The organism is Nonomuraea sp. KM90, from assembly GCF_052246675.1.
Lineage (GTDB): Bacteria > Actinomycetota > Actinomycetes > Streptosporangiales > Streptosporangiaceae > Nonomuraea.
In genome coordinates this window covers 1-88,183 of sequence record NZ_JBQQCB010000037.1, presented here as the reverse complement: position 1 = coordinate 88,183, position 88,183 = coordinate 1, and the positions used below count along the sequence as shown (strand labels likewise).

General features: G+C 73.6%; 89 protein-coding genes. 46 read left to right on the top strand and 43 right to left on the bottom strand.

The window, feature by feature from the left end; genetic code table 11:
- Positions 1–762: sensor histidine kinase (locus ACTWPW_RS30785; protein ID WP_443170677.1), on the top strand; the 762-nt coding region annotated here is incomplete at its 5' end.
- A gap of 27 nt (positions 763–789) precedes the next feature.
- Here the strand turns inward: ACTWPW_RS30785 and ACTWPW_RS30780 are convergent.
- The 8 genes from ACTWPW_RS30780 to ACTWPW_RS30745 form a co-directional block, all read right to left on the bottom strand.
- Positions 790–2,172, bottom strand: coding sequence for a nucleotide pyrophosphatase/phosphodiesterase family protein (locus tag ACTWPW_RS30780; protein ID WP_375108373.1), 1,383 nt, complete (start codon positions 2,170–2,172; stop codon positions 790–792).
- Positions 2,169–3,296 (bottom strand): metabolite traffic protein EboE, encoded by a 1,128-nt coding sequence (gene eboE / locus ACTWPW_RS30775; protein WP_375108374.1) that lies wholly within the window; start codon positions 3,294–3,296, stop codon positions 2,169–2,171. The genes ACTWPW_RS30780 and eboE overlap by 4 nt, the downstream gene beginning before the upstream one ends.
- Positions 3,296–4,174, bottom strand: coding sequence for a TatD family hydrolase (locus ACTWPW_RS30770; protein WP_443170676.1), 879 nt, complete (start codon positions 4,172–4,174; stop codon positions 3,296–3,298). The genes eboE and ACTWPW_RS30770 overlap by 1 nt, the downstream gene beginning before the upstream one ends.
- A complete protein-coding gene (locus ACTWPW_RS30765) occupies positions 4,174–4,776 on the bottom strand; it encodes an EboA domain-containing protein (RefSeq protein WP_443170679.1) in 603 nt (200 codons plus the stop codon). Before ACTWPW_RS30765 ends, ACTWPW_RS30770 begins: the two co-directional genes overlap by 1 nt.
- The gene (locus ACTWPW_RS30760; RefSeq protein WP_443170675.1) at positions 4,776–5,783 is read right to left on the bottom strand and encodes a sugar phosphate isomerase/epimerase family protein; all 1,008 of its coding nucleotides are present in this window, start codon (positions 5,781–5,783) and stop codon (positions 4,776–4,778) included. Before ACTWPW_RS30760 ends, ACTWPW_RS30765 begins: the two co-directional genes overlap by 1 nt.
- Positions 5,780–6,838: an SCO3242 family prenyltransferase gene (locus tag ACTWPW_RS30755; protein WP_443170674.1), complete on the bottom strand. Its 1,059-nt coding sequence runs from the start codon at positions 6,836–6,838 to the stop codon at positions 5,780–5,782. Before ACTWPW_RS30755 ends, ACTWPW_RS30760 begins: the two co-directional genes overlap by 4 nt.
- A gap of 318 nt (positions 6,839–7,156) precedes the next feature.
- The gene (locus ACTWPW_RS30750) at positions 7,157–8,305 is read right to left on the bottom strand and encodes an inositol-3-phosphate synthase (RefSeq protein ID WP_443170673.1); all 1,149 of its coding nucleotides are present in this window, start codon (positions 8,303–8,305) and stop codon (positions 7,157–7,159) included.
- A 304-nt stretch (positions 8,306–8,609) separates the two neighbouring features.
- Positions 8,610–9,467: a carbohydrate ABC transporter permease gene (locus ACTWPW_RS30745; protein ID WP_443170672.1), complete on the bottom strand. Its 858-nt coding sequence runs from the start codon at positions 9,465–9,467 to the stop codon at positions 8,610–8,612.
- A 34-nt stretch (positions 9,468–9,501) separates the two neighbouring features.
- On the opposite strand from ACTWPW_RS30745, the gene ACTWPW_RS30740 reads away from it, so the two are divergent.
- A complete protein-coding gene (locus ACTWPW_RS30740; protein ID WP_443170671.1) occupies positions 9,502–9,693 on the top strand; it encodes a hypothetical protein in 192 nt (63 codons plus the stop codon).
- On the opposite strand, the gene ACTWPW_RS30735 is transcribed toward ACTWPW_RS30740, so the two are convergent.
- From ACTWPW_RS30735 to ACTWPW_RS30720, 4 genes are all read right to left on the bottom strand, one after another.
- Positions 9,694–11,715: a SpoIIE family protein phosphatase gene (locus ACTWPW_RS30735; RefSeq protein WP_443170670.1), complete on the bottom strand. Its 2,022-nt coding sequence runs from the start codon at positions 11,713–11,715 to the stop codon at positions 9,694–9,696.
- Positions 11,716–11,983: 268 nt separating this feature from the next.
- A complete protein-coding gene (locus tag ACTWPW_RS30730) occupies positions 11,984–13,174 on the bottom strand; it encodes an FAD-dependent oxidoreductase (protein WP_443170669.1) in 1,191 nt (396 codons plus the stop codon).
- A 1-nt stretch (position 13,175) separates the two neighbouring features.
- A complete protein-coding gene (locus tag ACTWPW_RS30725) occupies positions 13,176–13,730 on the bottom strand; it encodes a TetR/AcrR family transcriptional regulator (protein WP_364132841.1) in 555 nt (184 codons plus the stop codon).
- Positions 13,731–13,809: 79 nt separating this feature from the next.
- Positions 13,810–15,618, bottom strand: coding sequence for a glycoside hydrolase family 15 protein (locus ACTWPW_RS30720; protein ID WP_375108381.1), 1,809 nt, complete (start codon positions 15,616–15,618; stop codon positions 13,810–13,812).
- A gap of 162 nt (positions 15,619–15,780) precedes the next feature.
- Between ACTWPW_RS30720 and ACTWPW_RS30715 the strand changes: the two genes are divergently transcribed.
- From ACTWPW_RS30715 to ACTWPW_RS30700, 4 genes are read left to right on the top strand one after another with little or no spacing between them, the layout of a single operon-like run.
- Positions 15,781–15,969 (top strand): twin-arginine translocation signal domain-containing protein, encoded by a 189-nt coding sequence (locus ACTWPW_RS30715; protein WP_443170668.1) that lies wholly within the window; start codon positions 15,781–15,783, stop codon positions 15,967–15,969.
- Positions 15,970–16,003: 34 nt separating this feature from the next.
- Positions 16,004–17,119: a glycosyltransferase gene (locus ACTWPW_RS30710; protein ID WP_443170667.1), complete on the top strand. Its 1,116-nt coding sequence runs from the start codon at positions 16,004–16,006 to the stop codon at positions 17,117–17,119.
- Positions 17,116–17,844 (top strand): GDSL-type esterase/lipase family protein, encoded by a 729-nt coding sequence (locus tag ACTWPW_RS30705; RefSeq protein ID WP_443170666.1) that lies wholly within the window; start codon positions 17,116–17,118, stop codon positions 17,842–17,844. The genes ACTWPW_RS30710 and ACTWPW_RS30705 overlap by 4 nt, the downstream gene beginning before the upstream one ends.
- A complete protein-coding gene (locus tag ACTWPW_RS30700) occupies positions 17,768–18,946 on the top strand; it encodes a glycosyltransferase family 4 protein (RefSeq protein ID WP_443170665.1) in 1,179 nt (392 codons plus the stop codon). The genes ACTWPW_RS30705 and ACTWPW_RS30700 overlap by 77 nt, the downstream gene beginning before the upstream one ends.
- Here the strand turns inward: ACTWPW_RS30700 and ACTWPW_RS30695 are convergent.
- Entirely contained in the window at positions 18,894–20,555 is a 1,662-nt protein-coding gene (locus ACTWPW_RS30695; RefSeq protein ID WP_375108386.1) for a PstS family phosphate ABC transporter substrate-binding protein, read from the bottom strand. The genes ACTWPW_RS30700 and ACTWPW_RS30695 overlap by 53 nt on opposite strands.
- Before the next feature lie 242 nt (positions 20,556–20,797).
- On the opposite strand from ACTWPW_RS30695, the gene ACTWPW_RS30690 reads away from it, so the two are divergent.
- Both ACTWPW_RS30690 and ACTWPW_RS30685 read left to right on the top strand, forming a co-directional pair.
- Positions 20,798–21,295, top strand: a complete 498-nt coding sequence (locus tag ACTWPW_RS30690; RefSeq protein WP_443170664.1) for an ATP-binding protein — start codon at positions 20,798–20,800, stop codon at positions 21,293–21,295.
- Between the two features lie 61 nt (positions 21,296–21,356).
- The gene (locus tag ACTWPW_RS30685) at positions 21,357–22,034 is read left to right on the top strand and encodes a class I SAM-dependent methyltransferase (RefSeq protein WP_375108388.1); all 678 of its coding nucleotides are present in this window, start codon (positions 21,357–21,359) and stop codon (positions 22,032–22,034) included.
- A 7-nt stretch (positions 22,035–22,041) separates the two neighbouring features.
- Here ACTWPW_RS30685 and ACTWPW_RS30680 read toward each other — a convergent pair whose 3' ends face one another.
- Together ACTWPW_RS30680 and ACTWPW_RS30675 are read right to left on the bottom strand one after the other, a co-directional pair.
- Positions 22,042–22,767 (bottom strand): VOC family protein, encoded by a 726-nt coding sequence (locus ACTWPW_RS30680; protein WP_443170663.1) that lies wholly within the window; start codon positions 22,765–22,767, stop codon positions 22,042–22,044.
- The gene (locus tag ACTWPW_RS30675) at positions 22,757–23,359 is read right to left on the bottom strand and encodes a PadR family transcriptional regulator (protein ID WP_443170662.1); all 603 of its coding nucleotides are present in this window, start codon (positions 23,357–23,359) and stop codon (positions 22,757–22,759) included. The genes ACTWPW_RS30680 and ACTWPW_RS30675 overlap by 11 nt, the downstream gene beginning before the upstream one ends.
- A gap of 171 nt (positions 23,360–23,530) precedes the next feature.
- Here ACTWPW_RS30675 and ACTWPW_RS30670 point away from each other — a divergent pair, with 171 nt between their 5' ends.
- From ACTWPW_RS30670 to ACTWPW_RS30655, 4 genes are all read left to right on the top strand, one after another.
- Complete coding sequence (locus tag ACTWPW_RS30670) at positions 23,531–24,325, top strand: hypothetical protein (protein ID WP_443170661.1); 795 nt, start codon at positions 23,531–23,533, stop codon at positions 24,323–24,325.
- On the top strand, positions 24,322–25,452 hold the full coding sequence (locus ACTWPW_RS30665) for a hypothetical protein (RefSeq protein ID WP_375108392.1): 1,131 nt from the start codon (positions 24,322–24,324) through the stop codon (positions 25,450–25,452). Before ACTWPW_RS30670 ends, ACTWPW_RS30665 begins: the two co-directional genes overlap by 4 nt.
- Before the next feature lie 64 nt (positions 25,453–25,516).
- Entirely contained in the window at positions 25,517–26,956 is a 1,440-nt protein-coding gene (locus tag ACTWPW_RS30660) for a hypothetical protein (protein ID WP_443170660.1), read from the top strand.
- Positions 26,953–28,230 (top strand): AAA family ATPase, encoded by a 1,278-nt coding sequence (locus tag ACTWPW_RS30655; RefSeq protein ID WP_364132870.1) that lies wholly within the window; start codon positions 26,953–26,955, stop codon positions 28,228–28,230. Before ACTWPW_RS30660 ends, ACTWPW_RS30655 begins: the two co-directional genes overlap by 4 nt.
- A 6-nt stretch (positions 28,231–28,236) precedes the next feature.
- Here the strand turns inward: ACTWPW_RS30655 and ACTWPW_RS30650 are convergent, their stop codons facing one another.
- On the bottom strand, positions 28,237–29,166 hold the full coding sequence (locus ACTWPW_RS30650; protein ID WP_443170659.1) for a GNAT family N-acetyltransferase: 930 nt from the start codon (positions 29,164–29,166) through the stop codon (positions 28,237–28,239).
- 157 nt (positions 29,167–29,323) lie between these two features.
- Between ACTWPW_RS30650 and ACTWPW_RS30645 the strand changes: the two genes are divergently transcribed.
- The gene (locus tag ACTWPW_RS30645) at positions 29,324–29,869 is read left to right on the top strand and encodes a TetR/AcrR family transcriptional regulator (RefSeq protein WP_375108395.1); all 546 of its coding nucleotides are present in this window, start codon (positions 29,324–29,326) and stop codon (positions 29,867–29,869) included.
- Between the two features lie 89 nt (positions 29,870–29,958).
- Positions 29,959–30,390, top strand: a complete 432-nt coding sequence (locus ACTWPW_RS30640; protein WP_364132878.1) for an ATP-binding protein — start codon at positions 29,959–29,961, stop codon at positions 30,388–30,390.
- 9 nt (positions 30,391–30,399) lie between these two features.
- Here the strand turns inward: ACTWPW_RS30640 and ACTWPW_RS30635 are convergent, their stop codons facing one another.
- Genes ACTWPW_RS30635 through ACTWPW_RS30625 form a run of 3 tightly spaced genes read right to left on the bottom strand, consistent with a single transcriptional unit; the run spans position 30,400 to position 33,013 of the window.
- Entirely contained in the window at positions 30,400–30,762 is a 363-nt protein-coding gene (locus ACTWPW_RS30635; protein WP_443170658.1) for a hypothetical protein, read from the bottom strand.
- A gap of 58 nt (positions 30,763–30,820) precedes the next feature.
- A complete protein-coding gene (locus tag ACTWPW_RS30630) occupies positions 30,821–31,780 on the bottom strand; it encodes a Ppx/GppA phosphatase family protein (RefSeq protein WP_375108397.1) in 960 nt (319 codons plus the stop codon).
- 9 nt (positions 31,781–31,789) lie between these two features.
- Complete coding sequence (locus ACTWPW_RS30625; RefSeq protein ID WP_443170657.1) at positions 31,790–33,013, bottom strand: cytochrome P450; 1,224 nt, start codon at positions 33,011–33,013, stop codon at positions 31,790–31,792.
- 138 nt (positions 33,014–33,151) lie between these two features.
- On the opposite strand from ACTWPW_RS30625, the gene ACTWPW_RS30620 reads away from it, so the two are divergent.
- Both ACTWPW_RS30620 and ACTWPW_RS30615 read left to right on the top strand, forming a co-directional pair.
- The gene (locus tag ACTWPW_RS30620) at positions 33,152–33,967 is read left to right on the top strand and encodes a formylglycine-generating enzyme family protein (RefSeq protein WP_443170678.1); all 816 of its coding nucleotides are present in this window, start codon (positions 33,152–33,154) and stop codon (positions 33,965–33,967) included.
- 4 nt (positions 33,968–33,971) lie between these two features.
- Complete coding sequence (locus ACTWPW_RS30615; RefSeq protein ID WP_375108399.1) at positions 33,972–35,174, top strand: glycosyltransferase; 1,203 nt, start codon at positions 33,972–33,974, stop codon at positions 35,172–35,174.
- Here the strand turns inward: ACTWPW_RS30615 and ACTWPW_RS30610 are convergent.
- The 7 genes from ACTWPW_RS30610 to ACTWPW_RS30580 form a co-directional block, all read right to left on the bottom strand.
- A complete protein-coding gene (locus tag ACTWPW_RS30610) occupies positions 35,159–36,043 on the bottom strand; it encodes a hypothetical protein (RefSeq protein WP_375108400.1) in 885 nt (294 codons plus the stop codon). The genes ACTWPW_RS30615 and ACTWPW_RS30610 overlap by 16 nt on opposite strands.
- 21 nt (positions 36,044–36,064) lie before the next feature.
- On the bottom strand, positions 36,065–36,973 hold the full coding sequence (locus ACTWPW_RS30605) for a hypothetical protein (protein ID WP_375108401.1): 909 nt from the start codon (positions 36,971–36,973) through the stop codon (positions 36,065–36,067).
- Between the two features lie 33 nt (positions 36,974–37,006).
- Positions 37,007–37,309: a hypothetical protein gene (locus tag ACTWPW_RS30600; protein WP_443170656.1), complete on the bottom strand. Its 303-nt coding sequence runs from the start codon at positions 37,307–37,309 to the stop codon at positions 37,007–37,009.
- Between the two features lie 45 nt (positions 37,310–37,354).
- A complete protein-coding gene (locus ACTWPW_RS30595; protein WP_443170655.1) occupies positions 37,355–37,894 on the bottom strand; it encodes a hypothetical protein in 540 nt (179 codons plus the stop codon).
- A gap of 48 nt (positions 37,895–37,942) precedes the next feature.
- Positions 37,943–40,129, bottom strand: coding sequence for an MMPL family transporter (locus tag ACTWPW_RS30590; protein WP_443170654.1), 2,187 nt, complete (start codon positions 40,127–40,129; stop codon positions 37,943–37,945).
- A gap of 103 nt (positions 40,130–40,232) precedes the next feature.
- Positions 40,233–40,883 (bottom strand): response regulator transcription factor, encoded by a 651-nt coding sequence (locus tag ACTWPW_RS30585; protein ID WP_443170653.1) that lies wholly within the window; start codon positions 40,881–40,883, stop codon positions 40,233–40,235.
- Positions 40,880–41,974: a sensor histidine kinase gene (locus tag ACTWPW_RS30580; RefSeq protein ID WP_375108404.1), complete on the bottom strand. Its 1,095-nt coding sequence runs from the start codon at positions 41,972–41,974 to the stop codon at positions 40,880–40,882. The genes ACTWPW_RS30585 and ACTWPW_RS30580 overlap by 4 nt, the downstream gene beginning before the upstream one ends.
- 153 nt (positions 41,975–42,127) lie before the next feature.
- On the opposite strand from ACTWPW_RS30580, the gene ACTWPW_RS30575 reads away from it, so the two are divergent.
- The 6 genes from ACTWPW_RS30575 to ACTWPW_RS30550 all read left to right on the top strand — a co-directional run bounded on the left by ACTWPW_RS30575 (position 42,128) and on the right by ACTWPW_RS30550 (position 47,408).
- A complete protein-coding gene (locus ACTWPW_RS30575; RefSeq protein ID WP_443170652.1) occupies positions 42,128–43,018 on the top strand; it encodes an ABC transporter ATP-binding protein in 891 nt (296 codons plus the stop codon).
- Complete coding sequence (locus ACTWPW_RS30570; RefSeq protein ID WP_443170651.1) at positions 43,018–43,740, top strand: ABC transporter permease; 723 nt, start codon at positions 43,018–43,020, stop codon at positions 43,738–43,740. Before ACTWPW_RS30575 ends, ACTWPW_RS30570 begins: the two co-directional genes overlap by 1 nt.
- Positions 43,741–43,751: 11 nt before the next feature.
- Positions 43,752–44,912, top strand: coding sequence for a sensor histidine kinase (locus tag ACTWPW_RS30565; RefSeq protein ID WP_443170650.1), 1,161 nt, complete (start codon positions 43,752–43,754; stop codon positions 44,910–44,912).
- Positions 44,909–45,502: a response regulator gene (locus ACTWPW_RS30560; protein WP_443170649.1), complete on the top strand. Its 594-nt coding sequence runs from the start codon at positions 44,909–44,911 to the stop codon at positions 45,500–45,502. The genes ACTWPW_RS30565 and ACTWPW_RS30560 overlap by 4 nt, the downstream gene beginning before the upstream one ends.
- 95 nt (positions 45,503–45,597) lie before the next feature.
- Entirely contained in the window at positions 45,598–46,254 is a 657-nt protein-coding gene (locus tag ACTWPW_RS30555) for a response regulator transcription factor (RefSeq protein WP_443170648.1), read from the top strand.
- Positions 46,251–47,408, top strand: a complete 1,158-nt coding sequence (locus tag ACTWPW_RS30550) for a sensor histidine kinase (RefSeq protein WP_443170647.1) — start codon at positions 46,251–46,253, stop codon at positions 47,406–47,408. The genes ACTWPW_RS30555 and ACTWPW_RS30550 overlap by 4 nt, the downstream gene beginning before the upstream one ends.
- Positions 47,409–47,448: 40 nt before the next feature.
- On the opposite strand, the gene ACTWPW_RS30545 is transcribed toward ACTWPW_RS30550, so the two are convergent.
- From ACTWPW_RS30545 to ACTWPW_RS30535, 3 genes are all read right to left on the bottom strand, one after another.
- Positions 47,449–49,233: an NACHT domain-containing protein gene (locus tag ACTWPW_RS30545; protein WP_443170646.1), complete on the bottom strand. Its 1,785-nt coding sequence runs from the start codon at positions 49,231–49,233 to the stop codon at positions 47,449–47,451.
- Positions 49,234–50,292 (bottom strand): NACHT N-terminal helical domain 7-containing protein, encoded by a 1,059-nt coding sequence (locus ACTWPW_RS30540; RefSeq protein ID WP_443170645.1) that lies wholly within the window; start codon positions 50,290–50,292, stop codon positions 49,234–49,236. It abuts the gene before it with no gap.
- Between the two features lie 95 nt (positions 50,293–50,387).
- Positions 50,388–52,253 carry a propionyl-CoA synthetase gene (locus ACTWPW_RS30535; protein ID WP_443170644.1) on the bottom strand — a complete coding sequence of 622 codons (1,866 nt, stop codon included), beginning with the start codon at positions 52,251–52,253 and terminating at the stop codon, positions 50,388–50,390.
- 46 nt (positions 52,254–52,299) lie between these two features.
- On the opposite strand from ACTWPW_RS30535, the gene ACTWPW_RS30530 reads away from it, so the two are divergent.
- On the top strand, positions 52,300–52,995 hold the full coding sequence (locus tag ACTWPW_RS30530) for a nucleotidyltransferase domain-containing protein (protein WP_443170643.1): 696 nt from the start codon (positions 52,300–52,302) through the stop codon (positions 52,993–52,995).
- 36 nt (positions 52,996–53,031) lie between these two features.
- A complete protein-coding gene (locus ACTWPW_RS30525; protein WP_443170642.1) occupies positions 53,032–56,229 on the top strand; it encodes a helix-turn-helix transcriptional regulator in 3,198 nt (1,065 codons plus the stop codon).
- Positions 56,230–56,256: 27 nt separating this feature from the next.
- Here ACTWPW_RS30525 and ACTWPW_RS30520 read toward each other — a convergent pair whose 3' ends face one another.
- Both ACTWPW_RS30520 and ACTWPW_RS30515 read right to left on the bottom strand, forming a co-directional pair.
- Positions 56,257–57,018, bottom strand: a complete 762-nt coding sequence (locus tag ACTWPW_RS30520; protein WP_443170641.1) for an arylamine N-acetyltransferase family protein — start codon at positions 57,016–57,018, stop codon at positions 56,257–56,259.
- Between the two features lie 36 nt (positions 57,019–57,054).
- The gene (locus ACTWPW_RS30515; RefSeq protein ID WP_443170640.1) at positions 57,055–57,999 is read right to left on the bottom strand and encodes a GNAT family N-acetyltransferase; all 945 of its coding nucleotides are present in this window, start codon (positions 57,997–57,999) and stop codon (positions 57,055–57,057) included.
- Between the two features lie 130 nt (positions 58,000–58,129).
- On the opposite strand from ACTWPW_RS30515, the gene ACTWPW_RS30510 reads away from it, so the two are divergent.
- A complete protein-coding gene (locus ACTWPW_RS30510) occupies positions 58,130–59,056 on the top strand; it encodes a hypothetical protein (RefSeq protein ID WP_375108416.1) in 927 nt (308 codons plus the stop codon).
- 370 nt (positions 59,057–59,426) lie between these two features.
- Positions 59,427–59,942 (top strand): hypothetical protein, encoded by a 516-nt coding sequence (locus tag ACTWPW_RS30505; RefSeq protein ID WP_443170639.1) that lies wholly within the window; start codon positions 59,427–59,429, stop codon positions 59,940–59,942.
- 46 nt (positions 59,943–59,988) lie between these two features.
- Here the strand turns inward: ACTWPW_RS30505 and ACTWPW_RS30500 are convergent, their stop codons facing one another.
- Complete coding sequence (locus tag ACTWPW_RS30500) at positions 59,989–60,141, bottom strand: hypothetical protein (protein ID WP_364135807.1); 153 nt, start codon at positions 60,139–60,141, stop codon at positions 59,989–59,991.
- Between the two features lie 107 nt (positions 60,142–60,248).
- The gene (locus tag ACTWPW_RS30495; RefSeq protein WP_375108418.1) at positions 60,249–61,052 is read right to left on the bottom strand and encodes a class I SAM-dependent methyltransferase; all 804 of its coding nucleotides are present in this window, start codon (positions 61,050–61,052) and stop codon (positions 60,249–60,251) included.
- A gap of 152 nt (positions 61,053–61,204) precedes the next feature.
- On the opposite strand from ACTWPW_RS30495, the gene def reads away from it, so the two are divergent.
- The 5 genes from def to ACTWPW_RS30470 all read left to right on the top strand — a co-directional run bounded on the left by def (position 61,205) and on the right by ACTWPW_RS30470 (position 64,747).
- A complete protein-coding gene (def, locus tag ACTWPW_RS30490) occupies positions 61,205–61,738 on the top strand; it encodes a peptide deformylase (RefSeq protein WP_375108419.1) in 534 nt (177 codons plus the stop codon).
- 7 nt (positions 61,739–61,745) lie between these two features.
- On the top strand, positions 61,746–62,378 hold the full coding sequence (locus ACTWPW_RS30485; protein ID WP_443170638.1) for a helix-turn-helix domain-containing protein: 633 nt from the start codon (positions 61,746–61,748) through the stop codon (positions 62,376–62,378).
- Positions 62,371–63,774 carry a pyridoxal phosphate-dependent decarboxylase family protein gene (locus ACTWPW_RS30480; protein ID WP_375108421.1) on the top strand — a complete coding sequence of 468 codons (1,404 nt, stop codon included), beginning with the start codon at positions 62,371–62,373 and terminating at the stop codon, positions 63,772–63,774. Before ACTWPW_RS30485 ends, ACTWPW_RS30480 begins: the two co-directional genes overlap by 8 nt.
- A gap of 187 nt (positions 63,775–63,961) precedes the next feature.
- Positions 63,962–64,378, top strand: a complete 417-nt coding sequence (locus tag ACTWPW_RS30475; protein ID WP_364135795.1) for a CBS domain-containing protein — start codon at positions 63,962–63,964, stop codon at positions 64,376–64,378.
- 9 nt (positions 64,379–64,387) lie between these two features.
- Complete coding sequence (locus ACTWPW_RS30470; protein WP_364135793.1) at positions 64,388–64,747, top strand: MmcQ/YjbR family DNA-binding protein; 360 nt, start codon at positions 64,388–64,390, stop codon at positions 64,745–64,747.
- Positions 64,748–64,818: 71 nt separating this feature from the next.
- Here ACTWPW_RS30470 and ACTWPW_RS30465 read toward each other — a convergent pair whose 3' ends face one another.
- On the bottom strand, positions 64,819–65,685 hold the full coding sequence (locus ACTWPW_RS30465; protein WP_443170637.1) for a hypothetical protein: 867 nt from the start codon (positions 65,683–65,685) through the stop codon (positions 64,819–64,821).
- 21 nt (positions 65,686–65,706) lie between these two features.
- Here ACTWPW_RS30465 and ACTWPW_RS30460 point away from each other — a divergent pair, with 21 nt between their 5' ends.
- On the top strand, positions 65,707–66,315 hold the full coding sequence (locus ACTWPW_RS30460; protein WP_443170636.1) for an SAM-dependent methyltransferase: 609 nt from the start codon (positions 65,707–65,709) through the stop codon (positions 66,313–66,315).
- A 3-nt stretch (positions 66,316–66,318) separates the two neighbouring features.
- Here ACTWPW_RS30460 and ACTWPW_RS30455 read toward each other — a convergent pair whose 3' ends face one another.
- Entirely contained in the window at positions 66,319–67,203 is an 885-nt protein-coding gene (locus tag ACTWPW_RS30455) for a hypothetical protein (protein WP_443170635.1), read from the bottom strand.
- Between the two features lie 102 nt (positions 67,204–67,305).
- On the opposite strand from ACTWPW_RS30455, the gene ACTWPW_RS30450 reads away from it, so the two are divergent.
- The 8 genes from ACTWPW_RS30450 to ptsP are packed head-to-tail and all read left to right on the top strand — an operon-like array spanning position 67,306 to position 73,805.
- Positions 67,306–68,067, top strand: a complete 762-nt coding sequence (locus tag ACTWPW_RS30450) for a DeoR/GlpR family DNA-binding transcription regulator (RefSeq protein ID WP_364135784.1) — start codon at positions 67,306–67,308, stop codon at positions 68,065–68,067.
- On the top strand, positions 68,064–69,026 hold the full coding sequence (pfkB, locus tag ACTWPW_RS30445) for a 1-phosphofructokinase (RefSeq protein WP_375108425.1): 963 nt from the start codon (positions 68,064–68,066) through the stop codon (positions 69,024–69,026). The genes ACTWPW_RS30450 and pfkB overlap by 4 nt, the downstream gene beginning before the upstream one ends.
- A gap of 32 nt (positions 69,027–69,058) precedes the next feature.
- Positions 69,059–70,174, top strand: coding sequence for a mannitol-specific PTS transporter subunit IIC (gene mtlA / locus ACTWPW_RS30440; RefSeq protein ID WP_375108426.1), 1,116 nt, complete (start codon positions 69,059–69,061; stop codon positions 70,172–70,174).
- 3 nt (positions 70,175–70,177) lie between these two features.
- Complete coding sequence (locus ACTWPW_RS30435) at positions 70,178–70,486, top strand: PTS lactose transporter subunit IIB (RefSeq protein WP_364135776.1); 309 nt, start codon at positions 70,178–70,180, stop codon at positions 70,484–70,486.
- The gene (locus ACTWPW_RS30430) at positions 70,479–70,904 is read left to right on the top strand and encodes a PTS sugar transporter subunit IIA (protein WP_375108427.1); all 426 of its coding nucleotides are present in this window, start codon (positions 70,479–70,481) and stop codon (positions 70,902–70,904) included. The genes ACTWPW_RS30435 and ACTWPW_RS30430 overlap by 8 nt, the downstream gene beginning before the upstream one ends.
- Entirely contained in the window at positions 70,901–71,905 is a 1,005-nt protein-coding gene (locus ACTWPW_RS30425) for a zinc-dependent dehydrogenase (protein ID WP_443170634.1), read from the top strand. Before ACTWPW_RS30430 ends, ACTWPW_RS30425 begins: the two co-directional genes overlap by 4 nt.
- A gap of 9 nt (positions 71,906–71,914) precedes the next feature.
- Positions 71,915–72,196: an HPr family phosphocarrier protein gene (locus tag ACTWPW_RS30420; RefSeq protein ID WP_364135770.1), complete on the top strand. Its 282-nt coding sequence runs from the start codon at positions 71,915–71,917 to the stop codon at positions 72,194–72,196.
- Entirely contained in the window at positions 72,189–73,805 is a 1,617-nt protein-coding gene (gene ptsP, locus ACTWPW_RS30415; RefSeq protein WP_375108429.1) for a phosphoenolpyruvate--protein phosphotransferase, read from the top strand. The genes ACTWPW_RS30420 and ptsP overlap by 8 nt, the downstream gene beginning before the upstream one ends.
- Before the next feature lie 3 nt (positions 73,806–73,808).
- On the opposite strand, the gene ACTWPW_RS30410 is transcribed toward ptsP, so the two are convergent.
- From ACTWPW_RS30410 to ACTWPW_RS30400, 3 genes are all read right to left on the bottom strand, one after another.
- Positions 73,809–76,310 (bottom strand): ATP-dependent Clp protease ATP-binding subunit, encoded by a 2,502-nt coding sequence (locus ACTWPW_RS30410; protein WP_443170633.1) that lies wholly within the window; start codon positions 76,308–76,310, stop codon positions 73,809–73,811.
- Between the two features lie 104 nt (positions 76,311–76,414).
- Complete coding sequence (locus tag ACTWPW_RS30405) at positions 76,415–77,449, bottom strand: aldo/keto reductase (protein WP_443170632.1); 1,035 nt, start codon at positions 77,447–77,449, stop codon at positions 76,415–76,417.
- Positions 77,450–77,454: 5 nt separating this feature from the next.
- Complete coding sequence (locus ACTWPW_RS30400; protein ID WP_375108432.1) at positions 77,455–78,096, bottom strand: SDR family oxidoreductase; 642 nt, start codon at positions 78,094–78,096, stop codon at positions 77,455–77,457.
- A gap of 22 nt (positions 78,097–78,118) precedes the next feature.
- Between ACTWPW_RS30400 and ACTWPW_RS30395 the strand changes: the two genes are divergently transcribed.
- Entirely contained in the window at positions 78,119–78,811 is a 693-nt protein-coding gene (locus tag ACTWPW_RS30395; protein ID WP_375108433.1) for an HAD family hydrolase, read from the top strand.
- 74 nt (positions 78,812–78,885) lie between these two features.
- Positions 78,886–80,310, top strand: a complete 1,425-nt coding sequence (gene gndA, locus ACTWPW_RS30390; RefSeq protein ID WP_375108434.1) for an NADP-dependent phosphogluconate dehydrogenase — start codon at positions 78,886–78,888, stop codon at positions 80,308–80,310.
- A 59-nt stretch (positions 80,311–80,369) separates the two neighbouring features.
- On the opposite strand, the gene ACTWPW_RS30385 is transcribed toward gndA, so the two are convergent.
- Together ACTWPW_RS30385 and ACTWPW_RS30380 are read right to left on the bottom strand one after the other, a co-directional pair.
- Positions 80,370–81,176: a thioesterase family protein gene (locus tag ACTWPW_RS30385; RefSeq protein ID WP_375108435.1), complete on the bottom strand. Its 807-nt coding sequence runs from the start codon at positions 81,174–81,176 to the stop codon at positions 80,370–80,372.
- A 4-nt stretch (positions 81,177–81,180) separates the two neighbouring features.
- Complete coding sequence (locus ACTWPW_RS30380) at positions 81,181–82,125, bottom strand: helix-turn-helix transcriptional regulator (RefSeq protein ID WP_443170631.1); 945 nt, start codon at positions 82,123–82,125, stop codon at positions 81,181–81,183.
- Positions 82,126–82,176: 51 nt separating this feature from the next.
- Here ACTWPW_RS30380 and ACTWPW_RS30375 point away from each other — a divergent pair, with 51 nt between their 5' ends.
- Genes ACTWPW_RS30375 through ACTWPW_RS30365 form a run of 3 tightly spaced genes read left to right on the top strand, consistent with a single transcriptional unit; the run spans position 82,177 to position 84,137 of the window.
- A complete protein-coding gene (locus ACTWPW_RS30375) occupies positions 82,177–83,253 on the top strand; it encodes an epoxide hydrolase family protein (protein WP_375108437.1) in 1,077 nt (358 codons plus the stop codon).
- Positions 83,254–83,262: 9 nt separating this feature from the next.
- A complete protein-coding gene (locus ACTWPW_RS30370; protein WP_443170630.1) occupies positions 83,263–83,721 on the top strand; it encodes a helix-turn-helix domain-containing protein in 459 nt (152 codons plus the stop codon).
- Positions 83,709–84,137, top strand: a complete 429-nt coding sequence (locus ACTWPW_RS30365; RefSeq protein ID WP_364135741.1) for a type II toxin-antitoxin system PemK/MazF family toxin — start codon at positions 83,709–83,711, stop codon at positions 84,135–84,137. The genes ACTWPW_RS30370 and ACTWPW_RS30365 overlap by 13 nt, the downstream gene beginning before the upstream one ends.
- Before the next feature lie 170 nt (positions 84,138–84,307).
- Here the strand turns inward: ACTWPW_RS30365 and ACTWPW_RS30360 are convergent, their stop codons facing one another.
- Positions 84,308–85,303, bottom strand: a complete 996-nt coding sequence (locus ACTWPW_RS30360) for a hypothetical protein (RefSeq protein WP_443170629.1) — start codon at positions 85,301–85,303, stop codon at positions 84,308–84,310.
- 71 nt (positions 85,304–85,374) lie between these two features.
- Here ACTWPW_RS30360 and ACTWPW_RS30355 point away from each other — a divergent pair, with 71 nt between their 5' ends.
- Positions 85,375–85,869 carry a MarR family winged helix-turn-helix transcriptional regulator gene (locus ACTWPW_RS30355; protein ID WP_443170628.1) on the top strand — a complete coding sequence of 165 codons (495 nt, stop codon included), beginning with the start codon at positions 85,375–85,377 and terminating at the stop codon, positions 85,867–85,869.
- Positions 85,870–85,930: 61 nt separating this feature from the next.
- Here the strand turns inward: ACTWPW_RS30355 and ACTWPW_RS30350 are convergent, their stop codons facing one another.
- Both ACTWPW_RS30350 and ACTWPW_RS30345 read right to left on the bottom strand, forming a co-directional pair.
- On the bottom strand, positions 85,931–87,271 hold the full coding sequence (locus tag ACTWPW_RS30350) for a 6-phospho-beta-glucosidase (RefSeq protein WP_443170627.1): 1,341 nt from the start codon (positions 87,269–87,271) through the stop codon (positions 85,931–85,933).
- Between the two features lie 10 nt (positions 87,272–87,281).
- Positions 87,282–88,052 carry a DeoR/GlpR family DNA-binding transcription regulator gene (locus tag ACTWPW_RS30345; RefSeq protein WP_375108443.1) on the bottom strand — a complete coding sequence of 257 codons (771 nt, stop codon included), beginning with the start codon at positions 88,050–88,052 and terminating at the stop codon, positions 87,282–87,284.
- Between the last annotated feature and the right edge of the window lie 131 nt (positions 88,053–88,183).

The window sequence follows — 88,183 nt, the reverse complement described above, 5'->3', positions numbered from 1 at the left end:
CTGCAGGAGGAGGCCGAGCAGGCCAGGCCGCTGGCCGAGGCCGACCGGATGCGCACCGCGCTGCTGACCGCCGTCAGCCACGACCTGCGTACGCCGCTGTCGGCCGCCAAGGCCGCCGTGGAGAGCCTGCGCAGCCACGACGTCGCCTGGTCGGCGCGCGACCAGGAGGAGCTGCTGGCCACCGCCGACGAGTCGCTCGTCCGGCTGGACCGGCTGGTGGAGAACCTGCTGGACATGAGCCGCTTGCAGGCCGGGGTGCTGGGCCTGTCGCTCCAGCCGGTCGCCCTGGAGGACGTCGTGCCCCGCGCGATCGACGACCTCGGCTCGCTGCGCGAGCGCGTCGAGGGCGACGTCGACATCGAGCTGCCCGACGTCGTCGCCGACCCGGCGCTGCTGGAGCGGGTGCTGGTCAACCTGATGAGCAACGCCGTGCGGCACAGCCCGCCCGGCCGGAACGTGCTCGTCACCGCGAGCACGCACGGCGACGACGTGGAGATCCGCGTCGTCGACCGCGGGCCCGGCATCCCGCGCGAGGCCCGCGACCGGGTCTTCCTGCCGTTCCAGCGGCTCGGCGACCGCGACAACGGCACCGGCGTGGGCCTGGGGCTGGCGCTGTCACGCGGGCTGACCGAGGCCATGGGCGGCACCCTCGAACCCGAGGAGACACCGGGCGGAGGTCTCACCATGATCGTCAAGCTGCCGGTCTCGTCCCGGGCGGCTCCTCCGCGCCGTGCCGGGCCGCCGAACGGCATCCCGGCCTGATCAGCGAGCCCGGCACGGGCTACCGATTCACCCCCTGACCGGCGTTCGGGCGAGGCTCAGGAGCAGGTCCTTGACCTCCACGGCCGCGTACCGTTCCCTGGCCGCGGACGCGTCGGAGCAGAGCAGGACGGGCGCGTCGGCGGGGTCGGCGGGCAGCAGCCCGTGGGAGCCGCGGACCGCCCGCGCCCCGGGGTCGAGGCCGACGACGTTCATGAGGTAGCGCAGGCCGAGCTTCTTGCGCAGCAGCGCCAGCCCGGCCCGGCGCTTGGCGGCGGCGGGGCCGGCCGGGTCGAAGAACAGCTCGGCCGGGTCGTAGCCCGGTTTGCGGTGGATCTCGACCAGGCGGGCGAAGTCGGGGGCCCGCGCCTCGTCGAGCCAGTAGTAGTAGGTGAACCACGCGTCGGGGTCGGCCAGCAGGACCAGCTCGCCGGAGCGGGGATGGTCCAGCCCGTGCGCCGCCTGCCCCTCCTGATCGAGCACCGTGGCCACGCCGGGCACCGACGCGCACAGCTTGGCCACGGCGGGCACGTCGGCGGGGTCGCGGACGTAGACGTGCGCCACCTGGTGGTCGGCGACGGCGAACGCCCGGGAGGTCCACGGGTCCAGGTACTCCATGCCGTCCTGCGTGTGCACCCGCAGCAGGTCCTCCGCGCGCAGGGCCCGGTTGACGTCCACGGGGCGGGAGACGTCGGTGATGCCGTACTCGGACAGGACCACCACGGTCCGGTCCCCCGCCGCGTCCAGCAGGGGCGCCAGGACGGCGTCGAGTTCGGCGGCGGCCGCGGCGGCCCGGGGGTCGGAGGGGCCGTAGCGCTGCAGGTCGTAGTCGAGGTGCGGGAGGTAGGCCAGGGTGAGGTCGGGATCGCGGGTGGCCATGACGTGCTCGGTGGCCCGGGCGATCCAGGCCGACGAGGCGATCCCGGCCCCCGGCCCCCAGTAGCTGAACAGGGGGAACGTGCCCAGCTTCGCGGTCAGCTCGTCGTGCAGCTCGGGCGGGTCGGTGTAGCAGTCGGGCTCCTTGCGGCCGTCGGCGCGGTAGATCGGGCGGGGCGTGACGGTCCAGTCGACGTCGGCGCCCATGGCGTACCACCAGCACACGTTGGCCACGGTGAAGCCGGGCCGCTCGCGGCGGGCGGCGTGCCACAGCTTCTCGCCGCCGACCAGCGCGTTGTGCTGGCGCCACAGCAGGACCTCGCCGAGGTCGCGGAAGTACCAGCCGTTGCCGACGACGCCGTGGCCGGACGGCGGCAGGCCGGTGAGGAACGTGGACTGCGCCGAGCAGGTGACGGCGGGCAGGACGGTGCCCAGCTCGGCCTGGAAACCGCTCCCGGCGACGGCGCGCAGGCGCGGCATGTGGGCCAGCAGCCGCGGGGTCAGTCCGACCACGTCCAGGACCAACAGCGAGGTCATGCCTTCACTCCCAGGTCGCACAGCTCGGTACGGGCGAAGTCCAGCTCACCGGCGATGCCGGCGGCCAGTTCGGCGGAGGTCGTGGGCCGCAGCGCCGGCGGCAGCACGCCCCAGGTGTAGGTCTCCACGTCGTAGTGGTCGCACAGCGGATCAGGCCCGCCGGCCAGCTCCGCGAGCGCCTCGCGCAGCACCGGGACGGTGGTGGCCAGGGGCGGGGCCGGGTCGGCGTGCAGCGGCACGTGGTAGTGGACCCGCCACGGGCCGGGCAGCCGGCGGTCGAGCGCCTCGTCGAGGTCGTCGGCCCGGTGCCCGGCGGGGGTGCGGGTCTGGTGCAGGAAGCGCGGCTCCACGTACTCGGCCAGCGCGGGCGGATGGGTGGTCTCCAGGGCGGCCGAGAGCTGGACCTTCACGACGGGCAGACCGGCCGCGCGCAGCGCGCCCAGCGCGTCGGCCGGGCGCTCCCACGCGCAGGCCAGGTGCGCCAGGTCCAGGCAGATGCCGAGCCGGTCGGTGTCGGCGCCGGCCAGGTGGGCGACGGCCTGTTCGGTGCTCTCCACGACGCAGCCGGGTTCGGGCTCGAACGCCACCCGTACGACCCGGCCGGTGGCGGACTCGACGGCGGCCAGGCCCGTGGCGAGCTCGTCCAGGCGGCGGGCGGCCAGGTCCGCCATCGCGGCGTCCCACGGCTCGCGCCAGCCGAGCGGCAGGGTGGAGACCGAGCCGCGGGCCGCGTCGTCCGGCAGCAGGCCGGCCAGGACGCGGGCCAGGTCGAGCGTGTACGCCAGCCGGGCCGGCGTGGTCCAGTCGGGGTGGTAGACGGCCCGCTTGACCACCGGGTCGTGGAAGGCGCGGTACGGGAAGCCGTTGAGCGTGACGACCTCCAGGCCCCGCGCGGCCAGCTCGCGGCCGAGCCGGCCGGTCGCGGCGGGGTCGGCGGCCAGCTCGGCGGCGACGGGCGCGGCCAGCCAGAGCCCCAGCCCCAGGACGTCGGTGCCGAGCAGGGCGCGGACCGGGACCGCGTACGTGTCGAACTGGGCGACGATGCCGTCGAGGTCCTCGGCCGGGTGCACGTTGGTGCAGTAGCTCAGGTGCAGTGGTGTCCCCGACGGGTGCCGCAGCCGCATCACTCGCCGCCGCGCCGGATCGAGCTGCCGGCGAACGTCGGCTCGGCGAACGCGGGCTCGGTGTCGCGGGCGCCCGGGCCGGCGGCGGTCAGGTCGAGGCGGCCGGACTGGCCGTAGAACTCCATAGGGTTGCGCCACAGCACCCGGTCCACGTCGTCCTCGCCGAACCCGGCCGCCAGCATCGCCCTGGCGGTCTCCTGGGTGAGGAGCGGGTCGGAGACGCCCCAGTCGGCGGCGGAGTTGATCAGCACGCGTTCCGGGCCGTGCGCGCGCAGGATCTCCACCATGCGCGGCGGCGACATCTTGGTCTCGGGGTAGATGGAGAACCCCATCCAGCAGCCGGAGTCCTTCACGAGCCCGACGGTCACCTCGTTGAGGTGGTCGACGGCGACCCGTTCCGGCGCGATGCCGGAGGCGGCCACGACGTCGAGCGTGCGCCGGGTGCCGCGGGCCTTGTCGCGGTGGGGCGTGTGCACGAGCGCCGGCAGCTCGTGCTCGACGGCCAGGGCGAGCTGCCGCTCGAAGGCGTCGTCCTCCTCCGGCGTCATCGAGTCGTAGCCGATCTCGCCGACCGCGACGACGCGGTCCTTGTCCAGGTATCGCGGCAGCAGGTCCAGGACGGGGCGGCAGCGGGGGTCGTTGGCCTCCTTGGGGTTGAGCGCGATCGTGGCGTGGTGGACGACGCCGAACTGCGCGGCGCGGTACGGCTCCCAGCCGATGAGCGAGTCGAAGTAGTCCGTGAACGAGCCCGGGTTCGTCCGCGGCTGCCCCAGCCAGAAGGCCGGCTCCACCACGGCCAGGACCCCGGCGGCGGCCATGCGGGCGTAGTCGTCGGTGGTGCGTGAGGTCATGTGGATGTGCGGGTCGAAGATGCGCATCAGGTCTCCTCGCGGGTGAGACGGCGGAGCAGGTCGGCGGCGTCGCCGGGCATGGGGCGCCCGGCCGCGGCGAGCTCGGCGGCGAAGTCGGCCAGCATGCCGGCCAGCTCCGGGTCGGCCCGCTCGTCCAGCCGGTCGACGGCGTCCAGCGGCACGCCCATGAACACGCACTTGAGCACCGCCTGCCGCCAGGCGGCCTGGTCGAGGTGGCGGGCGTACGGGCCGAGGGCGGCGGCCACCAGGCGGACGTCGTTGGTCCGGATGGCGTCGTGCAGGAGGGGGACGGCCTGCGTACCGACCGGCAGCATGGGCAGGGCCTTGAGCACGGCCCGCTTCTCGTCGGCGTCGCCGTGCTGGTAGAGGTCGCCGGCCTCGGCGGCGGCCCGATCGGGCGGGAGCGCGGCCAGCAGCAGCGTCCGCGCCGCCTCGTCGGCCGTCCAGCCGGGCGCGGCGGGCAGCGGCGCCCGTCCGGTACGCCGTCCGGCGGCGGCGAACGCCCGGCCGACCGTCCCGGGCCGCTCGGCGGCGGCCACGAGCGCGCCGTCCAGCCACGCCCAGTGCGCCGTGTCCCGGAGCGCGGCCCGCAGCCCTTCGGTCGACATCACGCACCTCCACCTTCGACAGCACCCCGCTCGGACCGCTCACCCTCACGGGTGGAAACAGGCACCCCGGCCTGGCGCACGGACGCCCGCTCACCCTGACGGGCGGAAGCAGGCACCTCGGGCGGGCGCTGTGACGCCCGCTCGTCCCCACCGGCGGAGGCGGGTGCCTCGGCCGGGTGGAGGGACGCCCGCTCGGCGTGGCGGAGGAAGGCCAGCGAGCGGGCGGCCACGTCGGGGGCGGCGTGCGAGTGGCGCGGCAGCTCGACGGCGACCAGGCCCCGGTAGCCGGCGGCGGCCAGCGCCCGCAGCACGGGCGGGAAGTCGATCTCCCCTTCCCCGAACTCGAGGTGCTCGTGCGTCCCCCGGCGCATGTCGTCGATCTGCACGTTGACCAGGTGCTCGGCGACGGCCGTGACGCAGTCGGGCACCGGCTCGGGCTCGTTGCACCGGCAATGGCCGATGTCCAGCGTGAGGCCGAACCCGTCCGGCGCGCCGAGTGCCCGGCGCAGCGCGTGCCAGCCGGCGATCGTGTCGACGAGCATCCCTGGCTCGGGCTCGAACCCGAGCGGCAGGCCGCGCGCCCCCTCCAGGACCCGCGCGCACCCCTCCACCAGCCGGTCCCAGGCCAGTTCGGGACGCACGTGGGCGGGACGTACCCCCGACCAGAACGACACCGCCTCGGCCCCCAGGTCGGCACCGATGGCGGCGGCCCGGAGCAGGAAGTCGATCCGCTTGTCGCGGTCGTCGTCGAGCAGGGTGGGGGCGTGCTTGCGGCGCGGGTCGAGCAGGTAGCGGGCGCCGGTCTCGACCACCACGGCCAGGCCGAGCGTGCGCAGGCGGTCGGCCACCTTGGCCACCCGCTGCCCTAGCCCGTCGGCGTAGGGGTCGAGGTGGTGGTGGTCGAGCGTGAGGGCCACTCCGGTGTAGCCGAGATCGGAGATGACGTCGAGGGCGTCGGGGAGGCGGTGGTTGGCGAAGCCGTTGGTGCCGTAGCCGAATCGGATCATGTCGGGGACAGCTTTCTGGCCAGGCGGCGGGCCAGCGGGACCACCGCGGCGAGGGCGAGACCGATGCGGGGCGCGCCGGCGCGTGCGGCCAGGGCGCCCTGGAGTGCGGGCAGGCTGACGATCCCGGCCGTGACGGCGGCGCGCACCCGGGCCGCCGAGGGATCGGCGACGGCACGGGCTTGCGGGGACCCGAACTGCGCGGCGTACCAGCCGGCGAGCCCGGCCTGCGCGACAGCGCCGGCCACGGGCCGCCTGGTGACGGGGAGGTGGCTCGGGCCGGACGGGTGACGGGCTTCGGGGCGTAGTCCCGGGCCGGATGAGCGGCGGGAACCTCGGAGGAGGCTGGGGGCGACTTGGCTGAGGGCTCGGAAGAGGGGCGCTCCGGTGGGGGCGGGGAGCGGGGTCGGGGCGGGTGAGTGGCGGGTGGCCGGGAGGGGGCCAGGGGTGAGGGGGCGGGGAGCGGCGGTGGTGGCCACGGCGAGCGTGGCGGCCAGGGTGGCGGCCGGGCGGAGGCGGCTGGTGCCGGACGTCTCGCCACGGGACAGGTCGGTCAGGAGGTAGGTGTGGGCGGAGACGGTGAGGGCCGAGGGCAGCGCGGCGGCGAGGTGACGGCCGGGGGTGGCGCCCAGCAGCACGTCGAGGCCCCGGCAGGCGGCCATCGCGAGGGGTCCGGCGGAGGTGTTCTTCGCGACCAGGTCGTACGTCCACACGGCCGCCGCCAGCGGTACGGCGACCGCCAGGGCGCGACGCCCCCCGGTGAGCCCCGCCATGGCGACGCCCGCGACGGTGAGCCCGGCGGCCAGGGTCAGGGCGGTGCCCGGCGGCACCCGGCCCGACGGGATGGGACGCTCGGGCCGCTCGACGGCGTCCAGGTGCCGGTCGGCCCAGTCGTTGGCGGCCATCCCCGCCCAGTACAGGCAGACCGAGGAGCAGGCCAGGCCGAGCGTGCGCCCGCCGAGCGCCCGCCCGGCCGCGGCCCCCGCCACCACGTCGCCCGGTACCGACAGCGCGGCCGGCGCCCGGACGAGCTCCAGCAGGTCCCGCAGGGCCGTCATCGGCACTTTCCTCTCACCAGGACCTCCCACGCCGACCCGCTCGGGCACCACGACCAGCACAGCACCGACCGGGACCGTGCCGGCCCGCACCGTGCCGGCCCGCACCGTGCCGGCCCGCACCGTGCCGGCCCGACGCCACGCCGTCCCTCGCCACCGGCCCCGGCGCACGGGTCCTGCAGTGCCGGGCCGCTGCCGCGTCTTTCCACTTCCCCGCGAGACGTTCTGCCACGCTCGGGCCGCTGCCCGCGGCGCGGCGGGAACCGGGGTAACGGCGGAGCGGTGTCACGGCGGAGGGCGGCGTCGCGGCGGACCGCCGGGTCATGACGTGGCCTCGGGGCTGAGGGTGGCGATGAGGTCGTGCAGGGCCCGCCACTGCTCGGCCAGCCCGTGCGGTACCTCTCCGAGGGGGTCCTTGAAGAAGAAGGCCAGCTCCGTCAGCGGGCCGGCCCGTCCGGCGCGGTGGGCGGCGGCGGTGAGCCGGGCCAGGTCGAGGATCAGCGGCGCGGCCAGCGCCGAGTCGCACCCGTGCCAGGTGAACTCCATCCGCATGCCGGTCCCGAGGAAGCCCTCGAACGTGACGAGGTCCCAGGCGGTCTTGAAGTCGCCGAGGTCCTCCAGGTAGTCGATGCGCGTCTCCCCCTGCGGCGTGTAGCCGAGCGTCTCGGCCAGCACGCGCTGCTTGCTGGCCGCCTTGGCCGCGTTCGCGCCCGGCTGGGCGAGGTTGGCACCGTCGCCGCCGCCCAGCAGGTTGACGCCGGACCAGGTGCGGACCTTCAGGTGGCGCTGGGCGAACATCGGGGCGAGCACCGACTTGACGAGGGTCTCGCCGGTCTTGCCGTCGCGGCCGGCGTACGGCAGGCCGCGCTCGCGGGCGAGCGCGTCGAGCGCGGGCAGGCGGGCGCCCGTCGAGGGGGTGAAGTCGACGTACGGGCAGCCGGCGAGCAGGGCGGCGTACGCGGCCAGCGCGCTGGGCGGCAGGATGGCCTCCGGGCCGGCCAGCGCGGCGCGCAGGGCGTCGAGGTCGTCGTGGGCGGGGTGCGGCGGCGGGACGGGTTCGGTGGTCGAGACGTTGATGACGACGACGCGGTCCAGGTCGTGCACGCGGCGGAACCGGTCGAGGTCGGCGCCGATGGCCTTGGCGGCCTCGGCCTGCGTCGGCGCGGTGGGCACCGGCCGTACGCGCTGGTCGACGGCGAGGAGCTCCCTCTGCACGGCCAGGACGAGGGAGGACGGCACGACTCCCGCCTCGGCCAGCTCGGCGGCCTTCTTGTCCAGCGGGACGGAGGTGATGTCGTGGCCGCCGAAGACCAGGTCCCCGATGCCGGGCCGGATCCGGTCGCGCAGACCGGGCGACTCCAGGACGCATCCGGTGGGCGCGGCCAGGCCCGCCCGGATGGCGAGCGCTCCGACCATGCTGGTGACGGCGACCGAGCCGCGTGCCCCGATCAGCCATGCTCCGGTTCTCATGGGGTCTCCTCCGCGCGCTGGCCGGCGCACCGGCCGGTGAATCGCCTGATCGGCCTCGTCACACATCCTCCACAGAGGTCAGGCGGCTCCCGCGAACCGCGCGCTCGTTCCCGACCGCGGTCCGGCACGCGCCGCACCCGCGAGCCGTCGCCGGAGAGGCGGCTCGGGTGCCGGTGCCGGTGGCGATCGCTTCCAGGAAGCCTTCCCCTCGCGGGCGAAGGTCTGCTCGTGGCCGAGGCGGTGCCCCGGCAGCCACCGGACGTCGAGGTGAACATGAGACGTAAGACGTTTGTGATGATCGGGCTCAGAGACCAGGATCCGCTGGAAACCGCCGCCGTTCAAGAAGGAGCCGAATCTTGTTCACGTTCTGCGGGCGGGTTTTGTGCGGAGGCCAGCCCTTCAGGCCGCCGCTGAGCAGGTCGAGCCGCCAGAACCGCTGCAGGAACAGCAGCAGCGCGATGAGCGGGATCACCGACACGGCGGTGCCGACGATGGCGATGCCGTACAGGGCGGGCTCCGAGGAGCCCTTGGACAGCAGGGTGTACAGGCCCACGCTGATCGGGAACGTGGACTCGTCCGACAACATGATGTACGGCAGCAGGAAGTTGTTCCACGTGCCCACGAACTGCAGCACGAAGATCGTCACCATGCCGGGGAGCATCATGCGCAGCCCGATGGCGCCCAGGATGCGATATTCGCTCGCGCCGTCGATCCTGGCCGCCTCCAGCGTGGCGTCGGGCACGGAGGCGGTGGCGTACACGCGGGCCAGGTAGATGCCGAACGGCGAGATGAGACCCGGCAGCAGGACCGACCAGTAGCCGCCGACCAGGCCTGTCTCCGACATGATCAGATACTGCGGGATCGCCAGCGTCATGCCGGGCAGGAGCACGCCGGCCAGGATCGCGTAGAACAGCACGGTCCGGCCGCGGAAGTCGTACTTGGCCATGGCGTACCCGGCCAGCGTCGAGATCAGGGTCGAGGCCGCGGAGCCGGCGACCGCGTACAGGGCGCTGTTGGCGGCCCAGAGCAGGAACCGGCCGTCGCCGTAGGCGAACAGGTCGCGCAGGTTGTCCAGCAGGCCCGTCCCGGGGGCGAACGTGAACGTGGAGAACAGCTCCGCGCTCGACTTGGTCGCGGCCACGACCACCCAGGCGACCGGCACCAGGCAGTAGAAGGCCCCGGCGAGCAGGACGAGGGTGGGCAGGATCCTGGCCCACGACCGAGGCGGCCGAGGTCAGCGGCCGGTCGTCGCGGAGGAAGGCGTCGCGGTAGATCTGCATGAGCGGCACGAAGCCGGCCAGGTACGGCGCCCGCGACCCGCGGCGGGCGCCGGGTGCCCGGCCCTGCCGGTCAGCCGCCTGGAGGACGGGACGATGTTCAACTGGTGATCAGCCGGTGGCCCGGGTGCGGGCCAGGAGGAGGGCGATGTCGTCCTCGGCCGGCGTGTCACCCAAGATGGCGCTGATCACGGAGGAGCACAGGCTCTCCAGCGGGAGCGCGCCCTGCGCCAGCGCGGCGGCGAGGCGCTCCATGCCCGCGTCCAGGTCCGCCTCGCGGGTCTCGATCAGGCCGTCGGTGTAGAGGGCGATCACGGTCCCGGGATCGAGCTCGAGGTCGATGGACTTGAAGGAGCTCAGGCCCAGGCCGATCGGGGTGCCGCTGGGCAGGCACGGGTAGGTCACGCTTCCGCCGGGGCGCAGGAGCGCCGGTGGCGGGTGCCCGGCCGTGGCCATGGTGCACCTGCGGGTGGCCGGGTCGTAGACCGCGTACAGGCAGGTGGCGCCGGTGGCGCCGAGCGGGAGGCCGTCGGCGCCGGCGTCCTCCTCCGCCAGGCGCACGACCAGGTCGTCGAGGTTGGCGAGCAGCTCGTCGGGCGGCAGGCCCAGGTACGCCAGGGTGCGTACGGCGGTGCGCAGGCGTCCCATCGTCGCGGCGGCGTTGATGCCGTGCCCGGTCACGTCGCCGACGACCAGGGCGACCCCGGCGCCCGGCAGCGGGATCACGTCGAACCAGTCGCCGCCGACGCCGACGCCCACGCCGGAGGGCAGGTAGCGGGAGGCCACCTCCACCGCGTCGCCACCGCGCAGGTTGCGCGGCAGCAGGTCACGTTGCAGCGCCAGCGCGGCGGTGCGCTCGCGGGTGTACCGGCGGGCGTTGTCCAGGCTCAGCGCGGCTCGGGCGGCCAGCTCTTCGGCCAGGATCAGGTCGTCGCGCATGAACCGCGCCGCGTTGTGGTGGCGGACGAACACGGCGACGCCCAGGATGTCGCCCCGTGCCTGCAGCGGGACGATGATCAGGCTGTGCATCCCGGTGCCGTGGATGACCCTCGCCCGATCCGGGTCCTGGTCGAGCCAGGTGCCGGGCGAGGTGTCGAGGACGGGCTCGAAATGGGACCGGCCGGAGACCAGGACCCTGGTGAAGGGCGACGACGGCGGGACGAAGACCGCCTGCCCGAGCGGCCACAGGGATTCGGGGGTCCCGCCGTAGACCGAGGCCACCCCCGCCCGCCGGAACACGGGGATGCTCTCCTCCGTGGACGCCAGCCGCTGCAGGGGCTCACCGCCGGGGACGACCGACTCGGCGAGATCGACGGTGACGTAGTCGGCGAGCACCGGCACGGCCAGATCCGCCAGCTCCTGCGCGGTCTTCTCGACGTCGAGCGTGGTGCCGATCCGGATGCTCGCCTCGCGGAGCAGCGCCAGGCGGTCGCGGGCGCGGCTGTGGCTGATGTCCAGCGCCAGCGAGCACACGCCCAGCGGCCGGTCGTCCGTGCCTTCCAGGCGGAAGAGCGAGGTCGACAGCGTACGTTCCTCGCGGCCGTCCGCCGAGGTCCAGCGCGCCTCACGGTCGATCATGGGTTCGCCGTCGGAGAGCACCCTCCGCATCGCCTCCTTGGCGGACCGGGTGTCCACCCCCGGGATGAGCTCGTTCAGCGATCGGCCGAGCCGGTAGTGGGGGAAGACGTCGCTGAGGCGCTCAGCCTCCGCGTTCAGCCAGACGCAGCGCAGGTCGAGATCCCAGATGGCCACGGCCACGGGAAAGCGGCTGATGAGCGACTCCAGCAGCGTGCCCGTCCCGCCCGACAGGTCCACGACCGCCGGCGTCGCCGACACGAGCCAGGCGTCCCTCCCCGGCGCGGTGGCGAGCCGGGCCCCCTCCACGCGCACGACGACCCTGTGGCCGTCGCGGTGGCGGATCTCGGCCACCCCGGACCAGTGCTCCCGGGCGGCCAGCCGCCGGACCGCGTCCTCCCGATCGGCCTGCGGGAGCAGGGTCGCGGCGGGGCGGTCGAGGATGTCCTGGGCGCGGTACCCGGAGAGCTCTTCGGCGGCCCACGTCCAGCCGATCACGGTGCCCTCGGCGTCGATCAGGACGACTGCCGGTGTCGTCTCTTCCGCGGGTGTGGCCATGTCACCTTCCAACCGCGTCTCGACAAGAGTGCCCTACGTCAGGCCAGAATAATGCGGTTGACCTGGGTTTATCCTCGCTTGACCAAGCCTTGTCACGACATATGCCCGCAACTTCCCCACCCCGCTTCGACCGCACCCCCGCCCACCATGCGCCGACAGACAGCGCCGACAGACAGCGCCGACAGACAGGGCCGACAGACAGGGCCGACAGACAGGGCCGACAGACAGGGCCGACAGACAGGGCCGACAGACAGGGCCGGCTTCGGCGCTACGCGGCGATGTGCTCCGGGCGGGCGCCCATGCCGATGAAGCGGCCCATGAGGTGCCGCAGCGGCGGCAGCGTCCGGAACGCGGTGAAGATCGGCGGCACGTGCTGTGTCGTGTCGTCGCCCAGGTCCTTGGGGTAGAGGCCGCGCAGGATCCTGAGCTGGAACGCCTGCGTCACCCTCGCGGCGCGTTCCCGGCGCGACTGCACCCGGGCCAGCTCGGCCTCCCCGGGGACGCCGCCCCCGGCGAGTAAGGGGCCCAGGAGGTTGGCGGTGGCCACCGCGTCCTGCACCGCCAGGTTGATGCCCACGCCGCCCGCGGGTGACATGGCGTGGGCGGCGTCACCGATGCACAGCAGCCCTGGCCGATGCCACCGGGACAGCCGGTCCACCCGGACGGTCAGGTGGTGCACCGCCTCCCAGTCGAGCTGGTGGACGCGGTCGCGCAGGGCGGGCGCCAGGCCCGCCACCCGTTCCCGGAACGCCTCCAGCCCGGCGGTCTTGAGCTCGCCGAAGGCGGCCGCCGGGATCGCGTAGGCGATCTGCCAGTAGTCGCCGCGGTCGATGGAGATCAAGGCCCCCTTGCCGCCCTGGAAGAAGGGCACCCGATCAGGTGCCCGGCGGGGCAGGTGGAACCACAGCACGTCCATGGGCGGCGAGTCGCTCACGGGAGTCAGGTCCGCCCGCGCCCGTACGGTGGAGTGGCGGCCGTCCGCCCCGATCACCAGATCCGCCCGCACCTCCACGGGGCCGTCCTCGGTGTCGGCCAGGACGCCGGTCACCCGCCCGCGCTCGGTGCGCAGCTCCGTCACCCGGGCGCGGCGCAGGAGGCGGAAGGAGGGGAAGGCCGCGGCCTTGCCGGCCAGGAAGTCCAGCACGTCCCACTGCGGCATGAAGGCGATGTAGGGGCAGCGCACCCTCAACCGGCTGAAGTCGGCGAAGGTGACGTCCTTGCCTCCCATGTTCACCGAGACCTCGGGCATCCTGGTGTGCGGGAGGCCGAGGAACTCCTCGATCCACCCCAGCTCGGCGATCACCTCCAGCGTGGAGGGATGGACGGTGTCGCCGCGGAAGTCCCTGAGGAAGTCCGCGTGCTTCTCCAGCACGATCACCTCCACGCCCTGGCGGGCCAGCAGCAGCCCGGCCATCATCCCCGCCGGCCCTCCGCCCACGACACAGCACTGTGCGCGCATCTCATCCCTCTTCCGGAAACAGCAGCCCGACCAGGGCGGCGACGTCGATGGGGGTGCCCAGCCGCCGGTTGACGGCCACGGTGGCGAACAGGGTCCTGGCCGCCGTGGCGGTGTCATGTGCGCGCAGCTCGCCGGCGGCGACCCGCTCGGCCAGGAAGTCGCCGATCAGCCGCTGGCCCTCGCTCACCAGCGTCGCCAGCGGCGCGCGGGCCTGGGCGGCGCTGAAGAACACCGCCATCAGGTCGGCGTGGCCGGCCAGCAGCCGATCGAACGCCTCCAGCAGCTCGGTCAGCACGACGGTGGCCGGGCGGCTGTCGAGGGCGTCGGCCCGCAGCTCCCGCAGCCGGGGCAGGAAGCCCCGCTCCGACAGCAGCGTCGCCACCATCGCCTCCTTGCTGTCGAAGTAGCGATACAGCAGGCCGGGGGTCACGCCGGCCGCCTGCGCCACGTCCTTCACCGTGGCGCCGTCCACGCCCTTGGCGGCGAACACCTTCAACGCCGCGTCCAGCAGTTGCTCCCGGCGCCACACCGCCTGCTCGTTTCGTGTCCTGGCCATCGCCCCACCTACATTGAATAAACGTTTATTCAACATAGCACGCCCGGGCCTTCCCGTCCCGCGGTCGGGTGGCGCCGGGTCAGCCGAGGGCGTGGTCGAGGTTGAAGGCGGCGCTGATGAGCGCCAGGTGGGTGATGGCCTGCGGGAAGTTGCCGAGCTGCTCCCCCGTGTGCCCGATCTCCTCCGCGTACAGCCCGAGGTGGTTGGCGTAGGTCAGCATCTTCTCGAACGCCAGGCGGGCCTCGTCGACGCGGCCGGCGCGGGCCAGCGCCTCGACGTACCAGAACGAGCAGATCGAGAACGTGCCTTCGGGACCCTCCAGGCCGTCGGGGCTGACCTCCGGGTCGTAGCGGTACACCAGCGAGTCCGAGACCAGCCCGAGGCCGAGCGCGTCGAGGGTGGACAGCCACTTGGGATCGGTGGGCGAGACGAACTTGGCCAGCGGCATCATCAGGATGGACGCGTCCAGCACGTCCTCGTCGAAGTGCTGCACGAACGCCCGCGCCCGCTCCGACCACCCCTGCCGCATGATGTCGCGGTAGATCGTGTCCCGGTTGGCGCGCCAGCGGGGGATGTCGGCGGGCAGGCCGCGCTGGGCGGCCATGCGCATGGCGCGCTCGATGGCGACCCAGCACATCAGCCGCGAGTAGACGAAGTTCTTGCGCCCGCCGCGCGTCTCCCAGATGCCCTCGTCGGGCTGGTCCCAGTTGTCGCAGACCCAGTTGACCAGCGTGCACACCTGGTCCCAGCGGTCGCTGGAGATGGGGTCGCCCCACTTGTTGTAGAGGTAGACGGAGTCGATGAGGGCGCCGTAGATGTCGAGCTGGAGCTGGCCGGCGGCGGCGTTCCCGATGCGTACGGGGGCGGAGGCCCGGTAGCCCTCCAGGTGGTTCAGCTCGTGCTCGGGCAGGTCGCTGCGGCCGTCGATGCCGTACATGATCTGCAGCGGCCCGTTGGGGCCGTCGCCGCTGAGCGGGACGTGCCTGGACAGGAAGCCCATGAACGCGTCGGCCTCCTCGGTGAAGCCGAGCCTGAGCAGGGCGTAGACGCAGAACGCGGCGTCGCGTATCCACACGTACCGGTAGTCCCAGTTGCGCCCGCCGGCGATCCGCTCGGGCAGGCTCGTCGTGGGGGCGGCGACGATGCCGCCGGTCGGGGCGTACGTGAGCAGCTTCAGCGTCAGTGCCGAGCGGTGGACGACCTCCCGCCAGCGGCCCCGGTAGCGGGAGGCGGACAGCCACCGGCGCCAGTACCGCACGGTGGCGACGAACTCCCGCTCCGCCTCCTCCATCGGGCAGCCGCGCGGCGTGATCCCCAAGCCGACCCGGTCGAGGGCGAACACCGCGTGATCGCCCTCGTTGAGCTCGAACGCGCTCCAGACGTCCCGCCCGTCGGTCTCGACCGGCACACTGGCCGACAGGGCCAGCGCCAGGGACGGCGACTGGAAGGTCGTCCGGAACCCGTCCTGGTGGACGGTGTGCTCCTGCCTGGCGTAGTCGAAGCGGGGCGCCACCCGGACGCGGAACGGGAGCGTGCCGCGAACGCAGGAGACGCGCCGGATCAGCCGGTGCCGGTCGGCCTCGCGCGAGTCGTCCGCGATCGGCATGAAGTCCTGGATCTCGCCCACCCCGTCGTCGGCGAAGAAGCGGGTGATCAGGACGTTGGTGTCGGGGAAGTAGAACTGCTTGGTCGTCGCCGGGGTGTCGGCGGCCAGCTCGAAGGACCCGCCCCGGTCGGCGTCCAGGATCGAGGCGAACACGCTGGGGGCGTCGAAGGACGGGCAGCAGTACCAGTCGATGGTGCCGTTGGTGCCCACGAGCGCGACGGTGCGCAGGTCGCCGATGAGCCCGTGTTCCCCGATCGGCAGGTAACGGGTGTCTGCCTGCATGTCCCCAACGTATGCAGGCGGGCGGCACGATGGGCTCCGCCGTTCGTCAAGGGATTCCCATTCCTTGACGTTTCACCCTTCATGGGCGCCCTGGTGAGTGCCCGGAAGCCTCAGTCGCAACAGAGCATGCTCAGACTCCGCCCAACAAGATCATGGAGGTGGGTGTCGGGGTACAGCAGACGCGACTTCCTGTCCGCCGTCGGCGTGTCCGGCGGGGCAGGGGCGCTCTTCGCGGCCATGGGCGCGCCCGGGCTCGCACCGTCGGCCGAGGCGGCCGCGAAGGGCGCCTTCGACCCGCCGGGCACGTGTTATTCGCCGGCGACCGTTAGTGGCCGCTTCATCCCTCATTAGCGGGGGAGGTCGCCCGCGCGGCAACCATCCGGTCATGCGCATCGTACGGCTGGCGAACTTCGTCACCCCTTCCTCGGGCGGCCTCCGGGTCGCCCTCGACGAGCTCGGCGCCGGGTACGCGGCGTCGGGCCACGAACCCGTACTGGTCGTTCCCGGTGAGCGGGCCCGGGAGGCGGAGACGGCGGGCGGGCGGGTCATCACCCTGCCCGGCCCGCTCGTCCCCGGGCTCGGCGGTTACCGGGTCATCGCCGCCCGCCGCCCGCTGCGGCGGCTGCTGGAGGAGCTCCGGCCCGACCGCCTGGAGGTCTCGGACCGCACCACCCTGCGCTGGACCGGCGCCTGGGCGCGGGCCCGGGGGATCCCGTCGGTCATGGTCTCCCACGAGAGCCTGTCGGCGCTGTTCCGCCTGTACGGCCCGCCCGCGCGGCTCGCCGACGCGCTCAACCGCGCCACGGCCGCCCGCTACGACACCGTCATCTGCACGACCGCGTGGGCCGAGGCCGAGTTCAGGCGTCTGGGCGCGGCGAACGTGACCCGCGTGCCGCTCGGGGTGGACCTCACCACGTTCGCCCCCGGCCGGTACGACGCCCAGCTCCGCTCCCGGCTGGCCCCCGGGGGCGAGGCGCTGCTGGTGCACTGCGGCCGGCTGTACCCGGAGAAGCGGCCGGACCGCTCCGTCCTGGCCCTGGCCGAGCTGCGGCGCGCGGGCGTACCCGCCGTGCTGGCGGTGGCCGGTGACGGGCCGTTGCGGCGCCCGCTCGAAAGGCGCGCGGCGGGGCTGCCGGTGGTCTTCCTCGGCCACGTCACGGAGCGCGCCCGGCTGGCGGCGCTGCTGGCGACCGCCGACGTGGTCCTCGCGCCCGGTCCGCTGGAGACGTTCGGGCTGGCCGCGCTGGAGGCGCTGGCCAGCGGCACCCCGGTCGTGGCGAGCCGTGACAGCGCCCTGCCGGAGGTCCTCGGAGCGGCGGGGGTCGCGGTCGAGGACGATCCCGCCGCGTACGCGCGGGCCGTGGAGCTGCTCCTGTCGCCGTCGGACCCGCCGCGCGCGGTGATCGCGCGCGCCCAGGCCGAGCGGTACGGCTGGCCGGCCGCGGTCCGGGGCTTCCTGCGCGCCCACGGCCTGGCCGGCACCCCGGTGAGGCCCGGATGAGCGGCCATCGGCACGCCCCCGCGCCCGGGACGGGCGGCGGGCCGGGGCGCCCCGGGATCCGGCTGGCGGCGCTGGGCGACTCGGTCACCGTGGGGCTCGGCAACTACGCGGTCTGCGGCGCGCGCGTGGCCGACGTGCTGCGCGACCAGCTCCCCCGCGCCCTGGAGCTGCGGCCGTCGCTGGCCACCGTGCTCGTCGGCGTGAACGACACCCTGCGCGGGGACTTCGACCCGGCCGTCTTCGCGGCCGACTACGAGCAGCTGGTGGCGCGGCTGAGCGAGACGGGCGCCACGGTGCTCACCAGCACGCTGCCCGACCCGCGCATGTGGGGCCTGGACCGGCTGCACCCGAGCGAGCGCGGCCACCGGCAGCTCGCCCGGCTCTTCGCCGCCCGGCTGGGGACCCGGGGCCTGGCGGTCCGCCTGCCGGACCCCGAGCCGGCCGCTCCCGAGCCCACGGCGTGGGCCGGCGCGTTCTGGCTGGCCACGGCGGGCACGGCCTGGCTGGCCAGGCGCTGCTGGGACTTCCTGCCGGCCTTCGCCCGGCTCGTCGCCGAGGAGCGGCGGCAGACCCGCGTTGCCGTGGAATTCGCCTGCCGGGCGCCTGCTGGTGAGCCGCGAGTCGACCGCGACAGGGATGTACCGGAGCATGAGGGTCGCCATCGTGGCCGAGTCGTTCCTGCCGCAGGTGAACGGGGTCGTCAACTCGGTCTGCCACATCCTTGACCATCTGGCCGCGACCGGGCACGAGGCGATCGTGCTCGCGCCCGCCCCCGCGCCGCCCGCCTACGCCGGTTTCCCCGTCCATCCGATCCCCGGCCTCGCCCTGCCGTTCTACCGTTCCGTCTCGGTGGGGCTGCCCGGCAGGCGCGTCACGCGCACGCTGAGCGGGTTCAAGCCCGACCTCGTCCACCTGGCCTCCCCCGCCGTGCTCGGCGCCTCGGGCGCGGCGGCCGCGCGCCGGCTCGGCGTCCCCGCCGTCGCGGTGTTCCAGACCGATCTGGCGGGGTTCGCCCGCCAGTACGGCCTGGGCGCGGCCGGCGGCGCCATCTGGTCCTGGCTGCGCCGCGTCCACCGGGGCGCGGCCAGGACCCTCGCCCCCTCCAGGGCGACGCTGCGGGAGCTGTCCGCCCGAGGCATCCCCCGCCTGGCTCTGTGGGGTCGCGGCGTCGACCTGGAGCTGTTCCACCCGCGCCGCAGCTGCGCGGCCCTGCGCCGCCGGCTCGCCCCCGGCGGGGAGGTCGTGGTGGGGTACGCGGGCCGCCTGGCCGCCGAGAAGCAGGTGCACCGGCTCGCCGCGGTCGCGGACCTGCCCGGGGTGCGGCTGGCCGTCGTCGGGGCGGGGCCCTCGGAGAGGAGCCTGCGGCGGCGGCTGCCGGAGGCGGAGTTCCTCGGCCTGCGTACCGGGCCCGACCTGGCGCGGGCGGTGGCGTCGTTCGACGTGTTCGTGCACACCGGCAGCAACGAGACGTTCTGCCAGGCCGTGCAGGAGGCGCTGGCCTGCGGCGTGCCGGTGGTCGCGCCGGCCGCCGGGGGACCGCTCGACCTCGTCCGGCCCGAGGTCAACGGCCTGCTCCACCCGCCGGACGACCTGCCCGGGCTACGGGCGGCCGTGGCCCGGCTCGTGGCGGACGCCTCACTGCGGGCGCGCCTGGCGGGGCAGGCCCGGGCGTCGGTCGCCGGGCGCGCCTGGCCGGCGTTGTGCGAGGAGCTGCTCGCCCACTACCGCGACGTGCTGGAGGTGCCGATGCCCGTGGCCGGATCGCCGGGGACGCTCAGCGTAGATGGCACAGCTCCACGGGACCCTCCGCCCCCGTGCACGGCCTGAACCCCGCCTCCGTCAGCCGCACCCGCGCCAGGCTGTGGCCGCGGACGAACTGCAGGAAGTTCGCGGCCGCCGAGCCCGGCCGCGGCCGGGCCCTCAGGTAGAGGTACTCCACCGTCCAGAACGGGTAGCCGGACTCCACGGCGGTGGCGGCGTCGAACGCCTTGCCGTCGAGGGTCAGCGCCGTGATGCTGCCCGCCCGGCGGGCCTCGGCCACCGACGCGGCGTCGGCGTACCCGATCGCGCCCGGGGTCGTGCTGATCTTCTCCAGGACCTCCGCGTTGTCGTCGCGCTCGCAGCGGATCACGGGCGCGTCCGGGTTGCGGTCCTTCTCCAGGCACTCCTCGGAGGAGAGCACGTTCTCGCCGGTGCCGAGCACCCTCTCCTCGAACAGCTGCCGGGTGCCGGAGTCCTGGCCGCGGCCGACGATCCTGATGGGCAGCGACGGGCCCTCGCCGCGGACCTGCCTCCAGTCGGTCCAGACGCCGCTGTTGATCTTCTGGAGGTCCTCGACGCCCAGCGTGGTCAGCCCGACCCCGCTGTTGACCACCACGAAGTAGACGACGATCGCCAGCCGTTCCCCGTACAGCCGGTCGTGATAGCGGCTCTTGCCGTCCGACAGCGCGATGCGCCCGTCCGCCCGGGCCGCGTCGGCGTTCAGCAGGCCGCGCACGCCGCTCAGCGAGCCGGTCTCCCGGGTGGCGATCTCGGTGTCGTCCCCGCACACCCGGGTGTACTCGGCGGCGACCGCCCGCATGGTCTCCATCAGCACGCTCGACCCCTCCACGCTCAGCTCCCCGGACGCGCACGCGACCGAACTGTCGACCGGGCGGGCGAGCTGGCTGAGCACCAGGACCAGGGTGAGCAGCACGACGAGCGTGGCGCTGACGCGCGGCAGGGTGACGCGGCGGGCCTTGCTCTCGTCCTTGATCAGGCCGGCGTCCTTGAGCTTGCCGGCGTGCTCGACGACCTTGGTGATGTCGTCCACCCCGCCGGGGCCGGCCTCGCGCAGGACGACGACGAGCTTGGCCTTCTGCCCGCGTTTGAGGGTGAGCCGGTCAAGCCGGACGCCGTGCCAGTTCGGCTCGGCGACCTCCTGGTTCTGGGCGCCGCCGACCCAGCGCGCCATGCGGTCGGACAGGCGCCGGCGTACGGTGAGCAGGTTGTCGCGGGCGGGCTTGTCCTCGTCGGGGAAGAACCGCAGCGAGTCCCGTAACCGCTGGCGCAGCTCGGGAGTGCTGGCGTCGGAGACCCGGGCGTTCCACACGACGCGCCCGCCGAACGTGAACGACAGCGCCTTGTCGAAGTCGTCGGGGTCGATGTCGTAGCTGCCGCTGTTGCGGATGCGGATCACCACGATGCTCATCCGGTCGAGCAGCCGGACGACCCGGCTCAGCTGCGGCGGCCCCGCCTCGGCCGGATCCGCCCCGTCGAGCCGCTCGGGGCCGACGCCGATCTTGGAGTTGTACAGGACGCGGAACGTGAGGCGCTTGCGGCGTACGACGAGCCGGTCGACGAAGGGCGCGGCCATCAGCAGCGCGATCCCGAACAGCACGGGACCGACGCCGCCGAGGAAGTTCACCAGCCGGCCCAGCAGTTCCAGCACGACCACCCACGCCCCCTTGGGTCAAGCTGCCTCAATTCTCGTGGCCGGCGGGCTTATGGGGCACGTGTTGCCAGGTGTTCACGAAGAATTACGGGTCAGTAAATATCGTCATACGCTCCCCGGCCTGGCGGGCCAGGGGAACCACGGCCGGCCCGGCGGCCGGCTCGCCATCCGGACGTTTGGCGATCTCCTGCGGGGAAAGCTCCAAAAGGGCCAATGGACTCCTCCTGGCCCCCGGCGGCGAGACGATGATGACTTTCGAGTTCGAACTGCGCTGTCCCATCACGGCCGACCTCGGCCTGATGAGGGACCTGGTGCGCATCCACGGTCACCACTGCGGCCTGCCCCGTGGGCGGCTGGAGGACCTCGTGCTGGCCGTGAACGAGGCGGTCACCAACGTGCTCGACCACGGCGGCGGGTCGGGCACCCTCACCGCCCGCACCGCCGTCGGCCGGATCGTCGTGGAGATCCTCGACGTCGCGGGCCGCCTGACCCGCGACCACCTCGCCTCGGCCCGCGTCGACCCGGCCGGGTCCCACGGGTACGGCCTGTGGGTGATCCAGCACCTGTGCGACGAGGTCGCGCTCGAACAGACCGGCCACGGCTCCCTGCTCACGCTGGGCGTCCGCCACCACCCCGCCGTGCCCCACCGGCCCGACCACCGGCCCGACCAGCGGGCCGACCAGCGGCCCGACCAGCGCGTCCGGAGCGACCACCACCCCGCACAACCGGTCGGCGTGCCATAGCCGATGGCCGATCGTGCGCGATGGCCCCACCCGCCTTGATCCGCGGGGATAGTTTCGAGACATGCGTGAATCAGGTACCGGCCCCGGCCCCATCACCCCTGACGGATCCCCTGTCGAGTTCTACAGCCTGCTGGCCGCCGGCGACGAGCCCGAGATCGTCGCCCAGGTGACCCCGCCCGGAGGCTCCGTCCTGGAGCTCGGCGCCGGCGTCGGACGGGTGACGCATCCGCTGCTCGACCGCGGTTTCGCGGTGGTGGCCGTGGACGAGTCGCCCGAGATGCTCGCCCGGGTGCGCGGCACCCGCACCGTGCTCGCCCGCGTCCAGGACCTGCGGCTCGACCGGCGCTTCGACACCGTCATGCTGGCCTCCCAGCTCGTGAACACCGTGCACGACGCCACCCGGCAGGCCCTGCTGGCGACCTGCGCGCGGCACGTCAAGCCCTCCGGCGCGGTGCTGATCCAGTGGATGCCCGCCGACGCGCACGACCGCTGGCACCCGGGCATGGGACGCGACGACGGCGACATCACGATCACGATGGCGGCCGTCGAGGAGGTGTCGCCGGGGATCTACGAAGCGACCATGCGCTACACGTACGGCGACGACAAGGTGTGGACGCAGTCGTTCTCCTCCAGGCGGCTCACCGACGACGACCTCGCCGCGGAGCTGGCCGCCGAGGGGCTGCGCCTGGACCGCTTCCTCACCGAGGACCGCAGCTGGGTGGTGGCCCTCCCGCTCTGACCCGCGGTCAGGGGCGAGGGGCGGGCCGGAGGACGGCCTCCAGGTCGTCGAGGGCGGCCAGGCTCTCGGCCAGCCTGTCCCGCTCGGCGTCGGAGAGGGTGAGCGCGCGGGCTCGGGCGAGGGCGTCGCCGGCGGCAGCGGAGTCGTCGGCGCGCAGGGCGAGTTCGGCACGGTAGGCCAGCGCTTCGAGCAGCTCGGCGGGCGTCGCGGTGGCCCGGTCGCGCTCCAGGGCCGCGTCCAGGATCTGGGCCGCCCGTACGTGCTTGCCGTGGGAGTCGCCCATCACGACCGCGCTGTGCAGGGTCGTGGTGAGCCTGCCGGGGGACTCCTCCTCGGGCGCGGGCCTGGCGGACGAGATCCTGATCCAGTTCCCGCCGGGGTCGATGACGGCGAACCCGGAATGGCCGTCGGCGTTCTTGCGCCTGCGGGGCCGGGTCATCCGGGGGATCCCGGAGATCAGGAGCCTGCCGTGGACCGCGCGCATGCCCGCCGCGAACGCCTCGAAGAGCTCCCTGGTGTCGGGCACGATGACCAGGCAGGTCCCGTAGGAGTCCTCGGGGTCGAAGCCCGGCATGCCGAAGAAGTGCAGCTGGAGGTCCTCGCGTTCGAGGGCCACGTACGGGTTCGGGCGAAACTGGTGGTAGGTCCGGGTGAACCCGAGCATGGTGTAGAAATCTTCGATCTCGTCGATGGACCGGCAGGGAAGCAGCGGCACGGTGATCTCATTGGCCATGGGTTCCTCCATCGGGTTGCGTGGGTGCGGAGTCCTCGCCGGCCATGGTGAACGCGCCCTCCTCCAGGCGGCGGATCAGCCGGTGCGTCCATCGGGCGCCGGTCTCGGCGGTGGTCAGCCACAGGGACAGGACCTCGCCCACCGGTCCCCAGGTGTCCAGATCGGTGCCCGCCGGTAGATGCGAGGTGATGCTGGTACGCCACTCGCGCATCGCGCTGGCCCGCTCGCGCAGCATCTCCAGGGCGCGCTCCCGGGGCAGGTCCTCGATCAGGCCGACGGCGGCGCCCAGCACGTCGAGGCCCGGCTCGTGGTCGGTGAGGGCCCGGCCCAGCAGGGTGAAGTATTCCTGTTCGCCCCTGCCGGTCAGCTCGTACTCGATCCGCGGCGGTCCCCCGGCCTCCGAGCGGACCGTCTCGTGCGTCACCAGCAGGCCCTGGGCGGCCATGCTCCTGAGCGCGTGGTACACCGAGCCGGACGTGGCGGTGGACCACTCGTGCGCGCCCCACGCCTCCAGATCCGCGCGGACCTGGTAGCCGTGTGCGCGTCCGCGCCTGCGCAGCGCTCCCAGGACCAGTAGCCGTACCGACTTCATCGAGCTCCCCAAAGACGGCTAGCCAAATTTGGCTAGCTCCCGGGAAGCGTACCGTCGCTAGCCAAACTTGGCTAGTGCGACCGGGCAAGCGCCTTTACGATGTAGATCACGCAATGGCGTCAATGTCGGCAAATTACTGGAAAATGCTGGGACTGTTGGTACAGTCGCGCCATGAGTGACCGGCTGGACGATCTCGAGCGGCGGATCGACGAGCTGCGGGCCGGCGTGCGCAAGGCGATGCGCGCCCGGGACGGCGCGACCGCCCGCGTCCTGCGGGCCGAGCTGCGCAGTGCCGAGCGCGCCTGGGACGCCCTCGTGAGCGGCGAGCAGGCCCGGCCCGCGGGCGGCGCCAAGGAGGAGCCGCCGCGCCTGGTCACCGTGCGGGAGCAGGTGCACCAGGGGCTGGGGCTCCTGGGCGCGGCCGCCCAGCCCAGGCTGGTCGTGGCCGTCAGCGAGGCGTTCTTCGGCGGCACGATCCGCAGCAACCAGCTCACCAGCCTGCGCAGGGACGAGGAGCGCTCGTTCAGGTCCTCCCCCCACGGGCGGCCGTACTACCTGTGCGCCGCCCTCACCGACCGCCTCTCCCCCGCCCGGGGCCTGCTCACGCTCAGCACGTGGCCGCTGGAGCGGCGCGTGGTCGGCCCGCTCAGCCCCCGCGTCGACTTCCTGACCTGCGCCATCGCGGTGGCCGAGCAGGAGCTGAGGAACGAGGCGGGCAACGAGCGGGGGGCCCGCTTACTGGTCCGCATGGCCAGGAACATCCCGGGCGCCACCGACGGCACGCTCGGCACGCAGGACCCCGGGAGGGTGGTCGAGGCGGCCCGCGCGGAGCTGCGCGTGCACGCCGATCGCGACACGCGGGATCGCGCCGAGCTGGCGGAACGCGCCGCGGCGCAGCTCGGTGACGCCGCGCGCCTGTTCGGCGCCGCTACGCTGAGCACGATCAAGAAGGAGAACGCGAAGTGAGCGGCTTGAAGCGCGAAGGCGACCATGTGCACCGGCTGGAGGCGCTGCGGGGCACCACGCCCCAGCAGCCGCACGACGCCCGCGCCATCGCGGCCCTGGCCGCCAACCCCGGCTGCACCCGCCGCGCCCTCATGGACGGCGCCGGCATCGACAAGGACGCCGCCGCCCGACACCTGGGGTTCCCCGCGCCGTTCGGGCAGTCGCCGTTCGCGATCACCCGCGGCAACATGTTCGAGGCGCTGGTCAAGGCCGACGGGTGCGCGGAGCTGCTGCGCATGCTGCGCGAGCTGCTCGGCCTGCCGATCGCCGAGGTGTCCTACCACGACGTCGAGAACGTCGGCGCCCACCTGCGCCACGCCCACACCAGGGCGCTGTTCGACCGGGCGGCGGGCGAGGGCCAGGACGCCGGCACGCTCTACGACCATCCGCTGCTCAGCCTGGAGATCGCCGGGCACACCGCCTACCTGGAGCCCGACGTGGTGGCCTTCCAGCTGGGCGGGCGGTTCCACATCGTGGAGATCAAGTCGTTCGCGGTGATCGACGGGCAGGCCGACCCGTCGGCGGTGGCGGCGGCGGCGCGGCAGGCGGCGGTGTACGTGCTGGCGCTGCGCACCCTGCTGGAGGACCTGGGCCACGACCCGCTGAAGGTGTCGCACGACGTGGTGCTGGTCTGCCCGGAGAACTTCGCCAACCGGCCCGTCGCGACCCTGGTCGACGTACGCAAGCAGCTGGCCGTGCTGCGCCGCCAGCTCACCCGGATGACCACGCTCGACCGGCTGCTGGAGGGGCTGCCCGAGGACCTCACCTTCGACCTGCGGCCGGACGAGGACGGCCGGCCCACCAGGCCGGTCGCCGACCTGGCCGACGCGGTGCGCAGGACCACGGCCCGCTACGCGCCCGACTGCCTGTCCGCGTGCGACCTGTGCTTCTTCTGCCGCGACGAGGCCCGCCAGGAGGGCGCCTCCGACCTGCTCGGCCGCCAGGTGCGCGACGAGCTCGGCGGCGTCGCCTCCGTGGCGGAGGCGCTGGGCCTGGCCGACGGCGCCCGCGACCCCGCCGAGGGCCAGGAGGAGATCGCCCGGCTGCTCCGCAACGCCGAACGCCTGCGCAGGGAGTGCCTGACATGACCCCGCCGCCGACCACCCCGCCGCGGAGACCGATCGACCTGAGCCTGCCGCGGAGAAGCCCCACATGAGCCTGCTGACCTCGCTCGCCCGGCTGCGGGCCCTTGACGAGGGCATCGCGCAGCCCGTCGCGACCGTCAGGCACTGCCACCTCTCGGCGCGGCCGATGGTGTTCATCCCGCTCAAGCTCTCGGGCGAGGCCGCCGCGCCGCTGGCGGCGATGCTCGGCACCGACCGCGACCGGCCGCGCCTGCTCGTGGTGACCCAGCCGCGCAACCGCGACCTGCGCTTCGCCTGGGCCGCCGACCTGGCCGGGGAGGTGCTGCCGTACGTCGAGAGCTTCCTCAACGACACCGAGACCGTGGAGCGCAGGAACGCCGACCCCTACGAGCGCGCGCTAGACGCGCCGCAGCTGCTCGTCCCGAACCCGGCCGGCGTGGCCTTCACCCGCCTGCTCGGGCGCTCGACGCGCTTCCGCAGCACCGAGGGGCCGTACCCGGTGCCCGAGGGGGTGCCGCTGCTCGGGCGGTGGCTGACCTATCTCGGGGAGCGGGCGGCCTACCCGGGCTCGTCGCTGATGCTGGCCGCCACCGAGGAGCTGGGCCGGCACTGGGCCAGCGGGCAGAGCTCGCTGGAGGACGCCAACCTGGCCGCGCTGCTCGCCTGGATCACCACGGGCCCGAGCGACGAGGCGGAGGACCCGCTGATCTGGCCGCCCGCCGGGCCCGCGACCGATCCGGGGTTCGACGCCGAGGTGCTCGCCCCGGCGATCGAGAGCGAGTCGGCCGAGCGCATCACCGAGGCGCTGCGTACCCAGCTGGAGCCCACGTGGCGGCTCATGTGGCAGGCGATCGACCTGCTCGCCGCCCTGCCGGAGGGCGCGAGCGTGGCGCAGCGGTGGGAGCAGGACCGCGGCTCGTTCAGCGGCATGGCGGTGCACATCGCCGAGGGCGCCCCGCCGCAGCCCCGCCGCGACGGCGCCGTCACCGCGGCGGCCAAGCTGGCCCGGATGGAACGCGCCCAGGCCGGCTACGACGTGCAGCGCGCCTACGACGACCCCCTGGTGATGGCCGAATACCGCCTGACCGGCGAGGCGTTCGCGGGCGAGGTGGTCGAGACGGTCCCGGACAACACCGAGGGCGAGGGCCGCTCGCGCAAGCTCCGCCCGCTGGTCGTGATCAAGACCGACGACCCCGTGCACCTCGCGCCCGGCACGTCGCTCGGCACCCCGCAGCGCCGCGGCCAGGGCGCCGAGCTGGTGGAGGCGGGCGAGGGCCTGGTGACGCTCAAGATCACCAAAGGCATGGGCCGGGGCAGGACGGCCGCCCCGGGAGCGGTGCCGGAGCTCGGCGAGCGGGTCTGCTACACCTCGCTGACCGACGACTTCCAGGGCTCGCCGGCGCTGCCCGAGGCCGAGGCGACGCCGTGGACGCACGGCGGGCCGCCACAGGAACCACAGCAGGCATACGTGCCCGACGACGAGGACGCCCAGGAGGACTGGTCGTGACCGACAGCCCGGAGCAGGTCATCAGGAACGTCCTGGCCGACCTGCCGCGGCACCGCGGCGTGGTGGTCGACTCGCCGCCCGGGGCGGGCAAGTCCACCCTCGTCGTACGCGCCGCCGCCCACATCGCGGCCACCGGCGAGCCGCTGATGATCGTGGCCCAGACCAACGAGCAGGTCGACGACCTGGTGGCCCGGATCAGCGACAAGCACCCGCACCTGACCGTGGGCCGGCTGTCGGCGAGCGGGTACGTCCCGCCGCTGCGCATGCTGGAGCTGCCCGGCGTCCGGGTCGGCACCCGGATCCAGGACCTGGGCGACCCGGACATCGTCATCGCCACGGCCGACAAATGGGCGTGGATCGGCGACCGGGTGTGGCCGTGGGCGATCGTGGACGAGGCGTACCAGATGCGCTCGGACAAGCTGCTGCGGATCGCGGGGCTGTTCGAGCGGGCGCTGTTCGTGGGCGACCCCGGGCAGCTCGACCCGTTCTCGATCGTGGACGGCGACCGCTGGTCGGGGCTGTCGTGGGACCCGTTGCAGAGCGCCGTGTCGGTGCTGCTGCGGCACAACCCGGACCTGCCCGTGCACCGGCTGCCGGTGTCGTGGCGGCTGCCGGCGTCGGCGGCGCCGGTGGTGTCGCAGGCGTTCTACCCGTTCACCGGGTTCCGGTCGGGCACCGGTCACGGGGACCGGTGGATGGAGCTGTCGACCGGCGGCATGGGCACCGTGCACGACCGGGCGCTGGAGGAGGCGGCCCGGTCGGGGTGGGCGCTGCTGGAGCTGCCGAACCGGCACACCGTACGCACCGACGCGGAAGCCGTGCGGGCGGTGGCGCTGCTGGCCGAGCGGCTGCTGCAGCGCGGCGCGGTGGCCGGCTCCGAGCAGGGCGAGGGGCCGGTGACGGCGGACCGGATCGCGGTCGGGGCCGCGCACCGTGACCAGGTGGCCGCCATCCGGGCCGCGGGCCTGCCGCCGGAGATCACCGTGGACACCGCCAACCGGCTGCAGGGCCGCGAGTACGACGTCACGATCGTGCTGCACCCGCTGTCGGGCCGCAGGGACGCCACGGCCTTCCACCTGGAGTCGGGCCGGCTGTGCGTGCTGGCCTCACGGCACCGGCACGCGTGCGTGGTGGTGGCCAGGGCGGGCATCGCCGAGCTGCTGGACGCCCATCCATCGGCGGAGCCGGTGCAGCTGGGGGTCCCGGTGAAGTTCCCCGACGGGTGGGAGGCCAACCAGTCGGTGCTGGAGCACCTGTCCCGCCACCGGGTGTGAGCCCGGTCAGAGGCGGCGGCGCCAGACGTCGATGGCCATGACCTGGCGCATCCCCGCCGACTCGTACAGGCCCAGGGCCGGCGTGGTGTTGTTGGAGTCGACGTGCAGGATCGTGCCCTTGCGCCCGCGGGCGGCGTCGGCGGCGAACGCGTGCCGCAGCAGGAACCGGCCCAGCCCCCGCCCCCTGAACTCGGGCAGCACGGCGAGCGTGGCCACGTAGCCGCAGCCCTCGTCCGGCAGGAACTGGTTGCTGCCGATCAGCACCCCGGCCGGCCGGCCGTCGAGGCGGGCCAGCGTGAGCTGGCTCCAGTCGGTCACGGTCATCGCCTGCCTGCGCTCGTACCACTGGTCGTAGGAGCTCGGGACGAAGCCGAAGTGCTCGGCGAAGCCCTCCTGGTGCACGCGGTGCGCCTCGCGCCGCACGTCCTCGGGCTCGCCCGTGTGCAGGGTGAGGCCGGGCGGCGCGGCGGGCGGCCGCACCGGGCCGTCGTGGTCGATGCGCATCCGGTGGAAGCTGGTGCCGGGCTCGAAGCCCAGCTCCTTCGTCCTGGCCTGCTTGGCCGTGTCGTCGCGGTAGACGCCGATGTGCAGCGTGACGGAGTCGTGGCCGTGCTCGGCGCCCAGCTCGGCCGCCCGGTCGAGCACGGCCCGCCACAGCTCGTCCGCCAGGCCGTCCACGCCGGGGCGGACGATCACCTCGACGTCCACCAGGTCGCTCTCGCCGTTGCGGCAGACCCAGGCGTAGCCGTCGAGCCGGCCGCCGGCGTCGTGCGCCAGCCAGCCGTCCCTGTCGCGATCGAAGCCCGGTTCGACCAGCTCGTCGACGACGTCGTCGAGCGTGGAGTCGGGGCCACCGATCACCGAGGTGTCGTAGGCCGCGACGAGTTCGTGAATGGCGGCGGCGTCGTCCACCCGTGGCCGGCTGATGGTGTGCATGGGAGGGATTGTCCACAACGCGCCGGGAGCGCGCCTCCCATTTTCGGGACGGCGCCGCGCAGCGGGACGGCACCCGGTCACCTCCGGCTTGCCGGCCGGCAAACGTAGAATGAGCCGGGTACTTACTTGCCGGCCGTCAAGTCGAAATAGGTGCGAAGTGCGGGAAGACACGCGAACCCGGATACAGGAGATCGCGCTGAGGCTCTTCACCGAGCAGGGCTACGAGGCGACCTCGCTGCGGGAGATCGCCGAGGAGCTCGGGGTGACGAAGGCCGCACTTTATTACCACTTCAAGACCAAGGACGACATCGTGGCGAGCCTGGTCGAGATGCGCCTGGCCGCCCTGGAGGAGCTGCTCGCCTGGGTCAGGAGCCGGCCCAGGACCCCGGAGATGCGCCGCGAGCTGGTCGAGCGCTACGCCGCGAGCATCCGCGCCACCCGGCATCTCGGGATCGCCCGGTTCCTGGAGCGCAACCAGACCGCGCTGCGCGACCACCCCACGATGATCAAGATCCGCGAGCGGATGATGGAGCTCACGGCCGAGATGAGCGAGCCGGACGCCACGCCCACGGAGCGGATCAGCCACTCGCTGGCGCTGTTCGCGCTGCACGCCGGCAAATGGCTGACGAAGGCGGACGATCTCTCCGAGGAGGAGATCCACAAGGCGACCTTGGCGGTCGCCATGCGCCTGCTGGAGCCGTAGCGGCTTCGCTCCCGCCCCTCCAGAAACGGACGATTGGGACACCGCATCGGGGGCAGGGGGCTGACACGCATCCAACGGGAGGAGGCGCAGTGGAGGCTACGATAGCGCTCCGACTGCCCAGGGATGCGGCGAGCGTCCCGCTGATCAGGCAGATGCTGGACGGCACGCTGCGGTCGCTCGGCGTCGAGCCACAGATCCGCGACGACATCGAACTGATGCTCACCGAAGCGTGCTCCAACGTGATCAAGCACGCGGCCCCCAGCGACGACTACACGGTCAGCGCGTCGGTCCACGACCACCTCTGCATCATCAAGGTCGTGGACACGGGCAACGGGTTCGACCCGCGCAAGCTGGTCATACCCGACCCCGGCTCAGAGCACGGACGCGGGCTGCAGATCATGCGCGCGCTCGCCGACGACATCCGCTTCACCAATAGGCAAGAGCACGGAGCGGTGGTCTGCCTGGAGAAACGCCTGCGGTACGCGCCGGGGGCGGCCGGGCGGCACCTCATGACCACCTGAGAGGCTCCTCTAGGTCCTGGTATGGCGCTCCACCGCACGCCGGTGGAGCCGGGACCGAGGGGGGCCTCCGCCCCGTTCGGCGGGCCTGCGCTCCCCCGGCCGGGCATCCCCGAGCAGGAAGCGGCGGCGCACCCGGGACACGCTCCCGTGCAGCTCCGCCCGCAGGCGTTCGGGCACCGCCGGCCCGCTGAGCTTCAGCTCCAGCCCGCTCCGGCGCCGGGTCAGCCGCCGCCACACCGTCCTCCACTGCGTCATCGAGGCGGCCATCGCCAGCAGCGTGACCATCGCGACGGCCGAGATGAGCAGCACGGCCAGGACGACGAGGAGGAGGACGACCACCAGGGAGCCGATCGTGCCGAGCACTGTCATCATTCGGCGGAAAGTGCCCGCCAACCAGTGCTTTATGCCAATAAATAGGGCTATATCGAGCTTACTCCGCCCCGCCATTGAGCTGATCGAGCCGTCCCGGCAGCAGGTCGAGCCGGCGCAGTATCACTCCTTCGCGCAGCGCCCACGGGCACACGTCGAGCCGGTCCACCTCGAACAGGTCCATGGCCGCGTCGGCGACCAGCGCACCGGCCGCGAGCTGCGCCGCCCGGCCCTCGGACACGCCGGAGAGCTGGGCCCGCTCGGCCGAGTCCATCGTGGTGAGCTTGACGGCCCAGTCGGCCATGTCCTGGCGCGACAGCGAGCGCGAGACGTACGGGCCGTCGCTGGAGGGCGCCGCCCCGGCGATCCTGGCGAGCTGCTTGAACGTCTTGGACGTGGCGACCGCGCGGTTGGGCTCGCCGTAGCGGACGACGTCGCCGACGGTGCGGGCGATCTCGGCGCGTACGTGCTTGCGCAGCTTGCGCACCTCGTCGGCGGACGGCGGGTCACCGGTGAACCAGTCGCGCGTCAGCCGCCCGGCGCCCAGCGGCAGCGACACGGCCACGTCGGGCTCCTCGTCCACCCCGGCGGCGATCTCCAGCGACCCGCCCCCGATGTCGAACGCCAGCAGCCGCCCCGACGACCAGCCGAACCACCGCCGCACCGCCAGGAACGTCAGCCTGGCCTCGTCGCGCCCGGAGAGGACCGCGATGTGCACACCGCAGCGCTCGTCGATCTCCGCCAGCACCTGCTCGCCGTTGGCGGCCTCGCGCACGGCTGAGGTGGCGAAGGCCAGCAGGTCCTCCACCCCCTTGTCCTCTGCGAGGTGGACGGCCTCCTCGACGAAGTTGCCGAGCCGCTCGATGCCTTCCTTGCGCAACCGGTGGTCCTTGTCGAGGTATTCGGTCAGGCGCAGGTCGACCTTGTGAGAGTAGGCAGGCATGGGCCGGGCGCCGCGATGGGCGTCGACGACCAGTAAATGGACGGTGTTCGAGCCGATGTCCAGCACGCCGAGTCGCATGGGAAAACGCTACCGGTATGCGGCTTTTACGGCGAAACGGAGTCGGAAGTGGTCGAGCGAGGCGGGCACCGGATCCTCCAACGTGACGGACGGTCTGACTGAGCGCTCACGCAGGAAGGCGTCCAGCAACGCGACCGAGGTGAACAGCACCAGCTCCTCCCCCGGGCAGCGCGCGAACCCGGCGCTGAAGGGCACCCCCGCCCACTCCTGGCCGCCGCCGAGCCACAGCTCGGGCCGGTAGGAGTCGCCGGGTTCGGCCCTGTTGACGTACGGGCTGTGGACGATCGCCGTCGTGCCCTCCGGGACGTCCCACGGCGTGGGGCCGGTGACGTCGCGCAGGATGGCGAGCGTGGTGGGCCAGAGCCGCACGGACTCCAGCACGGCCGCCCGCAGGCGGTCCCGGTCGTGGGGCCCTGGGTGGCACGCCAGCAGGGCCAGGGCCCGGTAGGAGGCCATGGCGGCCGCGTCGTAGGCGAACAGCCAGTGCGGCACCTGACCCTCGGCGTGCACGTCGGCCGCCGCGTGGGCGCCGGCGAGCACGGAGGCCAGGCTGCCGGGCTCGGCCCGCGCCAGGTGTCCGGCCAGGCGGCGCCGGAAGGCGTTGCGCACGTCGGTGCGCCGCCCGCGCAGCCAGGACCAGTTGGCGTCGCGGCGCAGCCGGTCGAGCTGCCTGATGAGCGTCACGTCGTCGCGGGCGCCGTCGCCGAGCACGACGCGGCGGACGATCCGCCGGTGCGCGGCCTGGAAGCGCGGCCACGTCAGCACCCCGTGGCGGGGCAGCGTGGCGACCTCCTCCTCGACGACCCGGGTGAACGGGGCGAACTCCGAGCACAGCACCCGCTCGTTCAGCTCGCGCCGCCGGTCGCGCAGCTCCCGCTCGGGGGTGATCAGCACGCCGTCGGGCTGGAAGTGGGCCAGCGCGCCGCGCTTCTCCCTGCTGGCGGGGGTGAACGCCCGGTCCTCCAGCACCGCCCGCACGTCGTGCGGGGCGAGCGGCAGCAGGGCCGGGCCGCGCCCCGGGATCGGGACCAGCAGCGGCCCGTCGCCGTGCTCGGCCCGCAGCCGGCGCAGGAGCCGGATCGCGCGCCCGTCGGCGTCGGCCAGCGCCGCCAGGCGCACCATGGACGGGCGGCGCACCACGACGCCCTGCGCCAGGGCCGGCAGCGCCAGCACGGCGGCCAGGGTCAGCGCCTGGGCTGCGGTGACCGGGGCCGCCCGCGTGATCGTGGGCATGCTCCAGGGACTACCCTTCCTTGGTGTCATGACACGTTTGGGGGATCTTTGAGCGCTTGCTGTGGCCCGAGCAGGGACGCCGCCGGGCCGTACCAGGAGGGCGTCCGGATCACCGCGCGGCGGGCGGCGCCGCGCGGGATGGTGCGCATTCCGGGCGGGACCTTCCTCATGGGCGGGGACGATCCCGACGGGCGTCCGGAGGACGGCGAGGGGCCGGTGCGGGAGGTCCGGCTCGACCCGTTCATGATCGATCCGGTGTGCGTGACGAACGCGCAGTTCGCCACGTTCGTCAAGGAGACCGGCTACGTCACCGAGGCCGAGCGGATCGGTTGGTCGTTCGTGTTCCACCAGTTCGCCACGGCCGGCGTGATGGACGCCACCGTGCCGGGCGCGTCCTGGTGGGTGGGGGTGGAGGGGGCCACGTGGCGCTCGCCGGAGGGCCCCGGCTCGGCGATCGGCGACCGGCAGAACCATCCCGTCGTGCACGTGTCCTGGAACGACGCCGCCACATACGCCACGTGGGCCGGCAAGCGGCTGCCCACCGAGGCGGAGTGGGAGATGGCGGCCAGGGGCGGGCTGGAGCGCAGGCGTTACCCGTGGGGCGACGAGCTGGAGCCCAAGGGGCGGCAGCGGTGCAACATCTGGCAGGGCCACTTCCCGACCGCGCCCAGCAAGGGGACGATGCCGGTCAAGTCGTTCCAGCCGAACGGCTACGGGCTCTACAACGTCTCGGGCAACGTCTGGGAGTGGACGGCCGACTGGTGGGGCACCGGCTGGGAGCCGTACGCCGACAACCCCACCGGCCCCGCCGAGGGCACGGCGAAGGTGATCCGGGGCGGCTCGTACATGTGTCACGACTCCTACTGCAACCGCTACCGCGTGGCGGCGCGCACCTCGAACACGCCCGACTCGGCGACCGGGCACACCGGCTTCCGCTGTGCGGCCATACTCTGATCGCATGTCACGAACCCTGCGACTGTTGATCACCGGCGGCGGCACCGGTGGTCACACCTATCCGGCCCTGACGACCCTTTCGGCCGTCCAGCGACGTCAGGTGCCGCACGACGTGCTCTGGGTGGGCACCGCCAACGGCCTGGAGGCGCGGATCACGGCCGAGCACGGCATCCCGTTCAAGGCGATCACCACGGGAAAGCTGCGCCGCCGCCCCAACCTCAAGGAGCTGGGCACGAACATCGCCGACGTGTTCCGCATCCCGATCGGGGTGTTCCAGGCGGTCGGTCACGCGGCCCGCTACCTGCCCGACGTGGTGCTGTCGACCGGGGGTTACGTGGCGGTGCCCATCGGGGTGGCGGCCAAGCTGATCCGCCGGCCGCTGGTGATGCACGAGCAGACGACCGTGGTGGGGCTGGCCAACCGCATCCTGTCGAGGCTGGCGACCCGGATCGCGCTGTCACACGAGTCGTCGCTGGAGTATCTGCCCGCCTCGGCGCGGTCGAAGGCCGTGGTGACGGGCAACCCGATCAGGCCGGAGCTGCTGCAGGGCAACCGGGCGGCGGCCTACGACCTGTTCGGGCTGACGTTCGAGGTGCCGCTGATCTACGTGACGGGCGGCGCGCAGGGCAGCAAGCAGATCAACACGCTGATCGCGGAGATCCTGCCGGTGCTGCTGCCGCACGCGCAGATCGTGCACCAGTGCGGGCCCGCGTGGATCGACCAGATGCGGGCCGTGGCGCTGCCGCCCGACCTGGCCGACCGCTACCACCCGGTGCCGTACGTGGGGGCGGAGCTGGCCGACCTGTTCGCGGCGGCCGACGTGGTGATCTCGCGCAGCGGGGCCGGGACGGTGTCGGAGCTGACCGCCATCGGCAAGCCCTCGGTGCTGATCCCGCTCATCCCGACCGGCGGTGACGAGCAGCGCAAGAACGCCGGCTACCTGGCCTCGGCCGGGGCGGCGCGGGCGCTGCTGGAGCCGCGTCCGACGGGCGAGATGCTGCTGGCGGAGCTGATGCCGCTGCTGGCCGATCCGGGGCTGCGGCAGGCGATGGGGCTGGCGGCGGGCAAGCTGGGCCGGGTGGACGCGGCAGACGCGGTGTGCGACCTGCTCCTGGAGACCGCCGGCCGGCAGGGCTTCCCCGGGGCCCAGGGGTCTCATGGATCCCATGGATCCCAGGGACCTCACGGCTCTTACGGGTCGAGGTAGCGGAAGGCCTCCTGGGCGGAGCTCACGCTCCGCCTCAGCGCCTGCTCCAGCCGGTCGGCATCCTCGGCCAGGCGCTCCAGCTCCGGGATGGCGAACCCGTCGGCCCCGGTCTCGGCCACCAGCTCCTCGTACTGGTGCAGCCGGCCGCGCAGCTCCTCGATCTGGTGGTGGGCCAGGTACGCGCGCTCGGCCTCGGTGACGTTGGCCGCGTAACGTTCCAGCGCCTCGACCCGGGCCAGCACGGCGTCCTCGCTGCTGTCCAGCGCCCGGGCCAGAGGCTCGGCCACGGCCTCCACCTCGGGCGTGAGCCCCTGGGAGACGGTCTCCCTGTGCTTGGTGCGCAGGGCGGACAGCTTGGCCAGCAACCGGGCGATCTCCCACTCCTGCGCGGGCAGCATCACGCCGTTGCGCACGTCGTCGAGCAGGCCCTCGGCGTTGACGCGGGAGGTGGTCACAGTGGCGATGGCGCGCTGGGCGCGGGCCAGGAGGCGGGCGGAGGACTCGTCGAGGTCCTCGGTGAGCACGTAGCGGCCCTCGTACCAGCGGAGTTGCTCGTAGACCTCCCGCTCGTACTCGTCCTCCTCGTCCTCGGGCAGGTCGTTGCGGACGAACAGGACGATCATCATGGGGATGCCGAGCAGCACGAGCAGCAGCAGGCCGAGCCCGCGGCCCAGGGCCCCGACGCCGAGTAACAGGCCGAAGAAGGCCACCGTGCCGAACGCCGCGATCATCCGGTAGTGCGTGCCGGAGATCGTCCGCCGCGGCTGGGGGACCCAGCCCTGGCGCATCTTGAGCAACACCCGCCGGCTTTCCCTGAGCAGCTGGGCGTCGTCCGGCGGCACCCCGGGGTCTACTACCACATCCGCCACGAATCCGGATCCTAAGCGAAGTCAGCCACCAAGGTGGCGAAAAGCCTCGTGCGCGGAGCTGACACTGTCGCGTAACGCCTGCTCCAGGCGGTCGGCATCGTCGGACAATCGGCTCAGCTCCGGGACCGCGGATCCGTCCGCGCCGGTCTCCGCGAGCAGCTCCTCGTAGCGGGGCAGCCTGGCGCTGAGCTGTTCGATCTGGTGCCGGGCACGGTAGGCGCGCTCGGCGTCGGCCACGTGGCCGGCGTAACGTTCCAGCGCCTCGACGCGCGCCAGCACCGCCCGCTGGCTGCTGTCGAGGACGTGGGCGAGGGGCTCGGCCACGGCGGCCACCTCGGGCGTGACGCCCTCGGCGACCACCTCCTGGTGCTCGGCGCGCAGCTGTGACAGCTTGGCCAGCAGCCGGGCGATCTCCCACTCCTGCGCGGGCAGCATCACGCCGTTGCGTACGCCGTCGAGCAGCCCTTCGGCGTTCACCCTGGAGTCCATGACCTGCTCGATGGCGGCCTGGGCGCGGGTCATGAGAGCCCTGGCGGGCTCGTCGAGCCGCTCGCGCAGGACGTAGCGGCCCTCGTGGCGGCGGGCGGCCTCGTACACCTCCCGCTCCAGGGCGTGCCGCCGCTCCACCTCGGCGTCGGGCCTGGGCCTGAGCAGGACGCTGACGATGAGCAGCGCCGCCCCCGTCATGATCACCACGAACGGCGGGTAGCGCTCGGCGACGAAGAGCCCCAGGCCGTACACGGCCGCCACCAGGGCCGTCGCAGTGGCCGCCAGCCGGCCCACGAGCCCCACCACGGGCAGGCGGCGCCTGTGCTCGGGAACCCAGCCCGTGTGGATGCGCAGGAGGAGCTTGCGATGGTCACGTAGTAAGGCCGCGACGTCGTCGGGCACTGCCGGATCGACTATCACCTTGGCATGACGTCCGGGCACGTTACCGATCCTATGTGCCGGTCTGTCCGAGAGTCAGCTCTCCAGGTACCGGAACGCCTCGTGGGCGGACTCGACGCTGCGGCGTAAGGTGCGTTCGAGGACGTCGGCGTCCTCGGCCAGCCGCTCGATCTCCGGCACGGCCAGCGAGTCGGCGCCCGACTCGGCGAGCAGTTCCTCGTAGCGGGGCAGCCTGGCGCGCAGCTCCTCGATCTGGCCGCGGGCGTGGTAGGCGCGCTCGGCCTCGGCCACGTGCCCGGCGTAACGTTCCAGCGCCTCGACCCGGGCGACCACGGCGGCCTCGCTGTTGACCAGGGCCCGTTCGAGCGGCTCGATCACCGCGGCCACCTCGGGGGCGATGCCCCTGGACAGCAGCTCGCGGTGCTACAGGCGCAGCGCCGACAGCTTGGCCAGCAGGCGGGCGATCTCCCACTCCTGGGCGGGCAGCATGATGGCGTTGCGGGCGTCGTCGAGCAGGCCCTCGGCGTTGACGTGGGAGCGCAGCACGGAGCCGATCGCCCGCTGCGCCCTGGTCAGGACGAGCCTGGCGTCCTGGTCGAAGTCCTCGGGGATCAGGAAGCGGCCGTCGTACCAGCGGGCCTGCTCGTACACGCCGCGCTCGTGCGGCCGGTCGTTCTCGGCCACCTCGCTCATGGAGGCGATCTTGACCAGGACGATGAAGACGTACGTGCCGAGGAGCACGAACCCGGCCGGCGCGATCGGCGAGGCCAGCAGCACCGCCATGAGCGCGATCACGACCGGGGTGGCGGCCAGCAGCAGCGCGCTGGAGGGGCTGCGGCGGCGCGACGGGGCCACGCCCGCGGGGGGCACCCACCCGGCTCTGACCCTGGACAACAACGGGGCGTTGGCACGCAACAGTCCGGCAACCTCCGGCGGCACCGCCGGATCGACGACCACACCCACGTTCTGTCCTGGCACCCTGGCGCCCCCAACGCTCGTGATGTTCGGATATTACGTAGTAAACCGCCTGAGTGTCAGCCTCCGAAAGGTCAGGCTGGGGAACCACCAGTTACGCCCGCCGAGCACTTCCATGACGGCAGGCACCAGAACCAGCCGCACCACCGTGGCGTCCACCAGCACCGCGGCGGCCAGACCGACCCCCATGGTGCTCAGCGCGCGATCGTCGAAAGCGCCGAACGCGGCGAACACGCAAAACATGATCGTAGCCGCGGCGGTAATGACCCTGGCGGTCTTGGCGAGCCCGGCGGCGACCGCGCGGGCGTTGTCACGGTCCCGCAGATACTCCTCCCTGATCCGGGACAGCAGGAACACCTCGTAGTCCATGGACAGGCCGAACATGATCGTGAACAGCATCGTCGGCACCCACGCGTCGATCGGCCCCGCGGTGCCCCGGCCGAGCACGTCGAACTGGAAGACGGCCACGATCACGCCGTACGCGGCGCCGATGGACAGCAGGTTCACCGCGATCGCCTTCAACGGCAGCACCAGGCTCCGGAACACGGCCGTGAGCAGCACGAACGCCGCCAGCAGCACCGCCCCCACCACCCACGGGAGGCGGTCGGCGGAATGGCGGGAGTAGTCGAGGGCGGCGGCGGTGGAGCCGGTGACGAGCACCGGCCCCGGCAGCTCGGCACGCAGCCGGTGGATGAGCTCCTCCGTGCGCTCGTCCTGCGGGCCGGTGGCGGGGATCACGATCGCGGCGCGCTCCCCGGCGGGGAAGGCCCGCGCGACACCCGGCGTGCCGGCCGCCTGGCCGACCGCCCTGGCGAGGTCCGCACCCGGCGCCGCGCCGCCGGCGGCCAGGACGAGCGGGCCCGCCATGCCCGGCCCGAAGCCGACGGCGAGCAGGTCGTGGGCGCGGCGCGTGGTGTCGGTGACCGGCCGGTTGCCCGCGTCCGACCAGCCGACGCGCAGGTGCGCGGCGGGCAGGGCGAGCACGCCGAGCGCCACCAGCGCCACCGCGCCGGTCAGCCACGGCCTGCGCTGCACGACCCGGCTCCACCGGTACGACAGCGGTACGCCCTCCTTCCGGCGCGGCAGCGCGAACCTGTCGATCCGCGGGCCGATCATCCGCAGCAGCGCGGGGAGGAGGGTGAGGGCGGCGAGCATCACCATGAGCACGCCGCACCCGGCCGCCAGCGCCACCCCGCCGCCCAGCGACGGGCCGAGGAACAAGATGCCGGAACCGGTGGCGATCACGATGAGCCCGGCGAAGAGCACGGACCGCCCCGCCGTCCGCATCGCCTCCCGCACGGCCTCCTCCACCGCCACCCCCGTACCACCCGCAGGAACCGCACCCCCGCCCGCACTCGCGCCACTGCCCGTGCCCGTGCCACCGTCTGCGCCCGCGCCTATGCCCGCGCTCGCGCCGTCGCCCGGGGCCGTGTCGGCGGTCCAGGCCGTGCCGCCGGTCGGGGCCGCGAAGGTGCTCGGGCCTCTCCCCACCGTCGGGCGGGCCACCGTCGGGCGGGCGGCCATCGCGGTGCGGAAGCGGGTGACGATCAGCAGGGCGTAGTCGATGCCGACGCCCAGGCCGAGCATGATCGTCAGGTAGACGGCGAAGCTGGGCGTGCCGACCACGTTGGACAGGACGGTGAGCAGCGCGACGCCGCAGGTCACCCCGACCACGCCGACGACCAGCGGGATCGCGGCGCCGATCAGGGAGCGGAACGCCACCAGCAGCACCACCGCGGCGGCCAGCAGCCCGGCACCCTCCGTGACGCCTCCCGGGGTGAAGTCGGCGAAGTCGTCCCCGCTCAGCTCCACGGTCACACCGTCTGCCCGGAAGCCGTCGCGCAGCTCCCCGAGCTGCCGTGCGGCCGCCGGGTCCGGGTACTCGATCGGGATGGAGGCGATGGTGCCGTCCTCGGAGACGCGCTGGGCGCCGGGGGTCACGTGCACGCCGGGGACGGCGTTCATGCGGGTGACGAGGGCGGCGACGGAGTCGCGTACGGGGGCGGAGTCGACGCCGGACGGGGCGGAGACGACCAGCGCGCCCGGCGCCTCCGGAGCGGCCCCGTCCAGCAGGGCGGCGGCCCGCAGGCTCTCGGAGCCCGGCAGCGAGAAGTCGTCGTCCGAGGGGCCCGGCCAGGTGGCCGCCGCCGCGATGAGCGCGGCCGACAGCGCCACCCACAGCACGACCACCAGCCGCCGGTGACGGATGCAGAAACGAATCATGCGGCGACGCTAGAAAGGGCGGGCACCCGCGGTCGTCGTCCGGACGCGGGCGAGCGACTACATCGATGGTGGTACTCCGCAGGCGGGGGTGGGGGGCCGCCCGTCAGGTGGGGTTGCCGGGGCGGATCAGGCCGGTTTCGTAGGCGATGACGACGAGCTGGGCCCGGTCGTGCACCGACAGCTTGGTCATCATCCGGTTCACGTGCGTCTTGACCGTGAGCGGGCTCATGAAGAGCTCCTCGGCGATCCGGGCGTTCGTCAGGCCGCGGGCGACCCGGGCCAGGACCTCCCGCTCGCGCCCGGTCAGCGGGGCCAGCCGGCCGTTGTCGGGGGCGGCGGGCCGTGCCGTGAACTCCTCGATGAGCCGCCTGGTGACGCCGGGCGACAGCAGCGCGTCCCCCCGGGCGGCCACCCGGACGGCGTGCCGGATCTCGGCCGGCTCCGCGTCCTTGACCAGGAAGCCGCTGGCGCCGGCGCGGAGCGCCTCGTACACGTACTCGTCGAGGTCGAAGGTGGTGACCACGACGACGCGCACGCCGGTGGCGGCCAGGGTGCGGGTGGCCGCCAGGCCGTCGAGCTCCGGCATGCGGATGTCCATCAGGACGACGTCGGGCCGCAGCCGCCGCGTCAGGCGTACCGCCTCGGCGCCGTCGGCGGCCTCGCCGACCACGGTCAGGTCGTCCTCGGTGTCGAGCAGCGCCCGCAGGCCCGCCCGGACGAGGGGCTGGTCGTCGGCCAGCAGGACGCTGATCACGCCGGCAGCCTGGCCGTGACGCGGAAGCCGCCGCCGGGGACGTTCGCGGTGGTCAGCCGGCCGCCCACGGCGGCGACGCGCTCGGCCATGCCGGTCAGCCCGTGCCCGCGAGGGGCCTGGGCGCCCTTCCCGTCGTCGTCCACCCGCACGGTCACCGCCCCGCTCTCGTACGTCAGCGTCACGGTCGCCGCGGTGGCTCCGGCGTGGCGCATGGTGTTGGTCAGTGCCTCCTGCACGACACGGTAGACGGTCAGGTCCGCGGCCGGCGGCAGCGGGCGGCGCTCGCCCTCGACGTCGAGCCGCACGGGCAGCCCCGCCGTCTCCAGCAGCCGGGGCAACTGCGCCGACCCCGGCGGCGGCGCGATACCCGACCCGGGGCGCAGCACGCCGAGCACGGCCCGCATCTCGGACAGGGCCTGCCTGCTGGAGGAGCGGATCACCTGGAGGGCGGCGGCGGCCTCGGACGGGCCGCCGGCGCGTTCGACGGCCTCGGCGGCGACGGCCGCGTGCAGGGCGATCACCGACACCGTGTGCGAGGTGACGTCGTGCAGTTCCCTGGCCACCCGCAGCCGCTCCTCCTGGGCCCGCCGCAGCGCCTCCTCCTCCCGGGTACGCTCGGCGTCGGCCGCCCGCCGCTCCACCTCGGCGGTGTAGGCCCGCCTGGCCCGCGACACCTCCGCCGGCTGCGCCGCCGCCAGCACGAGCAGCGCCCACAGGATCGCGGCCAGCACGATGTCGGTCTCGGGCCGCACGACCGCCACCGCCCCCGGCATCGCCACCAGGAACGCCGCCCCCGCCCAGCCGGCCACCCGGCGCCCCGCGGCGATGGCCGAGAACACGGCGATCAGCGCGGGCACCGGCCACAGCGCGAGCGCGTACCCCAGCGTGAACACGGCCGCCGCCGCCCCCGCGCACAAGGCCAGAGCCAGCTCCGGCCGCCGCTGCCACCAGGCCAGCCCGAGCGCCGCGACGGTCAGCAGCACGTGGCCGAGCAGGTCGAGCGGCCGGGCGCCGGGCTGGTTGCCGTACGCCATGACGGTGGAGGTGTAGACGGCCACCCCCATGCCGCATACCAGGGCAATCGTCCGCATACGTGCACGTTAGTGCGCCCCTCCAGCCCTCCGCGATACCGCCGACGCGGTACCCGGGCTGCACCGGACGCGGTAGCGCATGACGTACGTCATACGGCCCCGGCTGACGTACGGCACTACACCCGCCCCCACCCCCTCGAGCAGGGTGATCGCATGACTGGAAACGCGCTGGAACTCAGGGCCGTCACCAAGACCTACGGCCCGGTCACCGCGCTCGCCGGCGTCGACCTCGAGGTCGGCGAGGGTGAGACGGTGGCGGTGCTCGGCCCCAACGGGGCGGGCAAGAGCACGCTGCTGTCCGTCGCGCTCGGCCTGCTCGCCCCCGGCTCGGGCACCGCCAGGGTGCTCGGCCGCCCGCCGGTCGAGGCGCTGCGGGCGGGCCGGGTCGGGGTGCTGCTGCAGGAGTCGGGCCTGCTGGACGACGTACGGGTGGGGGAGCTGGTGACGGCGGTGGCCGGGATGTACCCCGACCCGCTGCCGCCGGAGCGGGCGATGCGGGCCGCGCGCGTCGAGGAGCTGGCCGGGCAGCGGATCGGGCGGCTGTCGGGCGGGCAGCGGCAGCGGGTCAGGTTCGCGCTGTGCGTGGTCGGGGACCCGGACCTGCTGGTGCTGGACGAGCCGACCGTCGGGCTGGACGTGGAAGGCCGCCGCGCCCTGTGGCAGGAGCTCCGCGCCAGGACCGCGCAGGGGCGCACCGCCGTCTTCGCCACCCACTACCTCGCCGAGGCCGACGACTACGCCGACCGGGTCGTCCTGCTCGCGGCGGGCCAGGTCGTCGCCGACGGCTCCGTGGCCACCGTCAAGGCGCTGGTCGGCGGCGTCGAGGTGCGCTGCGCGCTCGACGGCGCGGACCCCGCCGAGCTGGAGCTGCTGCCCGGGGTGCGGCAGGTGAGCGTGGAGGGGCGCGCGGTCTCGCTGCGCACGAGCGACTCCGACGCGACGTTGCGGGCCGTGTTCGCGATGTACGACGACGTCAGGGACGTGCGCCTGGAGAGCACGGACCTGGAGAGCGCGTTCGTGACCCTGACGGGAGGGCGGGGCTGATGAGGTCGTACCTGAGGCTGGAGCTGGTGCGCGGTTTCCGCAACCCGGTGGGGCTGGTCATGCTGACGGTGTTCCCGCTGGGGCTGTACCTGCTGTGGACCAAGGTGCTCGACGTCGTGCCGCAGGGGCAGGTGGGCGACTTCGCCGCGTACACGATGGTGTCGATGGCCACGTACGGCGCCATGGGCGGCGCGCTGTTCGTCGGGGGCGCCATCGCGCTGGAGCGGAGCAAGGGCTGGCTGGGGCAGCTCGCGGTGACGCCGCTGCCCGCGCACGGCTACGTGACGGCCAAGCTGCTGGGCGGCGCGACGGGGGTGCTGCCGGGCATCCTGGTGATGCTCGCCGCCGGGGCGCTGCTGTCCGGCGTGCGGCTCCCGTTCGGCACCTGGCCGGCCCTGGTGGTGCTGATCTGGGTGGGCGTGCTGCCGTTCGCGGCGCTGGGCATCGCCTTCGGCTACACGATGAAGGGGCAGAGCGCGAACCTGGCCATGATGGCCGTCTATTTCGGCCTGTCGGTGCTGGGCGGGCTGTGGCTGCCGGTGCCGGCCATGCCGGAGGGGATGCGGACGCTGGCCGAGTACAGCCCGGCCTACCAGGCGGGGTCGTTGGGGTGGCGGGCGCTGGAGGGCCGGCCGCCCACGCTGACCTCGCTCGCCGTGCTGGCCGCGTGGACGCTGCTGTTCTGCGCGCTGGCCGTGTGGCGTTACCGTCGGGCAGTGTGACGGTCGTTGCGATGACACGGGTGCGGGATCCGGACTTCAGCCGGGGCCGGACGGCGGCGCGGGCCGGGTCCTGCGCCTGGCTGCTGCTGACCGGCTGGCCGCTGTGGCCGTTCCTGGCCACCGGTCCGGAGCCGCTCCTCGTGGTGGCGGCGCTGGGCGCGCTGGCGGTGTTCGCGGCCTGCTGGGTGGCGATCATGTGGCGGATGCTGAGCGGCCGGGCCATGGTGCCGCGGCGGTGGGCGCTGGCCGGGCTGGTCGGGGCGGGGCTGGCCCTGCTGCCGGTGTTCGGGGAGCCGTGGGCGTACACGTCGTTCGTGTTCGCGATCAGCGCGTTCGCCGCGACGCTGCGCACCCCGGCCTTCGCGGCGGCGTCGGCCGCGACCGCCGTCGGGGAGAGCCTGGCCCTGCTGTCCGCCGGCGTGCCGCTCACCCAGGTCTGGTGGTTGCCCCTCGTCGTCGCGGCGCAGGCCGTGGCGGTGTACAGCATGAAGCACATGGGGCTGCTGGTGGCCCGGCTGAACACCGCCCGGGCCGAGGTCGCGCGGCTCGCCGTGGAGAACGAGCGGCTGCGCTTCGCCAGGGACCTGCACGACACCCTCGGGCACACGCTGACCTCGATCACGATCAGGAGCCAGCTCGCCGCCCGCCTCGCCACCGCCGACCCCGCCCGGGCGGGGCGCGAGATGACCGAGGTGGAGCAGGCCGCGCGGCGGGCCCTGGACGAGGTGCGGCACGCGATCGCGGGCTACCGGGCGCCGTCGCTGTCGGAGGAGTTGGAGAGCGCCACCCGGAATCTGGGGGTGGCCGGGATCGAGGTGACCGTCTCCCCCGCCGACGGGCCCGTCCCCGCCGCCGCCGAGACCCTCCTGGCCTGGGCCGTACGGGAGGCCGCCACGAACGTCCTGCGCCACAGCCGGGCCCGGCGCTGCTGGATCGACCTGCGCGTGAGCGGGACGGCGGCCGCCCTGGAGGTCCGCGACGACGGCCGCCCCACCCCGCTGCCCCGGACCGGGCCGGAAGGGGCCGGGAACGGGCTGGCCGGGCTGGCCGAGCGCGTCGGCGCCGCCGGGGGGCGCCTGGAGGTGGGGGCGCGCCCCGAAGGCGGCTACCGTCTCTACGTGCGGGTCCCGCTGGAGACCAGCACCCCGGACCCCGCCGGGGCGGCCTCATGATCCGGGTGCTGATCGCCGACGACCAGGACCTCGTCAGGGGCGGCCTGGCCGCGCTGCTCGGCCTGGAGGACGACATCGAGGTCGTGGCCGAGGTCGGCCGCGGCGACGAGGTGATGGCGGCGACCCGGGAGCACGCCCCCGACGTGATCCTCCTCGACATCGAGATGCCCGGCCTGTCCGGCCTGGAGGTCGCCGAGCGCCTGCCCGGCCACCGGGTGATCATCGTGACCACGTTCGGCCGCCCCGGCTACCTCAGCCGGGCGCTGGCCGCGGGCGTGGCCGGTTACGTGGTGAAGGACACCCCCGCCGCCGAGCTGGCCGCCGCCGTGCGCAGGGTGATGGCCGGCGAGCGCGTCATCGACCCCAAGCTGGCCGTGTCCGCCATGACCACCGGCCCGAGCCCTCTCACCCAGCGGGAGGCCGAGGTGCTGCGCGTCGCCGCCGGCGAGGCCACCGTGGCCGACATCGCCCGGCGGCTGTTCCTGACCGAGGGCACCGTACGCAACTACCTGTCGTCGGCCATCGGCAAGACGGGAGCCCGCAACCGCGCCGAGGCCGTACGCGTGGCGGAGTCGCGCGGCTGGCTGTGACCCCCCGGGTGCGCGCTAGCCTGAGGCGCTGTGGTTATGCCCGCGTTATGCCGTTCGCAGCAGACTGGCGGCATGCAAGATCTTTTGGGGGCGCGGTGCGGGTTCTGATCGCCGAGGACGAGCGGATGCTCGCCGACTCGATCGCCGAAGGGCTGCGCGGGGAGGCGCTGGCCGTGGACGTCGCCTACGACGGGGACGCGGCGCTCGAACGGCTCGGCGTGCACGACTACGACGTGCTGATCCTCGACCGCGACCTGCCGGGCACGCACGGCGACGAGGTGTGCAGGACGGTGGTCGAGCGCGGCGGGATGGTGCGGGTGCTCATGCTGACCGCCGCCTCCGACGTGCGGTCCCGGGTGGCGGGGCTGTCTCTGGGGGCCGACGACTACCTGCCCAAGCCGTTCGCGTTCGAGGAGCTGCTGGCCCGCGTGCACGCGCTCGGGCGGCGGGCGCGCAAGGCCGACCCGCCGATGCTGGAGCGGGCCGGGGTGCGGCTGGACTGGGCGCACCGGCAGGTGTTCCGCGACGGGCGCTACGTGCCGCTGGCCCGCAAGGAGTTCGGCGTGCTGGCGGAGCTGCTGCGCGCCCAGGGGGCGGTGGTCTCGGCCGAGACGCTGCTGGAGAAGGTGTGGGACGAGCACATCGACCCGTTCACGAACACGGTGCGTACGACGATGATGAAGTTGCGCAAGAAGCTCGGCGAGCCCCAGGTCATCGAGACCGTGCCCGGTTCGGGCTACCGCATCCCATGAGCGCCCGGCTGCGTTTCGCCCTGGCCTGCGCCGGGGTGTTCGTGGTGCTCGGCGGCCTGGTCACGGCCGGGGTCTACCTCGTCGTACGCCAGAGCCTCGAATACCGGACGGGCCTGCTCACCCCCGAGCGCATCACCATCGACGGCTGGCGGACCTTCCGCCGGCTGGACGACCCGTACGAGATCGCGCGGCAGCGGGCCATGCAGGTCCGCGCCGTCTACCAGCGCGACACGCTCGGCAACGTGCGCACCGCCGGCCTCATCGGGATCCCGGCCGGCGCGGCGGGGGCGTTCGGGCTGGGCTGGTGGTCGGCCGGGCTGGTGCTGCGGCCGCTCAGGCGGGTCACCGAGACGGCGCGGCGGGTGGCGCAGAGCCACGACCTGACCGAGCGCATCGGCTACGACGGCCCCCGGGAGGAGCTCAAGGAGCTGGCCGACAGCTACGACGCCATGCTCGCCCGGCTGGCCCGCTCGTTCGACGGCCAGCGCAGGTTCGTCGCCAACGCCTCCCACGAGCTGCGCACGCCGCTCACGATCAACCGCACGCTGGTGGACGTGGCCGTGCGGCGGCCGGACGCGACCGACGACGTCAAGCGGCTGGGCGAGTCGCTGCTGCTGGTCAACACCCGTCACGAGCGCCTCATCGACGGCCTGCTGGCGCTGGCCGAGGGCGAGCAGGCGGTGCTGGACCGGCGGCCGTTCGACCTGACGGACGTGGCCGAGCACGTCCTCGACCAGGCCGCGGCCGAGGCGGCCGAGCGGGAGGTGAGCATGCACCGGCTGCTCGACTCGGCCCCGACGGCGGGCGAGGCGGTGCTGGTGGAGCGGATGGTGCAGAACCTGGTGGAGAACGCCGTCCGGCACAACCACCCCAAGGGCGAGGTGTGGGTGACGACGCGGCGGCGGACCGGCCAGGTGGAGCTGGTGGTGGCCAACACGGGGCTGCAGGTGCCGGCGTACGAGATCGAGACGATCTTCGAGCCGTTCCGGCGGCTGCACGGCGACCGGCTGCGCTCGGAGCGGGGCAGCGGGCTCGGCCTGTCGATCGTACGGGTGATCGCCGAGGCGCACGGCGGCACGGTCACGGCCCGGCCGCGGGACGAGGGCGGGCTGACGATCACGGTGGAGCTGCCCGCCGGCGAGTCCGTGCCGTAGCCGTGCCGTAGCCGTCCCCTGGTCGTGCCCTGGTCGTGCCCTAGCCTTCGTCCGGCATCAGGGCGCTCTGGTGGATCTCCCACAGGGCGGTCTCCGGGATGCCCGCCTTGACCAGCTGCTCCCAGGTCGCCATCCGGTCCGCCGGGTCGGCCAGCAGGGCGTGCAGGAGCGGCCGCAGCTCGGCCCGGTCGGCCCCCTCCTCGTGCCACATCGCGCCCAGCGCCTGGTGCATGGCCGGAGACCGGACGGCCACCGTGCGCAGCAGCTCCTGCAGGATGGCGGCACGATCCCGGTACGGCAGGGCGCGCCCCTCCCCCAGCGCCCGCAGCAGCAGGTCGAGCAGCCGGCGGTGGCGGGGCGCGTGCCCGGTGGCCACGGCGACGACGACGTCGCCCATGCCCGTGGGCTCCGTGCCGGCCCCGAGCACCACGTCCTCCCGGCCGCCGTCCATCACCCGGTGCGCCGACAGGGCGGTGACCAGCCCCGACCAGCCCTCCTGCCCGAGCTGCCCCTTCCACAGGTGGGTGAGCGAGGACCACTGCTCCAGGTGGTCGGGGCCGGGCAGGAGCGAGGAGACCGTGACGGGCTCCTCCGAGGCGGTGACGATGAGGAGGGTGAGGTTCGCCGAGTAGGCGGCCAGGCGGCGGGTCATCGTATGGCGTACCGGGCGGAAGCCGGTGAAGTGGCGCCTGGGCCGCTCGTGCAGGGAGCGCCGCAGCAGCCCCGACAGCTGCTCCACGCAGCGGGCCCGCACCTCCGAGGGCACCTCGGCCAGCAGCTCCAGGATGAACCCGACCGTCGGGCCCCGCTCGGCCAGGCAGGAGTGGGAGATGACGGCGTACAGCAGGTCGTCGTCCACGGCCTGCACCAGGGCGAGTGGCTCGTCCCCCAGCAGGTGGCGGCGCCGGTCGAGGTCGCGCAGCGCGTACATGGTCAGCCAGGCCACCAGGAACTCGCCGAACGTGGAGTGCAGGAACGCGTGGCCTTTCCTGCGGACGAAGAAGAACCGCTCGGTGGCCTTGCGCGCCCAGTCGACCCGCTCCTGCTCCTCGCCGGGGTCCTCCTCGCCGCCGTGGCACAGGGCCGGCACGTCCCGGTCGAGCTCCTCGTCGGTGATGACCTGGCTGCCGCGGGCCAGCATGGACAGCGCCACCGAGCCGAGCAGCACGAGCTCCTGGTCGATCGCCACCCGGCGGGCTCCGCCGGTCTCGCGTTCGGTGTAGTCGCGCAGCAGGACCTCGTACAGGCGGGACCGGCCGAGCGGGCCGTGGTCGTGCTGCAGCGCGTTGCCGCCGGCGTCGTAGAGGGCGAGCAGCAGCAGGAGCAGCGGGTGGCGGGCCATGTCGCCGTGGACGAGCGCCGCCTCGGCGGGCAGCGGCTTCAGGTCGCGCCGGGCCAGCAGGGCGCGGTTGGCCTGGTCCCAGATGTCGAGCCACTGGCGTACCTGGTCGTCGTCGAACGGCTGCAGCTGCAGCGCCAGCAGCCCGTCGGGGAAGCGGACGCGGTCGGCCACCACCGTGCGGCTGGTCACGATCACCGCGACCGGCCGCCCGAGGCCGGCCTCCCTGGCCTGGAACTCGTGCACGCGCTCCAGGTAGTCGTAGCGGCCGGTGTCGCCCTGGACCAGCTCGTCGAACCCGTCCAGCAGGATCACCGGCATCGCGCCGTCCCCGGCCGCCACCAGGTCGGCGTAGGACACCTCCTCCCCCAGCACCGCCGCCACGGCCTGCTCGACCTGCTCGGTCAGGCTCGCCCGGGCCCGCACCTGGCGCAGCTCCACCCTGATCGGCAGGAACTCCGACCTGGCCAGCCGCGCGGCCAGCACCTAGGTCAGCTTCGTCTTGCCCGAGCCGGGCTCGCCGAGCACGAGCAGCGGCGCCCGCGTGGCGCGCAGCGAGGTGAGGTGCCCGGCGAGGAACGCCTCGGCGTCGGGCAGCAGCCGCTGGCGCTCCCACCAGCTCCGTTGCGCGGGCTCGGACTCGCGCCTGAGCTCGGCCACCCGGCAGCGCGGGCTCAGGTAGCCCTCGCCCAGCAGCGGCAGCGAGACGTCCTCCGGGTGCTTGCCGGCCAGCAGGAGCGGCTGGTCGAGCGCGTTCGCGGCCATCCGCACCTGGTGGATCATGGGGCGGTCGCCGACCCGGGGCGGGGCCAGCTCGGCCAGCAGCCACGCCACCCGCGACAGCGCCGTGGCCGATGGCGGCCGCTCGGTCACCAGGCTGCGCACCCCGAACTCGTGGCTGTCGAGGGCCAGCGACCGGTAGTCCTCGTCGTAGATGCGCAGCGCGTGCGCGGGCGGCCCCTCCGCGAGCAGCCGGGGCAGCAGGAGCTGGTCGTCGACCGGTAGCTCGTCCCAGACCGCCAGGCCGCCGACGTATCCCGCCACGGCCTCGGACATGCGCTGATAGGCACGTTCCACGGCCGTGCGGGTCTCGGAGAAGGGCACGTGCGGCTCGGGCGTGGGCAGCCGCTCCAGCAGCAGGCTCGCGATCAGCCTGGCGAAGCGCTCCTGCGTCGGCACGCCGTGGGAGATCGTGCGGGCGCTGCCGCCGTGGTCGAGCTGGTCCAGCGTGAAGGGCAGCTTCGCCTCGCCGAGCGCCTCGAAGTAGGCCGCCACGACGATCGCGGCGTGCGCCGCGGCCAGCCGCTGCGTGCGCGTGAACCGGTCGACGCCGCTCCTCAGCTCCGGCATGCGGCGTACGACGTCCTCGCCGTAGGCGATGATGCCGTCGCGCATGTCACGCAGGTTCGTCGCGAGCCGGGGGCCGCCGGCCAGCGCCCACCCGGTACGCTCCGCCGCCGAGGCGAGCCCGATCACCTTGACGAGCCTGCCGTCCTTGCATCCGAGAATCCTCAGGGCGTCGGCGTAGCTCGGGGTATCGATCATGGCCTTCTCCCGGGGACTGGGATGTCCCATCATGCGCTGAACGCCCCGATCTCCGCAGGCTCCTTCGCCAGGACGATCTGAACGTTACCTGCGCGTCATGTTCCCTTCACGGCTTGTGCGATCTCCGGCAGCGCAGCGGGATCCTCGATGGTGGACGGCGCCGTGTACGGGTTGCCGTCGGCGATGTCCCGCATCGTGGCCCGCAGGATCTTGCCCGAGCGGGTCTTCGGCAGCCGGGCCACCACGACGGCGCGGCGGAAGGCGGCGACGGGGCCGATGCGCTCGCGTACGAGGGCGGTCAGCTCGCGCTCCACCTCCTCCGGGTCGCGCCCGGCGCCCGCCTTCAGCACCACGAACCCCATCGGGAGCTGCCCCTTCAGCTCGTCGGCCACCCCGATCACGGCGCACTCGGCCACGTCGGGGTGCGAGGCGATGACCTCCTCCATCGAGCCGGTCGACAGCCGGTGGCCGGCCACGTTGATCACGTCGTCGATGCGGCCCATGACGTAGAGGTAGCCGTCGCCGTCCAGGTGGCCGCCGTCGCCCGTCAGGTAGTGGCCGGGGTAGCGCTCGAGGTAGGAGCGGGTGAAGCGGGCCTCGTCGCGGTAGAGGGTGGGCAGCGCGCCGGGCGGGAGCGGGAGCTTCACGGTGACCGCGCCCTCCGTGCCCGGCGGGCAGTCCTTGCCGTCGGCGTCGAGGATGTGCACGTCCCAGCCGGGTACGGGTTTCGTCGGCGAGCCGGGCTTGATCGGCAGGGCTTCGACGCCGACGCAGTTCGCGGCGATGGGCCAGCCGGTCTCGGTCTGCCACCAGTGGTCGATGACGGGGATGCCGAGCAGGTCGGAGGCCCAGTGGTAGGTGTCGGGGTCGAGCCGTTCGCCGGCCAGGAACAGGTACCGCAGCCCGGACAGGTCCCACTTTTTCGCGAAATTGCCGGATGGGTCCTCTTTTTTGATGGCGCGGATCGCGGTCGGCGCGGTGAACAGCGTGCGCACGTCGTGCGTGGCCACCACCCGCCAGAACGCGCCGGGGTCGGGCGTGCCGACGGGCTTGCCCTCGTACAGCACCGTCGTGCAGCCCGCCAGCAGCGGCGCGTAGACGATGTAGGAGTGGCCGACCACCCAGCCCACGTCGGAGGCGGCCCAGTAGACCTCGCCGGGGGCGGCGCCGTACACGTTGGCCATGCTCCAGTGCAGCGCCACCGCGTGCCCGCCGTTGTCGCGCACGACGCCCTTGGGCGAGCCGGTGGTGCCGGAGGTGTAGAGGATGTAGAGCGGGTCGGTCGCGGCCACGCTCACGCATTCGGCCGGCTCGGCCTCGCCCACCGCCGCCGCCCAGTCGAGGTCGCGCCCCTCCCGCAGCTCCGCCACGCACTCGGGCCGCTGCAGGACCACGCATCGGCCGGGCTGGTGCCCGGCCTGCTCCAGCGCGGCGTCCAGCAGCGGCTTGTACGCCACCACCCGGTTCGGCTCGATCCCGCAGGACGCCGACAGCACCACCTTGGGCCGGGCATGGTCGATCCGCACCGCCAGCTCCCTGGCCGCGAACCCGCCGAACACCACCGAGTGCACCGCCCCGAGCCGCGCGCAGGCCAGCATCGCGACCACGGCCTCCGGCACCATGGGCATGTAGATCACCACGGTGTCCCCGGCCACCACGCCGAGGCCGCGCAACATCCCCGCCGTCCGGGCCACCTGGTCCCGCAGCTCGGCGTAGGTGTACGTGCGCGTGGAGCCGGTGACCGGGCTGTCGTGGATGAGCGCCGCCTGCCCGCCCCGCCCGGCCGCGACGTGCCGGTCGAGGGCGTTGTGGCAGGTGTTGAGCCGCCCGTCGGGGAACCACCGGCCCTCGGCGTACACGGTGGCGGGCGCCACGTCCCAGTCGATCCCGAGCGCCGCCTCACCCCAGAACTCCTCGGGCCGCTCGATGCTCCGCCGGTATGCCTCGTCATAAGCGCTCACTTGTCGATCAGAACAGCCGTTGCCCCCATGGCGCAAGATAGGGCGGGTGAACGATGACGTGATCCTTTCCGTGGTGGTGGGGTCCCGGGCGTACGGGCTGGAGACCGACGCCTCGGACACCGACCGCCGGGGCGTGTTCGTGGCGCCCACCTCGGCGTTCTGGCGGCTGGACAAACCGGCGACGCACCGGGACGGGCCGCTGCCCGAGCAGTTCTCCTGGGAGGTGGAGCGCTTCTGCTCCCTGGCCCTCGACGCCAACCCCACCGTCCTGGAGTGCCTGTGGTCCCCGATCGTGGAGGTGATCACGCCGGCCGGGCGGCGGCTGCGGGACCTGCGTGGGGCGTTCCTGTCGCAGCGGGCGCACCGGTCGTTCACCGGGTACGCCGAGGCCCAGTTCCGCCGCCTCGACCCCGACCGGATGAACTGGAAGCAGGCCATGCACATGGTGCGGCTGCTGCTCAGCGGCCAGCACCTGGTGCGTGAGGGGGAGCCGCTCGTCGGGGTGGGGGCCCACCGGGAGCGGCTGCTGGCGATCCGGCGCGGCGAGGTGCCGTGGGGCGAGGTGGACGCCTGGCGGGCCGCCCTGTCGGCGGAGCTGGCCGCCGAGCCGAGCGTGCTGCCGGAGTTGCCGGATCGGGAGCGGGTGGAGGAGTTCCTGGTCGGGGTGCGCGTGGAGAACCTGCCGTCACCCGTGCCCGGCCCCGCCGGCGCCCCTCTTCAGCTCCGCGCCGAGAAAGCCTGACGCCGTCCCTTGGTGCCTGCGGGCAGAATCGGTGATGTGACGTTGGTGGGCAGGAAGGACGCGCTGGGGGTCGTCGAGGAGGTCCTGCTGGCCGGGTCAGGGTGCGTGGTGGTGGAGGGGCCTGCCGGGATCGGCAAGAGCCGCCTGCTGGAGGAGGCCGCCGGACTCGGGCGGCCGGCCGGACTCGAGCGGTCAGCCGGGCAGCCGGTGGCGGCCGGGCGGGTGGTGGCGGCCGGGCGGGCCACCGAGCTGGACCGGGTGGCGCCGCTGTCCACGCTGTGGCGGGCGCTGGGCCCTTCGGAGGGGGCGCCGGGCCCTCTGGACGGGGCTCTGCCGGCTCCGGAGCGCGGGCCGGACGGCGGTTTCCGCGCGATCGAGCGGCTCGGGGAGGAGATCGACCGGTTCACCCGGTCCCGGCCGCTGGCGATCGTCCTGGATGACGTCCAGTGGGCGGACGAGCTGACGTGCCTGGCGCTGCGGCAGCTCGTGCCCGGGCTGGCCGGGTCGCCGGTCGTGTGGCTGCTGGCCCGGCGGCCGCTGCCGGAGCAGGAGGCGGTGGAGCGGCTGATCGCCGAGGGCAGCGCGCGGCGGGTGCCGCTGCCGCCGCTCGCCCCGGACGAGGCGGCCGAGCTGTGCGGGCGGCTGCTCGGAGCCGAGCCGGGGGCGTCGGTGCTGGAGCTGGCGCGGGCCGCCGGCGGGAACCCGTTCCTGCTGGAGGAGGTCCTGAGCGGGCTGCTGGCGGAGGGCCGGATCACGGTGCGCGGCGGTGTCGCCTCGGTGCGCGGCGGCCTCGCCTCGGTGTCCGGCGCGTCGGCGCTGCCGGCGGGGTTCGTGGCGGCCGTGGAGCGGCGGTTGCGCGATCTGTCGGCGGAGGCCCGGCGGTTGCTGGAGGTGGGGGCGGTGCTGCGGCGGCCGTTCTCCGGGCACGAGGCCGCCGGGATGCTGGGGGTCCCGCCCGGGGCGCTGCTCGGGCACGTCGACGGTGCCGTGCGCGCGGGCGCGCTCGTCGGGGAGGGTGACCGGCTGGCGTTCCGGCACGACCTCATCAGGGAGGCGGTGTACGGGGGTCTCGGGGCGGCGATCAGGACCGCCCTGCACCGGGAGGCGGCGACCGTACTCCGGCGCGAGGGGCGCCCGCCGGCGGAACTGGCCGAGCACCTGCGGCACGGGGCCCGGGTGGGCGACCTGGCGGCGGTCCGGGAGCTACGGGCGGCGGCGGAGGAGATGAAGGCCGTCGCCCCATCGGCCGCCGCCGACCTGATGCTCCGAGCACTCGACCTGACGGGCCGGCGCCCGGTCGCGGCAACCCCGCCCCAAGACGGACACGCCCCCGCCACCGCCTACAGCCCGATGCCCGACCGCCCAGGTGACCATCCGATGCCCGGCCGCCCAGGTGACCTCCCGATGCCCGGCCGTCCTGGTGACCTCCCGATGCCGGGCCAGCCTGGCGGTCCGGCGTCCGACGCGCCCCACGAGCCTGACGAGCCCGCCGCCGGCACAGGCGGTGGCCCGGGCCTCGTGCCGGGCGGTGTGCCGGAAGCCGTGCCGGGCGATGAGCCGGAGGGCTTGGTGGGTGGCGGGCTGGTGGGTGGGGGGCTGGTGGCTGGGGTGGTGCGCTTGCTGGCTTCGGCGGGGCGGCTGGGTGAGGCGCGGGAGATCGCCGACGGGCAGGGCGTGGCTCTGGGGGTGGCGGAGGAGGCGGGGATCGCGCTCGGGCTGGCGGAGGCGCTCAAGCACGCCGGTGACGACGAGGGGGTCATCCGGCGGACCGGCCGGGTGCTGGCGCTGCCCGGGGTGCCGGTGCGGGAGCGGGCGCGGTTGCTGGCCGTACGGGCGCACGCGCTGATGATGACCGGCCGGATCGATGCGGCCGACGCGGCAGCGATGGAGGCGGTCGCGGAGGGCGAGGTGTTCGCCCAGGTGGTGGGGTTGCAGGCACGCTCCACCGTGGCGATCTTCCGTGGCGACCTGGGGGACGCGCTGCGGCACGCGGAGCGGGCGGTGGGGCTGGCGGACGCGGCGGGCGGGGAGACGGCGCACCGGCATCCGCGGTTGTGGCTGGGGTCCGCGCTGACGGCGCTGGACCGGTTCGAGGAGGCGCGGGACACGTACGCGGTGGTCGAGCGGGAGTCCGGCCGGCTCGGTACGGCATGGGCGCTGCCGCTGCTGCACCGGTTCCGGGCCGAGCTGTGGCTGGCATGGGGGCGGCTGGACGACGCGGCGGCCGAGGCGGAGACGGGGCTGCGGGTGGCGGAGCAGCTCTCGGCGATGGCGCTGGCCCCGGCGCTGCTGGGCGTGCTCGGGCACGTGACGCTCCTGCGCGGTGACCCGCAGACGGCGCAGGAGTTCCTGGACCGGGGACGGGAACTGGCGGGCGACGGGGCCGGGCTGGTGGCCGAGGAACTGCGATGGCGTTCACCCGCTCTCTCGGCGCCTCAACCAGCCGCGCTCACGGATGGTCGCCGGTCCGTGCCCGACCCTTCGGCGGGCGAGCTCGGGCATGTCCGCCCGCCCGTGCCCGGTCTTTCGGCGGGCGAGCTCCGGGGTCCGCATCCTTCCGTGCTTGGGGGTGCGGTGGGCGAGCTCCGGGGTGCCCGTCCTTCCGGGCTCGGGGCTGCGGTGGGCGGGGGTGCGGTGAGTGGGGCGATGGCGTACCTGATCGTGCAGGAGCCGTGGATGGCGGCGCGGTGGCGGGGGGTGGCCGGGGTGGTGGAGTGCGTGCGGGACCTGGCTCGGCGCAATCCCGGTCACCTGTCCCTGGCGGCGGGGGCCGCGCACGCCGAGGGGAGGCTGGAGGAGGCGATCGGGCTCTATCGGGCCGGTCGCAGGCCGCTCGGGCTGGCGGCGGCGCTGGAGGAGGCGGGGCGGCGGGCCGAGGCGCTCGCGGTGTACCGGGCGTGTGGCGCGGTATCTCCCGCCGAATCCGGCATAGGACCGCCGGCCTCCCCCGACCGGCCTGGGCTTGGACCGCCGACATCCCCCGGCCGGCCGGGGCAAGGGCCGGGGGCCCGGGAGGCGGGGGCCGGGCAGGGGTGGGCGGCGTTGACGGCGGCCGAGTTGCGGGTCGTACGGCTCGTCGCCCAGGGCATGACGAACAGGGAGGCCGCGGCGGCCCTGTTCCTGTCCCCGCACACCATCGACACCCACCTCCGCCACGCCTTCGCCAAGCTCGGGGTGAACAGCAGGGTGGAGCTGACCCGCCAGGCGCTCACCCACGAGCCCCCCGGCCCGTGACACCTGCCGATCACACCGGCGGGGCGGTCAGGGCGGGAGCAATGGCAGCAGGGCTCGCGCGTCCTGCTCCGTGAGCGAGATCCCGAGCTCGTCGCGCAGCCACCCGGCCAGCTCCCCCGCCCCGGAGAACGTCATCCCCTCCAGCCGGATCCGGGCGTCGGCCGTCGTCCGCTGGGCGAGCACGTGCCGGACGAACGGCGAATGCGGGCTGTTGGCCACGTAGAAGTTCGCCACCTCGAAGTCGCTCGGGAGCTGTGGCTCGTCCGCCCGGAACGCGTACAGCTCCGTCTCCTCCGACGACAGCACCCAGAACTCCTCGTCGCGCCCGAGCCGCCACCGCCACGCGCCCGACTCCAGCGACGCCCCCTCCTCGAACGGGATCGGCTCCACCAGCCCCTCCCCGCCGAACCCGACGTCGGCCAGCCACGTGCGCCCGCCCGCCCGGACGGTGAGGGTGGCGTGCGAGCGGGGCAGGTGGCGGCGGCCCAGCCGGATCCTGGCCAGGTGCCGGGTGACGGGGAAGCCGAGGCGTTCCAGGGCGGCGGCGAACAGCAGGTTGTGCTCGTGGCAGTAGCCGCCGCGCCCGCCGGTCACCAGCTTGTCCTGCAGGCTGCCCAGGTCGAGGAGGATCCCCCGGCCGAGGAGCACGTCCAGGTTCTCGAACGGGATGGAGCGCACGTGCCCCAGGTGGACGGCGCGCAGCGTCTCCGCCGTCGGGGTACGCGGCCCGTCGTGGCCGATGCGATTCAGATAGGCGTCAAGGTCGAGCTTCTCGATGTCCCATGTCATGGGATCGACGATGGCCGGTACGTGGTCCGGCGCGCATCACGTGTTCACGGGATTCGCCGACAAGACCAGCCTGATGGCGAAATTTCGGTACCCGGCCCGCTCGAACGCCCTGGCCATCGGCACGTTGCCCGCGTCCGTGTCGGCCACGATCCGCCGCACCCCGCGCCCGGCGTGGCAGCGGGTGATCTCGGCGAGCAGGTCGTCGACGTACCCGTGGCCGCGCTGCTCCGGCACCACCCCGAGATAGCCCACCACGGGCCCGCCGCTGTTGGCCGACGGCAGCGCGACCCCGACGAGCGCACCGCCCTTGTCGTACGCCAGCCGCCACCAGGCCCGCTCCCCCGGCATCGACCGGTAGTCGCGGACGTCCTCCCGCGCCTGGGCCACCGGGTCCATGGTGGCCAGGGCCTGGCGGGTGTGGAAGTCGAGCGTCCCCTCCGCCACCCTCCGGAACGCCGACACGAACGCCTCGTCGTCGTCATCGCCCCGGAAGACGAGCCGTTCCGAGGGCTCGGGCACGGGGGCGTCGCCCTCCGTCCAGGCGTAACGCAGGCGTTCCAGCTCCTCGGTCAACCCGGCGCGCCCCGCCGCGGCCCATCGCCAGGCCACCGCTGCGCCCGCTCTGGGGTCGTCGCGCCAGCCGTTGGGGACGAAGACGTGATAGGCGGGCGCCTGCCCGTAACGGGCATGGGCCCGGCGCAGCAGCTCGGCGGCCACGCTCACGCGGTCGGCGGCCGACGGGTGAACGTACAGGCAGTCGAGCGCGAGCGGGCCGGTGCTGTCCGGGAAGCTCCACCACACGGCTCGGGCCAGGATCTCGCCGCTCTCCTCGTCCTCGGCGAGCCAGATGTGGTCGAAGCGGTAGTTGCCGCTCTCCAGGTACGACATCAGCCGGTCGGGGTGGGACCAGCTGATGGACTCGTCGACGACGCAGCCGAGCAGGCGGTCTAGATCGTCCTCGACGGCGGGACGGAAACGCATGAATCCTCCGAGAAGCAGAAGCGGGCGCGGAGAGCGCCCAGGTAAGTACCGAACATCTCAGCGCCTCCTTTCTTCCGACTTTTCGGCGTCAGCGGGCACTCTATCGGAAATATCGCGAAAGGATGGGCTCGTGAGCTCCTACGACGACACGCTGCCCCTGCAGCCGCCGATCCGGCTGCCCGGCGAGGCCACGCTCGCCGCGGCCGTACGCACCGCTCCCCTGGCCGACGAGCTGAAGCCGGAAGGCGACGACGCGGAGGTGCTGGCCGTCTGGGCGGAGCACTGCCGCGAGCGGCTGGCCGAGGACGAGGGGCTGCTGCTGGAGCTGATCAGGATGTTCCTGTCCAGGGAGCCGGTCACGGGCGAGCGGCCCGGGACGCTGACGGATCTCGGCCTGGTACGGCAGGCGGAGCCGTACACGCTGAGCTGGCTCGGCCTGTGGGTGGCGCGGCAGATCATCGCCGAGACCACCGGGCAGGACATCCCCGTGATGGGCTCGCTCGCGGACGCCGACGCGGCGGCGCTGCTGCACGGGCTGCGGTCGTACCCGGAGGGCGAGCGGGGCGAGGAGCTGGCCGGGTGGCTCAAGGACAGGGACGCCGCGGCCGCGGCGGCCGAGATCGCCTCGGCCCTGGGCACCGTGAGCCCGCTGAGCCGCGCGGTCGGCGTGGAGGTGCTGGCGACGGGCCTGGGCGACGAGGGCCGGCTGGCGCTGACCCGGCTGCTGGAGGAGCCCAAGCTGGGGGCGGTGATCGCGGCCAGGACCGGCCGGGAGGAGCGGCAGCCGGCGCCCGAGGAGATCGCCTGGGTGCTGGTGGACATGGCGGCGGCGCTGCTGGAGTTCGGGGGCGAGACCGGCGAGGTGATCGAGTCGATCGCCATGGGCATGGAGGCCGAGGAGCAGGCGGGGACGATCGCCATCCTGGCCTTCGGGGATCATCCTTGGACGGGGCAGGTGCTGCGGGTGTTCATCGAGCACCATCCGGACGAGCGTGTGGCGGCGGCGGCCCGCAAGGCGTTGCGGCGGTTGCACGGGCTGGCCGACGCGCGGGGGTGAGGGCACTCCTTTTTCTCGTCGCCATATGAGCAAACAGAAATCCTCTTATCAGAGCCGACATCTCGTCTCATGCCGCAGCATTGTCATGCCGCATGGGTTGCGTAGAAGTTGCGCGGCAACCGCCCGTACCCCCTGCAACCTGCGGCGGCACTCCGTCTGCGACGTGCTCGACCGCCACCGCGCCAGCACGCAGTCCGGCAAAATATTGCGGAATACCGCGCGATCACGAAATGTCGGGAATTTCGCGCGGGCATGGACCGGTACGCCCACCTCAACCGCACGGTCGAAAGCGTCGAGAGCCCGGGGATCCGCCGGGTCCGGGGCGGCGGCGCGACACCCACCCCGGGAGAGCGCCGGTAGAGTCGGCTCGGTGACCAAGCATGTGATCTTCCCTCAGACCGGCATCCTGGGCGACGCGTTCGCCTGTGAGTGCGGCGTCGTGCTGGGCGGCCGGATGACGGCCGAGCTGCACGCCGCCGAGAACGGGCTGTGCTCGGCCTGCTTCGGCACGGCCGAGGAGGAGGCGGCGCCGGGGTTGACGCGCGGCTGCACGAGCTGCGCCGGCACCGGGCGGCGCAGGGAGCAGATCACCTGGCAGCTCGCGCACGCCGAGGCCGAGCACCTCATCACCATGACCGTCGTACGCGGGATCGTGGCGGGGTTCGACGGCCCGTTCCACCTGTCGGAGATCGCCGACACGGTCAGGAACGGGCTGGGCCTGCCCGCCGGGCGGCTCCCGGTGGGCCCGCGGGTGCGCGACCTGCTCCTGCAGCTGCAGGCCGCGGGCGAGATCACCATGTTGTCGGCGCCCGACGAGATGGTCGGCACGGACATGGTCCTCTACCGCGACCCGCAGTGGCAGCGCGCCCGCACGCTCGGCCTGTGACCGCCTGCCGTCGGCCCGGCCGTCAGCCCTGCCGTCATCGGGGCCGTCAGCGGGGGACGAAGCCGCGGTAGACGACGCGCCGCCGCTGGAGCACCGGCCACTGCCGGCCCTTGATGCCGCGCAGCACGCCGGCGGTCACTGCGCCGGTGAGGAGGGTGCCGAAGATGCCGCTCACGACGAGCATGAAGGCGATTGCCATGTCGATTCCTTCACCAGGAGTTCGAAGCTGAACAGCAGGGCAGAACAGCGCCGGTCACCGCCCTATTCCGAGCCCGGCAGCGCGGCGGTGGAGCCGGGCCGCCGGGATCAGCTCTCCCGGACGCGGCAGACGATCTCGCCGTGCAGGATCGACAGCCAGCCGTCCCCGGCCGCCGCCCACTCCAGCCACCCCTCCGAGATGCGCCGCAGGTCGGACTCCGTGGCGGCGCCGGTGGCCAGGGCCCGCTCGGCCATGGCGGAGCGCTGGATCCGCTCCGCCCACATCCCGCCCCACCAGGCCCGGTCCTCCGGCGTGGCGAAGCACCAGGTGGAGGAGGTGGCGGTGACGTCCTCGAAGCCCGCCGCCCTGGCCCACGACAGCAGCCGCCGCCCGGCGTCCGGCTCGCCCCCGTTGCCCCGCGCGACCTGCTGGTACAGCTCCATCCAGTCGTCCAGCGCCGGCACCCGCGGATACCAGGTGAAGCCGGAGTAGTCGCTGTCGCGCGCCGCCACGAACCCGCGCGGCTTGGTGACCCGGCCCATCTCCCGCAGGGCCAGCACCGGGTCGCCGACGTGCTGCAGCACCTGGTGCGCGTGCACCACGCAGAACGTGTCGTCGGGGAACCGCAGCGCGTGCACGTCGGCCACGGCGAAGTCCACGTTCTCCACCCCCCGGGCGGTCACCTCCGCCCTCGCCAGGTCGAGCGCCTCCTCGCTCACCTCGGACGCCGTCACGTGCCCGACCAGGCCCGCCAGGTCGGCGGTGATCGTACCGGGGCCGCTGCCCACGTCCAGCACCTTCATGTGCGGCTTGAGGTGGGGCAGCAGGTACGCGGCCGAGTTCTCGGCGGTGCGCCAGCGGTGCGAGCGCAGCACGGACTCGTGGTGGCCATGGGTGTAGACGGCGTCCATCGGCAGACTCCCTCGTTTCGCGACGATGGGATCACCCTAGCGCTGTCTCAGCATTCAAGAGAAAACGTCTTGCATAGCGAGACGAGACGCTCATCCGCCACCCCTCGTAAACTTGTCGCGAAACATTCGCAAACCATAGGAAAGGCGTGGTCGTGGGAGAGGTCCGGCCGATCGTGCACGTGGGCGACCCGGTGCTGCACCACCCGTGCGAGCCGGTGACCCGGTTCGACGGCGAGCTGGCGGAGCTGGTGGAGGACATGTTCGCGAGCATGTACGCGGCGGAGGGCGTCGGCCTGGCCGCCAACCAGATCGGCGTGCCGCTGCGCGTGTTCGTCTACGACTGCCCCGACGCCGACGGGCAGCGGCACAAGGGCGTGGTCGTCAACCCCGAGCTGGAGCTGCCCGGCGTCGGCGAGCGGCAGCTCGACACCGGCGACGAGGGCTGCCTGTCCGTCCCCGGCCAGTACGCGCCGCTCCCCCGCGCCGACCACGCCACCGTGCGCGGCTTCGACGCCGCCGGCGAGCCCGTCACGGTCGAGGGCACCGGCCTGCTGTCCCGCTGCCTGCAGCACGAGACCGACCACCTCGACGGCCACCTCTACATCGACCGCCTGCCCGCCAAGCGCCGCAAGCAGGTGCTGGCCGCCTACCAGGAATCCACTAAAGCGGATAAAGCATCGCTATAGTGGAGGAATGGAAGGCGAAGGGGTCCTGTCCAGCGGGCTGTCCATGGCCGAGCTGGGCCTGCGGATCCGGGGCGAGCGCCGGGCGCGCGGGCTGTCCATCGAGCGGCTGGCCGGGCTGAGCGGCATCAGCAGGAGCATGGTCTCCGAGGTCGAGCGGGGCACCAAGACCCCGACCGTGCTGGTGCTCGACCGGCTGGCCACGGCGTTGGGCACCTCGATCTCCCGGCTGCTCGACGAGCCCGCGCACGGGGCGATGCGGGTGCTGCGCCACGCCGAGCAGCGGGTCCTGCGCGACCCGTCCGGCTGGGAGCGGCGGGTGCTGTCGCCGGTGCTGGGCGAGGTGGAGTTCGAGTTCATGCGCACCACCATCGGGCCGGGCGTGGACGCGGGCGAGTTCGTGCCGCACGCGCCGGGGTCGCGGGAATACCTCGCGGTCGAGCACGGCAGCCTGCGGCTGACGATCGACGGCAGGCCGCACACGCTGGCGGCGGGCGACTCGGCGTACTACCCGGGCGACCGCCGCCACGCCTTCGCCAACGACGGCACCACCGACTGCGTCTTCTACCTGGCCATGGAGCTGGGCCAGACGACGGGGGCAGTCGGGCACCACGAACCACGGAGGGAATCGCCCGATGGATGAGCTGCGCCTGGCCGGAGCGAAGGCGGCCGCGATCATGGCCGACCACCTCGAGGGCGTCGGCGACCGGCCGGTGTGGCGGCCGGTGCCGGACGGCGACCTGGCCTGGCTCACCGGCCAGGAGCTGCCCGAGACGGGGCGCGCGCTGGACGAGCTGCTGGAGGACGCGCGGGCGCGCGTGCTGCCGTACCCGATGGGCAACGGGCACCCGCGCTTCTTCGGCTGGGTGAACTCGCCGCCCAACCCGGCGGGCGTGCTCGTCGAGCCGCTGGCCGCGGCCCTGAACCCGAGCGTCGCCGGTGGCGACCACGCCGGGCCGCACCTGGAGCGCACGGTGGTGCGCTGGCTGGCCGGGCTCGTCGGCTTCCCGCACCCGCCCGGTGGCGGGCTGCTGACCAGCGGCGCGTCCATGGCCACCGTGATCTGCCTGGCCACCGCCCGCCAGCGGGCCGCGCTGGCCGACGGGTGGGACGCCCGCGAGGAGGGGCTGGCCGGGCGGCCGCCCATGGTCATGTACGTGACCGAGGAGGGGCACAGCTGCCTGCACAAGGCGGCGCAGCTGCTCGGCCTGGGGGCGCGGAACGTGCGTACGGTGCCGGTGGACGCGGCGTACCGGATGGACGTGGGCGCGCTGCGCGCCATGATCGCCGAGGACCTGGACGCGGGGCTGCGGCCGTTCTGCGTGGCGGGCAGCGCGGGCACCGTCAACTCCGGCGCGGTGGACCCCCTGGACGAGATCGCCGACGTGGCCGGCTCGTACGGGCTCTGGTTCCACGTGGACGGCGCGTACGGCGCGCTCGGCGTCCTGGCCGACGGCGCCGCGCCGCACTACGCCGGGCTGGAGCGGGCCGACTCGCTGGCCCTGGACCCGCACAAGTGGCTCGGGGTGCCGGTGGGCTGCGGCTGCGCGCTGCTGCGCGACCCGGCCGCCGCGCGGGCCGCGTTCAGCCTGGTGCCCTCCTACCTGATCGACGACAACGCGGACGACCTGGGCTGGTTCGCCGAGTACGGCCCCGAGCAGACCCGCCCGTTCCGCGCGCTGAAGACCTGGGCGACCCTGTCGTACCTGGGCCGGACGGGCGTCAAGCGCCTGGTGGACCACACGACCGGGCTGGCCCGCACCCTGGCCGCCATGGTCGAGCAGGCCCCGGACTTCGAGCTGCTCGCGCCGGTCACGACCTCGATCACCGCGTTCCGCCACATCCCGCGCCCCGACGGCCTGGACGCGCTCAACCGGGCCATCCCCGGTGCGGTCCAGGCGCGTGGCAACGTCTTCTTCACCGGCACCCGGCTGGGCGGGCACGAGGCGCTGCGGGCGTGCTTCCTGCACCCGGACACGACCGAGGGGGACCTGGCGATGCTGCTCGACGAGATCCGGGTGGCGGCCAAGAGCCTCTGACCCCACGATCGGGGCCCCGGCGCCGGAGCGGGCCCGGCGGGCCGATGCGGCGCTCGTCACGGCGGGTGACGACACGCGCGGCCCGCCGGCCCGGCACGCACGGCGGGCGAAGAGAAGCGGCCGGGTCCCGTGAATCGCGCACCCGCCCGGGTAGGGGGTCGGCCGGACCGATCCACAGGAGGCTCCCATGGCGAAGACCGTGGCAGATGTGATGACTTCCCACCCGGCGACGGTGGAGGCCGACCAGCCGGTGTCCGTCGCGGCGACGCTCATGCGCGACAACGACACCGGGGCGATCATCGTCAACGACAACGGCCGCATCAAGGGCATCGTCACCGACCGTGACATCGCCGTCCGCGTCGTCGCCGACGACCGGGGCCCGGACACGCCGGTACGCGAGGCGTGCAGCCCGTCCGTCGAGGCCGTCGGCCCCGACACCAGCATCGACCAGGCCGTCCAGCTCATGCGTACGCACGCCGTACGCCGCCTGCCGGTGGTCGAGGACGGCCGCGCGGTCGGCGTGGTGAGCCTGGGCGACCTGGCCGTCGAGCGCGACCCGAACTCCGCGCTCGCCGACATTTCCGCCGCCGAGGGCAACCGGTAACGTGGCGGTGTGGTCACAGTCGACGACGTACGACAGTTCGCGCGCACGCTCCCCCGCTCGTCGGAGCACCTCATCCGAGACCGCGTGAAGTTCCGCGTGGGCCAGATCGTCTACGTCGCGTTCTCACGTGACGAGACGCAGATGGGGTTCGGCTTCCCCAAGGAGGAGCGTGCGGCGCTGGTGGCCGCCGAGCCGGCCAAGTTCCTCCTGCCGGGGGAGTCCGACATGCGCTTCAACTGGGTGGAGGTGCGCACGGCGGCCATCGACGTGGCGGAGATGCGGGAGCTGGTGCTGGAGGCCTGGCGGATGTGCGTGCCCAAGAAGGTGCGCCTGGAGCAGGAGCGCGCCGCCGCCCGCACGACCCTTTAGAACCGCACGGCCCTTAGAGCCGCCCAGCCCTTAGAGCGCGCGCGGCCCCTTAGAGCCGCGCGGGTCCGGCCTCAGCTCAGGCGGTCGATGCCGAGGGCGCTGATGAGCAGGCGCTCCTTGCGGTTGCCGAGCAGGCGGGCCGTCCAGTCGACGAAGCCGCCGTCGCCCACCTCCACGCCCTTGCCGTAGATCTTGAAGCAGAGGCCGGAGTAGTAGCCGCGCCCGCCCTGCCGGTCCGGGTCCGGGGTGGCGTCGAGCTCCGCCGCCACCCGCTCGAACCGGTCGTCCAGGACCGTGACCCGGGTCTCGGCGTCGGCGCCTCCGCAGGCGCGGACGGCGGCGGTCAGGACGGCCAGGTGCTCGGCCGCGTGTGCGCGCTCGAAGGCCAGGTCGCCGGTGTCGCGACCGGCGGTGATCACGGCGAACAGGGTGAAGTGGGCGTAGCTGGCGGCACCTTCGAAGCGCTGGGCGCGCACGACGCGTTGCAGGGCCGCCAGGCGTACCGGCCGGGTGGGGTCGGCGCGGCGGCGCAGCGCCGCCTCCAGGGCGAGGGCGTTGGTCGGGTCGGCCGCGACCTCGCTGTTCCTGATCGTGGAGATCACGTTGTTCTGGTCGACCGGGGCCAGCGCCGAGTGGGTGCCCAGCGGCGCGACCGGGGCCAGGGTGACCAGCTCGAACTCGTCCGGCAGGGCCGACAGCACGGCATCCTCGGCTCGCCGCAGCCGCCGGAACGGGACCTGCGCGGGCGCCACGAAACGGTCGTGGCCGTAGCGGCGCAGGACGTCGGCCGGGGAGAGCGCGCGCGAGCGGTGGCGCATCACCTCCAGCAGCAGCGTCGTCAGGTCGGCGCCGGGCAGCCGCCCGGCCAGGACGTCGAAGGTCTCCTGTCCGCCCGCCTGCCTGAGCACCCGGTCAAAAGCATTTGCTCGCTCCGCCATCCTCTACAACTATCAATGATCATGACGGAGCGCGATTGGGTTAAATGGCATGACTTCTACGATCAGCCGGGTTCCTCCCTGGAACGACGGTTGCGTACGGTCCGCAAGTGGGTGGAGGTGGCGCTCGACGAGGGCGCGTCGCGGGTCGTGAGCCTGTGCGCCGGGCAGGGGCGCGACCTGCTGCCCGTGCTGGCCGGGCATCCCCGGCGCGGGCAGGTGCGGGCGCGGCTGGTCGAGCTCGACGAGCGCAACGCCGCCGCCGCCCGGAGCATCGCCCCGGAGGGGGCCGAGGTGGTGTGCGGGGACGCCGCCGTGGGGCGCGCGTACGAGGGCGCGGTGCCGGCGGACCTCGTGCTCGTCTGCGGGGTGTTCGGGAACATCACCGACGACGACATCCGCCGCACGGTCGCCACGCTGCCCCAGCTCTGCGCGCCCGGGGCGATGGTCATCTGGACCAGGGGGCGGCACGAGCCTGACCTGGTGCCGGTGATCTGCGACTGGTTCGAGGACGCCGGATTCGAGCGGGTCGGCGTCGAGGGCACCGACTACGGGGTCGGCGTGCACCGTTACACCGGCCCGCCCGTGCCGCTGGAATCCGGCACGCGGATGTTCGCCTTCGTCGGCCAGTGAGGCTCAGCCGGTGACGCTGCGGTAGAGGTCGCGGGTCAGCGTGGTGATGCGCTTGACGGAGGAGCTCCACGTGCCGCCGGCCGGGTGTGCGGTCAGCACGGCCATGACGTAGCGGTCGCCCTGGCCGGCCAGCCCGGTCGTGTACAGCACGGGGCGGCCGTAGTCGGGCACGCCCGAGCCGGTGGCCCGCTGCGCGATCCACGAGATGGGCGCGCCCACGGCCCTGGCGTTGCCGCCGCACCGGACCGGCGGCGTCGTGCCGAACCCCGACCAGCCCTGCTTGACCGCCCACGGCCGGGGCACCCCGTCGGGGATGCCGAAGGTCTGGTCGAAGCCGTCGGTCCCGCACGGCGTGGCGCGCCGCAGGTGGCCCAGGATCGTGTCGCGGACCCGGGCGTCGGCCTTGTCGAGCAGGTAGCGGTAGGTGCGCACGATGTCGTACGCGCTCAGCGAGCTGTAGCCCCAGAACCCCGGCTTGGAGGCCGGCGGCGGGGCGGTGTCGGACAGGCCCAGCCTGCGCGCCTGCCTGACGATGATCTGCCCCTTGCCCAGGCGGTCCCAGAAGGCCGAGGCCGCGTCGTCGTCGCTGGAGCGCAGCATGACCTTCAGCAGCTTGGCGTCGGCCGCCGGCACGCTCTTGCGCCGCTCCAGGTAGTCGATCGCGATGAGGATCTTGACGACGGAGGCCGAGCGGTATTTCCGGTGCGCGTTCTTCGTCGCGACGATCTTGCCGGCCTGCCGGTCGAACACCACCCAGGCCGCCGTCGTCCCGGCCGGGACGCGGGGCGGCCGGCCCGCGGCGGTCTCGGCGGCGCGGGCGGGCGTCGTGAGCGTGGCGAGGAGGAGGGGCCCGGTGAGGAGCAGGGGGGCCAGGGGCTTGATTCGCACCCGCCTATAACTACCAGATTCCGGCAGCATACCCTTGACCAGCCAACGTAAACGGGTATAAACACAGAGGAAACCAACCCGAAACGGCGGTGAATCAACATCATGTACGCCGAGGAACGGCAGCAGGAGATCCTGCGGAGAGCGCGGGCCGCGGGCCGCGTCGACGTGGTGACGCTGGCCGCCGAGCTCGACGTGACCACCGAGACGATCCGCCGCGACCTGACGTCGCTGGAGCGGGCCGGCGTGCTGCGCCGCGTGCACGGGGGCGCGATCCCCGTGGAGCGGCTGGGGTTCGAGCCCGCGCTGGCCACCCGCGACGAGGTCATGACGGCCGAGAAGGAGCGCATCGCCAAGGCCGCGCTCGCCGAGCTGCCCGAGGACGGCTCGGTGATCATCGACGCGGGCACCACCACCGGCCGCCTGGTCAAGGTGCTGCCGGCCGACCGGGAGCTGACCGTGGTGGTGAACTCCCCGCCGCTGGCCACCGCCCTGGCCGCCCGCGCCAACCTGCACGTGATCATGCTGGGCGGGCGGCTGCGCGGCAAGACCCTGGCCACGGTGGACGACTGGGCGCTGCGCCCGCTGGCCTGCCTCAACGTGGACGTGGCGTTCATGGCGACCAACGGCTGCTCGCTGACCCGCGGCCTGACCACGCCCGACCCGGCCGAGGCGGCGATCAAGCGGGCGATGGTCAAGGCCGCGCAGCGCAGCGTGCTGCTGGCCGACCACACGAAGTTCACCAACACCTACCTGGCCACGTTCGCCGAGCTGAGCGAGATCGACGTGGTGATCACCGACACCGGGCTGGACGCGTCGCTGGCCGCCGATCTGGCGGCGGCCGGCCCGGAGGTGATCAGGGCGTGATCCTCACCCTGACCCTGAACCCGAGCCTCGACCGCACGATCGAGATCGCCTCCCTCGACCGGGGCGCGGTCATCCGCGCCGCCGCCGCCCGCCTCGACCCCGGCGGCAAGGGGGTCAACGTCTCGCGCGCGCTGCTGGCCAACTCGGTGGCGAGCAGGGCGGTGGTGCCGTACGGCGGGGACGAGGGCCGGCAGCTCGTCCGCCTGCTGGCCGCCGAGGGGCTCGACATGGTCACCGTGCCCGTCGCCGGCCCGACCCGGTCGAACGTCACGCTCGCCGAGCCCGACGGGACAACCACCAAGATCAACGAACCGGGCACCGCCCTGTCGCCGGCTGAGCTCGACACGATCGCCGACGCCGTGCTGGCCGCCGCGCACTCCGGCGACCAGGGCGCCGACTGGGTGGTCGCCTCCGGCAGCCTGCCGCCCGAGGTGCCCGCCGACGTCTACGCCCGGCTCTGCCGCAGGTTCGCGGGCGCGGGCATCCACGTGGCGGTCGACACCAGCGGCCCCGCGTTCGCCTGCGCGCTCGGCGCCGCGCCCGCCCTGGTCAAGCCCAACCTCGAGGAGCTGTCGGCGGCCACCGGCATGCCGCTCCGCCACCTGGGCGACGTGGCCGAGGCGGCGGGCAAGCTGCGGGCCGCCGGGGCGCGTACGGTGCTGGCCAGCCTGGGCGCCGACGGCGCCGTACTCGTCGAGGAGGGCGGCAGCTGGTACGGCGAGGCCCCCGTGACCGAGCCGCGCAGCTCCGTCGGCGCCGGCGACGCCATGCTGGCGGGCTTCCTGGCCGCGGGCGGCCGCGGACCCGAGGCCCTGGCGCGCGCGCTGGCCTGGGGCGCCGCCGCGGTGAGCCTGCCCGGCAGCCGCATGCCCGGCCCCGCCGACATCTGCCTGGACTCCGTCACCGTCCGCCCGCCCGACCCCGAACGCCCCCTCTCCTCCCCCCTGCCCACCGGCTGATCTACTGCTCGTCCCCCCAAAGGAGCAAGTCCATGGCCGACACGTACACTCCCCCGGTCACCGGAACCGGGGTCAAGGCCACCATCCAGCGCATCGGCGGCCATCTGGCCGGCATGATCATGCCGAACATCGGCGCGTTCATCGCCTGGGGCCTGATCACCGCCCTGTTCATCCCGACCGGCTGGCTGCCCAACGAGACGCTCGCGAAGATGGTCGGCCCGATCATCTCGACCCTGCTGCCGGTCCTCATCGCCTATACCGGCGGCCGGATGGTGCACGGGCAGCGCGGGGCGGTCGTCGGCGCGGTGGCGGTGATGGGCGTCGTGGTGGGCACGGAAGCTCCGATGTTCCTCGGCGCCATGATCATCGGTCCGCTGACCGCCCTGATCCTGAAATATGTCGACAGGTTCACGGAGCAGCGGACCAAGGCCGGGTTCGAGATGCTGGTGGACAACTTCTCCGCCGGCATCGTGGGCGCCGCGATGGCCGTGGTCGGCTTCCTGGGCATCGGCCCGGTCGTGCAGTCCGTCACCACGGCGGCCGGCAACGCGGTCGAGTGGCTGATCGTCAACAACCTGCTGCCGATCGCCTCCGTGCTCATCGAGCCGGCCAAGGTGCTGTTCCTGAACAACGCCATCAACCACGGCGTGCTGAGCCCGCTGGGCGTCGCCGAGGCCGCCGAGCAGGGCAAGTCGATCCTGTTCATGCTGGAGTCGAACCCCGGGCCCGGGCTGGGGCTGCTGCTGGCGTACCTGCTGTTCGGGCCGCGCGCGATGCGGCCGAGCACGCCCGCCGCGATGATCATCCACTTCTTCGGCGGCATCCACGAGATCTACTTCCCGTACGTGCTCATGAAGCCCCGGCTGATCCTGGCCGTCATCGCGGGCGGCGCGGCCGGCGTGTTCACGTTCATGGTCACGGGGGCCGGCCTGGTCGCCACCCCGTCGCCCGGCAGCATCTTCGCCTACCTCGCGGTCACCCCCAAGGGCGGCTGGCTCGGCTCCAGCCTGGGGATCCTCGTGGCGACGGGCGTGTCGTTCGCCGTCGCCGCCATCCTGCTCGGGTTCGGCAGGGGCGAGAAGGCCGAGCCCGCGGAGGAGCCCGCCGAGCCCACCGAAACCCCGGAAACCGCTTCCAAGGAAGGCTGAGCCATGCCCGGCATCGACAGCAAGGACATCCGCAAGATCATCGTGGCGTGCGACGCGGGCATGGGCAGCAGCGTGATGCTCGCCTCCACGCTCAAGAAGCAGCTCAAGGAGACCGGCGTGACCGTGGAGCACACCCCGGTCAACTCCATCCCCGACGACGCCGACGTGGTCGTGTGCCACTCGGGCCTGGCCGCCCGGGCCCGGGCAGCCGCGCCGGGGAAGGTGCTGGTGTCGTTCCAGATCTTCCTGGGCGACCCGGCGGTGACCCGGCTGGTGAACACGATCAAGAACGGTGGCACGGTCGATGCGTGAGGGCCTGCTCGACCCGCGGGCCGTGCTGCTGCACGAGAGCGCCCCCGACCGCGCCGCGGCCATCCGCCGGTGCGGGCGGGCGCTGGTCGACGTGGGTGCGGTCGCGGAGCCGTACATCGAGGCAATGCTCGAACGCGAGCGGACGATCTCCACCTACGTCGGCGAGGGCGTGGCCATCCCGCACGGGACGGCGGCCTCCAAGGAGGACGTCAAGCGCGACGCCATCTGCGTGGTGCGCTTCCCCGGGGGTATCGACTGGGACGGCGAGCCGGTCACCTTGTGCGTCGGCATCGCCGCCAAGGACGACGGTCACGTGCCGTTGCTGGCGGCGCTGGCCGAGATCTTGCTCGACCCGGACCGGGCGCGAGCGCTGCGCGAGGCCACCGAGGTCTCCCAAGTGGTACAGGAGCTCACATGAAGGTCGCCCGATTCCACGCCCCAGGCGACATCAGGATCGAGGACGCGCCCGAGCCGGTGGCCGGGCCGGACGAGCTGAAGATCCGCGTACGCAACTGCTCGACCTGCGGCACCGACGCCAAGATCTTCAAGTTCGGCCATCACCACATCGTGCTGCCGCGCGTGATGGGCCACGAGATCGCCGGCGAGGTCGTGGACACCGGCGCGCGGGTGCAGGTGATCGCCGCCATCCCGTGCGGCGCCTGCGCCGAGTGCCGCCGGGGTCGCCAGACCGTGTGCCCGAACCAGGAGTCGATGGGCTACCACTACGACGGCGGCTTCGCCGAGTACATGATCGTGCCGGCGAAGGTGCTCGCCGTGGACGGCGTCAACGCCATCCCCGACGGCGTCGGCTTCGCGGAGGCGTCGGTGGCCGAGCCGCTGGCGTGCGTGCTGAACGGCCAGACGCTGGCGCGGGTGGGCCCCGGCGACGACGTGGTGGTGATGGGCGCGGGCCCGATCGGCTGCCTGCACGTACGCCTGGCGCGGGCACGCGGGGCGGCCCGGGTCTTCCTCGTGGACGTCAACGCGCAGCGCCTGGCGATGGCCGCCGAGCTGGTGAACCCCGACGCGGCCATCGACTCCGACCCCGTGGAGCAGGTGCTCAAGCTGACCGGCGGCCGGGGCGCCGACGTGGTGATCACGGCGGCGGCCTCGGGCGCGGCGCAGGAACAGGCGGTGCGCATGGCCGCCCGGCAGGGCCGGATCAGCTTCTTCGGCGGGCTGCCCAAGGACGACCCGGTCATCGCCCTCGACTCGAATCTCGTGCACTACCGCGAGCTGACCGTCGTCGGCGCCAACGGCTCCAGCCCCGCCCAGAACGCGCAGGCGCTGCGGCTGGTGGCCGAGGGGGCCGTCGTGGTGTCCGACCTGATCACGCACCGGCTGCCGCTGCCCCGGGCGCTGGACGGGATCGACCTCGTCAGCCGGGGTACGGCCATCAAGGTCACGATCGAACCCTAGGAGATGGTGATGGCTCAGCGAACGGTGACGGTGGCCTCGGCCAGCGGCCTGCACGCCCGTCCCGCCAAGCTGTTCGTGCAGGCGGCGGCGAAGGCGGCGGTGCCGGTGACGATCCGGGCCGGGGACAAGGCCGTGCCCGCCAGGAGCATGCTGGGGGTGCTGTCGCTGGGGGCGGTGCGCGGCACGGAGGTCACGCTGGAGGCGGACGGGCCGGGCGCGGAAGAGGCGCTGGACGCGCTGGCGGCGCTGCTGTCGCGCGACCTGGACGCGGAGGAGGCCCTCGATGGCTGACCCGGGCGCGGGCCCCTGGAGGGGGACGGCCGGGCGGCTGACCGGGCTGGGGGTCAGCCAGGGGCGGGCCGCCGGGCCGCTGGTCCGGATGGCCGGACCTCCCGCGCTGCCCGCGCCGCGCGGCGTCACCGACCCCGGCGCGGAGGCGGCCGCGGTCGGCAAGGCGCTGGAGGCCGTGGCCGCCGACCTCAACCGGCGCGCCGCCGGCACGGAGGGCGAGGCGGCGGAGATCCTCGAGGCCCTCGCCATGATCGCCGACGACCCGATCCTGCGTGAGGACGCCGAGGCGCAGGCCCGTGAGGGCCTGGACGCCGCGCACGCCCTGGACGCCGCCTTCGGCCGGCACCGCGAGGCGCTGGCGGCGCTCGGCGGCTACCTGGCCGAGCGGGCCGCCGACCTGGACGACCTCAAGCACCGGGCGGTGGCGTTCGCGCTCGACCTGCCCATGCCCGGCCTGCCCGCCCCCGGGCACCCCTACGTGCTGGTCGCCGAGGACCTCTCCCCCGCCGACACCGCGGGCCTCGGGCCGGACGTCCTGGCGCTGGTCACCGAGCGCGGCGGCCCCACCAGCCACACCGCGATCCTGGCGCGCGCCAGGGGCCTGCCCGCCGTGGTGGCGTGCGCGGGCGCCCTGGCCGTGCCCGACGGCACCGTGATCGGCGTGGACGGCGGCACCGGCGAGATCGCGGTCGGCCTCACCGCGCAGGAGGCGGCGGAGGTCGCCGAGGAGGGCCGAGCCCGCGCGGTACGGCTGGCGGCGAGCGAGGGGCCGGGCACGACCGCCGACGGGCACCCGGTCAAGCTGCTGCACAACGTCGGCTCGGCGGCGGACCTGCGACCGGGCGCCGAGGGGGTGGGCCTGTTCAGGACGGAGTTCCTGTTCCTGGACCGCAAGCTGGCGCCGTCGTACGAGGAGCAGGTCAGCGCGTACGCGGAGGTGTTCGGCCAGGCCGGGCACGTGATCGTGCGCACGCTCGACGCGGGCACCGACAAGCCGCTGCCCTTCCTCGGCCTCCCCGAGGAGCAGAACCCCGCCCTGGGCGTGCGCGGCCTGCGCGTGGACCGGCTGCTGCCGGAGGTGCTGGACACCCAGCTCGACGCGATAGCGGCGGCGGCGCGGCAAACGGGCACGCGGCCGTGGGTGATGGCGCCGATGGTCACCACCCTGGCGGAGGCGAGCAGCTTCGCCCGCCGCGCCCGGGCCAGGGGCATCACCCAGGTCGGGGTGATGGTCGAGGTCCCGGCGGCGGCCCTGCGGGCGGCGCGGCTGCTGCAGGAGGTCGACTTCCTCAGCATCGGCACCAACGACCTGGCCCAGTACACCTTCGCCGCCGACCGCCAGCACTCCGCCCTGGCAGACCTCCTGGACCCGAGCCAGCCGGCGCTGCTGGAACTGGTCGCCATGTGCGCCCGGGCCGGCCTGGAGGCGGGCAAGCCGGTGGGCGTGTGCGGGGAGGCGGCGGGCGACCCGCTGCTGGCCCCCCTGCTGGTGGGCCTGGGGGTGACCAGCCTGTCCATGGCTCCCGTGTGCGTGCCGCTGGTCCGCGAGGCGCTGGCCCGGCTCACCCTGGAGGAGTGCCGCGAGCGCGCCCGCGCGGCCCTGGAGTGACCGTCAGGCGACCGGCTCGGGGTTGTGCGCGCTGAGCCGGAGCCGGTCGCCCTCGACGTCCACCGTCACCTTGCCGCCCTCGCTCACCTCGCCGGTCAGCAACATCGCCGACAGCCGGCTGTCCAGCTCCCGCTGCACGGTGCGGCGCAGCGGCCGGGCCCCGAACTCGGGCTGGTAGCCGCGCCCGGCCAGCCAGTCCTTGGCCGCGTCCGTGACCTCCAGCGCCACGTCCTGGCCGCGCAGGCGCTGCCGGGTGCGGTCCAGCAGCAGGTCCACGATCTGGCGGAGCTGGTCGCGCTCCAGCCGCTTGAAGACGATGGTCTCGTCAATGCGGTTGAGCAGCTCCGGCCGCAGCGAGTGCCGCAGCAGGTCCATCAGGCGGTCCTCGAGCTGCCCGGCGTCGCCGGTGGCCTCCAGGATCAGCTCCGCGCCGAGGTTGCTGGTCATGATGACGATCGTGTTCGTGAAGTCCACGGTGCGGCCCTGGCCGTCGGTCAGGCGGCCGTCGTCGAGCATCTGCAGCAGGATGTTCATGACGTCGGGGTGGGCCTTCTCGATCTCGTCGAGCAGGATCACGCCGTGCGGGCGGCGGCGTACGGCCTCGGTGAGCTGGCCCGCCTCCTCGTAGCCGACATATCCGGGCGGCGCCCCGATGAGGCGCGAGACCGTGTGCCGCTCCTGGAACTCGCTCATGTCGATGCGCACCATGTGGTCCTCGCCCCCGAACAGGGCCGCCGCCAGGGCCCTGGCCAGCTCCGTCTTGCCGACGCCCGTCGGGCCGAGGAACAGGAAGCTGCCGATCGGGCGGTTCGGGTCCGACAGGCCGGCCCTGGACCTGCGTACGGCCTCGGCGATGGCGGTGACGGCCTCGTCCTGGCCGATGACGCGCTCGTGCAGGTGCTCCTCCAGGCGCATCAGCCGGTCGCGCTCCTGCTCGGTGAGCTGGGTGACCGGGATGCCGGTGCGGCGGGAGACGACCTGGGCGATGTCCTCGACCATGACCTGCGGGACGGTGTCCGCGCCGTGCCTGGCCCGCTCCAGCTCCGGCCGGAGCTTGTCGATCTGCGTGGCCAGCTCCTTGGCCCGGTCGAAGTCGTCGGCGGCGACGGCCTGGTCCTTGTCGCGGCGCAGCCCGTCGAGGCGCTCCTCCAGCTCGCGCACGTCGCTGCCGGGCGTGCGCGAGCGCAGCCGCACCCGGGCCGCGGACTGGTCCATCAGGTCGATGGCCTTGTCGGGCAGGAAGCGGTCGGAGATGTAGCGGGCTGACAGGTTGGCCGCCGCGTCGAGGGCCTCGTCGGTGATGCGGACCTGGTGGTGGGCCTCGTACGTGTCGCGCAGCCCGGCCAGGATCTCGACCGTCTGCTCCACGCTCGGCTCGGCGACCAGGATCGGCTGGAAGCGGCGTTCGAGGGCGGCGTCCTTCTCGATGTTCTTGCGGTACTCGTCGATGGTCGTGGCGGCGATGACGTGCAGCTCGCCGCGGGCCAGGGCGGGCTTGAGGATGTTCGCGGCGTCCATGCCACCCTCGGCCGAGCCCGCGCCGACCAGCGTGTGCACCTCGTCGATGAAGACGATGACCTCGTCGGCGTGCGCGCGTACCTCGTCGATGACCTTCTTGATGCGCTCCTCGAACTCGCCCCGGTATTTGGACCCGGCCACCATCCCGGTCAGGTCGAGGCCGATGACGCGGCGGTCCTTGAGCGTGTCGGGGACGCTGCCGTTGACGATGCGCTGGGCGATGCCCTCCACGATCGCGGTCTTGCCGACGCCCGGCTCGCCGATGAGGCACGGGTTGTTCTTGGTGCGGCGCGAGAGCACCTCGATGGACTGCTCGATCTCGTCCTCGCGGCCGACGACCGGGTCGATGCGGCCCTGCCTGGCCTCCTCGGTGAGGTCGCGGCCGTACTCGTCGAGCGAGGGCGTGTCCGTCCGCCGCTGCCCGTCGCCGCCGGTCCTGCCCGCACCGGACATGAGGGCCTGCTGCAGCTCGTTCGCCGAGACGCCCTGCTCCTGCAGGAGGCGGGCGGCGACGGAGTCGGGGTTGGCGGCCAGCGCGAGGAGGAGGTGCTCGGGGCCGATGTACGACGACTGCAGGGCGCGGGAGATGCGCTGGGCGTCCAGGACGGCGCGCTTGGCCGCCGGGGAGAGCGTCGTGGGCGGCTCGGTGGCCTCGCCGGGGCCGGCCACCGCGTCGATGCGGTCGCGCAGCCGCCCGGCGTCCGCCCCGGCCGTGCGCAGCAGGTTACCGATGGCGTCGTCGTCGAGCAGCGCGTCGAGCAGGTCGAGCACGTCCAGGTCGGGCGCGCCGCGCTGGCCGGCGGCCTCCAGCGCCCGGCTCAGCGCCTCCCTGGCCGAGGCGCTGAGCAATCGGCCGACGTCCACCCGCTGGACGCCGGGCCGGGACGGCGGCCAGCCTTCCATGCCGCCGAACACCCGGCCCGTGAGCTCCTCGAACCCCCTGAACGGGTCCCCGCCAAAGAACGACCTGAACGGCATTTCCGACATCGCATGTCCCCCTCGCGCTCAGGGGGACATCTAGCCGCGAGCACCGCACAACATAGCCAAGAGCCGGCAAAGCATCCGGTCGCGGGCAGGCGCCGATCGTTCGGTCACGGGCGGCGGCGCAGGGCCGCCTCCGCCAGCTCGGGAGGCTGCCAGCCCGCGTCGGCCGGGTTGAGCGTGACGCCGGGCGGGACGATCTCGTCGATGCGGTCGAGCACGTCGTCGCTCAGCCGCACCTCCGCGGCGCTGAGCTGGCTCTCCAGGTGCTCCATGGTGCGCGGCCCGATGATGGCCGAGGTCACCGCCCGGTGCCTGATCGTGAACGCCAGCGACAGCTCGATCAGCGTGATCCCGGCCTCCTCCGCCAGGACGGCCAGCCGCTCGACCGCGTCCAGCTTGCGCTGGTTGCCTTCGAGCGCCATGTCGTAGCGCTGCGGCAGGTTGGCCGCGCGGCGCGTCTGGGGCAGGTCCTGGCCCTTGCGGTAGCGGCCGGTGAGCCAGCCGCCGGCGAGCGGGCTCCAGACGATGACGCCCATGCCGTACTTCTCGGCCACGGGCAGCACGTCGGCCTCGATGCCGCGCACGAGCGGCGAGTAGGGAGGCTGCTCGCACACGAACCGCTCCAGCGCGCGCCGCTCCGACGCCCACTGGGCCTCGACCATGCGGTGGGCGGGGAAGGTGGAGCTGCCGATGTAGCGGACCTTGCCCTGCCGGACGAGGTCGGTCAGCGCGCCGAGGGTCTCGTCGATGTCGGTGCCGGGGTCGGGACGGTGGATCTGGTAGAGGTCGATCCAGTCGGTGCCGAGGCGGCGCAGGCTGTTCTCGACGGCCTGGAAGATCCAGCGGCGGGAGTTGCCTCCCTGGTTGGGACCCTCGCCCATGACGCCGTGGCACTTGGTGGCCAGCACCACGTCGTCGCGCTTGCCCGACTTGGCCAGCGCCTGGCCGACGAACTCCTCCGACTGGCCCTGGGAGTAGACGTCGGCGGTGTCGATGAAGTTGACGCCCGAGTCGAGCGCCCGGTCGATGATCCGGGCCGACTCCTCCGGGTCGGACTCGCCCCACCACCCGAACATCATCGCGCCGAGGCAGAGGGGGCTGACTTTGAGACCGGTACGTCCGAGTACGCGATATTCCGTCACGGCTCTCACTCTGTCGCAACGAGGTCGATGACGGGAGTGTCACCGGAGACGAGTTCCAGCGTCCGGTGGGCGGTGCCGGGGTTTTCCAGCAGCGCGACGATGACGGCGGCCACGTCGTCGCGCGGCACCGCGCCCCTCGGGACCTCCGGGGCCAGCCGCACCAGACCGGTGCCGGGCTCGTCGGTGAGGCGTCCCGGGCGCAGGATCGTCCAGGCCAGGTCGCGGGCGCGCAGGTCGTCCTCGGCCTCGGTCTTGGCCTTGATGTAGGCGGCCCACACCTCGTCGGTGCCGGGTGCGGGCGGCTTGCCGGCACCCATGGACGAGATCTGGATGAACCGCCCCACGCCCGCCCGTTCCGCCGCCTCGGCCAGCAGCACGGAGGCGCCCCGGTCGACGGTGTCCTTGCGCGGCACGCCGCTGCCGGGGCCCGCGCCGGCCGCGAACACGACCGCGTCGGCGCCCTCGACGACGCGTACGACGTCGTCCAGGCTCGCCTTCTCCAGGTCGCACACCACGGCCTCGGCCCCGGTGGCCTCGACGTCGGCGACGTGCGCCGGGTTGCGCACCAGCCCGACCGCGCCCGATTTGAGCCGGGCGGCCAGCCGCAGCGCGATCTTCCCGTGTCCACCCGCGATGATGATCCGCATACCGCCATGGTGTCATGGACACATGTACGACTTCCCGGAGGCGCCCACGCCCGCGTTCCTGTTCGACCTGGACGGCACCCTGATCGACAGCGTCTACCAGCACGTGGTGGCCTGGCGGCAGGCGCTGGCCGGGATGGGCATCGACCTGTCGGTGTGGCGCATCCACCGCCGCATCGGCATGAGCGGCGGGCTGTTCGTCAGCGCGCTGCTGCGCGAGACCGGGCTCAAGCTGACCCGGGAGCAGATCGAGGAGCTGCAGACCACGCACATGGAGTGGTACGAGCGGCAGGCCGGATCGGTCCGGCCGCTGCCGGGGGCGGCGGAGCTGCTGGCGGAGCTGACCGCGCGCGGCGTGCCGTGGGCCATCGCCACCAGCGGCTACGCCCGCACCGCCCGGCTCGCCCTGGGCCTGCTGGGCCTGCCGGACGACACGCCGATGGTCACCCGCGACCTGGTGCGCCGGGCCAAGCCGGACCCCGACCTGTTCCTCGCCGGTGCCGCACTGGTGCAGGTGGACCCGGCGCACGCCATGGTGGTGGGCGACAGCGTCTGGGACCTGCTGGCCGCCCGCCGGGCCGGCGCGCTGGGCATCGGGCTGCTGTCCGGGGGGTACGGGAGGGACGAGCTCGAGCGCGCGGGCGCCTTCAGGGTCTACGCCGATCCGGCCGACATGCTGGACCGGCTCGACGAACTCGGCGTACGGCAGAGTGATTGACCTGGCGACTGAGGTGGGAATATCCCACCGAACCTCCGAGCTGGACCATGCGTATTCCCCGAAGAGGAGCTGAGATGGACTTGGCAGACATCGGCGTCACCGGCCTGGCGACCATGGGGCGCAACCTGGCCAGGAACCTGGCCAGGCACGGCTACGCGGTGGCCGTGCACAACCGCTCGTACGGCCGTACGCAGCAGTTGGTGAAGGAGTTCGGCGGGGAGGGCACGTTCGTGCCGTCCGAGGACCTCGCCGGCTTCGTCGCCTCGCTGAAGCGGCCACGGCGGGCGATCATCATGGTGAAGGCGGGGGCGGGCACCGACGCGGTGATCGACCAGCTCGCCGACCTGATGGAGCCGGGCGACATGATCGTCGACGGCGGCAACGCCCACTTCGAGGACACGCGGCGGCGCGAGGCCGCGCTGCGCGAGCGGGGCCTGCACTTCGTCGGCACCGGCATCTCCGGTGGCGAGGAGGGCGCCCTGAACGGCCCGAGCATCATGCCGGGCGGGTCGAAGGAGTCGTGGGAGGCGCTCGGCCCGATCCTGCAGGACATCGCGGCCAAGGTGGACGGTGTGCCGTGTTCGGTGCACGTCGGCCCGGACGGGGCCGGGCATTTCGTGAAGATGGTGCACAACGGCATCGAATATTCGGACATGCAGCTCATCGCGGAGTCCTACGACCTGCTGCGGCAGGCCCTGGGCGCGACCCCGGCCGAGCTGGCCGAGGTGTTCCGGGAGTGGAACCGCGGCGAGCTCGACTCCTACCTGATCGAGATCACCGCCGAGGTGCTCGACCAGGTGGACGCCGAGACGGGCAAGCCGTTCGTGGACGTCGTGGTGGACCAGGCCGAGCAGAAGGGCACCGGCCGCTGGACCGTGCAGAGCGCCCTCGACCTGGGCGTGCCGGTGACGGGCATCGCGGAGGCGACGTTCGCCCGCGCCCTGTCCGGCCACCCGGAGCAGCGGGCCGCGGCGGCGCAGCTGAGCGGGCCGAAGCTGTCCGGGGTCGGCGGGCGCGAGCTGGTGGAGGACGTACGCCAGGCCCTGTACGCCTCCAAGATCGTGGCCTACGCCCAGGGCTTCGACCAGATGGCGGCGGCCTCGAAGGAATACGGCTGGGATCTCGAGCTGGGCGCGATGGCGACCATCTGGCGGGGCGGGTGCATCATCCGGGCCAAGTTCCTCGACCGGATCCGGACCGCGTACGACGCGAACCCGGCGCTCCCGACGCTGCTGGCCGACCCGACGTTCGCGGCCGCCCTGGACGCGGCGCAGGAGTCGTGGCGGCGGGTGGTGACCACGGCCGTGCAGATCGGCGTGCCGACGCCCGGGTTCTCCTCGGCCCTGGCCTACTATGACGGGCTGCGCCGGGACCGGCTGCCGGCGGCGCTGGTGCAGGGGCTGCGCGACTTCTTCGGCGCGCACACCTACCACCGGGTGGACAAGGAGGGCGCCTTCCACACCGACTGGTCCGGCGACCGCGCGGAGCGCCCGGCGTAGCCCTCGCCCCCAGCTCTCAGCGGGCGGCGCCGGTCTTGTCTTCGGCCGGCGCCGGCTCGTCAGCGGGCGGCGCCGGCCTGTCCGCGTGGAGGGCCGCCCATCGCCACCGCGTTGGCGACCGCCGTCACCACGCAGAAGCCGATCGGCCCGGCGGTGTCGTGCACGGTCACCTGGCCTGTCGCGACGCCGCCGGCGCCGACGTGCCCGGTGGACTCCACGCCGACGAGCTCGCCCTCCGGCAGCCGGGCCAGCGTGAGCGTGTAGTCGGCGTTGATGAAGCGCAGCCCGTCGGCCTGGGCGTTGCTGAGCGGGCTGGCGAAGTCGGCGGCCAGCGCGACCCGCACGAACGGGGTCAGCGGCTCGTCGTCCACCAGCGGGTACTTCTCCCGCATCCACACCCGGCCCGGCCCCGGCGCGCCCCACTCCGTCACCCGCCACAGGTCGAACGGCGGAGTCCACCCGCCCCCCTCCACCGGCGGGCCGGAGGGCGCCGGCTCGTCCCAGGCGGGCGTGACGATCGACCGCTCCCCCTCCGGCTGCTCGCCCTGCCGCAGCAGCACGGCACTCGCCCGCGCGATCACCCCCTGGTCGGTGGAGATGGTGGCGTCGGCCACCCGGATCCTGCGTCCGTCACGGACCAGGGCCGTCTCCACGGTGACGGGCAGCATCGGGCTGTTGCGGAACAGGTCGACCGTCAGCCGGGCGAAGTGCAGGCCGGGCTCGGCATGGCGCTCCTCCAGGGCCCGGGCGGCCAGCCCGCCGAGCAGGCGGCCGTGCAACATGTCGGGGGACCAGGGGCCGCGGGCGTGCGGCGCGGGGACGAGCTCGTCCCTCTTTCGGGTGAAAAACGCTGACGTCGACGACACAGAATCAGATTCTAGAGGAGAGCAGGCGGCGACCGAGCGCGCGCAGGTGCTCCTTCAGCTCGACCGGCTCGATCACCTGGAAGTCGACGTCGAGAAAGGCCACGACGACGGCCATGAGGTGCAGGTCGTCGCCGCGCAGGGTGAGCAGGCAACGGTCGTCGCCGACGGGTGCGAGCGTCCCGGAGGTGCGGCCGGCGAACCGCTCGGCCGGGCCGTGCAGCAGGAAGCGGGCCTCCACCGGCCACATCTCGTGGGCCAGGCGGTTCTGCATCCAGGCGGCCACGTCGGGACCGGGCGGCTCGCGGGGAGTGAAGCGGGGGCCGTTGGGCGTGCGCAGGCGGATCCGGTCGGCGCGGTAGGTGCGCCAGTCGCCGCGATCGGCGTCCCAGCCCACCAGGTACCAGCGGTTGCCCCGGCTGACGAGGCTGTGCGGCTCGGCCCTCCTGAGCGCGGGCTCGCCCTGGTGGCCGGTGTAGTCGAAGCGGAGCTGCTCGTGGTCGCGGCAGGCGGCGGTGATGCGGGTCAGCACGTCGGCGTCCACGGTGGGGCCGCCGTGGTCGATCCGTACGGTGTGGGTCTGCAGCGCGTTCACCCGGTGGCGCAGGCGGGCGGGCAGGACCTGTTCGAGCTTGGCCAGCGCGCGCAGGGAGGTCTCCTCGATGCCGGTCACCGTGCCGTTCGCGGCCGTACGCAGCCCGACCGCCACCGCCACGGCCTCCTCGTCGTCGAGCAGCAGCGGCGGCAGCTCCGCACCCGCGCCGAGCCGGTAGCCGCCCGCCACCCCGGGCGTGGAGTGGACCGGGTAGCCGAGGCTGCGCAGCCGTTCGACGTCGCGGCGCACCGTCCTGGGGGCCACCCCGAGCCGGTCCGCCAGGTCGGCGCTGGACCAGTCGCGCCGGGCCTGAAGGAGGGACAGCAGGCGCAGCAGTCTCGCTGAGGTGTCGAGCACGCCTCCCATTGTGTCCCGATATTGGCCGCAATAGTGCCTAGCTTTGGCGGCATGGACGAATTCGTCATCGACATATCCCAGGACCGGCTCGACGATCTGCGGGAGCGGCTGGCCAGGACGCGCTGGCCGGACGCGATCGACGGGGCCGGCTGGTCGTACGGGGTGCCGCCGGAGGCGGTGCGGGAGCTGGCGGCGTACTGGCTGGACGGGTACTCCTGGCGGGCGCACGAGGCCCGGCTGAACGAGCTGCCGCAGTACACGACCGAGATCGACGGGCAACTGGTGCACTTCGCGCACGTCCGCTCGGACCGTCCCGGCGCGCTGCCGCTGCTGCTGACGCACGGGTGGCCCAGCTCGTTCGCCGACTTCGCGCGCGTGGCCGGGCCGCTCAGCCGGGACTTCCACCTGGTCGTCCCCTCCATCCCGGGCTTCGCCTTCTCCGGCCCCACCCGCTCGCCGGGCTGGGGGGTGCGGCGGATCGCCGCCGCGTGGGTCACGCTGATGGACCGGCTCGGGTACGACCGGTTCGGCGTGCAGGGCGGCGACTTCGGCTCGCTGATCTCGGCCGCGGTGGGCCGGGCCGCCCCCGGCCGGGTGGCCGGGGTGCACCTGAACGCCTCTGTCACCGCCTTCCCCACCGACGACCTGTCCGGCCTGACGGAGGAGGAGCGGGCGCGGGCCGCCGGGGTGGAGGAGTGGCAGGAGGTCTCCGGGTACGCCGTCATCCAGGGCACCCGGCCGCAGACCCTCGCGTACGCCCTGGTGGACTCGCCGGCCGGGCAGCTCGCCTGGAACCTGGACGCGTTCGCCTCCTGGGGCCAGGACATCGGCGGCCTCTCCCCCGACGACATCCTGACCGACGTGGCCATCTACTGGTTCACCGGCACGGCGGGCTCGGCCGGCCGCCTGTACAAGGAGAGCGCCCCCGACTGGGCCCCGCCCGCCGAGCCCGACCCCACGCCGACCGGCTTCGCGATCTTCCCCGGCGACACGACCGTGCGGCGGTACGCCGACCGGGTTCACCACGTGGTGCACTGGTCGGAGTTCCCGAGGGGCGGCCACTACGCCGCCCTCCAGGCCCCCGACCTGCTCGTGACCGACATCCGGGCGTTCTTCTCCGCCCTCTGACCGGCGGGCATGAGGCAGAAGGGGTGGCCTTCGGGGTCGACGAGCACCGTCCAGTCGTCAACCGCCCGGCTGGACGTCCGGCACGGTGGCACCGAGCCCCGCGAGCTCCTTCGCGGCGGCCCCGACGTCCCCGAGGCGGGCGGCCTCGTCTCGCCGGCCCGGCTCCTGGGCGTGTCGCCGTTCCAGCTGAGCCGCGCCTTCACCCGCGAGCTGGGCGTCTCCCTGACCCGCCACCGCAACCGTGTGCGCGTGGGCCGGGCCCTCGACCGGCTGGAGCTCGGCGAGCCGAGCCTGGCCGTGCTGGCCGCCGACCTGGGGTTCGCCGACCAGGCGCACCTGACCCGGACGATCCGCCGCCACGTCTGCCACACCCCCACCGCCCTGCGCCGCCTGCTCACGGCCCGGAATGCGGGACCGAGTGGATTTTCACCGACCCGCCGCCATAAGCTCCCCCAATGCGTGATCTAGGTGAGGACCCCCGCCCGGCCCGGGGCGCCGTCCGCGAGATCCATTCCCTCCACGGCCCCGCCACCCTGGCCTACTCCCCCGACCTCGACGGCCTGGCCGACCCCGGCGAGATCGTCTGGGCGTGGGTCCCGTACGAGGAGGACCCGTCCCGGGGCAAGGACCGGCCGTTGCTGATCGTGGGCCGCACGGGGCGCAGGCTCCTGGGCATGATGCTGTCCAGCAGGGGCGAGGACGGGCCCGACTGGCTGGAGCTGGGCGCGTGGGGGCGTGACGGCCGGGTGTCGTACGTACGCCTGGACCGGGTGTTCGTGCTGGACGAGGACGACATCAGGCGAGAGGGCGCCGTGCTGGACGGCGATCGCTTCGCCCGGGTCGCGGCCCGCCTCATGAAGACCCACGGCTGGGGCGCCGGCTAGCGGCCACCCGTACGCGAGGAACTATCGCCACGGCCGTCGCCGGTCACCCTGCACCTCGGGCCGCCGGCCGGCAAGACGTCCGGGGCCGGGGGTGACCTGGCGTGGGGGCCGGCCAATCCGGCCGGTGGGCTGGCGCTGGTGCGTTCGTCGGCGCGGGCGGGGGAAATCCTCTACCGGAGGCTCTCCGCCTCCGGGCGGAGCCTGGCGGCGGCGCGCAGGGCCAGCCACAGCAGCAGGGCGAGCAGGCCGACCAGGACGTACTCGATCGCCGGGATCCTGACCGCCTCCCGGGCCGCGCCGCCGAGGTCGCCGCGCAGTCCGTACACGACCATGGCCGCCCCCACGTAGCAGGCGGCCAGCACCCAGCGGGTGGCGGCCGACAGGCCCAGGCCGTGCATCTGGGTGATGACGAAGACCCCCAGGAAGCCGAACAGGAACATCGGCCACGCCCCGTCCGGGCCGGAGGTCATGACGGCCACCAGGGTGCCGTGCACGGCGACCGCGGCCTCCAGGGTGAGCGTCCACCAGCGGTTCGTGTGGGCCCTGGTGAGGAAGAGGGAGCCCTGCAGGAGCAGCAGGAACATGTAGAAGAAGCCGATCAGGTGGCCGGAGGTGGCCTCCACCGGGTGGTACCAGAAGGTGTAGACGGCCGCCCAGCTGAACAGATAGCCGTGGTAGCGGCGGGCGAAGCCGACGACGGCCCGGCCGATGGGGGCGGGCCGGCCGAGGAAGAGCCCGCGCCGCCGGTTCTCCATCAGCAGGACGACCACGAGCAGCAGGATCACCGAGCCCTGCGAGCTGTAGATCGACACGTCCTGGGCGAGCCCGTCGTAGAACAGGTGCGTCTGCAGGGTGTGCAGGGCGATGAAGGCGGCGTTGACGGCCAGCGCGACGACGTTGACCCGGTGCAGGCCCGAGGTGTAGCGGCGAACCCTGGTCTGGGCATGGTGGATCAGCCACCAGAAGGCGAGCTGGTGGGCCGCGTAGCCGGTCCAGGCCGACACCCGGGTCCAGACGGTGGGGTCGGGGAGCTGCCAGTAGTACCAGGAGGCGCCCTGGTCGGGCAGCAGGTCGATGCCGTGCAGCCGCCGGCCCAGCAGCCAGATCAGCGCGGTGATGGCGGCGCTGGCCACCACGCCGAGGACAAGCGCGCGGCCCGCACTCACGTTCCTCAGCACAAGGGCTCCGTTCAAAGTGCTTCCATCATGGAACGTTTCGATTATGGAATAATAGCGGCATGGCAGCAAGCCGAGAGGAACGACCGGACGCGTTCGAGCTGATGGTGCTGATCCGCGCGCTGTACGTGGAGAGCGACCGGTTCGCCGAGCGCTTCGCGGCCCTGCACCGGCTGCACCGTACGGACCTGAACGCCCTGGTGGTCATCCTCGACGCGGCGCGGGCCGGCCGGCCGCTCACCCCCGGCGGGCTCGGCGGCGCGCTCAACCTCAGCCCGCCCGCCACCACCGCCCTGATCGACCGGCTGGAGCACGCCGGGCACGTCGAGCGGCGGCGCAGCACGACCGACCGCCGCAAGGTCGAGGTCGTGCTCAACGAGCAGGCCGCCGAGCTGGCCCGCCGGTTCTTCGCCCCGCTGGCCCGGCACCTGTCGGCCGCGATCGACGCGTTCACGCCCGAGGAACGGCAGGTCGTCGGGCGGTTCCTGGAGAGCGGGATCAAGGCCACGGCGGCGGCACGGCTGGAGGCGCACGACGGCTCAGCCCACGACGGATGAGCGCACGGCAGGGTCCAAGGCAGGGTCCAAGGCAGGGGCCCGCGCGGGCCGCGCCCGGTGGTCAGTCCGGGAGGACGGCCGCCAGTTCCGGGATGCGGGCGCGGTAGCCGTCGAGCAGCCGCCGCGCCGTCGTCACCGAGTCCACCAGCGGATGCAGCGCGAACGCCGCCACCGCCAGCCGCGACGACCCCGTCAGCGCGGCCTCGATGACCGTCTGCTCGACCGCTTTGACCTGCTGCGCCAGGCCCAGGAAGGAGCCCGGCAGCGGGCGGGTGGCCAGGGGCCGCACGCCGGAGCCGTCGACGGCGCACGGGATCTCCACGACCGCCTCCTCGGGCAGCCCGGGCACCGCGGCCCCGTTGCGGACGTTGAGGATCATGGTGGCCGGCTCCCCGCGCGCGATGGCGGCCATGAGCGCGAGCGCGATCCCCTCGTACCCGCCCGCCTCCAGATCGGCGGCGTCGCGCTCGCGCGCGTCGGTGGCGCCGCGCGCCTCCGCCATGTACGTCGCGTCCCGCTCCCTGCGTGCCCGCCGCCACTCGGCCAGCGCGTCGCCGGGCCGGGCGGCCACGGCGGCGTAGAACCGGTCCTGCTGCTCCAGCAGCGCCTCCCCGCGGGTACGCCCCGAGCTCGCCGCGACGACCTCCCGCGCGAAGTAGTAGTAGTACAGGTACTCGTTCGGCAGCGCCCCCAGCGCCCGCACCCAGTCGGCGCCGAGCAGCCGGGCCTCCTCGACCTGCCGCAGCGCCACGTCGTCGGCGAGCAGGCGGGGCAGCACGTCGCGTCCCTCGTAGGAGAGACCGCGCAGCCAGCCGAGATGGTTGAGCCCCACGTAGTCGGGCGCCACGCGCGCCGGGTCGAGCCCGAGGGCGGCGGCGGCCCGCCGGATCAGCCCGATCGGCGAGTCGCAGATGCCGATCACGCGGTCGCCGAGCACCCGCCGCATGGCCTCGGTGATCATCCCGGCCGGGTTGGTGAAGTTGATGACCCACGCCCGGGGCGCGAGTGCGGCCACCCGCTCCGCCACGCGCACCGCGACCGGCACGGTACGCAGGCCGAACGCGATGCCCCCCGGTCCGGTCGTCTCCTGGCCGACCAGTCCGAGGTCCAGCGCCACCCGCTCGTCGGCGGTGCGGCCGGCCAGCCCGCCGACGCGGACAGCCGAGAAGACGAACGCCGCGTCGCGCAGCGCGGTGTCGAGGTCGGTCGTGGTGCGTACGCGAGGCGGGTCGTCGTGCCCGGCGGCCAGCCCGCGCAGCACGTGCGAGATGGCCTCCAGCCGCTCGGGCGACACGTCGTACAGCACCACCTCCTCCACCCGGGGCTTGGCGGAGTCGCGCAGCAGCGCGCCGTACACGAGCGGGACCCGGAAGCCCCCGCCGCCGAGAACGGCCAGTCTCATCGTCGTCCCTTCACGCGAGCAGCACCTCGGCGCCCGCGGCGGCGCAGGCGCGCAGCGTCGCCGCGTCGGCGCCCTCGTTCGTGACGATCACGTCGACGTCCTCGGGCCCGCACACCCGCAGGGCGCCGGTGCCGGGGAACTTGTGCCGGTCCACCAGCAGCACCACCTGCCCGGCCGCCGCGATCATGGCGCGCTTCAGCGGCACCTCGGCGAGCGTGGTGTCCACGAGCTGCCCGTCGGGGCGCACGCCGCTGGCCCCCAGGAACACCCGGTCGGCCACCACCTGGCTCAGCGCGGCCTCGGTCAGCACCCCGACCAGCGAGTGGTACGTCCGGCGCACCATGCCGCCGAGCAGCAGCAGCTCGACCTGCGGATCGGAGCGCAGCACGTCGAGGACGGCGAGGCTGGAGGTCACCACGGTGACGCGGCGCCCGCGCAGCCGGCGGGCCAGCCGCATCGTGGTCGTCCCGATGTCGAGCAGCACCACGTCGCCGTCGCCGACGAGCCCGGCGGCGCGCGCGGCCACGGCCTCCTTGTCCTGCTCGTCGGTGACCGCCACCTCGGCGAAGGGCCGGTCGGCGTCGGCGTCGACACCGTTCAGGACGCCGGCCAGGGCGCCGCCGCGGACGCGGCGCAGCGTGCCGTCGCGGTCGAGCACTTCGAGGTCCCTGCGGATGGTGGACGGGCTCACGCCGAGCTGGCTGGCGAGATCGCGCACGCTGGTGGCGCCCGAGGCGCGGACGCGGCGCATGATCTCGGCATGCCGGAGGCGCTGGAGCACGGCGGCATTCTATCAGTCAAAATCGCGCAGAAGTAAGCATCTTGCGTCAAACGATCACGCGAAACACTTGAAGTGTGCGAGTAAACGTGCAAGATTGCGCACATCTCGGTGTGTCGAGGAGGACCTATTCC

Excerpts from the sequence above, each read along its gene's own strand:
- ACTWPW_RS30370 (WP_443170630.1), top strand. The coding sequence starts at position 83,263 with ATGAGGCAGAAGGGGTGGCCTTCGGGGTCGACGAGCACCGTCCAGTCG.
- ACTWPW_RS30475 (WP_364135795.1), top strand. The coding sequence starts at position 63,962 with ATGGCGAAGACCGTGGCAGATGTGATGACTTCCCACCCGGCGACGGTG.
- ACTWPW_RS30760 (WP_443170675.1), bottom strand. The coding sequence starts at position 5,783 with ATGATCCGATTCGGCTACGGCACCAACGGCTTCGCCAACCACCGCCTC.
- ACTWPW_RS30425 (WP_443170634.1), top strand. The coding sequence starts at position 70,901 with ATGAAGGTCGCCCGATTCCACGCCCCAGGCGACATCAGGATCGAGGAC.
- ACTWPW_RS30675 (WP_443170662.1), bottom strand. The coding sequence starts at position 23,359 with ATGAAGTCGGTACGGCTACTGGTCCTGGGAGCGCTGCGCAGGCGCGGA.
- mtlA (WP_375108426.1), top strand. The coding sequence starts at position 69,059 with ATGGCCGACACGTACACTCCCCCGGTCACCGGAACCGGGGTCAAGGCC.
- ACTWPW_RS30365 (WP_364135741.1), top strand. The coding sequence starts at position 83,709 with ATGCGTGATCTAGGTGAGGACCCCCGCCCGGCCCGGGGCGCCGTCCGC.
- ACTWPW_RS30615 (WP_375108399.1), top strand. The coding sequence starts at position 33,972 with ATGTCACGAACCCTGCGACTGTTGATCACCGGCGGCGGCACCGGTGGT.
- ACTWPW_RS30780 (WP_375108373.1), bottom strand. The coding sequence starts at position 2,172 with ATGACCTCGCTGTTGGTCCTGGACGTGGTCGGACTGACCCCGCGGCTG.
- ACTWPW_RS30735 (WP_443170670.1), bottom strand. The coding sequence starts at position 11,715 with ATGGCCACACCCGCGGAAGAGACGACACCGGCAGTCGTCCTGATCGAC.
- ACTWPW_RS30630 (WP_375108397.1), bottom strand. The coding sequence starts at position 31,780 with ATGCGACTCGGCGTGCTGGACATCGGCTCGAACACCGTCCATTTACTG.
- ACTWPW_RS30725 (WP_364132841.1), bottom strand. The coding sequence starts at position 13,730 with ATGGCCAGGACACGAAACGAGCAGGCGGTGTGGCGCCGGGAGCAACTG.
- ACTWPW_RS30495 (WP_375108418.1), bottom strand. The coding sequence starts at position 61,052 with ATGGACGCCGTCTACACCCATGGCCACCACGAGTCCGTGCTGCGCTCG.
- ACTWPW_RS30660 (WP_443170660.1), top strand. The coding sequence starts at position 25,517 with ATGAGCCTGCTGACCTCGCTCGCCCGGCTGCGGGCCCTTGACGAGGGC.
- ACTWPW_RS30705 (WP_443170666.1), top strand. The coding sequence starts at position 17,116 with ATGAGCGGCCATCGGCACGCCCCCGCGCCCGGGACGGGCGGCGGGCCG.
- ACTWPW_RS30620 (WP_443170678.1), top strand. The coding sequence starts at position 33,152 with ATGGTGCGCATTCCGGGCGGGACCTTCCTCATGGGCGGGGACGATCCC.
- ACTWPW_RS30765 (WP_443170679.1), bottom strand. The coding sequence starts at position 4,776 with ATGTCGACCGAAGGGCTGCGGGCCGCGCTCCGGGACACGGCGCACTGG.
- ACTWPW_RS30710 (WP_443170667.1), top strand. The coding sequence starts at position 16,004 with ATGCGCATCGTACGGCTGGCGAACTTCGTCACCCCTTCCTCGGGCGGC.
- ACTWPW_RS30540 (WP_443170645.1), bottom strand. The coding sequence starts at position 50,292 with ATGATCGATACCCCGAGCTACGCCGACGCCCTGAGGATTCTCGGATGC.
- eboE (WP_375108374.1), bottom strand. The coding sequence starts at position 3,296 with ATGCGGCTGCGGCACCCGTCGGGGACACCACTGCACCTGAGCTACTGC.
- ACTWPW_RS30460 (WP_443170636.1), top strand. The coding sequence starts at position 65,707 with ATGACGGAGCGCGATTGGGTTAAATGGCATGACTTCTACGATCAGCCG.
- ACTWPW_RS30520 (WP_443170641.1), bottom strand. The coding sequence starts at position 57,018 with ATGACATGGGACATCGAGAAGCTCGACCTTGACGCCTATCTGAATCGC.
- ACTWPW_RS30670 (WP_443170661.1), top strand. The coding sequence starts at position 23,531 with ATGAGTGACCGGCTGGACGATCTCGAGCGGCGGATCGACGAGCTGCGG.
- ACTWPW_RS30680 (WP_443170663.1), bottom strand. The coding sequence starts at position 22,767 with ATGGCCAATGAGATCACCGTGCCGCTGCTTCCCTGCCGGTCCATCGAC.
- ACTWPW_RS30560 (WP_443170649.1), top strand. The coding sequence starts at position 44,909 with ATGATCCGGGTGCTGATCGCCGACGACCAGGACCTCGTCAGGGGCGGC.
- ACTWPW_RS30720 (WP_375108381.1), bottom strand. The coding sequence starts at position 15,618 with ATGCAGGCAGACACCCGTTACCTGCCGATCGGGGAACACGGGCTCATC.
- ACTWPW_RS30485 (WP_443170638.1), top strand. The coding sequence starts at position 61,746 with ATGGAAGGCGAAGGGGTCCTGTCCAGCGGGCTGTCCATGGCCGAGCTG.
- ACTWPW_RS30770 (WP_443170676.1), bottom strand. The coding sequence starts at position 4,174 with ATGCGCATCTTCGACCCGCACATCCACATGACCTCACGCACCACCGAC.
- ACTWPW_RS30355 (WP_443170628.1), top strand. The coding sequence starts at position 85,375 with ATGGCAGCAAGCCGAGAGGAACGACCGGACGCGTTCGAGCTGATGGTG.
- ACTWPW_RS30575 (WP_443170652.1), top strand. The coding sequence starts at position 42,128 with ATGACTGGAAACGCGCTGGAACTCAGGGCCGTCACCAAGACCTACGGC.
- ACTWPW_RS30550 (WP_443170647.1), top strand. The coding sequence starts at position 46,251 with ATGAGCGCCCGGCTGCGTTTCGCCCTGGCCTGCGCCGGGGTGTTCGTG.
- ACTWPW_RS30750 (WP_443170673.1), bottom strand. The coding sequence starts at position 8,305 with ATGAGAACCGGAGCATGGCTGATCGGGGCACGCGGCTCGGTCGCCGTC.
- ACTWPW_RS30700 (WP_443170665.1), top strand. The coding sequence starts at position 17,768 with ATGAGGGTCGCCATCGTGGCCGAGTCGTTCCTGCCGCAGGTGAACGGG.
- ACTWPW_RS30430 (WP_375108427.1), top strand. The coding sequence starts at position 70,479 with ATGCGTGAGGGCCTGCTCGACCCGCGGGCCGTGCTGCTGCACGAGAGC.
- ACTWPW_RS30480 (WP_375108421.1), top strand. The coding sequence starts at position 62,371 with ATGGATGAGCTGCGCCTGGCCGGAGCGAAGGCGGCCGCGATCATGGCC.
- ACTWPW_RS30350 (WP_443170627.1), bottom strand. The coding sequence starts at position 87,271 with ATGAGACTGGCCGTTCTCGGCGGCGGGGGCTTCCGGGTCCCGCTCGTG.
- ACTWPW_RS30685 (WP_375108388.1), top strand. The coding sequence starts at position 21,357 with ATGCGTGAATCAGGTACCGGCCCCGGCCCCATCACCCCTGACGGATCC.
- ACTWPW_RS30435 (WP_364135776.1), top strand. The coding sequence starts at position 70,178 with ATGCCCGGCATCGACAGCAAGGACATCCGCAAGATCATCGTGGCGTGC.
- ACTWPW_RS30515 (WP_443170640.1), bottom strand. The coding sequence starts at position 57,999 with ATGCGTTTCCGTCCCGCCGTCGAGGACGATCTAGACCGCCTGCTCGGC.
- ACTWPW_RS30410 (WP_443170633.1), bottom strand. The coding sequence starts at position 76,310 with ATGTCGGAAATGCCGTTCAGGTCGTTCTTTGGCGGGGACCCGTTCAGG.
- ACTWPW_RS30590 (WP_443170654.1), bottom strand. The coding sequence starts at position 40,129 with ATGATTCGTTTCTGCATCCGTCACCGGCGGCTGGTGGTCGTGCTGTGG.
- ACTWPW_RS30565 (WP_443170650.1), top strand. The coding sequence starts at position 43,752 with ATGACACGGGTGCGGGATCCGGACTTCAGCCGGGGCCGGACGGCGGCG.
- ACTWPW_RS30400 (WP_375108432.1), bottom strand. The coding sequence starts at position 78,096 with ATGCGGATCATCATCGCGGGTGGACACGGGAAGATCGCGCTGCGGCTG.
- ACTWPW_RS30635 (WP_443170658.1), bottom strand. The coding sequence starts at position 30,762 with ATGATGACAGTGCTCGGCACGATCGGCTCCCTGGTGGTCGTCCTCCTC.
- ACTWPW_RS30690 (WP_443170664.1), top strand. The coding sequence starts at position 20,798 with ATGATGACTTTCGAGTTCGAACTGCGCTGTCCCATCACGGCCGACCTC.
- ACTWPW_RS30375 (WP_375108437.1), top strand. The coding sequence starts at position 82,177 with ATGGACGAATTCGTCATCGACATATCCCAGGACCGGCTCGACGATCTG.
- ptsP (WP_375108429.1), top strand. The coding sequence starts at position 72,189 with ATGGCTGACCCGGGCGCGGGCCCCTGGAGGGGGACGGCCGGGCGGCTG.
- ACTWPW_RS30580 (WP_375108404.1), bottom strand. The coding sequence starts at position 41,974 with ATGCGGACGATTGCCCTGGTATGCGGCATGGGGGTGGCCGTCTACACC.
- ACTWPW_RS30500 (WP_364135807.1), bottom strand. The coding sequence starts at position 60,141 with ATGGCAATCGCCTTCATGCTCGTCGTGAGCGGCATCTTCGGCACCCTC.
- ACTWPW_RS30730 (WP_443170669.1), bottom strand. The coding sequence starts at position 13,174 with ATGCGCGCACAGTGCTGTGTCGTGGGCGGAGGGCCGGCGGGGATGATG.
- ACTWPW_RS30465 (WP_443170637.1), bottom strand. The coding sequence starts at position 65,685 with ATGGCGGAGCGAGCAAATGCTTTTGACCGGGTGCTCAGGCAGGCGGGC.
- gndA (WP_375108434.1), top strand. The coding sequence starts at position 78,886 with ATGGACTTGGCAGACATCGGCGTCACCGGCCTGGCGACCATGGGGCGC.
- ACTWPW_RS30570 (WP_443170651.1), top strand. The coding sequence starts at position 43,018 with ATGAGGTCGTACCTGAGGCTGGAGCTGGTGCGCGGTTTCCGCAACCCG.
- ACTWPW_RS30650 (WP_443170659.1), bottom strand. The coding sequence starts at position 29,166 with ATGCACACCATCAGCCGGCCACGGGTGGACGACGCCGCCGCCATTCAC.
- ACTWPW_RS30450 (WP_364135784.1), top strand. The coding sequence starts at position 67,306 with ATGTACGCCGAGGAACGGCAGCAGGAGATCCTGCGGAGAGCGCGGGCC.
- ACTWPW_RS30420 (WP_364135770.1), top strand. The coding sequence starts at position 71,915 with ATGGCTCAGCGAACGGTGACGGTGGCCTCGGCCAGCGGCCTGCACGCC.
- ACTWPW_RS30755 (WP_443170674.1), bottom strand. The coding sequence starts at position 6,838 with ATGACGGCCCTGCGGGACCTGCTGGAGCTCGTCCGGGCGCCGGCCGCG.
- ACTWPW_RS30395 (WP_375108433.1), top strand. The coding sequence starts at position 78,119 with ATGTACGACTTCCCGGAGGCGCCCACGCCCGCGTTCCTGTTCGACCTG.
- ACTWPW_RS30625 (WP_443170657.1), bottom strand. The coding sequence starts at position 33,013 with ATGCCCACGATCACGCGGGCGGCCCCGGTCACCGCAGCCCAGGCGCTG.